Source organism: Pedobacter sp. MC2016-05, from assembly GCF_026239735.1.
Taxonomy (GTDB): Bacteria; Bacteroidota; Bacteroidia; order Sphingobacteriales; family Sphingobacteriaceae; genus Pedobacter.
On record NZ_JAPIVT010000009.1, the window covers coordinates 57,672 to 173,014 of the forward strand.

The 115,343-nt window shown below is 38.9% G+C and carries 78 protein-coding genes and 1 pseudogene (2 of these 79 cut by a window edge); 34 read left to right on the plus strand and 45 right to left on the minus strand.

The genetic code is table 11. The annotated features are described in order from the left end of the window. The 5 genes from OQZ33_RS13360 to OQZ33_RS13375 all read left to right on the plus strand — a co-directional run. Positions 1-1,577, plus strand: the 3' portion of a protein-coding gene (locus OQZ33_RS13360; RefSeq protein ID WP_265799520.1) for a glycoside hydrolase family 97 protein. Its footprint begins 367 nt before the window's first position; 1,577 of the gene's 1,944 nt are visible here — the last part of the coding sequence; the start codon falls outside the window, past its left edge; it ends in the stop codon at positions 1,575-1,577. A gap of 150 nt (positions 1,578-1,727) precedes the next feature. Beyond that, positions 1,728-3,449 (plus strand): beta-galactosidase family protein, encoded by a 1,722-nt coding sequence (locus tag OQZ33_RS13365; RefSeq protein WP_322975059.1) that lies wholly within the window; start codon positions 1,728-1,730, stop codon positions 3,447-3,449. A 320-nt stretch (positions 3,450-3,769) separates the two neighbouring features. Beyond that, entirely contained in the window at positions 3,770-3,907 is a 138-nt protein-coding gene (locus tag OQZ33_RS13370; RefSeq protein ID WP_265799522.1) for a hypothetical protein, read from the plus strand. After that, positions 3,904-4,011, plus strand: coding sequence for a hypothetical protein (locus OQZ33_RS24500; protein ID WP_416338754.1), 108 nt, complete (start codon positions 3,904-3,906; stop codon positions 4,009-4,011). The genes OQZ33_RS13370 and OQZ33_RS24500 overlap by 4 nt, the downstream gene beginning before the upstream one ends. A 70-nt stretch (positions 4,012-4,081) precedes the next feature. Next, positions 4,082-4,231 carry a hypothetical protein gene (locus OQZ33_RS13375; protein WP_265799523.1) on the plus strand — a complete coding sequence of 50 codons (150 nt, stop codon included), beginning with the start codon at positions 4,082-4,084 and terminating at the stop codon, positions 4,229-4,231. 516 nt (positions 4,232-4,747) lie between these two features. Here the strand turns inward: OQZ33_RS13375 and OQZ33_RS13380 are convergent. Next, the gene (locus tag OQZ33_RS13380; RefSeq protein WP_265799524.1) at positions 4,748-5,335 is read right to left on the minus strand and encodes an RNA polymerase sigma factor; all 588 of its coding nucleotides are present in this window, start codon (positions 5,333-5,335) and stop codon (positions 4,748-4,750) included. A 57-nt stretch (positions 5,336-5,392) separates the two neighbouring features. Between OQZ33_RS13380 and OQZ33_RS13385 the strand changes: the two genes are divergently transcribed. From OQZ33_RS13385 to OQZ33_RS13400, 4 genes are all read left to right on the plus strand, one after another. Next, the gene (locus tag OQZ33_RS13385) at positions 5,393-5,809 is read left to right on the plus strand and encodes a hypothetical protein (RefSeq protein ID WP_265799525.1); all 417 of its coding nucleotides are present in this window, start codon (positions 5,393-5,395) and stop codon (positions 5,807-5,809) included. Between the two features lie 186 nt (positions 5,810-5,995). Then, entirely contained in the window at positions 5,996-6,520 is a 525-nt protein-coding gene (locus OQZ33_RS13390) for a hypothetical protein (RefSeq protein ID WP_265799526.1), read from the plus strand. Positions 6,521-6,742: 222 nt separating this feature from the next. Next, positions 6,743-7,984 (plus strand): cation:proton antiporter, encoded by a 1,242-nt coding sequence (locus tag OQZ33_RS13395; protein ID WP_265799527.1) that lies wholly within the window; start codon positions 6,743-6,745, stop codon positions 7,982-7,984. Positions 7,985-8,592: 608 nt separating this feature from the next. After that, positions 8,593-9,276 carry a hypothetical protein gene (locus tag OQZ33_RS13400; RefSeq protein ID WP_265799528.1) on the plus strand — a complete coding sequence of 228 codons (684 nt, stop codon included), beginning with the start codon at positions 8,593-8,595 and terminating at the stop codon, positions 9,274-9,276. Here OQZ33_RS13400 and OQZ33_RS13405 read toward each other — a convergent pair. The 10 genes from OQZ33_RS13405 to spt are packed head-to-tail and all read right to left on the minus strand — an operon-like array spanning position 9,273 to position 20,184. Further along, positions 9,273-10,226: a phosphatase PAP2 family protein gene (locus tag OQZ33_RS13405; protein ID WP_265799529.1), complete on the minus strand. Its 954-nt coding sequence runs from the start codon at positions 10,224-10,226 to the stop codon at positions 9,273-9,275. The two genes, OQZ33_RS13400 and OQZ33_RS13405, sit on opposite strands and share 4 nt — an antisense overlap. A 1-nt stretch (position 10,227) precedes the next feature. Beyond that, entirely contained in the window at positions 10,228-10,848 is a 621-nt protein-coding gene (locus OQZ33_RS13410; RefSeq protein ID WP_265799530.1) for a sterol desaturase family protein, read from the minus strand. A gap of 6 nt (positions 10,849-10,854) precedes the next feature. Continuing rightward, a complete protein-coding gene (locus OQZ33_RS13415) occupies positions 10,855-12,147 on the minus strand; it encodes a DUF4833 domain-containing protein (RefSeq protein WP_265799531.1) in 1,293 nt (430 codons plus the stop codon). Between the two features lie 10 nt (positions 12,148-12,157). Then, positions 12,158-14,698, minus strand: coding sequence for a DUF5686 and carboxypeptidase-like regulatory domain-containing protein (locus tag OQZ33_RS13420; RefSeq protein WP_265799532.1), 2,541 nt, complete (start codon positions 14,696-14,698; stop codon positions 12,158-12,160). Next, entirely contained in the window at positions 14,695-15,072 is a 378-nt protein-coding gene (locus tag OQZ33_RS13425) for a GtrA family protein (protein ID WP_265799533.1), read from the minus strand. Before OQZ33_RS13425 ends, OQZ33_RS13420 begins: the two co-directional genes overlap by 4 nt. Before the next feature lie 2 nt (positions 15,073-15,074). Next, positions 15,075-15,530 carry a phosphatidylglycerophosphatase A gene (locus OQZ33_RS13430; RefSeq protein WP_265799534.1) on the minus strand — a complete coding sequence of 152 codons (456 nt, stop codon included), beginning with the start codon at positions 15,528-15,530 and terminating at the stop codon, positions 15,075-15,077. Next, positions 15,530-16,855 (minus strand): inositol-3-phosphate synthase, encoded by a 1,326-nt coding sequence (locus OQZ33_RS13435; RefSeq protein ID WP_265799535.1) that lies wholly within the window; start codon positions 16,853-16,855, stop codon positions 15,530-15,532. The genes OQZ33_RS13430 and OQZ33_RS13435 overlap by 1 nt, the downstream gene beginning before the upstream one ends. A gap of 19 nt (positions 16,856-16,874) precedes the next feature. Then, positions 16,875-17,864 carry an NAD-dependent epimerase/dehydratase family protein gene (locus tag OQZ33_RS13440; protein WP_265799536.1) on the minus strand — a complete coding sequence of 330 codons (990 nt, stop codon included), beginning with the start codon at positions 17,862-17,864 and terminating at the stop codon, positions 16,875-16,877. Next, positions 17,861-18,982 (minus strand): hypothetical protein, encoded by a 1,122-nt coding sequence (locus OQZ33_RS13445; RefSeq protein WP_265799537.1) that lies wholly within the window; start codon positions 18,980-18,982, stop codon positions 17,861-17,863. Before OQZ33_RS13445 ends, OQZ33_RS13440 begins: the two co-directional genes overlap by 4 nt. Continuing rightward, positions 18,979-20,184 (minus strand): serine palmitoyltransferase, encoded by a 1,206-nt coding sequence (gene spt / locus OQZ33_RS13450; RefSeq protein WP_265799538.1) that lies wholly within the window; start codon positions 20,182-20,184, stop codon positions 18,979-18,981. Before spt ends, OQZ33_RS13445 begins: the two co-directional genes overlap by 4 nt. Before the next feature lie 523 nt (positions 20,185-20,707). On the opposite strand from spt, the gene OQZ33_RS13455 reads away from it, so the two are divergent. Continuing rightward, positions 20,708-21,607 carry a helix-turn-helix domain-containing protein gene (locus tag OQZ33_RS13455; protein ID WP_265799539.1) on the plus strand — a complete coding sequence of 300 codons (900 nt, stop codon included), beginning with the start codon at positions 20,708-20,710 and terminating at the stop codon, positions 21,605-21,607. A gap of 728 nt (positions 21,608-22,335) precedes the next feature. On the opposite strand, the gene OQZ33_RS13460 is transcribed toward OQZ33_RS13455, so the two are convergent. The 4 genes from OQZ33_RS13460 to OQZ33_RS13475 form a co-directional block, all read right to left on the minus strand. After that, on the minus strand, positions 22,336-22,947 hold the full coding sequence (locus OQZ33_RS13460; RefSeq protein ID WP_265799540.1) for a TetR/AcrR family transcriptional regulator: 612 nt from the start codon (positions 22,945-22,947) through the stop codon (positions 22,336-22,338). A gap of 237 nt (positions 22,948-23,184) precedes the next feature. Further along, positions 23,185-23,763, minus strand: coding sequence for a TetR/AcrR family transcriptional regulator (locus tag OQZ33_RS13465; protein ID WP_265799541.1), 579 nt, complete (start codon positions 23,761-23,763; stop codon positions 23,185-23,187). 3 nt (positions 23,764-23,766) lie between these two features. Beyond that, complete coding sequence (locus tag OQZ33_RS13470; RefSeq protein ID WP_265799542.1) at positions 23,767-24,525, minus strand: LytR/AlgR family response regulator transcription factor; 759 nt, start codon at positions 24,523-24,525, stop codon at positions 23,767-23,769. A 1-nt stretch (position 24,526) separates the two neighbouring features. Then, positions 24,527-25,624: a sensor histidine kinase gene (locus OQZ33_RS13475; RefSeq protein ID WP_265799543.1), complete on the minus strand. Its 1,098-nt coding sequence runs from the start codon at positions 25,622-25,624 to the stop codon at positions 24,527-24,529. Between the two features lie 302 nt (positions 25,625-25,926). Here OQZ33_RS13475 and OQZ33_RS13480 point away from each other — a divergent pair, with 302 nt between their 5' ends. The 5 genes from OQZ33_RS13480 (at position 25,927) to OQZ33_RS13500 (ending at position 33,717) form a co-directional block, all read left to right on the plus strand. Continuing rightward, positions 25,927-27,222 (plus strand): TolC family protein, encoded by a 1,296-nt coding sequence (locus tag OQZ33_RS13480; protein WP_265799544.1) that lies wholly within the window; start codon positions 25,927-25,929, stop codon positions 27,220-27,222. A 4-nt stretch (positions 27,223-27,226) separates the two neighbouring features. Beyond that, a complete protein-coding gene (locus OQZ33_RS13485) occupies positions 27,227-28,345 on the plus strand; it encodes an efflux RND transporter periplasmic adaptor subunit (RefSeq protein WP_265799545.1) in 1,119 nt (372 codons plus the stop codon). Between the two features lie 41 nt (positions 28,346-28,386). Next, positions 28,387-31,560: an efflux RND transporter permease subunit gene (locus OQZ33_RS13490; RefSeq protein ID WP_265799546.1), complete on the plus strand. Its 3,174-nt coding sequence runs from the start codon at positions 28,387-28,389 to the stop codon at positions 31,558-31,560. Positions 31,561-31,940: 380 nt separating this feature from the next. Then, positions 31,941-32,696, plus strand: coding sequence for a glucose 1-dehydrogenase (locus OQZ33_RS13495; protein ID WP_265799547.1), 756 nt, complete (start codon positions 31,941-31,943; stop codon positions 32,694-32,696). 67 nt (positions 32,697-32,763) lie between these two features. Then, positions 32,764-33,717 (plus strand): NADP-dependent oxidoreductase, encoded by a 954-nt coding sequence (locus OQZ33_RS13500; protein ID WP_265799548.1) that lies wholly within the window; start codon positions 32,764-32,766, stop codon positions 33,715-33,717. A 797-nt stretch (positions 33,718-34,514) separates the two neighbouring features. On the opposite strand, the gene OQZ33_RS13505 is transcribed toward OQZ33_RS13500, so the two are convergent. The 20 genes from OQZ33_RS13505 to OQZ33_RS13600 form a co-directional block, all read right to left on the minus strand. Beyond that, the gene (locus OQZ33_RS13505; protein WP_265799549.1) at positions 34,515-34,742 is read right to left on the minus strand and encodes a hypothetical protein; all 228 of its coding nucleotides are present in this window, start codon (positions 34,740-34,742) and stop codon (positions 34,515-34,517) included. Between the two features lie 2,142 nt (positions 34,743-36,884). Next, positions 36,885-38,564 (minus strand): trypsin-like peptidase domain-containing protein, encoded by a 1,680-nt coding sequence (locus OQZ33_RS13510; RefSeq protein WP_265799550.1) that lies wholly within the window; start codon positions 38,562-38,564, stop codon positions 36,885-36,887. Then, positions 38,561-39,670, minus strand: a complete 1,110-nt coding sequence (locus OQZ33_RS13515; protein WP_265799551.1) for a dienelactone hydrolase family protein — start codon at positions 39,668-39,670, stop codon at positions 38,561-38,563. Before OQZ33_RS13515 ends, OQZ33_RS13510 begins: the two co-directional genes overlap by 4 nt. A gap of 97 nt (positions 39,671-39,767) precedes the next feature. Beyond that, positions 39,768-41,087, minus strand: a complete 1,320-nt coding sequence (locus OQZ33_RS13520; protein WP_265799552.1) for a MutS-related protein — start codon at positions 41,085-41,087, stop codon at positions 39,768-39,770. Then, complete coding sequence (locus OQZ33_RS13525; protein WP_265799553.1) at positions 41,084-42,436, minus strand: MutS-related protein; 1,353 nt, start codon at positions 42,434-42,436, stop codon at positions 41,084-41,086. The genes OQZ33_RS13520 and OQZ33_RS13525 overlap by 4 nt, the downstream gene beginning before the upstream one ends. Positions 42,437-42,444: 8 nt before the next feature. Beyond that, complete coding sequence (locus OQZ33_RS13530; protein ID WP_265799554.1) at positions 42,445-44,745, minus strand: Gldg family protein; 2,301 nt, start codon at positions 44,743-44,745, stop codon at positions 42,445-42,447. Positions 44,746-44,763: 18 nt separating this feature from the next. Beyond that, positions 44,764-45,684: an ABC transporter ATP-binding protein gene (locus OQZ33_RS13535; RefSeq protein ID WP_265799555.1), complete on the minus strand. Its 921-nt coding sequence runs from the start codon at positions 45,682-45,684 to the stop codon at positions 44,764-44,766. A 70-nt stretch (positions 45,685-45,754) separates the two neighbouring features. Further along, a complete protein-coding gene (locus OQZ33_RS13540; RefSeq protein WP_265799556.1) occupies positions 45,755-47,140 on the minus strand; it encodes a RagB/SusD family nutrient uptake outer membrane protein in 1,386 nt (461 codons plus the stop codon). Next, positions 47,140-50,658, minus strand: coding sequence for a SusC/RagA family TonB-linked outer membrane protein (locus OQZ33_RS13545; protein WP_265799557.1), 3,519 nt, complete (start codon positions 50,656-50,658; stop codon positions 47,140-47,142). Before OQZ33_RS13545 ends, OQZ33_RS13540 begins: the two co-directional genes overlap by 1 nt. A 201-nt stretch (positions 50,659-50,859) precedes the next feature. Then, complete coding sequence (locus OQZ33_RS13550; RefSeq protein WP_265799558.1) at positions 50,860-52,068, minus strand: FecR family protein; 1,209 nt, start codon at positions 52,066-52,068, stop codon at positions 50,860-50,862. Between the two features lie 77 nt (positions 52,069-52,145). Next, a complete protein-coding gene (locus OQZ33_RS13555) occupies positions 52,146-52,736 on the minus strand; it encodes an RNA polymerase sigma factor (protein WP_265799559.1) in 591 nt (196 codons plus the stop codon). A 319-nt stretch (positions 52,737-53,055) separates the two neighbouring features. Beyond that, positions 53,056-55,323: a multicopper oxidase family protein gene (locus tag OQZ33_RS13560; RefSeq protein WP_265799560.1), complete on the minus strand. Its 2,268-nt coding sequence runs from the start codon at positions 55,321-55,323 to the stop codon at positions 53,056-53,058. A 181-nt stretch (positions 55,324-55,504) separates the two neighbouring features. Then, positions 55,505-56,347, minus strand: coding sequence for a DUF3347 domain-containing protein (locus tag OQZ33_RS13565; RefSeq protein ID WP_265799561.1), 843 nt, complete (start codon positions 56,345-56,347; stop codon positions 55,505-55,507). A gap of 618 nt (positions 56,348-56,965) precedes the next feature. Then, the gene (locus OQZ33_RS13570; RefSeq protein WP_265799562.1) at positions 56,966-58,081 is read right to left on the minus strand and encodes a TlpA family protein disulfide reductase; all 1,116 of its coding nucleotides are present in this window, start codon (positions 58,079-58,081) and stop codon (positions 56,966-56,968) included. 39 nt (positions 58,082-58,120) lie between these two features. Continuing rightward, positions 58,121-59,392 (minus strand): amidohydrolase family protein, encoded by a 1,272-nt coding sequence (locus OQZ33_RS13575; RefSeq protein ID WP_265799563.1) that lies wholly within the window; start codon positions 59,390-59,392, stop codon positions 58,121-58,123. Positions 59,393-59,476: 84 nt separating this feature from the next. Then, positions 59,477-62,044, minus strand: a complete 2,568-nt coding sequence (locus OQZ33_RS13580; RefSeq protein ID WP_265799564.1) for a zinc-dependent metalloprotease — start codon at positions 62,042-62,044, stop codon at positions 59,477-59,479. Between the two features lie 6 nt (positions 62,045-62,050). Beyond that, a complete protein-coding gene (locus OQZ33_RS13585; protein WP_265799565.1) occupies positions 62,051-63,460 on the minus strand; it encodes a RagB/SusD family nutrient uptake outer membrane protein in 1,410 nt (469 codons plus the stop codon). Positions 63,461-63,469: 9 nt separating this feature from the next. After that, positions 63,470-66,790, minus strand: coding sequence for a SusC/RagA family TonB-linked outer membrane protein (locus OQZ33_RS13590; RefSeq protein ID WP_265799566.1), 3,321 nt, complete (start codon positions 66,788-66,790; stop codon positions 63,470-63,472). A 106-nt stretch (positions 66,791-66,896) separates the two neighbouring features. After that, a complete protein-coding gene (locus OQZ33_RS13595; protein ID WP_265799567.1) occupies positions 66,897-68,093 on the minus strand; it encodes a FecR family protein in 1,197 nt (398 codons plus the stop codon). 212 nt (positions 68,094-68,305) lie between these two features. Beyond that, on the minus strand, positions 68,306-68,896 hold the full coding sequence (locus tag OQZ33_RS13600; protein ID WP_265799568.1) for an RNA polymerase sigma factor: 591 nt from the start codon (positions 68,894-68,896) through the stop codon (positions 68,306-68,308). A gap of 567 nt (positions 68,897-69,463) precedes the next feature. On the opposite strand from OQZ33_RS13600, the gene OQZ33_RS13605 reads away from it, so the two are divergent. The 6 genes from OQZ33_RS13605 (at position 69,464) to OQZ33_RS13630 (ending at position 77,075) form a co-directional block, all read left to right on the plus strand. Then, positions 69,464-70,357, plus strand: a complete 894-nt coding sequence (locus OQZ33_RS13605) for a helix-turn-helix domain-containing protein (RefSeq protein ID WP_265799569.1) — start codon at positions 69,464-69,466, stop codon at positions 70,355-70,357. Between the two features lie 120 nt (positions 70,358-70,477). Then, positions 70,478-71,593 (plus strand): NADH-dependent flavin oxidoreductase, encoded by a 1,116-nt coding sequence (locus OQZ33_RS13610; protein WP_265799570.1) that lies wholly within the window; start codon positions 70,478-70,480, stop codon positions 71,591-71,593. A 1,372-nt stretch (positions 71,594-72,965) separates the two neighbouring features. Continuing rightward, a complete protein-coding gene (locus tag OQZ33_RS13615; protein WP_265799571.1) occupies positions 72,966-73,400 on the plus strand; it encodes a hypothetical protein in 435 nt (144 codons plus the stop codon). Positions 73,401-73,411: 11 nt separating this feature from the next. After that, positions 73,412-73,927 (plus strand): hypothetical protein, encoded by a 516-nt coding sequence (locus OQZ33_RS13620; RefSeq protein ID WP_265799572.1) that lies wholly within the window; start codon positions 73,412-73,414, stop codon positions 73,925-73,927. 350 nt (positions 73,928-74,277) lie between these two features. Continuing rightward, complete coding sequence (locus tag OQZ33_RS13625; protein ID WP_265799573.1) at positions 74,278-74,907, plus strand: TetR/AcrR family transcriptional regulator; 630 nt, start codon at positions 74,278-74,280, stop codon at positions 74,905-74,907. Continuing rightward, entirely contained in the window at positions 74,904-77,075 is a 2,172-nt protein-coding gene (locus tag OQZ33_RS13630) for a PKD domain-containing protein (protein ID WP_265799574.1), read from the plus strand. The genes OQZ33_RS13625 and OQZ33_RS13630 overlap by 4 nt, the downstream gene beginning before the upstream one ends. A 546-nt stretch (positions 77,076-77,621) precedes the next feature. Here OQZ33_RS13630 and OQZ33_RS13635 read toward each other — a convergent pair. From OQZ33_RS13635 to OQZ33_RS13660, 6 genes are all read right to left on the minus strand, one after another. Continuing rightward, complete coding sequence (locus OQZ33_RS13635) at positions 77,622-78,662, minus strand: aldo/keto reductase (protein ID WP_265799575.1); 1,041 nt, start codon at positions 78,660-78,662, stop codon at positions 77,622-77,624. Further along, the gene (locus OQZ33_RS13640) at positions 78,634-78,993 is read right to left on the minus strand and encodes an L-rhamnose mutarotase (RefSeq protein ID WP_265799576.1); all 360 of its coding nucleotides are present in this window, start codon (positions 78,991-78,993) and stop codon (positions 78,634-78,636) included. Before OQZ33_RS13640 ends, OQZ33_RS13635 begins: the two co-directional genes overlap by 29 nt. A 285-nt stretch (positions 78,994-79,278) precedes the next feature. Then, positions 79,279-81,663: a beta-galactosidase gene (locus tag OQZ33_RS13645; RefSeq protein ID WP_265799577.1), complete on the minus strand. Its 2,385-nt coding sequence runs from the start codon at positions 81,661-81,663 to the stop codon at positions 79,279-79,281. 87 nt (positions 81,664-81,750) lie between these two features. Beyond that, positions 81,751-83,409 carry an alpha-L-fucosidase gene (locus OQZ33_RS13650; RefSeq protein WP_265799578.1) on the minus strand — a complete coding sequence of 553 codons (1,659 nt, stop codon included), beginning with the start codon at positions 83,407-83,409 and terminating at the stop codon, positions 81,751-81,753. A gap of 88 nt (positions 83,410-83,497) precedes the next feature. Then, positions 83,498-85,123: a RagB/SusD family nutrient uptake outer membrane protein gene (locus tag OQZ33_RS13655; RefSeq protein WP_265799579.1), complete on the minus strand. Its 1,626-nt coding sequence runs from the start codon at positions 85,121-85,123 to the stop codon at positions 83,498-83,500. Between the two features lie 25 nt (positions 85,124-85,148). Continuing rightward, entirely contained in the window at positions 85,149-88,214 is a 3,066-nt protein-coding gene (locus OQZ33_RS13660; protein ID WP_265799580.1) for a SusC/RagA family TonB-linked outer membrane protein, read from the minus strand. 448 nt (positions 88,215-88,662) lie between these two features. Here OQZ33_RS13660 and OQZ33_RS13665 point away from each other — a divergent pair, with 448 nt between their 5' ends. Beyond that, a complete protein-coding gene (locus tag OQZ33_RS13665) occupies positions 88,663-89,538 on the plus strand; it encodes a helix-turn-helix domain-containing protein (protein ID WP_265799581.1) in 876 nt (291 codons plus the stop codon). A gap of 52 nt (positions 89,539-89,590) precedes the next feature. On the opposite strand, the gene OQZ33_RS13670 is transcribed toward OQZ33_RS13665, so the two are convergent. Further along, the gene (locus OQZ33_RS13670) at positions 89,591-90,463 is read right to left on the minus strand and encodes a helix-turn-helix domain-containing protein (protein ID WP_265799582.1); all 873 of its coding nucleotides are present in this window, start codon (positions 90,461-90,463) and stop codon (positions 89,591-89,593) included. Between the two features lie 785 nt (positions 90,464-91,248). On the opposite strand from OQZ33_RS13670, the gene OQZ33_RS13675 reads away from it, so the two are divergent. The 8 genes from OQZ33_RS13675 (at position 91,249) to OQZ33_RS13710 (ending at position 103,283) form a co-directional block, all read left to right on the plus strand. Further along, a complete protein-coding gene (locus OQZ33_RS13675) occupies positions 91,249-91,854 on the plus strand; it encodes an RNA polymerase sigma factor (RefSeq protein ID WP_265799583.1) in 606 nt (201 codons plus the stop codon). A 78-nt stretch (positions 91,855-91,932) separates the two neighbouring features. Continuing rightward, positions 91,933-92,955, plus strand: a complete 1,023-nt coding sequence (locus OQZ33_RS13680) for a FecR family protein (protein WP_265799584.1) — start codon at positions 91,933-91,935, stop codon at positions 92,953-92,955. Positions 92,956-92,993: 38 nt separating this feature from the next. After that, positions 92,994-96,578: a SusC/RagA family TonB-linked outer membrane protein gene (locus OQZ33_RS13685; RefSeq protein WP_265799585.1), complete on the plus strand. Its 3,585-nt coding sequence runs from the start codon at positions 92,994-92,996 to the stop codon at positions 96,576-96,578. Positions 96,579-96,587: 9 nt separating this feature from the next. After that, positions 96,588-97,985 carry a RagB/SusD family nutrient uptake outer membrane protein gene (locus OQZ33_RS13690; RefSeq protein WP_265799586.1) on the plus strand — a complete coding sequence of 466 codons (1,398 nt, stop codon included), beginning with the start codon at positions 96,588-96,590 and terminating at the stop codon, positions 97,983-97,985. Between the two features lie 55 nt (positions 97,986-98,040). Beyond that, positions 98,041-100,029, plus strand: a complete 1,989-nt coding sequence (locus OQZ33_RS13695; RefSeq protein WP_265799587.1) for a TlpA family protein disulfide reductase — start codon at positions 98,041-98,043, stop codon at positions 100,027-100,029. A gap of 4 nt (positions 100,030-100,033) precedes the next feature. After that, positions 100,034-101,110 carry an alpha/beta hydrolase family protein gene (locus OQZ33_RS13700; RefSeq protein ID WP_265799588.1) on the plus strand — a complete coding sequence of 359 codons (1,077 nt, stop codon included), beginning with the start codon at positions 100,034-100,036 and terminating at the stop codon, positions 101,108-101,110. Positions 101,111-101,166: 56 nt separating this feature from the next. Further along, a complete protein-coding gene (locus OQZ33_RS13705) occupies positions 101,167-101,613 on the plus strand; it encodes a protein-disulfide reductase DsbD domain-containing protein (RefSeq protein ID WP_265799589.1) in 447 nt (148 codons plus the stop codon). Positions 101,614-101,675: 62 nt separating this feature from the next. Beyond that, a complete protein-coding gene (locus OQZ33_RS13710) occupies positions 101,676-103,283 on the plus strand; it encodes a protein-disulfide reductase DsbD family protein (RefSeq protein ID WP_265799590.1) in 1,608 nt (535 codons plus the stop codon). Positions 103,284-103,886: 603 nt separating this feature from the next. On the opposite strand, the pseudogene OQZ33_RS13715 reads toward OQZ33_RS13710, so the two are convergent. Both OQZ33_RS13715 and OQZ33_RS13720 read right to left on the minus strand, forming a co-directional pair. After that, a pseudogene (locus tag OQZ33_RS13715) lies at positions 103,887-104,687 on the minus strand (pectinesterase family protein); the annotation flags it as partial. A gap of 229 nt (positions 104,688-104,916) precedes the next feature. After that, positions 104,917-105,231, minus strand: a complete 315-nt coding sequence (locus OQZ33_RS13720) for a hypothetical protein (protein WP_010599324.1) — start codon at positions 105,229-105,231, stop codon at positions 104,917-104,919. Between the two features lie 242 nt (positions 105,232-105,473). Here OQZ33_RS13720 and OQZ33_RS13725 point away from each other — a divergent pair, with 242 nt between their 5' ends. Both OQZ33_RS13725 and OQZ33_RS13730 read left to right on the plus strand, forming a co-directional pair. Beyond that, positions 105,474-106,970: a serine hydrolase gene (locus OQZ33_RS13725; RefSeq protein ID WP_265799591.1), complete on the plus strand. Its 1,497-nt coding sequence runs from the start codon at positions 105,474-105,476 to the stop codon at positions 106,968-106,970. 88 nt (positions 106,971-107,058) lie between these two features. After that, complete coding sequence (locus OQZ33_RS13730) at positions 107,059-109,344, plus strand: M60 family metallopeptidase (RefSeq protein ID WP_265799592.1); 2,286 nt, start codon at positions 107,059-107,061, stop codon at positions 109,342-109,344. 87 nt (positions 109,345-109,431) lie between these two features. On the opposite strand, the gene OQZ33_RS13735 is transcribed toward OQZ33_RS13730, so the two are convergent. Further along, positions 109,432-111,045 carry a DUF6377 domain-containing protein gene (locus OQZ33_RS13735; RefSeq protein WP_265799593.1) on the minus strand — a complete coding sequence of 538 codons (1,614 nt, stop codon included), beginning with the start codon at positions 111,043-111,045 and terminating at the stop codon, positions 109,432-109,434. Between the two features lie 632 nt (positions 111,046-111,677). On the opposite strand from OQZ33_RS13735, the gene OQZ33_RS13740 reads away from it, so the two are divergent. Further along, positions 111,678-114,665, plus strand: coding sequence for a SusC/RagA family TonB-linked outer membrane protein (locus OQZ33_RS13740; RefSeq protein ID WP_265799594.1), 2,988 nt, complete (start codon positions 111,678-111,680; stop codon positions 114,663-114,665). A gap of 11 nt (positions 114,666-114,676) precedes the next feature. Next, on the plus strand, positions 114,677-115,343 hold the 5' portion of the coding sequence (locus OQZ33_RS13745; protein WP_265799595.1) for a RagB/SusD family nutrient uptake outer membrane protein. It continues 1,058 nt past the right edge of the window; 667 of the gene's 1,725 nt are visible here — the first part of the coding sequence; its start codon is at positions 114,677-114,679; its stop codon lies beyond the right edge, outside the window.

The following is a 115,343-nucleotide window of genomic DNA, read 5'->3' on the forward strand; positions in this document are numbered from 1 at the left end:
ATAACATCCCCTTCAAAGTAACCTTAAGGGCTTATAATGATGGCATTGCTTTCAGGTATCACATTGATAATAAAAATGATGACACCTTAAAAGTTACAGAAGAGATGACCGGCTTTCTCGTCCCAGAATCTAGTGATCGTTGGCTTCAGAAGTTTGTCAGCAGCTATGAAGGTTTTTACCCATTGCAGGACAAAATCATCCAACAGGGTGAGTGGGGTTATCCAGGGTTATTCAAAATAAAAAACAGTGGCAAGGATGTATGGATATTGTGCTCGGAGGCAGGCCTCGATGAGCATTACTGCGCTACCAAACTTTCAAATGTGCTCGATAAAAATGAATACAAACTAACCTTTCCCTCGCCCACGGATGGAAATGGTACTGGAGCGGTAGAGCCAAAGATTGCTGGAAAATGGACATCTCCCTGGAGAGCACTTATTGTGGGATCCCTTAAAAACATTACCGAATCAACGCTGATAGAAGACCTTAGTCCGGCCACAACTATCAAAGATTTGTCCTGGATTAAACCAGGGGTAAGTTCATGGGTTTATTGGGCGAATAACCACGGTACGATGGATTATCAAAAAGTGGTTGAATACATTGATTTGGCAGCGAGAATGAATTGGCCTTACACATTATTTGATTGGGAATGGGATGCGATGGGTAACGGTGGAAAATTGGAAGATGCAGTGAAGTATGCAAATGGTAAGGGCATCCGTCCATTGATGTGGTACAATTCGGGAGGCCCGCACAATAGAGTGGAATCTACCCCCAGAGATAAAATGCTGACACACGAAAGCCGGGTGAATGAATTCAAGTGGCTAAAATCAATCGGAGTGTATGGAGTTAAAATTGATTTCTTTGAGAGTGATAAGCAAGATATGATTAAGTATTACCTGGATATACTCAAAGATGCGGCAGACTATAAACTCATGGTCAATTTTCATGGCTCAACCATTCCACGCGGCTGGAGCAGAACCTATCCTCACCTGATGAGTATGGAGGCTGTTTATGGCGCCGAGCAGTATAACAATGGGTCAGAACTAACCGGTAAGGGTGCTCAGCACAATGCAACTTTACCTTTTACCAGAAATGTTATCGGCCCGATGGACTATACCCCAGTCACCTTTACCAATTCCCAGCATCCGCACCAGACCAGTTATGCGCATGAACTCGCCCTTTCGGTCATTTTTGAATCCGGCATTCAGCATTTTGCAGATCGACCGGAAGGCTTCGATAAATTAGCCGATGAAGCAAAATCCCTTTTAAGGCGAGTTCCTGCTTCATGGGACGATACAAAATTTATTTCGGGATATCCAGGTCAAAGCGCAGTCATCGCCCGCCGCAGTGGATCGAGTTGGTATGTCGCAGGAATAAATGGAACGGATAAAAAAGACCAGCTCAACGTGCCTTTTGATTTCCTAAAATCAAACATAACATATAAATCTGTTTTAATTGCCGATGGAACATATGATTCTGCTTTCAAAACCACTTACCAAAAAATAAGTCATAGTACGAGACTCGCACTAAACTGTTTACCAAAAGGTGGCTTCATAATGGTTTTAGAAGAATTACCCTAATTGTCCAGTATGTTAAGCCAACATTTACCTAATCCTGAATTGAAATGAAGACATACCTAAAAATCAAACTAATCCTGCTTTTCCTTCTTCTTAGCCAGCTAGATACACTGGCTCAAAATCATTACATTCTCGTTAGATTCGTCGTCTTTTTTGCTTGATGGTAAGCCTTTCCAAATGATTTCCGGGGAGATGCATTATGCCAGGATTCCAAAGCAGGCCTGGAGGGACAGAATGAAGATGGCGAAATCAATGGGCCTCAATACAATTGGTACCTACATATTCTGGAATTTGCATGAACCAGAAAAAGGAGTTTTTGATTTTTCCGGAGATCATGACATCGTCGATTTTGTCACTACCGCAAAAGAGGAAGGCCTTTGGGTTATTCTTCGACCAAGTCCCTATGTTTGCGCCGAATGGGAATACGGTGGGTATCCCTACTGGCTGCAGAGCGAAAAGGGGTTAGTGGTCAGAAGCAGAAACTCAAAGTACCTAAAGGAATACCGCAAATACATTAACGAAATTGGAAAAAGACTAGCACCATTACAAATCAAGAATGGGGGAAACATTTTGATGATCCAACTGGAGAATGAATATGGTTCTTATGGAAATGACAAGGAATATCTAAAAATCAATCAGAAAATGTTTATAGCGGCCGGATTCGATGGTTTGCTATACACATGCGATCCGGCCGCTGATGTAGAGAAAGGATATTTACCAGGTCTGCTTCCTGCGATTAATGGCCTTGACAAACCAAACGAAGTTAAAGCACTGGTCAACAAGCTGCACAATGGAAAAGGCCCCTACTATATTGCCGAATGGTATCCGGCTTGGTTTGACTGGTGGGGTACACCACACCATATTGTACCTCCAGGAGATTATGCCAATAGATTAGATTCAGTGCTCAAAAATGGCATATCTATAAATATGTATATGTTTCACGGTGGAACCACCAGAGGCTTCATGAATGGGGCCAATTTAAAAGACGATACTAATTTTGAACCACAGATAAGTAGTTATGATTACGATGCGCCACTTGATGAAGCAGGAAACCCAACGGAAAAATATTTTGCATTCAGAAAAGTCATCCAGAAACATTTACCAGCTGGAGTATCTCTACCTGAAGTTCCAAAGCGTAAACCGGCGGTAGCAATTCCTGGCATCATGATCTCCAAAGAAATAAGCATTCTTGACAATTTACCCAAAGCCATAAAAAGTCGTAATCCAAAGCGTTTTGAGGAATTAGGCCAGGATTTTGGATACGTCCTTTACCGAAAAAAAATCCTTAAAACCGGTTCGGGCACCTTATTAATAAAAGGACTAAGAGACTATGCTGTGATAATTCTCAATGGAAAAACAATAGCAACTTTAGATAGAAGACTAAAAACCGATAGCCTGTCCATCAATTTGTCCGCCGGCATCAATACGCTTGATATTTTGGTAGAAAATATGGGTCGCATTAATTTTGGTAAATATATGCTGGATAATAACAAAGGCATTCTTGAATCTGTAAGTTTCAATAAAACACCTCTTATAAATTGGGAGATGTTTAAATTGCCTTTTAAAAAAATCGGCGATATCAAATCAAACGCACACAATGAAAAAATTTTTTCTCCAAAACTCAGCAGCGGAAAATTTACGCTCGAGAAAGCAGCAGATACTTACCTTGATATGCGTAATTGGGGAAAAGGTGTGGTTTGGGTAAATGGTCATAATCTGGGGAAATACTGGTCTATAGGACCACAGCAAACCATATACCTGCCTAAAGAGTGGTTACAAGAGGGAGAAAATAAAATTATGATTTTTGAGATGCTCGGTAACAACCAAAATTTAATCAACGGCCTGGAAAAACCTATTCTTAACTTACTACAATAAAAAAATAGTTCTTACAAATTGACCGATTAAACATATATACAATGATAAAGAGCTGTGGCTTGGCGATGATATTTTGCATTTTTTATCGGCCAAACAGAACCTTAAAATCGCTGATATGATAAACCAGCAAAAGTATCGAATGAGCCTTTACAGCTTAGAAATTGACCTCTGGGTGCCATGTTCTATGGGAAGAGTGGCTCATGACTCATCAAGCTTAAAAATCAATCTCCAAATGAACTATTGGATGGTCGAGAGCATGAACATGAGTGGTTTGGGACTTCCACTGATTGAACAGCTATAACATATGACGATTATGGAAAATGACCACCAGAAACTACTACAAAATAAATGAATGGGTTTTACACCATAAAAGTGATATGTGGACGCAGGCCAATCCTGTTGGTGAAGTTATTGTGACCCTAAGTGAGCAAACTGGAGCCTTGGAAGTCCCTGGCTGAGTCAACAATTATTTGAGCATTTATCAAATCAACAGCGACTAGAAATATCTTCGCAAATTGCCTATCCAATTATGAAGAGTATTGCAGATTATTGTTTAGATTGATTAGTTGCAAAGGATGGTGTTTTATTAAATGCACCATCTACCTCTCCTGAGAATATATACATCCGACCGAATGGCAGCAAGGGTCAATAACTATTGGTTCAGCGATGGTAATGGAAATTATCTGGGATTTATTTTCAATGTTATAGAATCTGCTCAAACCTTCGGAATTGATGAAGCGTATACTTCAGCGTTGAAAGAAGAGTATGGAGCAAAATCTTAAAGATAAATTTAAGGGCTAGTCTCTTTGATGGTGACTATCTCTATAAAATATATCATGAACTACTGCAACGGTTCAGACTAAAAACTTTTTTGACAATCATTCACATTTCGAATTAACGTGAATTTTGGCACAGTGGCTGGGGTGGTTGAAATGCTTCTTCAAAGTCATCTAATGAAATTCAATTCCACACCGCGCTTCCGTATGCCTGGATAATTAGGATTGAAGCAAGAGGTAATTTTTATTCGACATCCACTGGAAAAACCATAAACTACATTCAGCCGAAATAAGCTCAAATGCTCAACACGCTTGTACATTCCACAAGACAGATAGACTAAAGATTAGCAGATCATCAGTAAGAACTTATATTTTTAGTAATAACGGTCGAACTTTACATCTATCACTTCAATAATCAACAAGCAAAAAAATAAAATTAGCCTACTGTAGATATTATTTCAAAAGGCGTAAGTCATAAAAGTTTTTTGAGTTTTATCTGATTTGCGGTCTATTTATATAATTCTAGCGGGTGAAAATCAGCAGAAGAATTGCACTGCCACCTGATTCTTTTAAATTGTTTCGGATAAAAGAAAGCGATTTACTTATCTGTTTTTTCACCGTCTGGTCAGAAGTTCCCAACCTCTCTGCAATTTGTTTGTAAGTTAGGTTTTCCTTACGACTCATTTCGAAAACCTGACGCATTCGAGGTGGAAGAGCTTTAATTTCTCGTTCTATAGCCATCAATAAATCTTTTTCATCCAGATACATCAATGTATCTTCGCTGACATCGCTGCTAAATTTAATAAGTTCGTTCAGATATACGTCCTTGTGTTTATTATGACGAATAGCGTTTAACACCTTGTACCTCGCTGAAGTATATAAGTAACCTGCAAAATTTTGGTGTTGGGGGATTTTATCCGCCTTCAACCATATGTTGCTAAACAATTCCTGAATAATATCTTTCGCTTCCTCTTCATCTCGAAGCATTTTGAAAACATGCGCATAAATTACCCTCCAATAGCGATTATAAACCTCCGTAAAAGCCTTCTGGTCACCTGACCTGATTAGGTCAACCAGTTCGTTATCCGCTAAGATGTTTAAATTTTGCATTTTTCATTAAAAATCTAAAATACATAAAAGATGAGTATAGAGCAATAATTTATTTAATTGTATGATATAGTTGTATATTTCAGTGAAAGTGGTTACTCGTCACTTTTGGGGACTGGGCTATTGGCATGCTTTGATGACCAGCCGCTGAGCAAACAACATCACAAAAGCGGTCAGCGCCTGTTCACTTTCACAGCCCTTAATCGTGATGAGGTGACGGACTTCTTTTTCGTTGCCAAGGAGAGCCCGAGGGATAAGATAGTGGTGGATATGGTTATCGTTTTCTCGAATTCCTCTGATGACTTCGAGAATTTCTCGGGTTTCTTCTTGATCTCCACTAGTCGAGAGATAAAGGTTCAGGGCCATTTTGGCTATGCTTCTAAAGACCGCATCGCCACCGAAGGTAAATTTGATCGATACCGGTTCACTAAGGTAGTGGTCCTGGATGAGAAAACCAATTTGATCTACACAAAATAATCAAACAAGTCATAAGGTGGTAATCTTATCAAATATTTAATTACAAGATGTAGTTTGGAAAGATTTGCATTGTCCAGTTTCAGAATTTCAAGCTTCAAGATCGATTTTCGACGTTTGAGTCACTTTTTAGTTATTACTGAACAGAACCATCGGTATTTTTGATTGAAACATGCTGGACAAGAAAACATGAAAAATAAATACTTGGGTAAAGAAGTAAATTATACGGACGCGGTATGGCTTGAGGATATCATCAATAAAACCACACCCAAAAAAAATGGAATACCGTTTTCTATCTTATCGAAACCAGTTTCTGAGGTCAAAAAGAATTATGTATTGCCAGCGGAACTTCTGGACGAATTCGCTGGCTTCACGCATATGATTGCCATATACATGTGTGATAGAGCTTATAAAAAACAGCGACTATTATATTATCATACCGATCATAGCTTTCGCAATATCAAAAATGACGATCCCGCCTTTAAATTGCTCCGTAAAATGAAACTAATTGCAAACCCTGAAAAATTTGACATGGAATCAGAGCAGGCGCTTGGCCTCACAACAGGCTTGATCAACAGATTGCAGTCTAACAGATATTATGAGATCAAATCAATTAACGAACGAGTATTTTTTGACCTTAATGTAAAGTTTGGCAGATTCGAGGATCGCGAATTGGTGCACATTACCCTGCTCAAACCTTTTTACCAAAAATAATGTAATTAAGTTCAATGATTGGTAAAAAGCTTATCATTGTTAAACACTACGAGCATTAACCAACGTATAGTAAATTGACCAGAAATTATTTGTATCGAACCGATATAGTCTAAACAAAATTTGTCCATTTCGAGATAACTAAACGAATTACATTTATCAATATGGATCTAGCTATTAAACTAAAAACCTGTCTTTGATTTAACCTCATTAACTAACTAATTAGTGGATTTATTTGTCATCATTACTTCTCTTTTCGGACTTGCGTCTCTTTTTAGCTTCCTGAACGCACGCTTTATGAAATTGCCTGGCGTCATAGGCGTTATGATTTTAGCTATACTTGCCTCTCTTATAACAATATTTGCCAGCCGCACATTTCCGATAGTTACACATTTCATTTCTGAACTAACCAGCTCTATAGATTTTTCAAAAACCCTTCTTGATGTAATGCTGGGTTTTCTGCTTTTTGCGAGTGCACTTCATTTTGATATTCACAAACTGAAGGAAAATTTGAGAGGTATCATAATTATTAGCACTGTCGGCGTAATTATTTCAACCGTACTTTTTGCTTCGGGACTTTTCTACGCATTGATATTACTCGGAATTGAGCTACCATTTATTTATTGTTTACTATTTGGTGCATTAATTTCACCTACGGATGCTATAGCTGTTGCAGCGTTACTAAAAAGATCGAAAATGCCACCCAGACTCGAAACGATCATCTCCGGAGAGTCTTTATTCAATGACGGTATTGGGCTGGTATTATTCATTAGCTTTTTAGAAGTGGCGAGTACACCTGAAAAGGGCTTTTCAATTATAGAGGCTACAAAATTATTTAGCCAGGAAGTCTTCGGAGGGCTAGCGCTCGGCATATCAATGGGGTGGATCGCATATCTGATGATGCGGTCTGTAAAGGATTTTCAGACAATATTACTCATCTCAATTACTTTAGTTATGAGTATATCGGTAATAGCAGGAATTCTGCATGTATCGATACCACTTGCTGTCGTAGCTGCCGGGCTTCTGTTAAGCAGTAAACCATTTTTCAAACAAGGTACACCGGATTATAATAAATACCTGGAAAAGATCTGGGGATTGATGGATGAACTGCTAAACACCATACTTTTTGTGATGGTGGGTTTGCAAATGGTCCTCATGAAGTTCAGCATGGTTTTTCTATGGGTAGGCCTAGGTGCAATTCTAATATTGCTTTTGGCACGAGCGCTAAGTATAGTCCTTCCGGTTATATTTGTTCGAAGATCGCTTCGCCTAAATTATAATAGTATAACGATATTAACCTGGGGTGGGCTTCGCGGAGGCATATCAATCGCAATGGCATTATCCATACCAGCTTCATCATATCGGGATCTAATCCTGACTGGATGCTTTTGCATTGTGGTGTTTTCTATTATTGTTCAGGGTCTTACCCTTAACACTTTAGTAAATAGATTGATTTCAGATAATTAACTTCCTTTATATTTTATTTTGTTTCAGTAAAGCGGTGAATCATTTAATTCAGTAGATGGTAAACTGGCTATAATAACACTAGGATGTCTATTCTGCAAAGCAAATTTATTCAAGTAACAGTGTTTCAATGGAACATCATAAATTGATGGTCTAGAATTCTACTTTAAATGGTCTGAATTTGGGGAAGTGCACAGTATACCATTATTAACATGAAATAAAACATTCGTTCTGTCACCGTTTAACTCCAAGCCTCCTATGATCACAACTACGGTTGTCATTAATCAAGTCTTTTTAGCTCGACTTAACAATCCCAATAGGGTCAAACTACCTCTTAAAAAATCCTTCACATAAAAAAGCAATTCTCGATCAAGAAATCCTGTCTGTCCATTCTTTAAATCATGTCGCAAGTTAAAATTTAGTATATATAAGTTCTCCATAGCAACACCATTGAGATATCATAATAACCTATCTCAGAGATGCACAAAGGTACTGGATTTCATCCGATCCCACATTTAGATCATTTATTAGGAGTTATAGACCTTGATTCTTATCGCCAACTTGATGACTTTTGGTCCTTCTCAAAATTAATAGTCAAACACAAAATTATAATGTACAGTTCGCTACCAGATAAAGGCAATTTCAAAAAAAATATAATCAAATTTTTAGTTTATGGTTCAGTTGTATACCTTACCTCAGAATTGTTAAGGTACAGTGCAATGGATGAGATGTTGGGACGAAAGTTCAGCGAAGATAGTGCGGTTGAATACCTGCAAAGTCTGGCCTTGTTATTTTGCTCAATCATTTATATATGGACATACAGAAATATTGAGTCAGTCAAGCCGCTTTCTATTGGTCTGTTTGGGTTTCACTTCGCATCCTTCATCAGGGAACAAGACGCATTCCTGGATGAATATCTATTTGATGGCGCGTGGCAGACCTTCGCTTTCGGTGTTTTAATCTTTGCGATAGCCAAGATTGCGCTAAACTGGAAATTATTCCTTACCAATGTGTCTACTTTTACCCATTCTACTGCGTATGGCATTCTACTATCAGGTATATTAACCACTTATATTTTTGCTCGTCTATATGGCAGAAAGATATTCTGGGCAGTGGTGATGGAAGGTCAATATATGAGAGATGTAAAAAATGTATCAGAAGAATCGCTCGAGCTATATGGATATGTTCTATTGATGATTGCAAGTTTTGAATATCTTCTTTTTATAAGATCGCTGTCTGGAAACCACTTATCTGGCTTAAACCACAATAAAAACCTAGAGAATATTTCCAATTAGTCACCACCATCGTTGGAGGATATGCGATATACAATCTTCATAAGCATGTGATTGGGATGCCTCCGGGATACGATCCACTTGAAGGAGAAGATGGCAAAAAGTCCACACAGCGCCCCGGCTAAAACGTCTAAAGAATAATGATGCCCGGTATAAATTGCCGAAAACCAAATTCCTGCTACCATGGTAACAAAAAACAGATTAACCTTTCCCATCCTGTTTTTCAATCCAAAGTACAGAACAATCACTGGATAGGCCGAATGCAATGAAGGCATTGCAGCAAAAACATTTGAACCTTTGCTATAAATATCTTTAAATAAAGAGATATCAAAATAGCTGTCAAACCTAGCCAGACCTGCGCTATTCCCGGCAGTATGGGGGATAAACTCAAATCCGTGTAGTTCTACATACCATGGTGGAGCTGCAGGATATAGATAGTAAATCACAAATCCTATCAAATTCACCCAAAGAAAAAGTAGGGAAAACAATACAAAATCTCGCTTATTTTTAAAGAAGAGGTAAACTGCCAATGCCAGTGGCACCGGAACCCACATCAGATAAAATATGCCCGTCATTACATCCAGAAAACTATTGTGGTTTGCTCCCCAAAACTCATTTGGTGTGACAACCAGTCCTTGTATGTTAATCCCAAACATACGCTTTTCAGCATGATATAAATCCTCTATATGCACCGTGTTGTAAAGATAGTTTGGAAAAGCTTTCATGTAATCAAAAAGAATCCAGTATACGATGAAAATAGAAAAACCGATGATAAACCTTCTTGTCCCGTTCGAAAGATAAAACAGTGTATTAAATATAAAAACCAATACAAGTTGATCTATCTTAAATCCCACAAGGACATAAGAAAGTAATAAATAAATGGCCGAAAGAAATGACGTTGTATAAACATCCTTCAGCCGGTAAAAATTTCCGTTAAAAAGCCGATTTTCCATCCTACTTTTTCTCAAAATTTGATCTGAAAATATGATCCCAAAATGTCCAGCTTACGCCATAACCCTTGGTAGCATCCGAATAATGGTGCAACATGTGGTGCTGTTTTAGCTTTTTCCAGAATCCACTTTTGAAATTGGCATGATGAAGGGCATAGTGCACCATATCATAAAATAGATAACCAATCATAAATCCTGCAAAAAAAGGAAAGTTATAATGAGTGGGCAACAACCACTCGAAAAGAAAATAAAATGCAGCTGCCATTGGGATACTTGCTGAGGGCGGCATTACTAACCTTTTGGCATCATTTGGATAATCATGATGGACACCATGGAAAATAAAATGAATCTTTTTACCCCAGGCTGCTTTCGGTTCGAAGTGAAATACATACCGGTGTAAGACATATTCGGTAATGGTCCAGATGCCCACACCAAACAGAAACCAACCTGTAAAATTTAAAACTGACATTTGATTTTCCCATAAGGAAATATAGAAGAGGCATGCAATAACTGGAACATAAACGATTAAAGGAACGTAAAAACGCACTTTCGACAGGCTTTCCATAAAATCGCTCTTAAACATTCTGATGGATGCAGGGGAATTAGATACGAAATTCTTCTTCATATTGGTTTAAACTTTAATCCTTTCAATAATGTGCTTTGTTGGAAGAGCGGCATCACGACCTTTAATTTCAACATATTTTACGTTGGGGAACCAAAAAGAGCCGCCCTCAATTCTTAAAAAGATCCGCTCTAACTCCATTTTTTTATTATTGATGGTAGCATAGACATGGTATTTTTTATCCACGGCAGATTTACTGAGGTACATTGGCAGCTTTTTATGTGAAGTAAAGCGGAGCTCAAACTGACCATTACCCAAATCTTTACTGATGATCCCATAAGCAAATTTTCGCTGGATATAACTGAGCTCTTTTTTTTCACCGTGATCTCCATAACGCATCCAGAAAACATTTACGGGTTGATCCTTATTTACTTCTCCATGACTATCTAAATTCAATTGGCAAATAATCGTGTTGGTATTTGGATCACGCTGTAAATAAAAAAGCTGATTGGAAATTCCCTGAGGTAAAGGGAAAACAATTGGCGAGGGGTCAGCTTCCTGAGCCATTAGCTTTATCGGCGAGAAAAGCCCCCAGCCTAGAGCAAAACAAATTCCGGCGACCAGGGCTGCCCGAGTGCTACTTCTTTTTTCATTTCTGTCCTGAGCTTCCAATCCCCGTTTTGCTTCCTGCAATCTTTTAACGGCAGTGATGTTTGTTAAGACCGCCATCAAGGCAATTGGCAGTGTAAATATTGACATCGTTTCAAAAACGTGAAAGGATACCCCTGGGAGATAAATTTTATAATCTCCTCCATTAAAATGGCCTGTAATGCCGCAGGCAATGGCAAAAACTCCAATAGTGACTACCCTTTCCGGACGCTGCATTAGTCCGCCTTTGCATTCCACGCCTAAAGCTTCTGCACGGGCACGGGTATAACTCACCATCATCGACCCAATCAGGGCAATGAACGCAAAAAGCGAACTTAAGAAATAATGGTGCGCCACCAGGTAATAACAAATTCCCAGGAACATGATCATTTCACTATAGCGATCAAGAACAGAATCGTATAAAGCGCCAAACCTCGAACTCATATTTCCCAGACGGGCTACCTGTCCATCCAGCATATCAAACAACCCGGCGAAAAGCACCAAAGCACCTCCCCAACCGATGTATGATAGATCTCCACGATTGGTTTTTTCTGCACCAAGCACGAAAATCACGGCCACGCCAATATTTAAAATGAGACCAATGGTGGTTACGGCATTAGGGGTTAGGCCTATTTTAATCAGGCCCCGCACAAATGGATTGATGACCTTATAAATGGCCAACTGTAAGCGATCTCTTAATTTTACACTTTGCATGATATTTTATTTAAAAATCAAATTTGACTCTCGCCCTTATCCCCCACTTAGAAACTTCTGGATGGTCGAGATAAGTAAAACGCCGCACCAGATCTACCCGCAACAATTTGAAGATATTTCCGATGCCGACACTTCCTTCGATATAGGGATCGTTAGCTAAGGAATAAGTTCTTTGTAAACCATTATCAAACCTGGGCAGTTGATAGATCCCGTTGCCGGTAGCGGGGTTGTTTTCATCCCTTAAACCACCATAAAGCGCTTTAACAGAAAACACTTCCCTGAGCTTCAATTTTTTAATTAAGGGGAGTTTATTAAAAAAGAATCCATTGAAATTATGATCGATATTGATGCTTACGTAATGATCACTTACAAATTCCAGAAAGTTCATCAGGTTATAAGAATTGAGTTGGTAAGCATAGGTTTGATTAGCCCTATGTATAGCCAATAGCGGAAATGGCACCTTGCCGGCTATATAACTCCCCTCAAAAGTAACATCACTGTAACCCAATTGGGAAAGATAAAAACGCTTATCAACAGTTCCGGTTAGGTTGTGATAATTATATTCTCCTCCCACTAATCCTTTAATTCCTGCGGTGTAACGCAAGTTAAAAATTGGATAACGGTCAGGGATTGGTGACCTGTAAATTTTTCCCTGAATAAATTTTTCATTTGGTGCATAACGCAAGGCCAGAGAAAGTTCACTTGTGGTTAACCGGTCAATAAAGCCAGCACCATTGGCCTGATAAGTCAATCCCCCAGCCGGGGTTTGGCTCCATTTTTTAAAGCCAAGCGCATAAGAGAAATGATTTTCATATTCGTGCACATAATCCAGCCTGTAAAAATCATTGTATAGCAGCATATCGTTCACGCCGCGTTTAAAAGATAGCAAAAAGTTATCTTCCTGCACAAACTGAAGCTCCTGCCCCGGGATTTTCGTATCCCGCTGGAAGCTAGCCCTAACATAGTTTTGCGGAAACTGGTATATGGATTTATTGTTTAGCGAATATGTTCCTGAAAGAAAAAATTTCCATTTTTCATCCTTGAAACCATAAGCCGCATAGTTTTCAAAATAAAAACGCTTGCTTAGTTCGGGCGTTGTCCGCCCGCCAAAACGCAAGCGGAAACCCTCCACATTGTTAAAACTGTAGAAAGTATTTATGGGGCCGATTTCGTAAGGGCCAAGGTTACCGTATCCTGCAAAAAGTAAGGTTGCAATTTTTATTGTTCGCTGGAAAGAAGGTATTTTCTGCAGGGTATCGATGTTACGATAAATTTTTGCCTGTTCTTTTGATAAAGGGTCCAACCGGTTTGTTTCCCAGTACGTGTCATCCCTTGTTGATGCGCCTGCAAGGGCAACGATGCTCTTCCCCTGAAAAACGGTATCAGCCAGTTTAACATTGTACTGGTAATTTTGATAAGTAGAAGAACGTTCACCGGTAAAGCCCATGCCTTTAGTTTTACCCAAACCGAAATCTGCAATCAATTTACTCTTAGTTAAACTGTATTTACCTGAACTATTGTGTTCAAAATCCAGATCGATCTTTAATGCCCTCACAAAATTCAGGTTGATATTTTTATTTACACCCATAGTTACACCTGTAACCGCATAGTGCCCATCGTTGCTTACATACATCTTACCTTCAAAAAGCATATCAGTAGTGTTTCTGGGCGTAAATGAAAGTTCGATTACCTGTTGACTTCCTGTTTTAATGGTATCGGTTATAAAAAATTTGTAAAAGGTTGGCGCAGCGTTTGCAATTGGACTTAAGAACTCGTTGCTGATTACGGAGATATTGTTTTTGTAAATATCAATATCCTGGTACATCCGCTCGAAGTAAACCTTCATTCCATTATTATCAATGAGCTGCTGATCGAAATTCACCTGTTTTTCACCAATGATGATTGATTTATTCCGGGTAGGATCACTGGCAAAGTATTTATCGGTTAGTTTTTCCTGGATGTAAATGGGAAGCAGATTCTTCCCGCCGATTAATGTGGAATCCTGCTGCTGAAAAAGGAACTGATAATTCCTGAATATTTTTCTGTTTTTAAACTTCTCCGAAACATTACTCATTGAAAACAGCATTTTATCATACTGACGAAAAGATGCAGTATTGAAATTTGAAATTTTGTTTTCATCCCTATGGGCAATTACCTGGCGGATCAATTCTACCGCAGGATTGTCTTTATTGCGATACCTGGTTTTTTTACCTCCTACGATGACCACCTCATCCAGCAATTTTGAATCCGGAACCATTGCCACATTTAATTCCTGAGTTACCTGCGGAAGAAGGTTTTTTGCAATAGCGAGATAACCTACGTAGTTAAAAGTTAATCCTGTTTGTGCATCTGGTGAACTGAGCGAGAATTGTCCATTCAGATCGGTTTGCGTTCCTATGGTAGTTCCTTTAAAAAAGACAGAAACGTAAGGAAGTGTTTCTTTGGTAACAGCATCGCGGACGGTTCCACTAACCACTGTTTTTTGCGCATCAGCATTTATACTGTTTATTAACAGAAAGAATAATATAAAAAATGAATAATTGATTTTCATTTCGCGAGGAAGATAAATTGCTTTTGCATGTAGTAATTGTAGCTCAATCCCATCACTGTGGAAACTGCTATTTTAGAGCCCAAATAATTGAGATTAAAAAAATGAGTCAGTAGATAGACCAATACGGTTACCAGCAATAAATTACCTGACCAAACTAAAACATACCTGATTACCTGCGGATAAACTTTTTTTAAAGTAGCTTTAAATACCCAGTTGCGATTGATGTAAAAATTTACAAATCCACCTGAAACGGTACCGATGATACTTCCGGTTACGAACCACCACCCCAAAAAACTTACAGCTAAAGCAGTAATTAAAAAATCGGTAGCAGAAGCAATAAGTGATGAAGCCTGTGCTTTAAAAAACCTTAACATATTTAAAAAAATCCGAGCAAAATGATGAGCTGCAATACCACATTTGCATAAATTCCGGCCAGCAAATCATCAGCCATGACACCCCATCCACCAGGCAATGCTTCCAAACGCCGTATATACAGGGGCTTTACAATATCAAAAAACCTGAAAAATATCAATGCCATGAGGTAATACTCCCATTTTAAAGGAATAAGCAACAAGGCAATACCCATTCCTGCCACTTCATCAATCACCACCCTTTGATGATCTTTACCCCAAACAGATTCCACTTCATCTCCGGAAATCACTCCGATGATCAAGATCAATATGGTTGACAAAAATGGCCATAGATAAGGATTGGAATATTCGGTTTGCGAAAACCACCAAATGATGCAGGTAACCGCCGCAGCGAGCGTACCTGCACCCTTGCCTACATAGCCAATGCCAAAGAAAGTAGATATGAATTTGTGAAAAAACACTATGCCGTTTCTACAACTTCTTCCTCATAATCCTGCCCTAAATGGGTAATCAACTCTTCTCCCATAATGAAACGCAGGGTATTTTGAAGCTTAATCAACTGCTTGAAAATATCATTTTCTGCAGGTACACCTGGGATGGTTTGTGGCGATTTTAAGTAGAATGAAAGCCACTCCTGGATGCCAGACATATTCGCCCGTTTAGCCAAATCCATAAACAAAGCCAGATCCAATACAATTGGGGCTGCCAGGATTGAATCTCGGCATAGGAAGTTAATTTTAATTTGCATTTTATAACCCAACCATCCGAAAATGTCGATATTATCCCAGCTTTCTTTATTATCACCATGTGGCGGATAGTAATTAATCCTAATTTTATGGTACATATCCCCATATAAATCCGGATTTAATTCTGGTTTGAAAATATCTTCCAGTACACCTAGTTTTGAAACCTCTTTTGTTTTAAAGTTATCCGGATCATCCAGTACCAAACCATCGCGGTTACCTAAAATATTATCAGAAAACCAGCCTGTTACACCCAGTGAGCGGGCAGCCAAGCCAGGTGCTAAAATCGTTTTCATCAATGTCTGACCAGTTTTAAAATCTTTGCCGGCAATTGGTGTATTGGTTTCTTTGGCCAGTTCAATTAATGCCGGAATGTCAATGGTTAAATTTGGTGCCCCATTAGCGAAAGGAATCCCGAGTTTCAGCGCTGCATAAGCGTAAATCATACTCGGAGCAATCAGCGGATCATTATCTTTCAAACCCTGCTCAAAAGCAGCCAATGAATCGTGTACTGCTGATGGTTCAAAGTAAATTTCAGTAGAACCACACCAAACCAATACAATACGATCGCAGTTGTTATCGGCTTTAAAATTTTTGATATCATCCATTACGGCCAATGCCAGATCGTAACGGTTATCAATATCCTTTACAAATTTTCCATCAAGGTTTTTAACATAATTGCGATCGAACGCTGCCCGCATCGGATTGATTGCCTGAAGCTCCTCCTTCACATCACGCAATAGGTTAGCATCAAGAACACGGGCGTTCATAGCCGCTTCATAAACATTATCCTCATAAACGTCCCATCCACCAAACACTAAATCTTCCAGGGCGGCCAATGGCACGAAATCCTTAATTTTAGGTTCGTTCTTTTCAGTGCGTTTGCCGATACGGATCGTACCCATCTGGGTAAGTGAGCCAATTGGTTTTGATAGTCCTTTTTTAACTGCTGCTACTCCCGAAATCATTGTGGTAGCTACAGCACCCAAACCTGGCATTAAAATACCAAGCTTTCCATTTGCTGATTTTACTTGTTCTCTCATTTTTATTTTTTCTAAAATCTTATAACCAATTATTTTTTTTGTACCATTTTATTGTTTCTTCTAAACCCTGCTGTAGCTGGTACTTCGGACTAAAACCAAGATCTTTTTTAATGTTTTCAATGTCGCAGGTCCAGTTCATCCCGGTGAGTTCCCTTACCTTATCAATATTGAGCGTTGGCATCTTGCCTGTAAATTTGTATGCTTTTTCCAGCGACCAGGCCAATCCAGTTAGGATGGGTAATGGTACTTTTACTTTAAAAGTTCTTTTTTGCATGATCAATCTGGCCCTTTCTGAGAATGATGATCTTTCATAACTATTCCCATCTGAGACATTATAGGTTTTGTTATTCAGATCAGATTTCAATGAACTGATCATGATTTCGGCCAGATCTTTCACATAAATAAAGCTCAGTTTCTGATCCTTATCTCCGATAGCGACATCAAAACCCCTGTTAAGGACTTTAAGCACCATCAAGAGGTCACGTTCCCGAGGTCCGTATACCGCCGTTGGACGGAAAACTAAAAGGGGAAGATTTGGAATGCTTCTCAAATAAGTCTCAGCCAAAGCTTTACTTTTACCATAATAAGTCAATGGGTTTGATTCACCATGATCGCTCAATAATGCACCTGTTTTTTTTAATGGTCCCAGTGCTGCAAGACTGCTTACAAAAATGAATTTTTCCACTTTATGCAATGCATTCGATACTGCGATGGCCAGGTGCCTGGTGTAGGATGCGTTGTACTTATTATATTCATCCAGGCTTCCTGCCTTGGTTACCGCCGCCGCGTGGATTACATAGTCATATTTATTTTCATCGATATTTTGAGCTAAGGCGTAAATGGATTCGAAATCGAGTTCTACAAAGTGAATCTTAAAACCTTGCAGATGTTTAGTTTTACTGGATTTGCGAATGTTAGCAAACACTTGCAGATTATTTGCAAGTGCTGCCTCTACTAAATGAAAGCCAACAAATCCGGTAGCCCCGGTAATCAAAACCCGCTTTTTCATAGCTCTTTTTCTAAAATCCGGTATTTTCGGTAAAGTTTCCCACCGATATCTTCAATGGGTCTGTTGACCATATCATTATGATCAAGTGTCCAGCTCGCTTCTGCATACTTCATCTTTTTCTCCTGAAAGCGTTTGATAATTCCCCCATAAAGGCAGGCTTCGATACCCATTTTCCTATAGCCGTCCACTACCCCTAAAAGCATAATTCTGATGCCGTCAATCTTGCCCTTTCCAGTCAATAACTTAATCAGACCCGTAGGAAACAACCTTCCCCTTTTTATTTTGATCAGTATTTGATTGATATCCGGAATGGCTAAAGCGAAGCCCACTATCTTTCCATGCTGCTCTGCCATAATACAAAACTTAGGATCCAAGATCAGTTTCAAATCATTGGCGGTGTACTCAAATTCTTCATCCGTCATGGGTACGAAACCCATGTTTTTATCCCACGCTTTGTTGTACACTTCCCGCAAGGCATCACGTTCCCGGGCGAAGTTTTTCATATTGATTGTCCGGATGGTAATATCATTTCTTAACAGCCTTTCCTTAATTCGGTCAACCAACTGCAGCGACCGGTCACTATAATCTCCAGCGGTATAGCGGTAGGCACGCAAATCGACATTTTTGATAAAACCCAAGGCCTCCAGCAGGGTCAGGTAGTAAGGTGGATTGTAGGGCATCATGGCTACCGGAGGACCGTCAAAACCTTCGATCAATAGGCCACAAACTTCATTGGTAGAAAAATTTACAGGTCCGAGTACTTTTCTTATTTGCCTATCTTTTAGCCAATGATGCACGGCATCCATTAATTCCCTCGCCGCTGAAAGATCATTGATACAATCAAAGAAACCAAAGAAACCATCTTTGGCGCCATATACCTGATTGTGATGGAAATTTTCTATTGCAGCAATGCGGCCAATAAGCTCATTATCATCAAAAAGTAAAAACAAGGCAATGGTCGAATGTTTAAAAAAAGGATGCTTTCCGGGCGTTAATAAATCCCGTTGAGCGATAAAAAGTTCAGGAACGTAGTTTGGATCACCTTTATGTAAACCATGAGGAAAATCAATGAAAGCCTGAAGGTCTTTTTTACAAGCAACTTCTCTGATTATCCTCATAACCGAATATTTAAAAGATTGACATTAACTTCTTCAAATGCAGCTTTGAGCTCTTCCACAGCGCGTTCTATTTGTTCAAAACTGTGCGTGGCCATGAGCGAAAAGCGAATAAGAGATGAATCAGATGGAACAGCTGGAGATACGACAGGATTAACAAAAACCCCGTTTTCCTGAAGAATCTTAGTAATCATAAAAGTCGCGGTATTGTCCCTGATGTACACCGGTATAATTGGGCTATTGCTATGCCCGATGTCAAATCCCGCTTCGGTAAGGAGTTCTTTGGCATAAGTGGTATTTGCCCAAAGTTTATCTATGCGCTCGGGCTCTCTTTCAATGATGTCAAGCGCTGCAATCACACTGGCCACAGCAGATGGAGGCATACTGGCACTAAACATCAGCGATCTTGCCCGATGTTTGATGAATTCAATGGTATCTGTGTTTCCTGCAATAAAACCACCCAGGGAAGCCAATGATTTGCTAAAAGTCCCCATAATCAGGTCTATATCATTGGTTAGATTGAAATGTGATGCTGTGCCTGCGCCATTCAACCCAATTACGCCAAGGCTGTGAGCATCATCCATCATGATATTTGCGCCGAACTCATTAGCAATCTCAACCATCTCGGGAAGGTTGACCAAATCCCCTTCCATACTGAAGATCCCGTCTGATACAATAAGTTTTGCAGCTTCTGTTGGCAAACGGCTAAGTTTGCTGCGCAAATCATTCATGTCATTGTGCGCATATTTGATGGTTCGGGAGAACGACAACCGACTTCCGTCAATGATGGAAGCGTGGTCATATTCATCGAGTATCAGGTAATCATTTCTATCAAGCAGACAGGAAATTACACCCAGGTTAACCTGAAAACCAGTGCTAAAAAGCACTGCAGCTTCCTTTCCCACGTACCTTGCGAGCCGCTGTTCAAGTTCCAAATGAATGTCCAGCGAACCATTTAAGAATCTGGAACCCGCACAACCAGTTCCATATTTGTCAATTGCATTCTTAGAGGCTAATTTTATTTCTGGATGGTTAGTCAGTCCCAGATACGAGTTGGAGCCAAACATTAAGACTTTTTTATCATTTATTATTACCTCGGTATCCTGAGCAGAAGCTATAGACCTGAAATAAGGATATAATCCTTTCTGTTGAATAAGTTTCGCATCCTGAAAAGAAGCAATTCTGTCCTGTAATTTTTTACGCATATACATGCAATTATTCTGTCTTTTTCGAAGTTTTGATCGCCCATCGCTGTTTTCGGAAACCGCTTTTCATCTTCTTGAGGTGCTAAACGGGATTTACTTTTACGTGAGGATTTATTAATGCAATTTTAACCCAGATTTAATCTTAAAAAAAGGTTGAAATGTGGGATATGCAGGTCAGTAAGGAGGGTGGGGCAAATATGACATTTCGATGAATTGACCATTCGACTATCTGACTTTTTAAATAGAAAAGTAAATACATGAGATACTCAACAAATGAATAGAAACCTAAATACTTAAGTTTATAAGTATTTTATTTTCAGTTATTTATATTAAATATTAAGTTTAAAAAAATCAATCATATCTTTTTTTTTCAATCAACATAAAGTAAAATTTGCAAATCATAAGTAAATAATATTCCTTTAAACATAAATTTGCTGAAGGGTAAAACAAACGAATTATCGCTTTACTTATTTAAAAATTTAAACTATTTAAATAACTGAGAAAGGATACTATAGAATTATTTATGGAACAAATTTATCTTGACAAAAAACCAACGCCTCACATTGACAAGGGGAGTTCACTGAAAGCTGAACTGATGGTTTCGATTTATGATAGTAATGAGTCAAGTTATTGCCCTAAGTCAGCGTTCAGATCTACAGGTTATGGTATATTAATGATTACAAAAGGAAGTTTAGAGATTAGAATTGATTTTGTATCCTATACTTTCAGTTATCGAGATATATTATGCTTATTGCCCGATCATATTTATGAAATTCCCAACGAACCAAACGCATCAGTTATTTACACTTACTTTAATGAAGAATATTTGTCTGCGAAAGGTGTGTTTTTCAATAGAGCCGAAACTTATAGAATAGCTCATGAAGATAAAGAGTTACTTAAATTTTCATTATCTAAATCAGAATACGACCGTCTGTACGCAGACATGAAGTCACTTCAGGACAAGCTTACCATTCCAAAACATACACGCTATATTGATGACATCATCCATAATAGGTTCTTATCGATATTATACGATATTTTTCTGCTCAATGAAAAGCAGAAAAAACTAGATACATCAAATGTTAACAGTAAAATTGAACTAACAAACCGCTTTTTGTCCCTTGTATCGGAACGCTTCAAAACAGAGAAAAGAGTATTATATTATGCGAAATGTTTGAAGATAACACCGAGGCACCTTTCTCAGGTCGTTAAGCAAGTCACAGGTCGATCCGCTGGTGAATTTATCGATGATTATGTAATAAAAGAGGCAAAGTTATTATTATCATTACGCATCATGAATATTTCTGAGATTGCAGAAAAATTGAGCTTTAGTAATCCTTCATTTTTTGGAAAATATTTCAAAAAGCATACTGGTATTTCCCCGTTATTGTTTAAAAAAGATAACAAGATAATGGTTGAGTAGATGATCTCATGATTAGATTTTCGTGACAAATCATCTTATATTATCATGTGGTAGCTTATTAACACTGCATTACCAATTTATTTATGCAAGAATTGAAGTTAATTAGTAAAATTTAAACGTCGTTAATAGCCATGTTGCTGTAGATTAAGACTTTCGCGTAAAAAAATTCCATGTAGAAGGCATAATTCCTACTGAGCACTATGATATTTACAGAAACAAGACTCTTTATAGATCCTTCCTGTGGGTTAAATCAACGAATTCACCCACCTTACTCCTAAAACTTTTGACTAAATTCCCGCCTGCAAGTGCATGGTGATAGTGCATTTTATTTTAGGATTAATTTACGAAAAGAAGTTTCTTTATTTTAGGTCAAACAATGTACTATAAAAACTAATTAAGCAAATAGATGATGTTGGGACATCGCTATATTGTGGGTACTTTCTAATTCAATTAAAATTTATAATACTATTATTTTTTACTTACCCTACTTTTAGTTAGTCCAGTCTTACTTATGAGTTTTATCAACTGAATGACAAGTTGACTGCACATCTTTTAATAACTAGCACCACAAAATAAATAAAGTGTAACTATAAAATGAAGGTCATAATTTAATCTATTATGAGTTTCTAAAATTTGGTACAATATTAAACAGCCTACTGAAAGTCAAGGCTTATCTTGAAAGAGTGTAATTTTGCAATTGGTTGACTCGATGATGTCTCTAAAATTATTTACAGACATAGGTGTGCTGTTATGACATTTTCTAATGTTGATTTCAAGCGTTTTTTCATACATGCGTTATAATTTTCTGCTATCCCCCCTCCCAGTAGAAAACAGCTTAACAAGTAATCCTTATTAATTAATACATGATTTATGGTGCCTGATATTATTGCAATCAACATATTAATATCTGAATTTCGCTTAAAGTATCCTTCTAATTGTCCCTGAATTATAATTTTTTCCATAAAATTATAATTGTTAAGTTTAAGGGTATTAAAGCTTTCGATGAGTAATTTCTCTTTACCAACTGACTGGAGCTGATTTAATAGCATATAAAAATATGGCTGCTGGAAAGCTTTGTCAACAAAACGCGCTAATACCTCATAAAGACATTTGAGTGGGTTATTAATTTTCAATGATTGATGGTCAATCAATTGTTCGAGTTTTGTTGTGCGATAGTTAATTATAGCTTCGACTAAACTCTCTTTTGATCCAAAATAATACCCAATCATTGCAGAGCTTTTTGATATACGGCTTGTAATCTGTCTAATTGTCGTTTCAGCGTATCCGTGTTCAGCAAATAGCTTTTCGGCAGCTTCCATTATTTCTACTTTTTTATCCATGTTATCATAAATTAAATTTTACACAACCACATGGCTGCAGCTTTTATGTGCTCTGACTTTGTTCCAATCATTAGAAGATCTCAACACATCTTAACCTTCAAAATTCTTTCTGTAAAAAATAATCTTTCGGTGGTGCCATATTTTGAAGCGTCCAAAGTAATATGAATAAAAATCAATCTTCCCGCTGGTGAATTTTGTAAGAAATGGAATAAAAAAGATTTTTATCACACTGGATTTTTAGAAAGATTTAAACAAAAACTGCTGACTCAAATTGAGTTGTTCGTCGAGCATTTGATTTAAGCTTTCCTTTGTTCTTGGGCCTTTTCTGCCTAAAATAAACTGGCCAAAATTATCATCAATTGCATCTAGAAAACCAAAAATTGTATAACGTGCATTTAAACCAATTTTATCGCCTTCATCAATCACTAATGCGCTGTAAATTTCGAGTATCCTTCTTTTATTTGAAAGATAGTTTGCATAAACACAATCGTAATAACCCTGTCTGATAAGGTAGGGAATAGACAAATAAAGATTGAAATGTTTTTTAATATCTGTACACTTCTCATTTACTAACGCAATAATGCTCTTTTTTATATTGTCGGCGTTTAAAGTATTGACGACAATCTTTTTATAAGACTCATCAACAATTTGGCAGACAACAGCAGAAGTTAATTCTCCTTTATCCTTAAAATAATAGTATATAGAGGGTGTGCTTGAATTTATGGCTTTGGCGACATCATTTAGTGTTGTTTTCTCAATTCCATAATAATTAAATAACCTTGAAGCGGTATTAATAATATCATCTCTTTTAGCCATAGTTTATCGATCAAGCCATTTTTTAAAATATACAGATTTATCTTTACTTACGATGAGTTCCAACGATGGATGCCGGCTGAGAATGACTTTCAGTTTTCCATTAAAGTAATTGTGTATATCTCGGATACTCGTCAGGGATATAATATGTTGTCGATTGGCACGGAAGAAAAGCATCGGGTCAAGCTGTTCTTCAATCTCTTCCATAGTGAAACTTACAGGATGCACCGAATTATCTCGTAAAACAAGATATGTTATCTTGAATTCTGAATAGACATATTCAACATCTTCCACTCGAATTGACTTATATTGGTCTGCTATTTGAATAAGGAACCGCGATCTGAATACCTGTTCTTTACCCTTTAAAACATTTACGAGATCCTGGATGACAACTTCTTGTATCATCGTTGACCTTATTTCACAGAACTTTGAGAGTGAAGCCTCAAGTTCGGTTTTATGAATTGGTTTTAATAAATAATCGATACTGTTAACTTTGAAAGCACGTATGGCATATTCATCGTACGCTGTTGTAAATATCACTGGACATTTAAGACTATACTCTGAAAAAATTTCAAAAGAAAGCCCATCAGATAACCTGATGTCCATAAGTACTAAATCAGGTTGTTCACTGCTTAAAAACCAATTTATGCTTTCTCTTACCCCTTCAAGAATCGCAACGACCTGAATGTTTTTATCAATATCCTGAAGTAACTGTTTCAGCCTATTTGCATTGTGTTTTTCATCTTCTATGATTACAATTTTCATGCTAGGTTCGGGTTAATTCCATCAGTGGAAGTTTTACTATAAAAAGCTCCCTACATTCCATGATTTCAGGCACTTTGTCAGTTAATAATTTATACCTCTCTTGTATGTTTTTGTGTCCGGTATTGGTAGAGGGCATTTTAAAATTCAGCTTCTGAAGAGAGTTTAATACCATTAAATTACCAGCGTCATCTTCATTGATATCAATAAATAAAGGTTTATCAGCCGATGCAATATTGTGTTTTATCGCGTTTTCGATAAGTAGTTGTAGTGTTAGTGGTGGCATTGCTTTCTTTAGTGTTTCAGCACTAAGGTTGTTTTCCATTACAATATGATTCCCAAGTCTTATTTTCATCAGATAAAAATACGCTTTTGCAAAATCAAGCTCCTCTTTAACCGAAATGAGGTCTTTTTTTACATTTAAGATCATGTATCGATATACCCATGATAAGTTTTCAAGGAAATGTTGGGCAAGTTTCTCATCTTCTGAAATCAACGCAGAAAGTGTGCTGAAATTATTGAACATAAAATGTGGGTCGAGCTGCATCTTAAGCGAGTGAAGCTCTGCCTCCAATGCTGTTTGCCGCAATTCTGCTGATTTAAGTAATAGTTTTGAAGATTCTTCCTTTGCACTCTTCCATTGTTGCAAGAAATAATTTCCTGTATGGATGAGACTTACCATTACCGACAAAAGTACATTAATGACAAACAATTGCCTTAAAGCTAATGGCTTTATATCGCTAATCTTAAAATTAGCACTAAAAAGGTAAATGGCGATGTATACATAGAAAAAAGCAAATATTAATGTCGCTGCAATCTGTATACTGAATTGTATACTGAAGCGTCCGATTGGAAACTCGTACCATGGAATTTTTTTATCCAGAACTCTGGCTAAAAAAAGACAAATTTCAGAGATCACTATACAAAAGAAAACCACATAGAAAAGCTCCAAGATGATCTCCTCACTTGGGCGCTTAAAAAAATCAGACCAGACTCTGGTAGGATCAATCAAAAATGCCAAAAGATAAAATCCCGTGAATATGACTGGAATGATCGCAAACCGAAAATACTTATAGGATAGCTTTGGCTCTTTCTTTATCATGCAGTGGCGTTACTTTGAAGTACAAGATTGGTTTAAATTTACAAAATTTCATTTTTTTTTTACCTGGATGGAAAAATAAACCTCTGAAACGGATATTTAACGCACTGAACTTTGAATTTTATTTCTAAGTAATCAATTCACTGCATGCTGTTCGGTAAGGGTTTTGAATGGTTCAGCAACCAAATGACAGGCTTCAGTCAACTTTGAAGTTGATGGCATGATTACGGAAGTAAATTTGCGTAAAGAATTATTAGATCATGAACCTTTACAAACCCTTATTGATAACTGCATTATGCATCTCCATGATAACTGCAGGACGGGTAAATGCACAAACTGATAGTGTTCTTCGCAATGCAAAGCTAGAAGATGTTATCAATTATGCACTTAAAAACAAGCCCGGTGTTAAACAATCTTACCTCGACCAGGAAGTTGGCGAGCGGGATATTAAATCAGCGCTTTCGGCCTGGTTACCTCAAATCAATGCAGATGGATCTTTCAACCACAACATTAAACAACAGCTAAACGCGCTCACGGTTGATGGACAAACATCGTACATCGTATTTGGAACAAAAAATACATCCTCGCTTATCCTGCAGGCTGATCAGCAATTTTTAAACGCCGGATTGATCCAGGCTTCAAAGAGTGCCCGTTATTATCGTCAGCAATATAGGCAGAACACAGAAAATGTACAAATCAATACTATTGTTGATGTAAGTAAGGCATTTTATGATATCCTTACTAGTCAGGAGCAATTAAAAATTATTGAAGAGAATATTGCCCGCATTAATAAGCAATTGAAAGATGCCAAAAGCCAATATGAGGCGGGACTTGTCGACAAAACCGACTATCAGCGGGCGCAAATAAGCCTAAGCAATTCATCAGCTGATAAAAAACGTACATCAGAACTATTGAAATCCAAATATGCCTATTTAAAGGCACTAATGGGTTACAGCGCTGAAAAAGAACTTACCTTGAGTTTCGATAATCAATCGATGGAGTCTGGAATACTGATTGATACTGTTCAAACGCTAGATTACCAAAAAAGAGTGGAATATCGATTATTACAAACTCAAAGGTCCCTACAATCTGTCAATACAAGCTATAACAAACTGGCTTATTTACCAAAACTATCAGGTTTTATTAATTATAGTTTTAATTATTTAGGAAATGATGTTTCTGAAATGTTCAAGATGAATTTGCCTGGATCGATCGTAGGATTAAGGTTGAACATTCCAATTTTTCAGGGAACTAAGAGAATTCAGGAAATTAGGAAAGCCCAACTTCTGGAGAAACGCACAGATCTAGATCTTCAGGAGAGTAAAAACCAAATTAACAGCCAATATGAGCGGGCAATGGCTACTTATAAAGCTGGCTTAAATGATTGGAAAACGGCAAGAAGTAATGTCGATGTTTCCAAACAGGTTTATGGCACAATAAAGCTTCAATATGATGAGGGAATTAAAAGTTACCTCGATTTAATGACTGCAGAAACAGATTTAAAAACCTCACAAATCAACTATTTAAACGCATTATACGGTGTACTTTCAGCCAAGCTGGATGTACAACAAGCATTAGGAACAATTAGCACTACACCATAATAAAATGAAATCAAATTTTAACTCAACTGCTTCCCTACTTATTGGAATTGCTTTGTTATCAGCATGTGGAAATAATAAGGAACAAGCTCCGGCAGCACCTGCAGCTGTACCGGTTACCACTTATAAAGTAGAATCTGAAGATGTAACCATAACTGAATCTTATCCGGGCGTGGTGGTACCATTAAATGAAGTGGAACTCAGAGCTCAGGTTAATGGCTATTTAACTGCAATATTTGTTAAAGATGGACAAAAGGTGAGTAAAGGCCAGAAATTATATGAAATTGACCGCACCAATTACGTAGCAGCTTATAATGCTGCAAAAGCCGATCTTCAGGTAGCGAAAGCCAACTATAATAAATACAAAAAAGATGCAGAGCGCTATACCAACCTGGCCAAACAAGAAGCTGTGGCTAAACAACGTGTAGATTATGCGATTACGGATCTTGAGAATGCATCCTCGCAGGTTGCTGTTGCTCAAGCTTCTTTATCGACTGCGGAAGCAAATTTAAAAAGGTCTGTGATCGTTTCTCCATTAAACGGAACCATTGGCATCTCGCAAGTGAGGTTAGGCGCATTGGTATCTCAGGGATCTACCTTGTTAAATACAGTGTCAGCTAATGACCCAATTGCGGTTGACATTGCGATAAACCAGCAGGATATTCCACGTTTTTTAAGTTTGAAAAATAATACAAACAGTGTTAAGGATTCAGTTTTCAGCATCGAACTTACAGACAAATCTACATATAAGATGAATGGAAGTATCATTGCTGTAGATAGAGCTGTAGATCCAGGGTCGGGTACCATTAAAGTCCGTATCAGTTATCCTAATGCTGGTGGTAAACTATTAAGCGGCATGACATGTAATGTTAAGGTTCTGAATAAATCACCAGAGAAACAGCTAGTTATTCCATACAAAGCCATCACCGAGCAACTGGGTGAAAACTTGGTTTATGTATTGGGCGATAGCAGTAAGGTACAGCAAAGATTGGTTAAGCTAGGCAATACTTTTAGCGATAAAATTGTAATCCTTAAAGGTTTGAATTCCGGAGAAACTATCATAACAGATGGACTCCAAAACCTAAGGCCAGGAACTGTTGTAAAAGCACAACAGGCTAAACAGTAAGATTTATTATTTCATTAGCAACAGCTAACATAGAATAAAATATGATATCAGAAGTCTTTATAAAACGCCCGGTCACAGCTATTGTGATCTCAATACTAATTGTGCTTGCGGGAACAATCATTTTAACGGGGTTACCGATCACACAATATCCCAATATAGCCCCACCAACGGTAACCGTAACCGCAAACTACACAGGTGCTGACGCGCAAACGGTTGAACAAACCGTAACTACGCCTATTGAAAGCCAGATTAACGGTACTCCTGGGATGAAATATATGACATCTAATAGTACTGCTGATGGGAGGTCAACAATTACTGTAACTTTCGAAGTAGGAACCAATATAGATGTTGCAGCACTTGATGTGCAAAATCGAGTTGGTATAGCTGAGCCGTCCCTTCCTGAAGCAGTAAGACGCCTGGGCGTAACTACCAAAAAAGCAAATACTGACCTTTTGATGGTTGTAGGGCTTATATCACCCAAAGGAACCTATGATCAAAAGTATCTTGGGAATTATGCCAACCTTTATTTGAAAGATGCATTATTGAGGGTTAAAGGAGTTGGAGACGTGATGGCTTTTGGTCAGCCTTTTAGTATGCGTGTTTGGTTAGATGCCAACAAAATGGCGGCCATGAATATCACGCCTAGTGAGGTCTCAACCGCTATCGCAGAACAAAACACAATTATGCCAGGCGGAAGCGTCGGAGGTCCCCCGCAAAAAGGAAACCAAAGTTTTGAGTTTTCAGTGGTACTTGATGGAAATCTTAGCACAGAAGAACAATTTAAAAACATCATTGTAAAGACCACAACAGATGGATCTTCTGTATATCTGAAAGATGTGGCCAGAGTGGAATTAGGAGAATTCGCCTATAATATTACAGCGAAGATCAATGGTCAGTCATCAGCTATGATGGGTATTAATCAAACCCCTGGCGGTAACGCGGTACAAACTTACGATGGTGTTGTAGGTGCGTTAGAGGAATTAAAAAAATCTTTCCCAGAAGACCTTGATTATACCATTGGCTATGAAACGGTTTCTATCGTAAATGTATCTATCAATAGTGTGATACATACACTGGTTGAAGCCTTAATTCTGGTAACAGTCGTTGTATTCTTCTTTCTTCAAAGCTGGCGGGCTACACTTATTCCCGTACTTGCAATCCCAGTGTCAATTATTGGTACTTTTATCTTCTTTAACCTAATGGGGTTTTCAGTAAACGTATTGACCATGTTTGGCTTTGTATTGGCTATTGGAATTGTGGTGGATGATGCCATTGTGGTAGTTGAAGCAGTTCAGCATTACATGGACCACGACGGTCTCTCAGCTAAAGAGGCTACTATAAGAGCAATGAAAGATATTACTGCACCAGTTATTGCGATTGCGCTTATTCTAGCAGCGGTATTTATCCCTGTTGGATTCATTCCTGGTATGGTGGGTCAACTTTACCAGCAATTCGCAATCACCATTGCTATTTCAGTATTAATCTCTGCTTTTATAGCCTTGTCTTTAACCCCTGCACTTTGTTCATTGTTATTGAAGAAAACTAAAATGAATAAGGATTCCAAAGGAATGGATAAGTTTTTCTTCAAGTTTAATACATGGTTTTCTAGAATCACTGGCAAATATTCTGAAGGTGTGAGGTGGTGTTTGAAAAAAGCACCGTTGGTGATGATTATGTTGGTTTGCATTTATCTGGGTACAATGGCTATGTTTAAATACAAACCTTCCGGTTTTATTCCAAATGAAGATGCAGGTGTATTTTTAATGGGCGCTTCACTTCCTGAGGGTGCATCTTTAGCCAGGACAGAAGCCTTTGTAAAACGCGTAACTGAAACCATCAGAAAGCAAAACCCTGAAATTAAAAGTGTAACTTCCATTTCGGGCATTAACATCTTAAATCAGGCCTTTAAATCCAATTCCGCTACCTTTTTTGTTCAATTGAAACACTGGGATGACAGGCAAGCTGATGTTCCTGCAATTGTAACCAAAGTATCTCAAGCATTTTACGGTGATAAGGAAGGATCGGTGCTTGCTGTTCAGCCACCTCCCATTCCAGGATTAGGCATCAGTGGTGGATTTTCAATGCAAATTCAGGAACAACAGGCAGGCGATATCAAAAAGTTTGAAGGGGTGGTGAACAATTTTCTTGGCCAAGCCAACCAACATAAAGATATTGGCATGGCTTATACCTTATTTTCAACTAACACTCCGAACTATAAAATTACGGTAGATCGCAATCAGGTTAAGAAAATGGGTGTATCCATAGGCTCGGTTTACAGCACTATTGCCGCTTACCTTGGTAGTAGTTATGTTAATGATTTTGTGAAATACGGACGAAACTTTAAAGTAGTGGCTCAAGCTGATACAACATTCAGAGGTAAAATTCAAGATGTGGATCGTCTATATGTAAAAAATGATAAGGGAACTCCAGTTCCTTTAGGTTCCATGGTATCCTATGAACTTGTAGAGAATCCATCTATTATTAATCACTACAACCTGTTCCGTTCAGTAGAAGTAAATGGTAGTGCGAAACCCGGTAGTAGTAGTGGTGATGCACTGAAAGCATTAGAGGAAATTGCGGCGAAGAGCCTTCCCTCTGGCTATAAATATGACTTTTCCGCTTTAAGTCAGCAGGAACAGGAAGCCGGAAATAGCACCACAGTTATTTTCGCGCTGATAATAGTCGTAGTTTTCTTGCTATTGGCCTCATTATATGAGAGTTGGTCAGTTCCATTTTCTATTCTATTAAGCGTTCCTCTGGGACTGTTCGGCGCAATTTTAGCTTTAACCTTGCTGCCTAAGTTAGACAACAATATTTATGCTCAGGTTGGATTGATAACGCTGATTGGTTTATCTGCAAAGAATGCAATTCTAATAGTTGAATTTGCTAAGGAACGGGTTGATTGGGGCATGCCGATTATTTCTGCAACGATTGAAGCAGTCAAGTTGAGGTTAAGGCCTATCATTATGACATCTTTGGCATTTATTCTGGGCGTAATCCCACTTGTTTTATCTACAGGTGCGGGTGCGGTATCCCGCCAGACGATTGGCTGGACAGTTGCTGCAGGAATGTTTAGTGCTACCATTTTTGCACTTTTTATAGTACCGGTACTTTATGTACTCATTACTCGAATTGCTTATGGTAAGAAAAAACTTGCCGAAATGGAAGCTAATTATAAACCAGAGGAACATAAGGATACCCTTCATGCTGATTAAATTAAGTAAGTAGTTTTTATTGTGAAGAGCCGGTATCATTTATTCTTTGCCGGCTCTTTTATTTACAGAAGAGTTTGATTTTAATATAAAATTTGTTGACTTGATCAATTGGTTTCCATCAAAGCTTGTGATCTCGCATAATTTTTTTGATTATACTATGCATATTATAAAAGAACAATCCAATCATTGAAATCACCCTTGAGAATACAATTCCGAGATTAGAGCATGTGATTGCCGAAGAAATTGCTCAAAAAGCACATCAGGCCTGTTCATATTCAAACGCTATACTCGGTAATGTAGATATAAAGCTTGTGGTAGTTAAGGATGGTTATAAATAGTAATTTACAATAAAAGAATATTATTAACAAAAAGATATAAATATGAAAAGCTTACAAAACAAAGTAGTCATTATTACTGGAGCAGGGTCGGGAATTGGGCAGACAACAGCCATACAATTTGCAGCTGCAGGATCTAAAGTAATTGTTGCAGATTTTAGTGACAAAGGCGGCAACGAGACTGTACAAAAAATTAAGGAAGCCGGTGGCGAAGCCACATTTATAAAGACGGATGTCTCTAACAATGAAGATGTGCAGGCTATGGTAGCCAGAACTGTTGAAGTATATGGCAGGCTCGATTGTGCCTTTAATAACGCCGGGGTGGGCGGAACATCAGCTCCAATACATGATTTTCCGGAAGATATTTTTGATAATACTGTGGCTATAGACCTAAAAGGGGTATTTCTTTGCATGAAATATGAGCTGCAGCAATTTTTAAAACAGGATGGAGCTGGATCTATAATTAATATGGCATCTGTGTCAGGGCTAAATGCCACACCTAATATGGTTGCGTATTCGGCATCTAAATTTGCCGTAATAGGTATGACCAAGACCGCCGCTATAGAATACGCGGAAAGAGGCATCCGTGTAAATGCTGTGTGTCCGGGGTCTATAGAAACGCCGGGGCTTACCCAGGGAGAATTCGGTAAATTCCTTGATATGTACCGTAGCCATCAGCCAATGAAAAGATTTGGTACCCCGGAGGAGGTTGCCAATGCTGTGCTTTGGCTATCATCTGATGAGGCATCGCTTATTACAGGAGTCTCGCTCCCGACCGATGGAGGCCTTTCAGCAAAGTAATTATCTAACTTTTTGCGATCATGAGCAATAAAAAATAAAAATATTTTAAACTTAAGAATTACCAGATATGAAAGCATTACAAATAACAGGTTACGGTAATAATGAAGTAGCCGTAATATCCGACGATGCATCACAGCCCGAACTAAAAATTGATGAGGTATTAGTTAAAGTACATAAGGCCGCATTGAACCCTGTAGACTGGAAAATACGTGAAGGCCATATGAAAAACATGCTACCCCTTACTTTTCCTGCTACACTTGGGTGCGATTTTAGTGGCGTTGTTGTAGATACAGGCGCCGAGGTTAGTACTTTTAAAGTGGGCGATGAGGTATTTGGAGGTGCAATACCATCCCTTGGCGGAAGTGGCTCTTTTGCAGAATATTTAGTTGCCCCGTCAAAATATCTTTGCCTTAAGCCGGCAGATATTAGCCATACTATCGCTGCTGCCTCTGTGACTGTCGGCGTGTGTGCTTATTTATGTATAACGGAAACATTCCTGGATAATAACAGTAAAGTATTGGTTATAGGTGGTGCAGGCGGTATTGGTCGCGCTTCCATACAATTGGCTAAAAATACCGGAGCCTACGTCGCTACGACCGTGCATACAAAAGACGTTGGATTTGCTGCAAAAACAGGCGCAGATGAAGTAATAGATGCTTCAGTGCAAAATTTTCAAGAATTACTAGAGGGCTATGATCTAGTTGTAGATACAGTTGGAGGGGAAGTTTATAAGCAAGCGTATACCATACTTAAAAAGGGCGGTGTTATAGCATCTATTGCAGAACAGCCAAACGATTCTTTAATGCAGCAATATGGTGTGAGAGCAGAATTTATATTGGGTAATCCTTTAACCGAAAGATTAAACATGATAAAAAATTTTATATCAGATAATATCCTATTTCCGCACATAAGCAAGACATTTACCTTAAATGATGGTGTTGCTGCTTTGGATTTCCAGCAAAACGGTAAACCGTCAGGTAAAGTTATCCTTGATATTTATGATAACCAAAGCAGTAACTAAATCATTTACATTTTGGAAATGCGAGGTAGTAATGCATGATACATATGAAATTATACTTTCGCGATTGACGCGAGATGAAAAACCTTTGAAAATTGCCAATAAGGGTGAAAATATCAGATTTACCATTTCATAAAAATCGGATCCGGAGATAGCAGCATACCGTTGGATGCCCTATCAGCCATGTTTTTCAGTCGTAGTTATGAAGCAGGCATGTAGTAACCACCCATTTAGCTTTGTTTTCTATGGCAGAGGCAGTGCAGGGCCGTAACATGCTGATAGTACCTTCCACGCATCTGAAATTCTCGAATCTTTAATTACGTCAATCCAAAACAGGAGTATAGTTTTGCGACCTTAACCATCAATCACAGAAGATTCGTTTACATTACGAACAATTGCTAAGGTAGCCATCTGCATTGCAAAATTTCTTAGAGAGAGAGTGGGTACTGCCTAACTATTAAAGGAGCGAAAGTATAAAGCTGATTGGATTATGACAATATTCGAATTTTTGTCTATGGTTATGTTGTTCTAACGCAATAGTCAACTGTCTTTCTATACCTTTTTCAGAAATACCTTGTTTTAAAAAACAATCTTTATTAGAACGATTTTAATTTCGACTTAATCAAAAATTTCCCGGTATCGACCTTGAAGATCTTCATAAACTCATTTAAGATGGATCTAAGTTCACTAGTCACATTGTTAAATGAGGGTTCTGTCGTTCCCTGGCTATAAATAAAAGATTTCCCTAAGTAAAGATTTCGCAGCACATTAGCTACGTTATGTTTGATAGCAGCATTGAGTTAAGATTTAAGGGTGATAATGTTGAGTTCCATGCGTTTCTGCGAGATCCAGGTAAAGACACCTTGTATACCATCCATGCTTGCATCGTGATCTTCCAGAATTTTACAGGCAGCAAGATACATTTGCAGACCGATGTCTGAGGTAAATCTCCTCGAAAGCTTCCCTGTCGCGCTGTTTTCACAGCGTGAGGAACTCAATATCTGAAAACCCCTTTTAGACCTAATCATTTGTTGAATTCAAATCCAATAACCTTTGCAAAAACGGCTGTCGATATAAGAAAAATTAAATCCAATCATGCGACATAAACTGCAACATAAATGGTTTCTCAATTTTATCTGATATTATTCCTAATAAGCCTTGCACTAATCAATCCTGTATGTTTTTAAGCGTGAAATAAACCTAATGGAGATTGGTCTTACTCCCCTAATGCTTCTATATGTATTGAGTGGATTAGCTAAAGTTTTTATTATCAACTATGATACATAATGCATTTGACAAATATTATGGGCAATTGAACTAGTATTGTCATCAGGCGCGGAGTGCGACCGGAAAACTTTCTGAGTTAAAAAGGTGGCTAAAAAGCCAACTTTTTAACTCAGATGGAATGTTCCAAATGTTGCATATTTTGATCTTAGCCAGAACATCATAAACATTATTCAACAATCAACATGAAAATTTTGCGCTCTTGATCGGCAATGACATTAATAATATTAAATCTGGCAAAAGCTGGAAAGAGCTACTAGATGACATTACCATATATTGTGGCGTTAGCCACATCAATAGAGCGGAAAAACCATTTCCCATTTTATATGAGAAATATTTCTAAGTGCGATACGCACAAAAATGATGGATGAAAAGGTATTACAAACCTGTATAGCAAAAATTGTAGGAAAATAGAACAAAACGATTCATGAGGGAATAAGGGCCTTAGCTGTACCATATATTATGACCACGAATTATGAATTTTCTATTTAAGGCGATACACCTAAAAACAATAGTAGCCAGGTTGTGGAGAGACTTTAAAGCGTTTTCAGAATGCATGAGATGGATGGCACAACTTATTGGCACCTGCATTAGAGATTGCAACAATCCAATGTCAATAACTTTGGGGTACGAGCACTACTGCGAGGAGTTAAAAAATATGCGAAACTACACCATTTCTGGAACTTCTTATAAAACTGAAAGGTGTTTTAAAAGAGGCTTTGGTTAGGAGATTGGCAGATGAAGGTCAAATCAACTATCAATCTTGGATAGACTTGTTCTTTACTAAAGGTGTATACATATTTGGATTAGGACTGGATTTTGTTGAGTCTGACCTTTGGTGGCTTCTCACCTATCGAGCCAGAAGCAAATACTATAAAAACAAATTTCACGTAAAAAACAAAATATCATATTTTATCCCTGAAGAATATGAAGCCAGGTCAAAATCAAAGTTGGAAGTTATGAGGGCAAATGATGTCAATGTTGTAGTGTTTGATAAAGCCAAAGGATTGCCATTTTATAGTGAGATAATGAATAGGCTCGGCAAAATTGAAAGACTATGTTCATTTCCGATGATTGACTGAGACCTTAAAGACTATTGATGAATTCTTTTGAGTTCAATTGAAAGAACTTCATCAACTCTATCACAAATCTCTTGAATATTTGTGAATACCTATTTTTAGCGGTTTGCAGGTTAATGACGGCTGAATCTTGATTTCAAAGGATAGTTTGATTTACAATATTGGAATAGTAATATTTTTTGATTTTAGCTTAGGCTTGATACGATATGAATATTGGATATCGCGACGTTCTAACTAGGTACAATAAATTACTACTTGATAAGATAAGTCAAATCCTACAGGTGTGTGCCGACTTGATTTGACTTATTTTTAACCTATCTAATTAGACTTTTCAGCCTGCTGAAGCCTGAGCTGCTAATTGGACTACATAACCGACTAGGAAAGAATTTACCAAAGAAATCGCGTAATCACGCTCTATAGGCAAGATATTAGGACTTAGTAATTCCTCATCAATATATGTTTCTGCATTCCACAGCATACGAGTCAATCCGTTATTTTCTGGTTCAATACGTTCAAATATTCGATCAAATGATCGATTTGCCGCGGTAATAAATTCTCACGATCTAACTTATCCAAAGGTAATGAAGAGATTTTTGTGCCAGAGTTATTTACCGGACGGTAAATTTGGTCCTCCTCATCAAAGTATCTTTCACTAGGCAATACCCGATAATCGTCATAATAAACCTCTTGTTCCCTTTACTGGTAAACATTAACTTTTCTATCAGATGCGGATTGCAACCATTCATAAAATAATTCCGAAGTAACTCGCGAGCCAACTGTTAATCTATATAGGAATAGTTTATTTTATTATGTTTTTTGAAAAGAGTGAGCTAAAAACTTCCAGATGCACGCTGCAGGCAAAATCAAAACGGATGTTCTGCTGTGCCGGGCAATATTAACTCCGCAAAACCTGCCTGTGCGATCGAATACCGGGCTTCCACATTCACTACTTTCTATTGTCGCATCGCCGACAAGGACATTATCAAAACCATCGGAACGTTCACTCCTTCCCCCGGAAAATGCGTATGATGCGTGGTTTAGCATAGGTTGTCCTTCCAAATAGGTTTCAACTGTAAAAGGCATACCCTTCCGAATGATATCGAGCTTAACCAAATCCCCCGCGTAATTAGTCAAAAAGGCATTAATGAAATCCTCAGGTTTGGTAATGCGTCTTCCTTCTACATTTAAAATATGATCATCTCGCATCAGTTTTGAGGAGATGGCTTTATTTAAAGGTACATCGGTAATGACAATTTTTCCATCCTGATATCTAGCACTGACGTCCAAATACCCAATGCTATTTTGTGGAGGTAGCTTCCCAGCGAAATTACTAATAATCCCTGTTTTTTTGAATTTGTTCGGAAGAACTGAAATTATGATTTTGCCGATATAGCTTTCGTCATTAGCGTGGGAAGCTTGTTGAACCTTTAATCTTATCCCACTACCTATTTTTAGATTTGGTTTCAATAATATCAGATCGGTCGTTCTTTCCCTGCTGATGACCTTACATTCATAGATTTTTCCATTAAGCAAAATACGGGGACTGACTGCAACCATGGAACTTTTACTGATCAGATAATTCTTATTTCTGAAACGAACCCACGTACCCATGATTTTTCTTACTTGATCACCATCATTACTCAAAATTGTCGCCACGCTCTTATCCAATTTGGACCTTATTTTTAGCACAGAGTGGATAGAAGGAAATGGTTGCATCTTGGGATTTGGCTCCAACAGTCTCAAGGTGTCCGGCACAGGCAATTGCTGATAATCTATTGGCTTATTCAGCGCTGTCCAATATCTTCGAAAAGAATCCACGGGAATGTCGAAATTTTGAGATTCATGCTCTTTTATTCTGCTATGTATTCCAATAAGTTGTCCTTTTAAATCGAATAATCCCCCACCGGAATCACCGGGCTCCATTTTAGCAGAAGATTGGATAAAGCCTTCTGCTGTACGTGTATTGGAAATCCTACCATAACGTACATTGGGTGTTGACAATAGGAATGAAGAAGGATAGGAAATGCTTAGGACAGGTTGATTTAAAACCATTTCGCTACCATTGGCCATTGGTGCACAGGCAAATTTTTCTCTTTCTATAATTTTAATTACACCCATATCATATACAGCTTTGTTTTCATCCCTTCCTATACGTCCTAAAGGTAGGGCTGTATACCTTCTGCCATCTACAAATCTAACCTGATAAACCTGGTTTACATTAATTGCATGAGCAGCGGTTAAGATATGCCCTTGTTCTGACACAATAACACCACTAAAGCCATCAGATTCAAATACTCCAACTGGCTTTTCATTTTTTACCGTATCCCAGGCGATGACAAATACGCTAAAGGGCGTTGACACCCGTATACCTTGGGAAATAAAATCTTCAAGTTTTCTGATTTTAAGAGGGTGTTGAGCCGATACTGTCGAACCGATAAGCAAAAGCAATAAAGCAAAAGTGATGCTTGATTTAAAGTTAATCATCATTTACGCAATTTGGATTTAAATGATTTTTTTTCGTTTACCTTATGGTTGCTTATTACCAGTTTAGTACTGAAAATAAGCCTGGGATCCTGATACTGCTTTACGGATTGCTTTATCGTTTCAAAGTTGCGATTGAGCTTTTTGTGAAAAAGAATCTTTCCATCTTCAATGATTGTAATCGGCTGATCAAGATTTACCAGTACATCATTTAAGTTGATTTCAAGTACGTCGAAGGAGTTATGTGATATGGTAATGATGTTGCCTTTACGACTGACCTCAGCAGCATCTCCAACTTTAGCCGATTCAAGAGGAGCCGATAGCCAATAAAAGCGGCTTTGCAAGCGGTTATCCTGTACCCAAACAACCTTCTCTGGAAAAGTATGCCGTATATATCCGGACATCCAGGAAATTGCGATAGTATCCTGATGATCTAACCAGTGAGGCTTATCCGGATACAAATGAAACTGATGATCGAAGCCCTTAGTGTCCGATCGATGTAAGCTGTCAAGCTTCTTATTGTATTTAATGGCAAGCTTATTTCTATTGTAGGCAGAATCTAGGCCACCAATGAATATTGAGAATGGCAAGTTGCGTAAATTACGCATTTCAGCATCACCTGGATGTCCGGCCATCATCGATGCGGCAGCAAAGCGGTCGGCCATTCGGGGAGCCAATTGAAATACCCCGTCTCCTCCGGCTGAATAGCCCATGATGTAAACTTTATCAGGATCTACATCTTCCATGACAACACTGTAGCGAATGAGTGAATCGATGAAATTATCGATATGATCTTCGTGCCAGAGGTTCCAGGTATTTGTAGGCGCCCGGGGTACAATAACCAATCCCTCTTTGATATTATAAAGTGTACGCTGATTTTCCCATTGCTGATCATTGACTGCAACGGGGGCGTTTCCTCCCCCATGTAGGGAAATATACAAACTTCTTCCAGCGGGTGGTTTTGTTCCAAAAACCCGGTAGGCAATGGCCATCTGATATTGTTTAAATTTGATTACGCCCTCATTCCATACTTTCCTGGCAGCGGGCGTTAAAATTTGCTTTTCTTTATTCCACTGCTGAACTGCGAACTTGTCTGCTTCGATGCGACTCATGCTTTTCTGCGCTGCGCAGGTACCGCCGACTAACGCTAATAGCAATAAGCATTTTAACTTCAACGGGAGAAGGCTTTTATTTTTCAAATTCATATATTTAATTCTTTAGTAGTTCCAGGATACCTTCATTTTCAATGATTATCATACCTTGTCTGTCACTCGTAATTCCCGGCATTAATTTGTATGGGTAGGTGGGTTTATTTCCAGACATCACTGTCGGCATATAAGCAAACTTTATAGAGTTGCTTCCTTTTAATGCTTCGCCAACTTCGATTATATGTGTAGAAACTATGAAGGCCGTTTTACTATACCTCGCAAACGCTTCAGTAACTGCTAATGTAGCGTCATATGCATCTTTAACATTAGTACCTTTGAACAATTCATCAAAGAGGACCACGAAACATTTGCCGCTTGCTACCTGCAGGGCCGCATTTTTCACCCGCAATACTTCGGCGTAGAAATGGCTATAGCCAGTCTGAAGGTTGTCGGAGACATTTATTGAGGTATATAAGCCGTCACGCACAGAAAAAATGATTTCATTAGCGGCTACGGGAAACCCCATATGCGCAAGGTAAACTGCAATACCTAAAGATTTCATTATCGTTGATTTACCTGCCATGTTTGCTCCGGTGAGAAAAAGTAAATTTGCATCATGATCGAACATCAAGTCATTACCCACTGCTTTTTTCAAAGCAGGATGTCTCAGCCCGGTAACTTTCAATACATTTTTTTCTTTATCCAATGCATCTGCATAGGAACAGCCCATTATCTTTCCGAGCCTGGCTACAGTAGAATAAACATCAATCGCGTAAAGGATTTCAAATACCTTCCTAAGAGAAGTATGTAACTTCTGTTTTAGGAGCTGGTCATAAAGCGCCAACTGATAAGGCTCAAATTCTCCATTAGGATGTGGAGCAATTAATTTAATTAAAAAAGGGTTATTGAGTATTTCATTGAGTGTGTTTTTTTCCTTTTCAAATGGGGAATGTAATTGATCGGTAAGAACTGCTGACAATTCTTTGGCGTATCTAAGGACGCTCATTGTTGACTTCAACCCGGCTACAAGTTCACCATAACGCTCATCCCGGATCAATATTGACTGGCCTTTTCGAATAAAAGATGTAAGTACAGCAACAATAAGCATTTTTGGACTTTCTATTGCCAGATAATTTTCAGCAGATTGGAAATACTTCCTTTCAAGTTTAAAGTCGATGTCCTTTTGTTCAAAATAACGGAAAATATCTCTTCGCTCATTGATTTCAACTGCGGTGATCATCGGGTTTAGGAACATCGATAACAAGAGCTGTTCTCCCCCGTCAGTCTTCGTTTTATTAAATAAGCTAAAAACTGATCCAGGTGTATATTTACCGAGCAGGTTTAAGTCGTCCTGCGTTTGTTTGTCAACGATTAAACTCATATCAATTTATTATTTGATTTTACTAATCCTGCATTCAAGATATCCAGAATGCCTTCATTTCTGATGATAATCATACCATGTCTGTCCGCAGTCAAACCTGATTGAAGCTTGTAGGTATAACTAGGTTTTGTTCCTTCCATTGTTGTTGGAAGATAGGTGAAGTTAATCTTGTCACTCTGCTCCTTGAGTACCTCGCCAGCTTCGATGATATGGGTAGAAATTACGAATAAACTATCCGGTTTACTGGCAAAAGCGGCTGTGAAGGCTATAGTGGCTTCGCACGCGTCTTTGACATTTGTCCCTCTAAACATCTCATCAAAGAGCACAAACAATCTTTTACCCATCTTTAATTCCGAGGCAATCTTTTTTGCACGAAGCACTTCAACATAAAAATGACTTGCACCCATACCCAGATTGTCCGGGAGGTTAATGGTAGTATATATCCCATCCAAGGCAGTAAATTCCATTTTTGCTGCCGGCACGGGGAAGCCCATATGAGCGAGAAATATTGCGATACTTACAGCTTTCATAAAAGTTGATTTCCCTGCCATGTTTGCTCCGGTAAGAAAAACAACATTCTTTTCACCACTCATCGATATGGAATTTGGGACAGCATTTTGAAGGTGAGGATGATAAACTTCATCAATTTTGATCATAACTTTCTCTCCAGGAAAGGCTGTCGGGAAAACAAATCCCCTTTCCTTTGCCACTTTAGCGATTGAATAATAAACATCAAGTGTGTACAGCGATTCCAAAAGTGTTAATACAGCATCCCTCCTGGCAAACCTTAACGTTTCATCATATGAGATAAGCTGTTGTTTCGTGAGTTTGTGACTTTTAGGTATGCTTATCATGTCAATGAAGTGTTCAGACGCTAAAATGCCCGCAATAGTTTTTTTCTCAGAAAGATAAGGATGGCTGTCTTCCAGTACGAGGGTGTCTATAAACAGCTTAAATTCGCGTATTAACGTACCGATAGCTGAAATCCCGTTGTGTATCGCTGTCGTCTGCACATCAGGTGCGACAAAATCACCAATGCGTTTCGCAACTGACTGATCATAAGCTGATAGCTTACTCCTCGAATCAGTATTATTGATATAGGTTTCGATAGCACTAAGCTGTTCGGTAGATATAGGGAAGTTTTCCGCACGACCCGCAAAATACTGAATGCTTTGGCTACGCTGGTTTATTTTTTCATAATCACCAATAGGGTTTAAAAACATTTCTTCCAAGATAGTAGCACCGCCATGTGTCCGGGTACTATTAAAAATTTCATATATCGAATTACTTCCCTGTGTGCCAAAAAGGTTAAGGTCATTAATAGTCTGCTGGTCTGTATTTAAAGGCATATAATATCTTATTTTCTTTTGCGTCTAAGCAGTAAAATGGTTCCACAGGCCAGTAACAAACCTGGAATAATCCATACGAAAATCAGTTTAAGCAAATGGATCTGATCTTTATCTACTAGTAACACCGTATCTTTTGGTGCCGGCCTGAAGCTACTGATGGGAAATTCGCCATAACTCAACCAACTGAATACGCCGATGTTGAAAGCGAAATTTGCTGTTCGAAGATTGAACCTGTTTAACTCCTTATTCGACATCAGATCGGCATCGCCGATGATGATGATACGCTGCTCTTTCTGATTGAATTTCCGAGTCAGGCTTGTTGCGAGCGGGAAAGACCTTTGCAAATCCCCTTTCTCTGGTTCAAACTTCACGGCCGCAGAGTCATTAAGAAACCGTTCTCTTTTAAGCCAACTGCTCTTTGGATTTGTAACCAATAAAGGCTGAGCCTGGAATCCTTTTATATTTTCGATGGAAAGTGCGGTTGCCAAAGGCATCGAAACCACTACGCTATCTTTGTGCTCCCTTTCCAGTGGAATAAAAAGTTTGGTTGCTGCGCCGGTTAAATTTGGTGTCGCTAAATCTGGCTCCAATTGTTTGCTTTGCTGAACGATGGCTCCATCCATCAATTGGACACCAAATTGTCTGATTATGGGATTTAAAACATCCTGTTTACTGGGTTCTCCTGTAAAGAGCAGATTTCCACCGCCATCAATATAATCCTGCAAATTTTTAATAGCTGATATAGTGAGTGCTACTTTTGGATCTGCAACAACCAACACAGATATATCATTTGGAACAGGCGTGGTTGACAGGGATATCGTATCAACATCAAAGCCTTGGTTAAGCAAAGATTGCCTGAAAATCTTGAGATTTGTCAACGCCTGATATTCACGATCGCCAATCTTATTGATGTTTCTCTCCAATTCGCCGTTGGCGAAAAGTATTTTAGGCATTTTTGCTTTAAGGAGCCTTTTAAATGCTGCTGATATTTCGGTTTCCGATGGCCAGTGTTCATTGTCCGGATAAACCCGGAGAAATGTCTTTCTATCTTTATATTTGAGTTGCATGATATAAAAATTGGGTTCTTTGGAAAGATCAACTTGTTTTCTGATCTGCTCAGGAGTCAAAAAATTTTTGATGTTCATTTCTTTAGTTTGCGCAATCTGTTCTGCCACTTGGGCAAGGGTTTTACCTTTGTTCCCTCTCATCACTTCACCCCCTTGAGCCAGTGTATCATAGTACATTACACTCTTCAAAATAATATTATGTTTAAAGCGCACGTAAGGGGCCCAGGCGTTGATATTTTTCTGATAAGATTCCGGGTTTCCATCCTCTTGGTAATTTCCGAAAAGGTTGGTATATCCGGTTATCTCCAGTGGTTCATCACCAAGTTCCTGGATTATTTTTTGGGTGTCCGGTTTTAAGGTATTGGATTTATTTTCCGTTACATCAGCATAAATGATGAGTTGAGGAATGGCGCTGAGGTAACCAAAAAGAAGGGTTATTGCAATAATTGAAAGATAGTGGCCTGCTTTTACCATTGGCGAAACGGTCTGCATGCTGAATTTCAATTTATAAATCGTAAGGGTAAGAAAAAGAAATATGATGGCAAGAAAATAAATAATACCGTTACTGGTAATCAAGCCTACCAACATCCAATCTGTCCTCCCTGATACAGAAAGAAAATAGGTAATGTCCCGTATAAACGGTACCCCCTTCCACAAATCTGCAACATTGTACAGAATAGCGAAAATGACAAATGTACTTACCGCTGCAACTATCTGATAAGTGGTTAATGAAGACATAAACAGCCCGATAGCTGAATATGCACAAAGCAATAAAAACAGTCCCAGTAAGGCGCTTAATAGCATTCCTGTATCGGGTGAATCTGCTGTAAAATAGCTTATTGCTAGAAAAACTGTTACCACACCTAGCATGATGGCGCTCATGAATACCATCGCACTAAATTTACCCAATACAATGTCTCGTATACGGATGGGCGAAGAATACAATAATTTTATGGTTCCACTGCTCATTTCTTTACTGATCAAGCCCATGGTCAAAAGCGGAAGGTATAAGTATAAATTCCTCATTATAGCGGAGAAAAGTCCATTGGAACCAAACAAGGCCTGGCCGACAACACTAAAAGGTATCTTGTATCCATCTGCCTGCATCTGTGCGATAGATTTTAATGTTGCCATGTAGCCCAGGCCACATTGAACCATAAAAACGATAATAAGAAACCAGGCAATTGGTGAATAAAACAGCATTTTAAGTTCTGTTTTAGCAATTTGAAAGATTGTTTTCATTAAGAAAATAATGTTGATTTAATGTTGTGAAAGTTGTTTGAATATTTCTTCTACCGAGTTCTTTTCTAAAGATATTTCCTGCAGGCGCCAACCTCTTTGAACACTTTCAGCAATAATGGTCTCGGTAATTTCCGCATCTCCACTGAAAAATAAGCGGACAAGTTTTCCATTGAGAATATCTGCCTTGAGTATGCCTGGGATCGCTTCCAGCTCAACTACCTGCGGCATGTTCTGGAAAGAAACGAGCATACTATGGGGTTCGACATAATTATTAAAGGCGTCCATTGTATCAGAAAATACAATCTTGCCGTTTTCAATCATCTTGATATCCTTGCAAAGAAGCTGTACTTCTGAAAGAATGTGGGATGAAAATATAACCACTCTATCTTTTGCAATTTCTTTAATCAATGATCTGACTTCGATGATCTGATTAGGATCCAAGCCGTTGGTGGGCTCATCCAAAACCAGAACATTTGGCTTATGGACAATTGCCTGTGCAATCCCGACACGTTGCCTGTATCCTCCTGAAAGGTTTTTCAACAGGCGACTGCTGAAATGGGAAATGCCGCATCGCTCTTTTGCCTCGGAAACGGCATCTTTGCCGAGCTGGCCATACATGTTGCGCAATGCTGCGCAATAATGAAGATATTCATCAACGGTCAGGTCCAGATATAATGGTGGATTTTGAGGAAGGAAGCCGATTTCCATTTTCGCCCGCTGGGGATCCTCCCTGAAATTTATACCATTGATCAAAACATTTCCTTCCGTTTGGTTAATTGATCCGCAAAGAATATTCATCGTAGTAGATTTACCGGCGCCATTCGATCCCAGTAAGCCAACAATACCAAAATCATTGATTTCTATATTGATATCGCGTATAGCCCAGGTGTTACTATAGCGATGAGAAAGATTTTCAATCTTTACAATACTTTTTTCCATACTTTATAAATTTTTATGCATATCAATCCCATTATGAAGAGACAATCTTCTCCATAATGGGATAATTGAGTTATTTAGGATTTTGAACCAATTCCGGATTTTGAGCAACAAGTTTTTCAGCAAACTGAAAGACATAAGCATTACTATTTGGTTCAAGAGAGTAGCTCACATTGCCTATGCTTCGGGTGATGACTCTAGCAAATGTAGCATCCTTGTTTAATCGCTTTTGATCAAACCAGCGGAGACCGGTACCGAAAAACTCTCGTCTACGCTCTTCTATAATTCTTTGCAATGCATCCTGATCGGATGCTGCCACCACCGGGCGGTAGTCAGACGGACGGAATCTCATTTTGCGCAGCTCATTGACCATGGTAAGCGCTTCTTCTCTCTTTCCTGTTCTTGCTAAGCATTCTGCCCTTATCAGCCAGGTTTCATTAACAGTCAAGCCAACGGGCGTTCTATCATTATAATTTTCTCTCGACCAAAATCCCATCCCCTGAAATGCAGGGTAAAAATTCGAACCTGGTTTAACAAAAAGTTCATATCGGAGGTCTTTCGTATCTAGCAGATTCAATAAAGATGGGCTTAACTGCAAAGGATAAAAACTATTTCTTGGAACTTTACGAAGCAAAATCTGCTTATCATTATATTGAGTAGGAAGGATATTCGTTGTCAGGAAAGTATTATAGTCATAAAGAGAACCATTCAAAGAGAGTGATTGCTCGGCAGCTGTTCTAGCTGCTTCGAAATTACGCATATTGAGGTAAACCTTTGCAAGCAAAGCATAGGCAGCCCCGCGGTTTGGTTGAACGGTGCTGACCTGAACTACTGGAATTAAAGGTAAGGCTTCCTGGAGATCTCTGATGATTTGATCGTATACTTCCTTTACCGATGCCCGGTTGAGTTTCACGAAAAGTTCCGGAGACAACAGCATGGGAATAGCAGGATCATTTGCAGCAGTCGATGCATCATACTGTTTAGCATACAAATTTGTTAAGGTAAAAAATGTGAACGCCCTATTGATTAGTGCCTCTGCATATAGCACACTTCTTTGTTCGGCAGTACCACCCTTGCTATCCATCACACCCTGTAAAACAGTGTTGTATACATATATTGCACTATACATATAATTCCAGTCAATATCCTCGGTTTCACCAAAGTAAAATGGATTTTTCCATGAGTAAATAGCGGAATTTATGGTATTGTTTGCCAATGATGTCTGTAATTCAGGATCAGAAAGTTCTACATCATCACAACTCAAAATTGCGGTATTACCAGATCCAATCTCTTGAGCATTTCTGTTGTTAAGAAGCAGACGGTAATCCTGCGTGTAGACCAGTACACGCTGACCTTGGACAGGCACATTTTCTACGTATTTTCGGCACGAGGAAAATGCCAAGGTTAAAACAGTGATCACAGCTATTTTAACGGTATATGTTGATACTCTTTTATACATTATAAGCTTAAATTAAGTTGAAATGAATAACTTCTAACTGGTGCGAGTTGAAAAGTATTACCTGTGTTATAGACATAGTCCGGATCAATGCCTTCTTTATTTGCAGTCCAGATGAGCCCAAGATTACGACACACGGCGGAAAGGGTTAAGCCCTTAACCCCAATGGGTTTTAATAATCTTTGTGGCAATGCGTAGCTTAAATTAATCTGCTGAAGTTTGATGTTACTACGGCTCCTGATTAAGTAATCAGATTCTGAATAGCGGGTTATACTGTTACCATAATAATAACCTTGATTGAAATCGGTGTTAATGGTTGGAACATTGGTAAATAATTCATCCCCTGGTTTACGCCATCGCATGCCCAGGTCACCCGAACGACTTACATACACTGAATTTTCGGTCACCGAAGGTTTTCTGAACACACCGCCAAAAGCATACTGGAATTGGAAACCAAAACTAAATTGTTTGTAAGAAATATTGCTGCTGTAGGCACCATAATAAGGTGAAGCGGTTCTGCCAGAATATTCCATGATATCGAAATACTGGAATTCAGACACATTAAGTATTCTTCCAGGTTGCTTTGGATCTTCAATCAGGGTCTGTCCGGTATTGTCCAAGCCAGCAAATTTGTATGAGAATAGATAATCCTGAGGATAGCCATCATAAATTTGATTTTTCCCTAATTCCCCTATCGGCAGGTTAAAACGCTCGTCATGTATCTTGTTTGTATTGTAAGAAATGTTTATGGTATTATTCCAGGTCACCTCTTTTGAACGCACCGGAATAAAAGATAAGCCTACGTCAATCCCATTGCCATCGAGTTTTGCTGCATTAAAAATGGTTTGCGTAAATCCGTAGGTACCATTGATGGGTAATTGAAAAAAGATATCAGTTGTTTTTTTCTTATAATAATCCACTGTTCCAGAAACACGTCCGTTAAACAATCCAAATTGGATGCCGTAATTGATCATACGAGTTTTTTCCCAGGCCAGGTTCTCTCTGGCTGGTCTATCGATCATAGCATAAGGCAATGAGGATTCGAAATCGGTACCAAGAAGGGAAATAACCGTTACCGGGGCGTAACCTTGCGGAGCATTTCCGGTAAATCCATAGGTAAAGCGAGCCGATAAGTCACTAAGCCAATCCAGATCTTTCAGAATTATTTCCTTTTTCATATTCCAGCTCAGTCCAGATGACCAAAGTGGGATCGCTCGCTTTCTGCGTTCGACACCCAGAAGATTCAAATCATCAAAACGGGCGCTTCCGGAAATGGTATACCTGCTATTGAATGTATATGAACCGCTTGCATAGTAAGAAAGTCCTCTCGTGGTTGACTCAACAACAGGTGAAGATGTTGCTCCGACAACTGGTCGCTGTCCATAAATATCCAGATAACTTACAGTAGGATTAACAGACCTAAAAGCATTAATAGACTTATCATATCCATAGCGGAATTCATTACTTGCTTTACTAAAGTTCTGTCTGATCTCGTTGCCCATCAACACGTTCACTTCATGTTTTTCACCCCAAGCTTTGTTGATGCTCAACTGACCACGCAGGTTATAGCTTCGCCCCAGGGAATTGGCAAGTTCCAGCCGACCACCATTTGGAATTCCGTACACAAGTGCTCCCGCGGCATTTATGCTTGTTGCCCTATTAATCCTGATTCGACTTTCATAACTTTCAGGCTCCTGATAGTTTTCCCTTTCATTAAAGTAACGCCCAAGGTTTCCTGATACAGAAGCACTTAACCAAGGGGTAATCTTTCCTGTGATGTTAAGATTGAGCGCTATATTGTTTGTGTTACTAGTAGTATTATTGAAATTTAGTTCATCTATTGCGGAATATCGAAACGGCAGGTATCCCTTGCTTTCAAAGTTACGGGCTACCAAAGGTGTACTGAAAACATCGTAATATTTTGTGCTCCCATCAGCATTAACCAATGCATCATATGGGCGCATTCCTAAGCCAGTTTGACTCATTGCCCTAACCGCTGCAGAATTTACAATATCGGAGGTATTGTTATAGCTTAAGTTGGTGTTGATGGATACGATTCCTTTGAATAAGGAGGATACTGAACCCACATTAAAAGCATATCCCTTATTTTTGTTGCTTCTATATAGTCTATCTTCGTTATAATAGTAACCAGACATGTAATAAGAACTATTTACACCTCCTCCTGAAAGGGAGAGATTATATTGCTGTGTTTGAGGTGATTGTAACAAATATTCGGAGATTTGATCCTGGTTATCTATTTTAGCTAATTCGGCCAACTCCATATTCATTTGGTTTTCAGTTATCTCACCCCGTTTTTGTCTAAAAATGATCGCCTGGGCCTGACTATTATTTACCGGAAAGTTTCCAGTTTGTATTGGGAAAGGATCGCTTATTAAATTCATATTGATCATGTCCTTTTCCAGATCGATATACTCCGCTACAGACATGGATGATCCATAGTTGAGTTTAGGTTTTGCACTTGTACTGAAAGTGGTTGAGAAATTTACCGAGGGTGCAGTATTTGGCTTGCCTTTTTTTGTAGTCACAACGATTACACCGTTGGCGGCTTTTATCCCCCATATCGCAGACGCTGCAGCATCTTTTAAAAAGGTAATCTGCTCAATATCGTTTGGATTCATTAAATCAAGTGCTCCACCTGCTATAGAAACTTGGGACGGAAAGCCATCAATAACCAAAAGTGGCTCTGTACTCACCTGACCATAATCACTTATGATGGTGGAAATGCCCCGAATATTAATTGTCCCGTTACGACTTTTACCCGCTTCTGTTTTGGTAGATATATCAACCCCAGGAACCAGTCCCTGTAGCCGCTCAAGTAAACTGATGGTGGGATATTGAGCAATATCCTTTGCAGTGACGATACCAAATGAACCAGTAGCACGGTCTTTGTTGAGATTTTGATAGCCCGTACTTACAATTTTCACCTCCGAAAGCTCAGCGGAAAGCGGTTTCAAAGTGACCACGATACTGCTTCGGTTTTTCAACGGAATCGTATCTGACTGATAGCCTATGAAGCTAAATATCAGCGTTTCTTTACCTGTTAATCCCCGTATGCGAAAAGACCCTGATTCATCAGAAAGGTAAAGTCTTTTATTCTGTTGAACAAGAATACTTGCGCCAGGCATTGGAATTCCTTTCTCATTTACAATCACGCCTTTCAAATCGACTTCATTAAAATATGCAGTAACTTTATCAAGTAAAGAGGGTGTTTTTTTTGATACAATTACTATCTTATTCTGGATCTTATAATCTAATAATTCATCTTTGAAAAGAAGGTCCAATACATCGGAGAGTTCGGTGGTGTTGACATTAATATTGATGGGTTTAACTGATTTTAAAAGATTGTCATCTGCAACAAAGTCATAACCGCTCTGCTGCTTTATCTTGGCAAACACTTTGAAGATTGATGCATTTTTTTCTGATAGGGAAATTTTCTGAGCAAATCCAGAAGCGGAGACCTGCATCAACGTTGCAAATAGTATTACGATGGTTATTCGCATAATAAGCAAAATTTTAGTGTATACGGTGGACCGTATACCAGTTTGTTTGGTATATTTTCTATACATTTAGTCAAAGTTTGGTTTCCAGTTTTACCTCTACTTTCCAGGGAGAAGGTAAACTGCTTGGTTTAGTTGATATATTTTGGTTGACTATCGTCAGACTTTGCCAGATTTCCTTCGGGTTGTCTGGCTTTTTTGTAGTTATTTATTTACAAATACTTTCCTCCCTTCAATTCTAAAATGAACTAATTTTGTTGATTCCAGGGCCTGCAAAATTTGGCTTATATTTTTTGATCTTGAAACATTTCCGGAAAACTTTCCATCAGGGAGTTCACCTTCATAAATGACAGCGATGTTATACCATCTTGATATATCCTGCATGATATCTTTGATCGCAACCCCTTGAAAAATAAAATTGCCCTCTTTCCAAGCCAATGCATTTTCAAGGTTAACTTTTGACACAATAATATGGTCATTCTGTAGTATCGACTGTTGTCCAGGACTTAATTTTACTTCATCATTGTATCTAATCGGGCTATCCTTATTCCAGGCCTCTGCCTGATAAAGCACATTAACACTACCTTCAGCTAGGGTTGTAGTTTCCAAGAGCTCGTCGTTGTACGCTTTCACATTGAAATGTGTACCCAGTACTTTAACTTCCTGGTGTCTGGATTTTACGATAAAGGGCTTTCGATCATCCTTTGCCACCTCAAAATAGGCTTCCCCGTCAAGCTGGACCAATCGTTGTTTACTTGAATTAAAGCTTATGTTATAAGTAATCGAGGAGGCAGCATTTAGCCAGACCAAAGAACCATCAGGAAGCCTCAACCGATAGGTTTCTCCTTTTTTTGTAGCCAGCGTATTAGTTCCCTGTGAGTGACCATTTTCTTTATCGATCAGCTCATAGACAAGTTCTCCTTTACCATTTTTTGAGATTAGAATTCCAGCTTCTTTGGTAATCATCCCTGTAGATGCCGAACCTAATTTGATTTCACTTCCATCAGCAAGCGTGAGCGTTGCCCCCATATGGCCAGGAGGAATATCCTCAGCGGCAGAAATATAAGTGAACTGTTGTGACTGCTTCTCAGCAAATTTAAAATATAGCAAGGCAGAGAATGCAAGGATTAATAGTGAAGCGGCGATAGCAATCCGCGGCGTAAGAGCAAAAAATTTCCTCACTGGCTGCCGATGAGATATAATTTCTCGGAAAATCAGTTTTGAACGGAAGTTATCTATTTCACGAAGATGAATATCACTCAATTCATAATCCATTTCCAAAATATTAAATAATCGTTTTTCAGCATCATCGTCTCTCAAAAATTCCCTGAACGCTGCCAGCTCTTCCAATGATGCTGTTTGGTTGCAAAATTTTTGATATAAAGTAATGATGTGTTCGTCCTGCAAATTCATGATAACCGAAGAAGATTGCCCCCTTTATGATACCAATCCGTGAGAATAGATTATGGGGGTATAGATTAAAAAATAAATCAAAATAATTTGAAAATAATGGCAATGATTATGGCATCTGTATTTTTTTTGAGGTGAGCCCGTAGAAAACGAAGGGCTAGTTTCATATACGCTTTGACTGTCTCGACGCTTAAATTCATCATCGCTGCAGCTTGCTCGTATTTATAACCTTGGTTGCGGCAAAGATCATAAACCATTTTCTGTTGAGGGGGCAGTAAGCTCACACCTTCCTGAAGCTTTTCCTTTATATCAGATACTAAAATGTTTTCTTCTGTTTCATTGTGGTGTTCTTTCCATTGTTTACCCATCTCCGCTGCCGTTTTCGCCTCTAAAACCTTTCTTCGCAACAACTGAAAGCTCCGGTTCCGTGTTAGCGTAGTTAAAAATGCAGCCAGATTACTATTTTCTTTTAAATTAGATGCATTAAGCCATAATTTAAGCATGACATCCTGGAGGACTTCCTCTGCAAGAGTTTCAGATTTCAAAAGATACAATGCCCTGGAAAATACCATTGGCTGGTAATGATCATATAATAATTTAAAAGCATTCTGGTCACCTGCAGAAATCCTATTTAATATTCTTTTTTCATCCGGAAGGGGTCTTGGCGACATCAAATTAAATTTAAATGAGGTTTCAAATTTATTAATAAGCAAAAAACATTGCCAACTACACACAGAATTCCATCAAGAATAAGGAATTCGACAAAAAATGCATTGAAAAATGAGCTTACCCTACAATCATAACAAAATACTGATTAAATAACGATCAATTTACCTCAAATAACTTCAAAATAAACGATTCGAGTGAAAACCTACAGTACCTGAGAACAAAAAAATCACAAAAGTCATATTTTGTAATCAAGTTTGCAGATCAACCGGCAAGTACCCTGTGAAAACTTACATTATAGTTCAACTAATATTTATTTATTTGTTAATATCCCACTGATACACCCACACCAAAACCCATATCACTATCGTAATGGGTCCGAACACCGATGTTTCTATTTACAATATATCTTAGATCTGCCATATATTCGATATCACTGTTTAGCATAAAGCCTGCTCGAAATCTTTTGCTCACGGGAATGTCTTCCCTGATGAGTGATAATCTAACAATACCATCGGGGTAGACTTGCGCCTGAAAATTCACCAGCATAGGTAGCAAGTAATTAAATCCTACGCTAAGGGAATGTCTTGTATTCTTCCTGTTTTGTTGATTGAACAAGTTCTTTTCTTTTTGATCGATTCCCATTTCGCGGTATCGGTAATCAAAACCTATAAAAGGCATAAACCACTGCATTTTCCCTATGTACCTTCCAAGCTGTGTTTCAATTTCATAACCATGCATTTTATTGTAGCCAAGCCTCCATTCCGAACTTAACGACCACCGTGAATTTTGTAACATCGCCCCTCCGTCATTACCATTTGTCGCAAAATCATTCTGGATCATCAGGTGAGGCATATCGGTTTCCCTTAACATCATCTTATAACTGTTTACGGGATCTGCCAGATTTGGATTTTGATAATCGCCAACAGAGACCACTCTACCCATTCCAGCCATCATATGGTATAAAATGTGACAGTGAAAGAACCAGTCTCCTCTTTGGTCGGCAAGGAATTCGATAGTATCGGTTTCCATAGGCATAATATCCAGCACATTTTTAAGTGGTGAATGATCACCATTTCCATTGATTACCCTAAAGTCAAATCCATGCAAATGCATCGGGTGTCGCATCATTGAATTATTGTATAATGTGATGCGAAGGACTTCACCCTTTTTTACCCTTATCTTATCTGTTTCAGAGATGGTCTTGTCATCCATACTCCATACATACCTATTCATGTTGCCAGTCAGGGTAAACTTTAAATTTTTCACAAATGCTTCTGCAGGTAATGCACTTTTAGAAGTGGACTTAAGCATGGCGTAATTTAGTGTAACGATGTTAGATTGAGTAGTTTCCTTTTGCTGAATCAATACATTTTCACCTTGTTTAACACGATTCGGCTTCATCGGCTCAATAATTTCCGCCCCGGTTATTTCCGGATACATCACTGCATTCATATCCATCTGATTAAGACTCATTTTCATGCCGTTGTCTTCCAAATCGCCATTCATCTTTGTCATCCCGTTCATCATTTTCATCCCTTGAAAATACTTTAGACGTGGAAGTGGTGAGATGAGTTGTTTGATCCCGCCCCCTATGAAATAACTTGCCGAGCGTGTTCTATCTTCAGTTGTAACTGAGAATTCGTAGGAAAGTCCATTTTGTGGAACCGTGAGAATGATATCGTAAGTTTCAGAGACGGCAATTAAAAGCCGGTCAACCATTACAGGTTGGACATCATTCCCATCAGAGGCAACAACTTTAATCTTACCTCCTGCATATCGAAGCCAGAAATATGATGATGCGCCTCCATTTGAAATTCTAAGCCTAACCTGATCACCTGCCTTGATGGGTTTGCCATTGATTGTATCTAATTTACTAATTTCCTGACCATTGATCAGAATTTTATCATAATAAACGTCACTCACATCCATCGCATTCATTCTTTTCCATTCATTTGCAAGTTTTATCCCAAGCATTCCTGCATGAATAGATTCAAAGTATGATTGTGTAGCACCTTTTTTTATTGCAGACCAATCATTCGCATTATGAAGCATTCTATTGATATTATCAGGATTTAAATTGGTCCACTCACTCAGCACTATTGGGATAGCGGGCAAATCATCAACACCTTTTCTGAAGTCAGCATGGTCCTGAGGTTTTTCCAAAATAAAATTCCCATACATTCCGATCTGTTCCTGTAGCCCGGAATGTGAATGGTACCAATGCGTGCCATTCTGAATAATGGGAAACCGGTATGTATATGTCGATCTAGGTTTGATGGGTTGCTGAGTAAGAAATGGGACACCATCTTCTTTATTTGGAAGAAAAACCCCATGCCAATGCAAAGATGTACTTTCTTCCAGCAGATTGTGAACTACAATTTCTGCGGTATCTCCTTGTTTAAATTTTAATGTTGGCATAGGTATCTGACCATTAACCGCTATTGCACGTTTTTCCTTCCCTGCGAAAGAGACCAGCGTATCCTTCACATAGAGTTCATAATGGACGAGCTTTTGTGCAAGTGCGGGATAAGTACTCAATACAAATGGAATGAATAGCAGTATACTAAAAAGATATATTCTTGTTTTCATAATAACTTACTGGTAAAGTGAAGAGGAACTGGCTGAATTGCAATTCAGCCAGTTGTATTTTCAGAACTGAAACACAAACACGCTAAAGTGTTTTATTTTGAGGGATCCTTTTGTTAATGATCGGACACACATTCCCCATTACTTATATGAACACATTAGCATACCACTTCAGATAATAAAATTATTTCCCTTTGACTGTTTCCAATGTTTTCCCGCAGTCCATCATTGCAGATCCATAGTAAGGATTTTTAACCGCAAGATTCTTACTCAACCAGTTAGCACCTTTTCCGTTATTGAACATCGGGCAATGTTGATAATAGAGATCACCCTGAAATTCATTAAGCTTTGCCAAGCTGTAAACCTGTTGTGAAAGGCGCATAAACATTTTCCTTTGTTCACTGAGATCATTTGATTTTGTGATTCCCGTAACCAGTTGACTGAATTCGCTACCTTGTTCGGCCCAGCCTTTTACTGTCGTTGTGGCTAATTTTTGATGATCTGTTTTTTGTAAAATTGTTATCAGGATCTTAGCTTGAGCTGATGATTCAGATGCATCGTTATGTACAAGCCCTTCTTTGATACCCAAATAGCTTTCTAAAATTATTGAAAATGCGTTCATCGTCGCCTTCTGCCGCCAAGCACTGTCGCCATGAAGATAAACAGCAGAACTTTGGCTCGGCATAGTTTTGATGGGCCGATCATATTGACAGCAGTCATCAAGATTCAAATAAATATCATTCGGGGCGCGATATACGTCGTTATCATAGCCGGCCAATGCTACACGTTTGAGGACATCGTCTAATTTAGTTTTGTTTTCGTTATAAGATATCGTAGCTACTTTACTCACTTTATCCCACTGTAATACTGTCCCATTTTTATCTCGGGCTGCTTTTTCTATCGTTGCCTCACACAGCCCGCAATTACCCCAGACCTTAACTTTTGTAATTTTATTTGCTTTAGATTGTGCATACCCAGCACCAGTAGATAGCAACAACGCTATCAATAATTTTGAAATTGATTTCATTTCTATTTTTGAAGATTTAAAAAAGTAAGGAATTAATGGTTACATCAACCATTGTGTTGGGACGCAATTATCCCTTCTGATTACTTTGTTTAAATATTGGGTGGGGTCCAGATAGAGTAAAATCCAGAAAATAACTGAGTGCTTCTCAAAGGATTTCTTTTCTTATCAGCAGCAACATGGTTGATTTCCATATCAAGTTGGGAATGATCAGAAAGGCTAAAATGATTGGAAGTAGAAGAGCATTTGCAGGAGCTATGCTTGCATTCATTACTGCAACCCTTACATTTATCTTTAGTACAAGAATGGCTATGTTTAACGTCTGAAATCCTATTTTTGATACAGTGTTCTACTTTTGAGATTGGTGAATGAGAAACATTCACTTTTTTGGCGCATGCACTGCTTTTAGCTGGGATCAATAGTGCCCCAACTAAAATTAAAATAGACAGAAAGAAGTATTTCAAACTTTTCACCACTTCAAATATAGTTATTAATTATCTTTTGTAGTTGAGCCAGTTCAATAAAGAATATTTTAACGGACCTGAAATAGCCGGTACCGCTTCTGCAATCAAATCGCTTCTGAGAATAAAAAAATCAAATAGATAATTAAGCCCCTTCCGCTCAATGAGGTGGAAAAATCTTTGAAAGAAATTCTTCGAGCGCTGCGCCTCTTAGCTTTGTTGCAATAATTTTCCCCTTAGGATCAATTATGCAATTAAAAGGCAGGGCAAGTATAGAATAGGATTTTGCTACTGATCCCTTTAAAGCATCAGGATCGTTCAACTGCGTCCAGCTCAAGCCATCATCTGCTACCGCTTGCTTCCAGTTTTTGTCATTGGTATCCATGGAAACACTCACAATTTTAAAGTTTTCCTTTTGAAAGCGATCTTTGAGTTTCTTGAGCATCGGGTGCTCCTCCCGACATGGCTTGCACCAGCTTGCCCAGAAGTCGAGCAGTAGGTAGCCCCCTTCAAAATCGCTCAGCTTAACTTTTTCTCCCTTGAGATTGTTCAGTGAAAAATCTTTTGCAGCATTACCTATTTGCACTGATTTTGAACGGTCAATAAAATCTTTCAAACGTCTTGCATAATACCCGCTCTTGCCTTGAGCAGACAACGAATTGTAACACTTTTCGGCCTTAGCCACATCTGTACTATTCAGATGACTATTGATTATCGCCAGCGAGGATGCCGTAGCACTGGGATATTGTTTTACAAAAGATAGCGTGAGGCTATCAATTCGGCGGTGAAAGTCGAGGTAAACAGTGCTTCTTTTATCATGGAAGTCAGTATTAGTTTGCTTGAGCTGTTTCCTGTAATCTGAGGTAATCGTTACCTTTTGATCTAAGAAGGTACTAAACAAAACATTTTCTGGCGCATCAGATACTTCCAGATAGTGAAATCTAGCCAACGTGCCTTTCAGATAAATGTTCTCATTACCCATGACGACAATCTTAACTTGATCATTAACAGAGTTGCTCAGCGTGCAAATCATGATTTGCGGTAAAGTGCCATGAATGACAACTTTATTATCATGCACAGAATCGAAGTTTACAATCTCTTTGCCATTGTATTCATATCTGACGAATATTTTTGAACCGTCTGGTGCAGATACATCACCCCGAATAACATAGCTGTCAGCTCTTGAAGCGAAGCTAAACAGATGGAGAAGAACCAACAGAAAAAATCCGTAAAAGATTATTGTTTTACTGCCTGAAAATAGTTGATTGAGATTCATATAAAATTGAAAAAAGTGGTGTATTATTTATAAATATTATTAATGTCCATTTCGAATGGATCGATCAACTTGTATGATTCCGGATTGAATGACCATATGGATATCACCAAGACTTTTGACATCAGCTAAAGGATCACTGTTTAAAACAAGAAGATCTGCTATTTTACCTGGTTCTACAGATCCCAGATCATTTTCCTGCCCAATGACTTTTGCGGGTAAGATTGTTGCCGAGCGTATCGCATCAATCATGCTGAATCCGCACTTGTCGACGAAGGAGCTGAGTTCATCCAATAACCGAGGTTGTTCGCTGTTCAGATCGACAATTTCATCGGTACCGGCACTGATTTGAACCCCTTGTGCATAAATCTTTCTGAGGAGACTAAAAATCCAGGGATCCCTGACTTCAGAAACGCATAAGGTTGCATCCAGTATAGCGTGCCTGGACTTCATGATCTTACAGAAAGGTGTGATGTCGAATTGGCGGGCCACACTGTCTTTCATGTTAAAGGGCGCTTTTCTTTTATGGAAATCCTTATCTGGTATTAAGTTTTCGAGCATGAACACATGACTAATTACCTCTACTCCAGAGCTAGCCACTTCAATCGGAGTTGCCGGATACATCATTGCATGCCCCCAGACTTTAAGTCCATTTTTTTTTGCAGCTTCGACAACCTTTGGCAGCAATACCTTATCAAATGAATGGTACAGTTTCACACCTGTTGCACCAGATTGCCTGGCAGCTTTCATTGCACTATCCAAATTGGTAGCTGGAGTAATCAGCTGTTCCCAAGGTTGATAGGGTTCCTTTCTTAGCCCGATACCCCGGTTATAATACCAATCCCCAGCCATAAAAGCTGAGAAATATACTTTTGCCCCCTGACGGGTATGTTCGAGGATTTCCTGCTGCGCTTTCTTTAGCGCCGCTCCGTCACCCGCCGCGTCACGGACGGAAGTGATACCATGCTGAAGATAATAGTTGAGGTTAGCAAATGTTTTTTCCATATTATTATGCATCATAGCGGTAACATGGACATGCCCATCAATCAATCCTGGGATAATATATTTTCCTTCAAGATCTAGCGTTCTTGAATTTTTAATTTTACGAACAGGAAATTTGATACTTACAATCTTTCCATTTGAAATGGCGACATTGCTCTCTTTCGAAAATCTTCCCTTTTTTAAATCCAGCACCTTTACATTTTTTAGCACCAATAGCGAGGTATCGATGGCAATCATCTTCAAGGCCATAGCAGGAAACATACTGAACAATAAACAGGAAAGAATTAAGCAAATTTTTAATTTATTACTCATGTTTTTAAAGTTTTGAAAACGCAGCGGCATCCACCAACTGCGTTTCAGTCATCACTAACTATCTACTTAATCAGAAAACGCTTATTAATAATTCAGACCAGGTATAGGGGATTCATCAATTATTTTATCCAACATATGCTTCAGATACTGTAAATGAATTTTTGTATCACGATCTTTTGTCATCGGGATGCCCTGGCTAATATCATTTCTCAAATCCCGAAGATGTGCATAGGCAAGCGCCTTAACATTTGAATAAAGCAATACATCAGTTGGGGTTAGTGCAGCAATAATGTTGTCCACAGATCCCTGTAGTGCGAACCGTTTGTTGAACATAGTGATAATGCTACCTACATACATCTTTTGCAAGGCCCTGCGGTATTCATCAGCGCTTGCACCGGAATAGACTTCAGAAAATATACCCTTCTTAAGATCATTAAGCCACTGCGATGGAGAATAGGCACCTTTGCCATTATCCCTTTGATTCACGATCATACGGTACAACCTGCTTTGGGCCGTGACAGCAGCGACAATATCCTGCTGGATTCTTTGCACACTGTTTCCACTATATCCCGGATCAATCCGGCTCATGATTTTCTTATCCAATAGCCATTTTGGCGTCATGAATATCTGCTCATTGAAAAACTTGATAGCCTCCTTTTGTTTTTTCAGGCTGACTGGTGTGTATACCGCTCCACTCTGATCGGACAACTTTGTGTTCACCATCACGCCACCCATACTTTTAAGTACATGGACTGCATAGGTATTTAACTGGCCAACTGCAGCACGATACATGGTATTTAGCTGGGAATAGTCCGTGCCTTCTTCACTTGTCCAGGCAATCAGGTTCGGCACGATACGCTTTAGATTTTTAATGCCATACAAACTTGCTTTCACAGCGTCATCTCCCAAATCCTCCGATTGGGAACGCGGATCATAATCTCTCCCCTCTCCTGAAAACCATAACCTATTATTTTTAGACAGGCTATCTCTTGTTGCTGTATTTAATATTTTCTTTTCTTCAAGTGCATCCCTTGTATCTGGAAAAACCTGATATCCCCATTTAATTGCCCACTTATCGTAATCATTAATTCTTGGAAACAATCCGGATTCTGAAATACCATCTTCAGGCTGAGCCACATAATTAAACCGGGCATAGTCCATGATGGAAGGCGTATGTCCATGCTTTTCCACCCATGCCTTATCCCTCAATTTTTCTACAGGAACTGTACTGCTTGCACCCATATTGTGACGTAATCCAAGCGTATGGCCAATTTCATGAGAAGAAACGAATCGGATAAGTTGACCCATCAGCTTATCGTCAAACACATTTTTTCTTGCCCTGGGATCCACCGCTCCACACTGGATCATGTACCAATTATGTACCAGCGTCATCACATTGTGATACCAGCCGATGTGGCTTTCTAAAATCTCCCCACTGCGTGGATCGGATACATTGGGTCCATAGGCATTTGCATTTGCAGAGGCAAAATACCTGAGTACAGAATACCGTGAATCCTCCAGGCTCATTGTCGAATCACTTTCCGGCCATTCTTTTCCAATAATAGCATTTTTAAAACCCGCATCTTCAAATGCTTTTTGCCAGTCGTTAATGCCGGCTATCAAATAAGGTCGCCACTTTTTAGGCGTAGCAGGATCGATATAGTAAACGATTTGTTTTTTGGGCTCAACAAGCTCCCCTTTCTTATATTTTTCGAGGTCTCCATCTTTAACTTCCAGGCGCCAACGGTTAACGAAGGATTCGCTTTTCACAGCCTGCTGCTCATCACCATACTTGGTATAGCTATTCACAAAGTAACCCACTCTGGGATCATTATATCGTTTTCTCATCGGCACTTCAGGAAGCAATAAAAATGAATTGTTCAATTCTATCGTTACGGCACCTGCAAGCGCAGTACCAGGAAGCGTTCCTGCCAGCGAGTTGTAAGTTCGCACAGTTCTGATCTCGGTATTTGTTGGAAAGGTCTTTACAGCTTTAATGAACGATCGGTCTATTGCCAGCGTATTCAATCCAAAACTTTTTTTGCTGTCGCCATTAAAGGCCAGCAACGGATTTTCACTCATCAAAAACTCAGTCACATCAATGATGAAAGCGCTGGAATCTTTTGCCAGTGCTTTTATAGGAAACGAGGCAGTAATTGGATTAATATTTGAATTGGTTACCGCTTTGGCAATCATATCAGTTGAATCAGCAACGTTTACTAGCGCCGAAACTTTAAGGAATAGCTTGTTTTCTGGCCCTTGTTCCCAATAGACCATCCTTCTTCCGATTTCTTCACCAGCAAAACTCCCTGCCCCCGGTGTAGAGCCGCTAAGCCTTGACACGACCAGGATATCTCGTTTGATAATCTTTTTTGGAACTTCAAAATAATACCTTTCCGCCACCTTATGGACATTCATCAATCCATATTGACTGACAGCCTTACTGGTAATTACTTCCTTGTATGGCTTTAATCCATTTTTCAGGCTATCTGCTTTAGCTTTTGGCGGCAAAGAGGTTGCGGGGGCTGTTATAGTGGGTTTTACCTTTTTACTTTTCAAAAGGGAACAGGAACTTACCCCAAAAATGAGGCATAGGATGATAAGTCTCAAGCCAATTGGCTTGAGCTTAACATTAAAACTTTTTATTTTCATAGTGATTTAATATCCAGGCGACTGAACTAAGTTTGGATTACTGTTAATGATTGATTGTGCAATGGGATAAAGTTTCGCTTCCGGTCTCCAGGTGGGTTTTATGGCTGCCAAAACAGCGTCAGCCTGACCAGTGCGTTTGAGGTTAAACCACCTGAAACCCTGCTCGCAAAAAAACTCTTTACGGTTTTCAAGCGCAATTTCGGTCAGCAGTGTGGCTGGTGTTATTGACCCAATTGCCGGCAAGCCTGCCCTGAGCCTGGTGACATTTAGATCACTGATGGCTCCACTAATGTCAGTCCCGAGTTTAGCCCTTGCTTCTGCCCTGATCAGATACTGCTCGGCCAGGCGTAAAATGACCTGCGCTTCTGTTACATTTGCGGTTACCGCTTCAGGATTGGTGCGGTATTTGAATTTCAGCGGAATCACATATTGAGCGCCTGAAATGGTCAGATCCCTCATCCATTGCGTCCTTCTCCTATCCGTAGTACCATTGAACAAATCCAAAAAGGATGATCGAAATGCATGACTCAGCGAAGCAACGCTATTGGTAGCAGGAATAAATGATGCTGTCTCAGTAACATACTGGTTTGTCCCGGAAACCGCAGGCGGTAATTGCCAGATGCTTTCTGAACTGTTTTTCACGAAAAGCGCAGTACCCATGGTAGCAGACGGAATCATGGCATACAGGTTTGTGGCCTGAATGACTTCAGTAGCGTTGCTCTGAGCAAGTTCATTATTTCCCAGATAAAGGTATACTCTTGCCAGAAGCGCTGCTGCCGCAAACCTGTTTACGCCGATCCTGTTACCGGAGGTAAAGGAATAATCTGACAAAAGGTTCGCTTTAGCGTCATTAAGATCAGCAACAATCTGATTATAAATGTTTACCGTTGATTCACGCGGAAGATAAGCCGTCACATTCACATTGGTTTGCAGAACCAATGGCACATCACCATAAAAGTTCACCAATATAAAATAACAATAGGCCCTCATGAATTTAGCTTCAGCTGTCAGTTGTTTGTTTACACTGGCGGAGGTGCCTGAATACTGCGCAAGGCCTTCAATAATCGCATTTGCCCTGTAGATCACCTGGTAAAAACTGGTAAATGGCTCAACTGATGCAGTTAATGCGCTGTAAGAATTCGCATTATATTCCTGAGATGCAGAAACAGTAGAAAGATACCTTAAATCATCAGCCATCAGAGAAGTATATACCGGCAGGCCTATCGTTTGCATGGGAATCTGTGAAAAGTGGCCATACATACCGGATAAGGCGGCTATTGCCGTCCGATCGGATGTAAAAACAGCTGCCGATGGTGTTTCATTTAATGGTGTTTCGATTTCGATCATTTTCTCGCAGCTGAACAGAGAAACAACAATCAAAAGCAATAAATATGGAATGGTTTTCAAAATTTTCATGTCTAAGAGTTAAAAGGTACATTGTAAACCTGCGGTGATTGTCCGAAGCGGAGGCGCTGATACTCCTTGAGATTCCGGATCATATCCATCATAGTTGGTGATGGTGAATAAGTTTTGTCCCTGAACATAAATCCTCAGGTTCTGAGCTTTAATTTTGGAGATTAGTTTTGTCGGAAATGAATATGACAAACTTACATTCTTCATTCTGATGAAAGAGGCATCCACAAAATTTGCATCTGATCCTGAATAGTCTAGAAAAGCAAGATAAGCAGCTCTGCCATTGACACTTCGGAGATCCTGCGTGACCAACTGATCTGGAGAACCCAAAGCCAGATAGCCCTGAAACACCGATGCTGCGCCATTGTAGGGATAACCCGGGGGATAAAAGGTGGAGGCAAACATATTTTTAGCTTTCTGTTTCACAAACTGGAAAGTGAAGTCTAAATTAAGCCCCTTGTAAGTAAAGGAATTTGTCAGGCCTCCAAAAAAGTCTGGATAAGATGTTCCCAGATAATACTGATCCCCACGGCCTGTATCAAGAAAACCTGTAGATACCGCTCCGCTGTTATTCAAATCAGCAAAGGCAGGTAATCCGTTTGCTGGATTAATGCCAGTAAACTGAAGTGCAAAGACTGGAACCAATGGTCTTCCAACGACATATCTAGTAAAATAACTCGTTCGCTCAATACCAGGATAAGCCGCCAGTTTATTGTTGTTTTTGGAAATATTAAATGATGATGTCCACTTAAAATCCTTTTGCTGAATATTTGTGCTATTGAAAGAAAATTCGACACCACTATTTTCAACCAGGGCAGGAAGGTTAGCCTGGTAACTCGGGAATCCAGACTGTGGGCTCACTGAAAAATTCAATAGTTGATTTGAAGTGCGGTTTCGGTAGGTTGCTGCAGTAAGTGATAACCGGTCATTAAAAAATCCGAGTTCTAGCCCAAACTCAAGTTTTTTAGTTTCCTCCCATCGGAATTCATTATTGGCCAGCCTTGTAGGCTGTAAACCGTTTATACCATTATAAGCATAAGAAGAAGTTGCATAGCTATCGTAAAATTGATAGTTGCCTATTTCGTCATTTCCAACTATACCATAACTTCCCCTCACTTTACCAAAGCTGAACCAACTGAGCTTATCTTTAATAAACTTCTCTTCAGAAAATATCCAGGCCCCGCCGGCAGAGCCAAAATTTCCGAATCTTCTTTCTGGTCCAAACCTCGAGGAGCCGTCTCGTCTGAATGAGAGATTAGCAATGTATCTGCTCAAAACATTATAATTCAAACGCCCGAAAACCGAGGCATATTTAAATTCTGAAGATGAGCTGGTGATGTTTCTTGTTGCAGCAGACCCAATGTTAGAGAGAAATTCATCAGAAAGAAAATCTGTTGCGTTTACATTATAGGGTTGTTTTGACTGTTTAAACTGCCAAGATCCGCCCAGTAGTGCTTCAAGATTTCCTTTCCAAATTTGTGTTTTATAGGTGAGTTGGGGCTCGAAAATGTAATTGTTGGTATAGACGTATGATTCATTCACGGAGCCTGTCGTCCTTGGGGTAGATCCCGAAGTATTTAACGAGCTTAAAGGACGTACTGCTGTAGTTCTCATGTCTGTTTTACTGTAACCGACCGATGTTTTAAAGTCTAAACCTTTTAAAATATTGTATCTGAGATTCAAATTGGTTAAAAAGTTGCTTCCCCGGGCATCATTCGTTTGGTTGAGAAAACCCAGCGGATTATTAAATCCTTGTGACCAATAAAGTGAGCCATCGGGATTGTACAATGGGTAGTGCGGTGGCAAGTTATAAGCGTATGTTCCGAGATCAGTTATCGATATATCATTCTTATCCGCGGAATAGATTGAAGAGATCGATAGGTTAAATCGTTGATCCTGGGAAGAATGGTTGACACTTAAGTGCGCTCCACCACGGTTATAGGATTGTTCACCAGGAAAAATATTGGTTTCCTTATGAAAAGTTCCGCTTAGATAGAAATTCGTCCGTGCATCTCCACCTGATATGCTTGAAGTTATATCATAAGTTTTAGCGGTATTTCCCAGCAAAAATTCAGGAAAATTAGTATAAGCTTTTGGATCCCAGGTGAGATCGGCATCAAAAGCCGATGGTACGGCAGCTGGATTATTGGCAAATGCCTTACGTCTTAGCGCCAGATATTCATCAGTATTCAATAGGTCGACAAAGTGTGAAACATTCGACACGCCCGTATTTGCATTTATAGAAAAAGCTGTTTTTCCGGCTTTTCCCTTTTTTGTGGTAATGAGCACAACACCGTTAGCACCCCTGGAGCCATAAATGGCAGTAGCATCTGCGTCTTTGAGCACCTCAATGCTTTCGATATCCGAAGGATTAATAATATTCATAGGACTGGTTTGTCCTTCAGCTGACTGTGCTGCCGTTCCACTCACCGCACCGCTAATGGGTTCAGATAAGAAAGGTACTCCATCAATTACATAGAAAGGTCGGTTTGCCTTTTCGAGGGAGTTGACGCCTCTAATCTGCACGTTGATCCCTGCACCAGGTAATCCATTCGTTTGTGTAATGGTAACTCCTGGCAATCGTGCTTGCAGGGTTTGAAGTGCATTGGTTACCGGTTGGCGTTCGATATCTTTGGCACTGATTCCAGCTTGGGAGCCCGTGCTAAACCTGCGTGTAGTAGTACCATAACCTATAATCATTACCTCATCCAGTCTTGCAGGATCAAGTTCCATTTTCACCTCTAACTTGCTTTGAGCAACTACTTCTTTGGTTCGATAGCCTACATAAGAAAAAACCAAAACGGGGTTTTTATCGTCTACATGTGTATAGAACTTACCATTATTTCCTGAGACAACAGCACGATCAGTTCCTTTTATTTTAATTACCACTCCTGGTAAGGGTTTACCCTGCTCATCAAGTACGGTACCAACAACCTCTCTATCTTCGAAATAGTCCAGTACTTTGCTAAGGAATGAGCGTTCCTGAATAACAATGGTTCTATCCTCAATTGAATACATGAGGTTCTGGCCTGCAAGCATTGCTTTCAAGGCATCATCTAAACTTACATTTTTGATATCCAGATTGACTGGTTTTGCTTTTTCTAACAATTTCGTATCGAATACGAAATCGTAGCCACTTTGCTGGTGGATGGATTTGAAGACCGATTCCAGATCTGCATTTCGCTTTTTTAAGGTAATTTTCTGTGCCAAAGAAGATGCGGACACTTGCATCATGATGCCAAATACGAATACAGTGACTAGGCGCATAATACGGCGAATTAGTGGGATACGGCCATAAAGCCCCCCCCTTTTGGTAGTAAAAATTTTGTACATTTGTTTGGTTTAAGTTGAAAGGTCTCAATAATTCTGACAGCTTAAAATCATTCTACCAGGGTGTGTTCCACCACCCCTGGTTTTTTAATTTAAGCTCAATTTTTTTCTATCTGCTAACGATCACCCTCCTTCCCTCTAGCTTAAAGTGAACATTGCCGGTTTTTTGTATCAAACTTAAAACCGAAGAAATATTTTTGTTACGTGAAATCCACCCGCCAACAGTGACGTCATTAGGGATGCCTGGTTCATAGATTACTTCAACGTCATACCAGCGGGCTATTTTACGCATAGTGGACCTGAAATCTCCACCGTTTAGGTTAAATTCGTCGTTTTTCCAATCCACAAAGTCATCTGCATCGACTGTTTTGATCTTAAGTTGATCGATGGTACTTTCTCCCTGCTGTCCTGGCCGAAGCAAAACATGATCATTCAGTCTGACACTTCCTTCCAGTAAAGTTGTTTTTTCTGTTTGCTCATCCGCATAAGAATTAACGTTAAAATGCGTGCCCAAGACCTCGATTTTCTGGCGATTGGTGTTGACTATGAAAGGCTGCAACCCTTTAGATGCATTTATTATTTTATTGACTTCAAAATAGGCTTCTCCAGTTAGCTTGACATTCCTTTTATCTGTACCCGCAAATGAGGTTGGATAAGTAATGGATGATGAGGCATTCAGCCAAACACGTGTTCCATCAGGTAGGATAATTTTGTATTTTCCTCCCCGTGGAGTACTTACTGTGTTGTATTCAACCTCCGAACGGGAAGGTGTATTTTCTGTTTGTTCATAGATTAGTTCCCCATGGATATCCCTTGAGATTTTTACGCCATGTTGCTCCAGGCGCTGTTCACCTACCCTTAATGAATCAAGGTTAATAATGCTACCATCTGCCAGTTTCAAAATAGCCTGCTCACGGCCCGGTGCAATATCCTCAGAATTTTTCGTGATCAGCTGGAGCGATGACAGTCTCTCATTTTCAAGATATATATAAATGGAAATCAATGATACTAAAAGGATGACTGCCGCAGCAAGCAATTTATGCACTAACTTGATCTGGAAAAAACGCTTTTTAAAATCTGCTTTAGTATGTTTTCTCAAATTTATTAAGATCTGTTTGAGACGTTCATCCTCATTCTCGACAGGCGCTTCCTCATATTCTTCTAGGACGTGATCCGAGACAAGAGACCTCGCTTCATCATCGGAAAGATTAGAAATGATCACAAATAATTGGCGGATCTCTTGTTCAGAAAGCATATTCGCCAAATATTTACCATATAGTTCTTTAAAATTTTGATCTTTCGACATCAATGTTGTTTGGTTTTATAAGGTATACGTTTCAAAAATGCCCTTACTCTACTTAAACAAGAAAAATAATTCAAAAAAAAACTTATTTATAGAAAAATAAATTTAAACCATAAAAAAAAGCAGCCACTATAACCCACAAATAACCGTGAACACCCTTATTACTAGTAAATTTTTGAATATGCGTATAAGATTAAGCTGAAAAAAATTGAATTTTATAATCTACCTGACATGAGGCTGAGCGCCAATATTAAAAACCCGGTTTCAGATTTAAAAAACGCCTTTTTCACTGCTTTGGTTGCTTTAACAATGTGGTTACTCACTGTTGAGGTTGAAATGCCAAGCTTTGTGGCTACTTCCTCATAAGAATTGCCTTCCAGTTTACACAAAATAAAAACTTGCTTTTGCTGAGGAGGTAGGCGCTGGATGGCCTGATTCAACAAAGCCTCGCTTTCCCGGTAAAAGAGGGTATCTTCTACTGGATTGTATAGCTCTGCACTGGAAGAAACAATGGCGTTTAATAGTCGCTGATCTCTGGCGGCTTTCCTATAAAAGTCACTGACAAGGTTGTTTGCGATGGTCAAAATATAAAACGAAAATGGCTTTTCAGTATCTATAATAGCCCGTTTGTCCCAAACTTTTACAAAAACATCCTGCGTTAATTCTTCAGCGAGAGGAATGTTTTTGACCATTTTAACTAGTTTTCTTAAAATAATCTTGCTGTAGTTCTGATATAAAACTTCGAAAGCACCGGTATCCCCTGCACGTAAAGCACTTAAAATGACTCTTTCAGTTTGTGGATACATTGACACAGCTTAGTTATTCTGAATTAATAAACCTTGAACAAATATAGTTTGATTGGCTATAGCAGCGAAAGTTTGGTTCAGGATTGAAATAACAAGATTCAAATATATTCAATGGGATTTACTAACCAAATTTTTACAAACAAAATTCAGTTAAGACATATTCAACTATAATTTGATCATTGATGAATTATTGATACGTAAAATCATCATTTATTATCTTGAATTTAAAAGTCACCACAATGAATTGGTATAAAAGATATTAAATTGATTATCCAAACAATTTCAACAATCCTACCGAATCAAACATACTTGTGACTGTGTGAATTAACAGGCGATGCAATGTTTTTCAAAATTTTGCCCCATAGAAAATTTATTCCTGGAGCCCTTCAAAACCTTAAGATATTCGAAATAAATACCCAGAGGGGACAATGATTTGAGTTGTTCTATTGTCAAGGCCAATTAGCTGTGCATTAGTAAAAATGTGCTATAATATAATACATTTGTATCCTTGGCGATGGACACATGCTTCTAATTTTGTGCTTTCAATGAATATCATTTAAACGAGTTATGCAAAATTATCAGGATATCAGCATTTTTAGCAGGGACATTGGCGTGACCAGACCGGAGCATCCACTCTTCAGCATCACGTTTGGGCACAAAAATAGCAATAGCATTGCAGACATTGTCTTCACCGCTGGCTTTTACATTATTTCTTTTCAGAAAGTTGTATCCGGAAACATCACCTATGGCAAAAAGGATTTTGATCATGGCCGCGGAAAAATGCTATTTTTTAAGCCAAATCAGATCATCACGTTTAAAAATGTAAAGTCTGAAGATGACTGTTTCTTGATCATGATCAAAGCGGATTATTTCTCTGGCACTGCGTTGCACAAAGAACTAAAAAACTACGGCTTCTTTGACTACGAAACCCATGAAGCGCTATATCTTTCCCCCAGCGAAGAAGACACCATCTGGAACCTAGTTAGAACCATGCATCAGGAAATGTACAACAATACCGATCCTTACAGCAAAGCGATTATGACGGCGCATCTAGGCACCTTGTTCTCGTATTCACAGCGATTTTACAGCAGGCAGATTATCAATCGCCTTGAAGTGAATGGACCCGTTTCTAATAAGTTTCAACACATTCTGAATGCATATTATAATGAGGACAAAAAACAACGATCTGGTTTACCTACTGTTGCATACATGGCCGATCAATTTAATTTTTCCTCACGATACCTCAGTGACCTATTGAAGCAGGAAACTGGAAAAACAGCAATCGAACTTATCCATCTCCATTTAATTAACGAGGCGAAGAATTATCTTCTAAAAGGTAGCTTAAACATTTCGGAGATTTCTTTCATACTGGGATTTGAGAATCCAAATTATTTTGCCAGATTATTTAAAAAAGAAGTCGGTATCCCACCTAAAGAATTTAGATTCAATCACCTGAATTAATTCTACTTATTTCTTTTCCAGTCAATAAGCAATCAGGTTACAAGTGGGCCTTGACCGTGCTGCGCCAAAAAAAAGTAAAACGCAACCATTTCTTCAACACATTTAAAATAAAGTATAACAATGAAACAACTCTTTGAAAAGTTCGAAATAAAACAAGGAATAGTCTTAAAAAACAGGATTGCAATGGCTCCTATGACAACTTGGGCGAGTAATAATGATTACACGGTTTCGGATGATGAAATCAGACACTATGAAGCCCGCGTGAAAGATGTTGGGTTGGTGATTACAGGGTGCACCAGAGTCTTAGCCAATGGCATAGGTTTTCAGAATGAATACGCAGCGTATAATGATTCCTTTCTACCCGGCCTAAAAAAATTGGCAGCCGCTGCCAAGAGTGGTGGAGCGCCGGCAATACTACAGATTTATCATGCGGGAAATAAAGCGGTAAAAGATCTTATTGCCCAGGGAGATGTAGTAAGCGTGAGTGATGTACCTCTGGTACCTTCGCCATTATATCCAGGCGGAGCGGTACCCCGCGAACTCTCTCATTCCGAAATCACGGAAGTGATTAGGGCCTTCGGTGAAACTACCCAGAGAGCAATACAAGCAGGTTTCGATGGTGTGGAATTACATGGCGCGCATGGATTCCTTATGCAGAACTTCTTCTCCCCATACTATAATCAAAGAAATGATTATTGGGGAGGATCGGACGAAAAGCGGATGAATTTTGCTATTGAGGTGATCAAAGAGGTTCAAAAAGCAATCCATGAGCATGCTGACAGGCCTTTCGTACTCGGATTTAGGATATCGCCAGAAGAGCGAGAAAGTTACGAAGTAAGTGACATTATGCCGTTCATAGATAAACTTATAAGTTCTGGTATAGAATACCTGCATATATCATTATCAGATTTACTACAACAACGTCCTATCAATGATGTGATTGGAGATAACACTATCCTGGAATTGATTTTAGCACATGTAAAGAACAGAATTCCTGTAATTTCTGCAGGAGGCATTCAGCAAAAGGAAGACGCCTTAAAAGCAGTAGAAAAAGGACTGTCAATGGTTGCAGTGGGCCATGCCTTAATTATTAATCCGGATTGGGTTGAGAAGACTTTGAATGGAGAAAAAGCGAATGAGGTGCTTCAAATGTCCAAGGCAGATGAGCTTTTAATTCCAAAAAAACTTCAGGCATTTATCCGAGTTGCTACCGGGTTTATTCAAATTGAAGATTGATACATCTATCATCAATATAACGGATTCAACCCCTGTAACAAGTACCGATACAAGCATAATAACCATAATATTTCTAGATCGATTTTAAGAAGTTAGATTATGAAAGGTTAAAAAGCATGTAGGAATAAACGGATGTGATTGAAGTCAAGCGCGAACAATATTCGTTCATTAGACTTCAATCACCTCTATAACAGATCCGATTCAGCGAGGATGAGGAAAGGATTCACGCACTTTAAAAGCAAAAAAACTAGAAAGACAAATTATCATCCAACCAGATTCTATTGCAAAATTAAAAACCAGCTGTTAATCAACCCTATAATGGTATTAAATGAGATCCATTGCCAAATTCCTTTCTTAGATTTAATCGTTCTAAGAACACTCGTTTTCCTTTCTCCGATCCCGTCAATTAGCATTATCCTGAAAAGCGCTGCTTTGCTCAATGAAAAAACTTATTGATAAAAGAAACGATGTCCACGAGCATTGGATCAAACCAGGGTTCGTACAGGCAGAATGAATGTGGACTATCTTTGAATATTTTTACCGCAGTATATATGCCTGATCTCTGACAGCATTGACAGCCGACTGTATGGTTCTGAAATCCGCAGTTCCATTTTTAGATACTGTAATCACTTTTTCCGGCACGTTATTTTCGGCAACTGCCTTTTCATATGCTAGGAACATAAAAAAGAAAAGCAGCATGGTTGTATGCTTTATCTGTAAATTACTATTTGGTTAGCGCTATTTAATTATAATAGCATGTTACTGTTAAATGTATTGATCAAACCTACCACCATTTGCATTTATGATGGTACAAGTTCTGGTTAAAAAAGTATATAATTTATCCACTTCGGGCATCAAACAGAAAGAAAAGCCCACTTGTGAAACCTTTTTCATAAGCGAGAAAAGAAAGTTTAGGTAGTTGTATTTACCTAGCCTTGCTTTTATGGGACTTACGTTTGTGTCATCTTATTCTATAATGCAAATAGGCAAACGCTTATTCAAAACTATTTCCCGGATATAGATTGATAATATTTATTGAGGTATTCCGTGTAAATTCCCCTGTACACAGTTGGCGCTTAAGAACATTTAACATTGGTATTTTTTGCTACCTGCCTACATTTTTCTAAAAGCCTGATTCGCTGAAAAATTCTTAATCGATTTTGGTGTTGAAAGTTGCATCTGCGAATTAGCGTGTGAAGTTGAACCAACTTAAACCTGCATTCTCGAGCGACCAAACTAAATCTGTATTGATAAATGAATTTTACACATGATTAAGCAAATTTATTTTTTATTATCTATACCCCCATAATTATTTCTTATGGATTATCCTCATAAAGGATGGCAATTGAGGCATTCGTAAGTATAATTTAAAATGCATGAAAAAAAAACCTTTAGCGAAGGCCGTTTAATTAAAATCGCAGAGAAATCATCAGCACCACCGTGTATGCTTCCTGATGAACCTCACTGGAGGGTGTATGCACCAGTTGGATCAGCATATCTCCAATCCATTTTGCTACAAGGCAATACTGGTGTCGTCGACATAGCTGCTATGGGCAATGAGACAAGAACAGTTGTTTACCATACTTCTGGTGAAACTAAAATCACAGCAGAAGTTGATGCAACTATTTATAAGGCTGGAGCAGAGTTAGAGGGCTGGATCATTTCAACATCTTCTAATACTTATAATAAGTACACGCTTTCTGGGACATTACTGATCACCTATAACGGAGCAAGTTTTAAACACAATTATAAACTGCCTGGCTTCAATTATTTTAGCAATCTTAAGGTACACAAACTGGTCTTTTAAGGAATTAAAATATGAAAATTTCATCACATCACTTCAGGATCTTCATGTTCCTTTTACCATTTTTTTCCTGGGCTTGTATCACAAAAAGAAATGTAGAGGCTCTTGAATACCGTTACGTTTCTCTTCAGACCGTCCCAAGGAATAAAATGGGAGCATTAACGGGAAAGCCCTCCTGGGCTTTTCATCACCACATTGATGGCCCGATGCCCGATTCATTTTATGTTTATGGCAATTTTGACAGTATCCTGTTTAAAGGTCCAACTTCATCTAGAATGTTCAGAAAAACAGATATTAGGGCAGAATCCTGGAAAGCAAAATCCCACTATGGCAACCTAAAATTTGTTGGCAATTATTTGGCTGAGCATCTTCCGGGACTTTATGCCAGTTATTATTTCTCTGATGATAGACGGAATATACTGCAGGCACTCTACACTAATCCCGGCACACTGGTTAACGCGGGAATGTTCCATAAAGACAGTGTGAATGTTCTGGAAAAAGACGGAATTGTTATTGAATCTTCACAGTAATCTGAAAAGAGTCAAATCGAAGACTAGTCAATTTAAGTTACTTCATTACCAAACTCCCGATTTCTTTTGAGTTGATTTTTTTGGCTAAGCTGAAACACGTAGATAATCGAACAATGAGCCCGGTTTTAATGCGTTATCACGATTCAAGCTTTTAAGGCTGGCTTTCGGTAAGGGATGGGTAGTATAAAAGGCCATTAATTTCCTTAAATTACAAGATGCATATCACCAAGCGTGTTGAATATGTCATTTTTTTTGAGGCTTTTAAACAAAATGATCCGGAAACTTTTCTTAATAAAATAATTTCCGCTCCTTTGTACATCAGTTAACAGATTAATTCTTTGGGTGATGTTATGAAGGAAAAAATACTCCAGAAAGCGCTTGAACTATTTTTGCAATTTGGAACCCGGGAAATCTCTAATGTAAAGCTAGTGGAGGTGCTTGGTATTTCGACAAAGACCCTCTATAAATATTTTGAAAACAAAGAGGGTTTGCTTGAACAAGTGCTCTATCTATATCATGATCAACAGTATCGGTGTCTGAATAGCTTATCCCTTGATAAAAATGGTGCATGTAGATTTTTTGATGCATGGCATTATGCCCTAGAAATCGCATATAACATCAATCAAAAATTTTTTGAAGATCTGCATCATTATTATCCTGAATTAACTCGTAAAGTGGAGACTGCAATTGATCAAAAGTTTACGGAGAAATTTTTAAATATCATTCAAAATGCAATAACTGATGGCTCTTTTGAAAAGGATATCAAACCGATGGTCGTTTTAGATACTGTTTTTTTGCTCCATGCCACTATAGTGAGAACAGAAAAGTTTAAGAAATACCAGTTGTCCTCCTTTGATATTTTTTTAAATACCATGTTCATATACATCAGGGGATTATGCTCAGAAGAAGGTATAAGCATGCTTCAAGAACATATTCACTCTAGTGGTTATTCACTTACAGTCAAACAAAAGCATTTATGATCTTACCTACCAGAAATATAAAACATTACATGCAAATCAAAAATCTATGCCCAAATATCAGCTTGTCAGCCAAACTTGCGACTGGTTTATTGATTATACTTTCCTTTAAATATTCAGTGGCCCCTGCGCAAAGTAATTTAGTGAGCCAAAGCAACGAGCTGGTAAAAAAAATTAAGACGACCGACACGCTATTTAAGCATCCATACGTAGATGTGAAAGAGTGGCGGACTAAACCAATAAGGCATTTATATATTCATGGAGGTTTTAAAAATACAGATACTAAATTCTCCTTTTATTTTCCCGAAAAGAAAAAATATGAGAATCGTTTTTACCAGTACATTACGCCCATCCCAGACAGTGAGACCATCTCCCAAAATCAGACAGGCGAAGAGGATAAGATCAGTTTTTCAATAGCCAGTGGTGCCTATTTCGTTGAAACCAATGGTGGTGGAAAACTTAAAGAAGGTGAAAGTACCCTTATCAGTGCTTATCTTGCAAATGCTGCATCAGCAAAATATAGTAAGGTGGTGGCTTCTGAGATCTATGGTCAGCACCGTACCTATGGGTATGCTTTTGGTGGAAGCGGCGGAGCCTACAGAACTATTGGTGGTATAGAAAATACGGATGCCTGGGACGGAGCGGTACCATATGTTGTAGGCTCTCCCGTGGCAATACCCAATATGTTTACGGTTAGGATGCATGCCATGCGAATTTTAAAAAATAAATTTCCACAGATCATCGATGCACTGGAGCCCGGGGGAAGCGGTGATATGTATAAAGGTTTAAACGAGAAAGAACGTGAAGCGCTTACTGAAGTAACAAAAATGGGGTTTCCCCCACAGTCCTGGTTTGGATATGAAACGATGGGGGTTCATGGTTTTTCTGCTGTTTATCCAGGAATGGTATCTGCAGACCCGAGCTATTTTAATAAAGATTTTTGGAACAAAAAGGGTTATCTTGGATTTGACGATCCACAATCTTTACATAAATTTAGGTTGCAAGCTGACAGCAGGATCAAAGCAGTGATCTACGAAGATGAAGCTGTAAAGATGGGATTGATCCCAGCGCCAACGATTACTGAAAGAGGTTCTGCCGATCTAGCGTGGAAGGGTAATGGGCAAAATCAAAAGTTGCCGGTTGCCTTTCAATTGGAGAAGACCTTACCTGAAGTTGACTTTCTAGGTGGCGATCTAAAAATATTAGATGGACCACATAAAGATAAAAAGATACAGATCTCAAAAACCGTTGGTGATAAGATAATCATCGGCGCTGGTACATATCCTTTCGCGGCGGATCTGAAAGTAGGGAATAAGGTACAGATCGACAATTCAGATTTTCTTGCAGCCCAAACATATCACCGTCACCAAGTTCCAAATATAGTTGAATATCCTGTATGGAAACAATTTGTTGGCAATGATGGACAACCGATCTATCCGCAGAGAGATCTTCTTATTGGTCCCTTATTTACCAAGTCTGCTTCAGGCGTGTTACCATCTGGAAAATTGAAGGGAAAAGTGATTGTGCTGTCCTCGTTATGGGATAGAGAGGCACTTCCCTGGAATGCAGACTGGTATGCCAGAGAGGTTCGTAAACAGCTAAAGGACCAAACTGACCACAATTTTAGACTATGGTACACTGACAGAGCTGTACACGGGGATGTCACTAAACAGGAAGATCCTGACAGACTTGTGAGTTATCTGGGAACTTTGCAGCAGGCTTTAAGGGACCTGAGCCAATGGGTTGAAAATGGAATTGAGCCGTCACCGACAACAAATTACAGGATCCTGGACGGACAGGTCGTTATCCCTCTTACAGCGGCAGAAAGAAAGGGTTTACAGCCCGTACCACAACTTTTGGTTGAAGACCAAAAAGCTGTTGTAAAAAATGTAGGTGACAACGCCAAATTCAATGTTACCATAAATCTCCCTGAAAATACCGGAAAAATTGTGAGGGTCGAATGGGATTTTGAAAATAAAGGCACATTTAAAAAGGGTAAATTTAAAGCGTCCCAAGAAAAGAACGTCTATAATGCGGAATCAAAACATAAATTTGTGCATAAGGGTACTTATTTCGTTACAGTAAGGGTCGTGTCGCAACGAGATGGTGATAACAAAACGCCTTTTGCCTTGATTCAAAATTTAGACAGAGTTAGAGTTGTGGTTAAATAAATATTTCACTTATGGAAAGAAACACTGATTTTAAAAGATCGGGTTTCCTTTGATCTAGTTTTTATAAGGTATCTCCTGTGATCGCGTCGAATGATTTTTCAAAAAAATCTGAGTTTTTTCATAGATCGAATCTGCTTTTTAAGTACATACAACTTCTTTAATTTTTAATGAATTCTGAGGCTCCATATAAATCCAGTGAAACAACGAAGGAATAAGTTTCTACCCATTATCTTAATTTGTCTTTTAGGCTCCGCATTTTCAGTGATAATTTTTTTAATCAATCCCAAAAGTACTCATCGCATGCAATTGGTAATGATTACAATACAACCAAAAAAAAGTGATGTAGACCATTGATAACATTATAATCATCTAATTATTTACTGGAATGTTATCAATAGTTGCAGTAGACAGAGAAAGATCCATTTTCAATAGCCAAGTTTAGTACTCTGATAGTGATCATTACACTGACTAGCAATGAAATATATGGATAACAAACTCAACTAAGAAGTAAAAAGCTCAGTAAACGCTAATAGAATTACCACACTTTTATTTTTCATTAATTAATCCTTTTTGCTCCATTTCTTTCCAAAATTCTTCTGGCACTTTGACTGTTGCCATTGCGATATTAACAGGAACCTTTTCAACCTTTGAAGTACTCATTGCAATGCTACGAATTCCAGGGTAACGGGTTGAAAAATTATAACAGGCCTCTGCAGGCAGTATACTAAACTTATCACATAGCTCAAAGAAATCTTCACGCCACTTTAAGAGTTCCAGATCGAAAGGATCACTACCATCTACTAGTCGGTAATTGTAAAAGTCACTGCCTGTCAAAAATCCTCCATTAAAAATTGCAGAGTTGATAACTGTTATATTCCTGTCGTTTAATAACAATAGAAAATCAAGTAGCTCTTTTGGATGCGAGTGAACAGTTAAACTATTTGCAATCATGACCCAATCCAAATCAACATCTAAGGAGATTCTTTCAATTGTTTTCCAATCCTTGGCCCCTATCCCTACTGCTTTAACTTTTCCCGCAGCTTTTAGTTCATTCAACGCTAGGTAAGCTTGAAGAATATCCTGGTAACGTAAGTTATAATCCTCAGTATTCTTTGCAGCTAAAAGGTATTCGTCTGGATCGTGTACAGATACAAATTGTGAATGATATTTACCAAGAAGTCTATTGCCTTGTTCAAAACATTCCAGAATTCCTTGATAGCTAATTTTTTGGATTGCATCATTTTTGAGATCTTTCCAGATTCCCGGCTCAAAAGTGGGTTCCTGAGATGATAGCTCTGTCCTAAACCATCCTAATTTGTTGGATATGATAACTTTTTCGGGATCTATATCTAGTTCAGACAAGCTTTGCCCAAGTACTTCCAATGCAAGTCCAGCTCCGTATTTACCTGCTGTATCAAAAAAAGCAAAGTCTTTGGAATGCTGCAATACAGCTTTAATGATTTCTTTCTTAGACTCGAAAGATTTGGACTGATAAAGATTACCTAATCCACTTGTTCCAAATACAATCTTGGGGATCTGTATTTCAGTTGAATCGGGGTTAATTGTTTTCAATGGTTTGCTGCTCATTTTTAAGTTCAAAAATTTTATTCATTAGAACCCACTTTTCTCCCGGATTAGACCATGGCAGAGCTTGCTGGAAATTCCACATAAGCTTCTCCCATTCTTGAACGTGTTTATTAGACTGATCCATTATTTTTTTATTTTCAAAAGTAAATTCATCTGTAGTTTCCATTACCATAAATAAACGATTGGAGGTTCGATATATTTCCATAGAAAGAACGCCCGATTCGATAATGCTCGTGGAAACTTCTGGCCAACCATTTTTATGATGTTCTTCATATTCCCTGATCAGTTTATCATCATCTATCAGATCCAAGGCAAGTGCATATTTTTTCATTTTTATTAAGTTGTGTGGGGTTGTGATTTAATCATTGATTGAAAAATTCCCCTTTGAGGCATAACATGCGATGCAGCAAAATAAAGCCTAGGAACGACGCAGCCATCTTAGGAATTTCTACTTCCATCACTGATCATTCGAAAAGTCCTTTGTACAAGGGTATCACCTACAATAAGCATCATAATCAAAATACTTCCATAAGCGGCATCGTTATTCAGCTTTTTTGTTCCAAGATCAAACAGTTTTAGTATTGACTGTAGGAATCACTGCATTAAAATAGGGGTGCTACATTTTAAAAGGGCTAACGCTGATATAGATGTTATAATCCTTAATCATTCCGGTTTTATTTTTATCACTTCTCGGAAGATACCTGAAACCCTTTATTTGATATTCCGCTCCCAGATCAATCACGACCTGATGTGGATGTTGGGTAGTACCGCCAATATACTGAGACTGCCAGAATGTTGATTCCTGATTATCGAAAATCCTGTCTGCAGCATGATTGGCAGCTGTCATTTCCTCACTATCGGCGTAGATTACCTTCCATTTTTGAGTGGATATTAGATGGTTTTCATTATCTATGATCTGTAATTCTGCAATAGCACTGGTCACATCTTTATCAAGAATTGAGGTTGTGGCCTCCAAACAAAAATATCTTCCACTGATAGCGTTTTTGAACATTACATCTTTCCAGTTTTTCCGATCATCAAATTTGCCCTTCAGAACAGGTATCATAGAAGTCAAATCAAGTTTCTGTCCTTTTTTGCGAACCAAAAGTGAGGCATCTGGAACAATTCTATCTACGATAGGTCTATTCAAACCCATCACTGTTCTTTGAGCTGGTACTTCAAGATCCAATACCATAATCTCATTGTTACCTTTTTTTAACCAGACGCCTGGTACGAACATGGTTTGCTGGGGACCAATTTTCCAAAACCTTCCTATATTATGGCCATTTACCCAAACCATTCCTTTGCCCCATGTGCTTAGATCCAGGTAGGTATCAGCGGTTTTGTTAAGGATGAAATTAGCCTTGTGCCAAGCCGGGCCTAGTGCAGGCTCATTCTTAAATAACACATTAGATTGAAAGGTATAATCTACAGGAAAACTATAAGAAGACCAGTCGGTTAATTCTTCATAGTGATCCCCCTCCTGAATTTCTACCTTCTCGGTAATACCCTTTCTATCAATAATGGCTTCACCAAAATTTACGCGTCCTGTTGTTTCAACTAATATATCCAAAACAGCATTATTAGGGACTGGAGGAATCTCAATAGTGTTTTCTGCCCTTCTCCGGTCAATGTTACCTACCAATTTTCCATTGATAAAAATTGATGCCCAATCATGTATTTCAGTCACAACAAGCTTTCTTGGAACTGTTGAAGCTGTTAGATTTGTTCGATAGTTGATCCTACCCCATCCCTGGTCAAACATCTCCATAGACATAATGCTTTTGCTTTTTTTGGCAGGCGGTAAATTATTAAATATATTCGCGGATTTAGTAAATGTGATTTTAGGTATTTCGATAACGTCCAACGGGGTCGGCATCACACCGATTTTTTCGCCTGGATTGAGATAATTCTTTAACAGATCCCTCACAGCAAAAAACTTTTCCGTTGGCCTTCCTTGTTCATCGATCGGCGCATCATAATCATAACTGGTGACCATAGGCGAATATGGCGGGGAGTTTGCTCCACCCCATTGTCCGAAAGTCGTACCACCATGAGCCATATATAAACTGAAGGAAATTCTTCTTTCCATCATATCTTTCAAACTTCCGATAAAACTGTTGATCGATCGTGTTTCGTGTGGCCTGCCCCAATTGTCAAACCAGCCCGTCCAGTATTCGCTGCACATCAATGGCGCTGATGGGTGTAGTTTCTTGAAAAGCTCAAACTGTTTATCAATATCTGATCCCGCACCAAAGTTTAATGTTACCGCTACACTTGGCGCAGTTTGGTAGTTGTTAAAATTCGAAGACCAATCACAACGCATGAGCTGAACCCGATCAAAGCCTGCAGCCAGCACATTTTTTCTTGTCACTTCCATATAATCTCCGTCTTTACCAAAAGCACCATATTCATTTTCTACCTGTACCATAATGATAGGTCCGCCTTTTTGTATTTGAAGAGAAGAAAGCTGTTTACCAACCTCTTTTAAATATTTACCAGATCTATCCATGAAGAAAGAGTCGTCCTTGCTACGAACCTTAATGTCCTTTTTCTTTAACAACCACCAAGGCAAACCTCCCATATCCCATTCTGCACAGGCATATGGACCAGGCCTTACTATACAGTACATTCCATTGGATTGAATCAGCCTGACAAATGCAGCTACATCTTTTTGCCCTGAAAAATCAAAACTATCCATTCTTTCCTCATGGAGATTCCAAAACAGATAAATACATACTGTATTCATGCCCATCGCCTTTAACATTTTGATGCGATGGTCCCAATAAGCACGAGGGATGCGGGGAAAGTGAAGCTCACCTGCCCGAATTAGGAAAGGTTTGCCATTTAATAGAAATTCATTTTGCCCAAGTGTAAAATCTGATGTTTTGATTGAGGCACTCTTATCTTTCTCTTTACTTGTTCTTTGTATGCTGTTTTGGGAATGGGTTGTACAATAAACCGCTATGCAAAGAACACACACCAAAATCAATTTCTTCATATATTTATTTTTTAATTTCAGTCAACTCCAACAGACATTTCAGATGGTTAGCGTTTGATGCTGATCAATCAAAGTTTAATAAGCTAGCTAGGATATTTTTAGCGCAAAAGCATAAGTATGTTTTGGTTTAAAATCACTTAAATTCACTTCAAGAAAATTTTCACCTTGGGTAAACGCTAATTTTTGGCTGGTGCCAGTAACCACCACATTCGAGACTGGCTTTTCCAAATTTGGACTCCCACGTTTCATAGCTTTGATTCGGATACTTCCACCTTCTGGCCAGCCCATTACAATAGCATATATAGAATTAACCTTTTTAGTAAAACGAATATCTGCCGAGGTAAAGGGCTTATTTTTACCTTCATTGAATCCCTGGTCTTTTAAAAGCTGCCGTGTTTCAGTAGAAGGCCCCTCACCAAAAACTTTCCAGGGGCGGGTATCGTAGATGGCTTCACTATTTACGCTCATCCAATCTCCAATTTCCTCCACTACACTTCGCTCTATCTCATCAATCGTTCCATTGCCTCGAACAGGAACACTTAATAGAAGATTTCCATTTTTACTTACAACATCTGCAAGGGTATGAACTACTGTTTTTGCGTTTTTATAACTATTGTTATCATATACTGTTCTGTCGTAATGCCACGAGCCTAAACAAGTATCAGCCTGCCATGGAAGCGGTTCGATTTCATTACTATGTCCACGTTCTATATCCCATACCATACACTTCCTTTGTTGCTTATCGAGTATTTTTCCGAATATCACAGCTTCAAGCTTATTGTTTTTTTGTATACTTTTATTATAAGCATAAGATGCAATGCGCAATCCAACATCGCTAACCGGCCAGAGCGGCAATGCGGTATCATCGAAGTAAATCAGATCCGGAGCATAATTATCGATAAGCTCGATCGTTCTATTATAAAATTTCTCGCAGTATTGTTTTGAAGGCACGGAAGCGCCGTTTCCCCAATCCCACTGTTTGCCTGAAGAATTGTTATCCCAGCTATTCTCACTTAAAGCATGATTCTGTGCATATAAATCCTGAGGATTAAGGCCATTCCACCATTTCCCCTTTCCATCTGCAGCCGTTAATTTCCCATCATACGGTATGCCTGCCATATCGCCTTTTAAATCGGATCTCTGAGCAGTTTCCATCCAAGTCCATGCGTGGGCTGCATGAACACTTACACCAAAATGCATCCCGTTACTACGTGCAGCTTTTTCCCACCCTTTAATGATATCTTGTTTGGGTCCAATTTTTGTGGAATTCCATTTACTTTGATAGGAACTTTTAAAAAGATCGAAGTTATCATGATGGTTAGCAAGAGCCATAAAATATTTTGCCCCAGCATTTTTGTATAAACTCAAAAGTTCCTGTGGATCCCATTTCTCAGCTTTCCACTCATTAATCACATCTTTAAAGCCAAACTTTGAAGGATGTCCATATTTTTCAAGATGATATTTATTTTGCCTGCTCCCCTCCATGTACATTTCCCTTGCATACCAGTCACCATGTTCCGGCTGACACTGTGGACCCCAATGTGCCCAAATTCCAAATTTGGCATTCCGGAACCATTCCGGAGTCTGATATGATGATAGGGACTCCCAAGTTGGTTTAAACCGCCCGGGAATATATCCGATTCCCGGGGCTTCCAATATTTTCTGTGCAGCATTAAGGTTCTTTCCTAATGCTAAAGCAGGTACACCTAAAGCAAGTTGTTTAAGCAGGTCTCTTCTATTAATCATTTTTAGAGATATTTATCTAATGTTGTTATAAGCTTTCCGTTTGATATGAATTGGATATTGATAAAACTGCTCAATATCTACCTTATCGCTAATAGCCAGCATTTTGCTTAAGATTTTTATTGATTTGAATTTCCTTTTGTGGAATAGGCCAAAGCTCATTTATCCCTTTTTTAAAGGCTCTTTTTTGATAAATAAAATAACCCTGATCATCTACAGGAAAATCTCTATATGTTGCAGGGGTATTGGTTAATTTCATCCCTGTAAATTGTTTGTTAAGCTCTTCAGCAGCGATGCCCCAGCGCAGGATATCATAATATCGAATCCCTTCGAAAGCAAGCTCTACGCGACGTTCCCGTCTAACAATTGTTCTTAAAGCTGCAGGATCAAGTTGGGTAACGGCTGGCATATTAACTGATGCTCTTTTACGAACCACATTAATGGTCTGGTCCAGCAGGCTTTGCGTTAGTCCACCACCCGACTCAATCATTGATTCCAGGTAACCTAGCAAAACTTCTGGATACCTGATTAAAATTGCATTTTGCCCTGAATTCTGAAGATTACCGGTATAACTCGGGTCCATTGTTTTCATGATACAGTATCCACTCCAACCATACCTGTTGAAACGATCTGGTGAGGATGTGCCAGGTCTTGAAACATATGTTTGTCCTCTAAACGTAGAGCGATCAGATATCATGATTGTAAAATCCAGCCTTGGATCTCTATTGGCATAAGGAGTATTAATGTTATAAAGAGGCGATTCTGTAATTGGTTTCCCATCAATACATTCAAACTCTTTTACCAATTCATTGTATGGAGAGAATTGGTGCCACCCACCAAATGCCTCGGGATATAAATATTGAGGAACCGGATGGGAATATGTGTCAGGGATATACTGGGTACTTAAGATAATTTCCTTGCTAAACTCATTGGAAATATAAAAAAGCTGGCTGAAATCGTCCTGTACGACATAAGCTTTACTGTCAATGATTTTCTTATAAGTTACTGCTGCATCACTCCATTTCTTCTCAAACATCTGTAATCTTCCTAAAACTGCAAGCGCTGACCCGGCTGTAAAGCGGCCGCTTTCTGCGTTAGGTCTTGTAACAGGAAGTAGCGCAGCACTTTCTTTAAGTTCTGTTTCTAAAAAGGACCAGATTTCGCTTTTGGATGTACGGGAAACGGAGTTCGCTTCATTGATAGTTAAGACATTGGTTACCAAGGGCACATCACCAAAATACACCGTTAGATTGAAATATTCATAAGCTCGTAATGCTCTTACTTCAGCAATCATGACCTTTTTGGCATTCTCATCCATAGTTACCGTACCAATATGCGCCAGAAAATTATTACAGGTTGTGATCCGCTGGTAAGAATTATCCCAATATCCGGAGGTTACCCAATATGCTGAATTGAGTGATCCATCAGTTACCCTATCCGGAGACATTTCCTTCTCAGATCCGTTACCGGCCATTAAATCCAGCCACATCATGGAAAGCGGATGCCACCAATCCTGACCTCCCCAGCCGCTTTGTGCTCTGTAAACTCCTGTCAGCGCTAATTTTGCATCACCCTCCGTTTTCCAGAAAGTAGCGTCCGACACCCTGTCCAAAGGTTGTTTATCAAAAAAGTCCTTTTTACATCCACTTATCGTCAATGATACAACCAACATAATAATGGTTGAGGAAACTATATTTTTAGATATTTGATTTTTCATCGTTATAATTTTTATTTCAGCTAAACTAAAACCTAATATTTGCACCGAAAGTGTAAACGCTAGTGATCGGGTAATAAGGGCTGTAATCACCATTATCCATTTCCGGATCCCATCCTTCGTAGAACTTTTTGAAAGTGAATAGATTTTGACCACTCACAAAAAGTTTCAATCTGTCGATTTTTATTTTTTTCATTAGCTCACTAGAGAAGGTATAGCCTAGCTGAATGTTTTTCACCCTTAAAAAGCTCGCATCTCTCATCCAGTAAGTTGAAGGCAGAATGGTACCGGCACCGCCGCTAAGATTGCTCAACTTTGGATATTTTGCATTCCGATCAGGATTAGCAGTAGTCCATCTGTTATCGACCTGCCATTGTTGAATTTGACCACCATTATAAAAAGCGTATGCCTGATATGGTCCCATTAATCGCTGGTATCCTCCTAAGCCCTGAAGCAATAGCGAAAAGTCAAACCCAGCGTAATCAGCAGTAAGGGATGCTCCGTAAGAAAACTTAGGAAAACTAGAGCCAATAATTTTTCTGTCATAGGTAGCATTAACCATTCCATCCGGTACTCCATTCGGTCCGCTGATATCTTTATAACGTACGAATCCCGGGGCTGCCGAATAAGGCTGGGTTGGATAGGTATTTACATCATTTTGATCTACAAACAGTCCATCCGCCTCAAATCCGTATATCGCATTAATAGGCTGCCCAACGAAAAGGCCTCTATTAATGTCTTCATTGATACCACCAGCAAGTTCACTTACACTATTTTTCACATATGAAAAGTTCGGACTGAATCCAAGTTTCACTTTTCCAATTTGTTGTTGATAGTTTAATAAAACTTCAAAACCTTTATTGTCAACTGTCCCGGCATTTACTTCTGATGGAGTTAATCCCAGAACACTTGAAACTGTTAGTTGCGATAAAATATCAGTAGTTTTTTTGTTAAAGTAATCTACAACCATGCTCAATCTGCCATTAAAAATAGAGAAATCCAGACCTATATCAGATACAGTTGTCGTTTCCCATTTTATAGCTGCGTTTGATAACGTAGTTAATCTTGCTCCTGAAGATATACTTCCTCCAAAAGGATAATCTTGTCCCAGGGAAAGTACGTTTTGATAAGGATAATTTCCTATATTCTGATTACCTAACCTTCCCCAAGATGCTCTCAATTTTAAATTATCGATCCATTTGAAATTATCCTTTACAAATGACTCTTCGGAAATCCTCCAGCCTGCAGACATTGATGGGAAGAATCCCCATCTGCCGTCTGTTGGAAATCTAGATGTTCCATCATACCTCGCATTGGCTTCAAATAGGTATTTCCCATCAAAAGAATAATTAATTCTACCAAAATAAGATCTCAGCGCCCACTCAGAACCTGAACCTGAGTTTTGCATATTGCTGGAAGAGGCTGCATTCAATTCATAAAGTGAATTGTTTGGAAAACCACTTCTAAAAGCACTCATGCCGTCTTCTCTATATTCTTCCTGAGAATATCCAGCCAAAATTGTATAATTATGTTTACCCGTATTTTTGGCATACTGTGCTAGTGATTGCAATGTAACCAGTGAATTGTCTCCTGAACTAACAGTTAAGTTATTAGGCCCAATAAACTTTGAGCTGTTAAAACGGAGATCAGAAGCAAAACTGTTATCTACATAAGTCAAGTATTTGTATCCCGCTTTTCCACTTAAAGTAAAATTTTTCAAAGGTGACCAGGCCAGTTCCGCCCCACCCAAAAAGTTCTTGTTTTTTCTGTTGATAAACGATTCTGTTGCCAACCATGCCTCAGGGCTGTAATTGTCCTGATAACCATAACTTCCATCAGATTTTAGACCCGCAAACACAGGACCCTCACGAACCGCAAATCTAATCATATTAGACATATCGCCTTCATAATGTCTAGGTTCATCGACATTATAGGTAAAGCCATTTGTACTTACTTTTAGATTAAGGTTATCCGTAATCTGACTATTAAAATTCAATAAAAAGTTATATCTGTCAAAACTGTTTTTCGCTACAATACCATTTTGATTGAGATAGGTAGTGGAGAAAATATAGGAGTTTTTATCATTCCCTCCGCTAAAGCTGACCGTATGGCTCTGTTGGAAACCGTTGTTTGAGGTTAGTAGATTTTTCAAATGTGGAACATTTGGATAATTATCAGGATCTGATCCGTCACGAAATTTCTGAATTTCTGCAGCGGTATAGGTATTTGGGCTGACTTCGTTCTTCATTTCTGCATAAACTGCAGATTCAACGAAATCAGGCATTTCGGTAACCTGCTGCCATCCAAAATAATTGTTATAGTTGACCTGCATTTTTCCACTTTTCCCTCTCTTGGTCTCAATAAGGACAACACCATTGGCAGCTCTTGTTCCATATATTGAAGCTGACGCGGCATCTTTTAAGACTGAAATTGTTTCAATGTTATTGGGATCGATATCATTCAGAGAAGCTGCAAGCCCATCTATAAGCACTAGCGGGCTATTTCCTGCGCCAGAGAATGTGCCTATTCCCCTGATCCTTATCCCTGCACCATCACTTCCGGGTCTACCCGTTCCTTGTGTGACAGTAACGCCACTTGCCAGACCGGCTAAAGCTTGAGATGCCTGGGTGATAGGTCTGTTGGCAATTTCTTTAGCAGAAATAGAAGATACAGAACCTGTCAGGTTTACTTTCTTCTGCGTGCCATATCCAACAACTACCACTTCGTCCAAATCATTATCTTTTGCCTGCAAAACAATGTCTATCAATTTGTTAGCGCCAACTTTTCGATCAACATTTTCGAATCCTGTGTAACTGAACGTTAAAATCGTTTCCTCATTGGGAACATTAATCATAAAATTACCATTAGCGTCAGTGATCGTACCAGTTTTTGTTCCTTTAATAAGTACACTAACCCCAGGTATAGGACCACCTTTGGTATCCACTACTTTCCCTGAGACAGCAATATCCCGCTGTTTGATCAACGGGGATAAAAGATTGCCACCAGTTTCAATGGCAGATGTTAAGGATTGTATTCCAAGAAACTGTAGTAACAACAGCATCAATATCTTGGATATATTTGGTTTAATTTTCATTTTTGAAATAAGTTAATTCAATATTTTTGACAAAAACATACACCCCCGCCAAATCTGGCAATTTAATTTCTGTGCATGTTATTAGAATTGAAAACCACCTGAAGGGCTGTTCAGATGCATAATATTTGTGTTAAGAAGAATTTTCTTTGATCTGTTTCATAATAGAATATTTGGTTAGTTGTTTTATTTATTATTTAGCTTGCTAACAAGTAGAAATCCACATCATAGCTACTGAATTAATACAAATCTAATCCACCAAATGCGAAGCTTTATTGTCATTATTAGACTTTTTAGTCAACAAATCCGATATCATTGTGATAAATAAGAGCAAAAATTTATCATAAACGAAACCGATATGGTTATATTCTTACATTTGTTATTTTAAAGCATTGGACTTTTAATCCTGACAACCTTAACCTTTAGAGGAGATGTTAAAGCTGTAATTGTAATGAGGACATTTAATCATTCACTATCGATGCTCCATGTTGACCACGTAACACTGGACAATCGATGGAATTTTAAAGAGATCATCAGTCCATATTATCGGATATATTATATTGACGAAGGAGAAGGATGGCTATGGAATAATAAGTCAAAAGTTTATTTAGAGCCTGGCTTTTTATACATCATACCCTCATTTACACCTTGCAATTTGAAATGCGATAATCATCTTAGCCAGTATTTTGTACAATTTTTTGAAGATTCCGCAAACGGATTATCCCTATTTGCGAGCAACAGGTCGATAATTAAGGAAAAAGCTATTGAGTCGGACATTGAAAATTTCAAAAGACTCCTTGAAATCAACCCTAATAGGGGGATCAAAAGCTCTTACAATCCTAAAACATATGAAAAAGGTATTTATTACCGAGAATACCAACAACCAAACAATGCTCAAAGTCAATCTGATTATTTCGAAACGCAGGGCATACTTTTTCAATTGCTATCTAAGTTTATTCCCTTGGGAAACGTGAAAGACAATAAAAGCAGGGTTCCTAGTAAGATTATGGAAACTGTAAGTTACATCCACCTGAACCTTAATAAACATATAACGGTTGGTTTTTTAGCAAATGAGGTTGGTTATCATCCAGATTATTTTTCCAGGATTTTTGAACAATACACCGGCGATCGACCTATTGCGTACATTAATGAGAAACGCATTGAGAGGGCGCAATATCTAATGGTCACATCACCTAAATCTTTAGAAGAAATCGCCCATGAGACCGGCTTTGAGAGCTTAGGTTATTTTTACCGAACGTTTAGAAAATTTACTGGTACCACGCCTAACAGATACAGATTTCAGACAAAAGCGGATATTAATATTTAAGATTGATTACAAATAGCAGTGTGTATAAGCGCATGAATGGCAAACAATCTTTTTATCTAGGATGGGATTTCAACATTCTGGGTGATTTTCCAATGACGTTCTTGAAGGTGTGGGAAAGCTGGGACGAACTGTGAAAGCCTACTTCTAAAGCGATTTCACTCAAAGTCATTTTAGTGTTTGTTATCAGATATTGTACTCTCTCTAAACGTTTTTCAATCACATATCTTAAAGGCCGTTTGCCAATGTGCTTTTTAAATAGTCTGGAAAAATAGTCGGAATTTGTATTGGCCCTACTTGCCAAAAAGCTTACAGAGAGATCAAGATGAAGATTTGCAGATATAAAATTTATTGTATCAAGAATTTTAACCGGTACATTCACAGAAGCCATCAATTGTTGCATCTGGGAATCATTGAACCATCTGGAGACAAGTTGTAAGATGATACCCTGGGTTTCTATAAAGTATGATAAGCTTTGCCGTTCGTTAAGTTCCTGGTATTCCCTGTAATAATCTTTTTTTTCATAAACTTTCGGATTGTCTGAACGATTTATTCCCCTTAAAGGGTTTATTTGCAACAAACGTTTAAAGTTGATGACATCGATATGTTTGGCTTTGATTTTAAAGATAGAACGACTATTTTCAAACATGGAGAGCCCATCTACAGACTCTTCAAAAAACTGTATGAAGTACTGACTAAGATATTCCCTGCAATTAAGATTACATAAGGTATAGCTAGGTATGATATATAGATATCCAGGTTCAAGTGTGAATATGTTTTCCATATCGGATATTTCCCCACTTCCCTCATCTATGTAATAAATACGATGATAGGGACTAATGACATTTCTGTAATTCCATTTTTTGCCGAGCTTTACGTGATCTGCATGAAGAAGTGAGAAGGAGTGCCTTAGAATTCTTTTAAACATAACAAGAGAAGTGTTGCAAATGCAATTATATGAAAATGCTTTCCAAATATTGATCACTGAAGTGTGTTAGTCTCATCAATTTCAGTTTTTCGCCAAAATAGGCAAAACCATTTGACTGAAATATCCAATGGTCGACTTCAGATCGGCAAACTTAACTTAACAATAGCCCCCAACCTTCGGCAAGATTTTCTGCCCATATTTTCTTATCATCGAGTCTGATAAGTGAATAATCAATCAATATGACGTCGTACCTTAAAAAAATCGTTCGATAGTTAATGAATTAAGAAAATTTTATTTTCGGCAATATGGGATTAACTCTTTATGATTATTCCACCCAAATAAAGATATTATTCAAAAATCACTCCACGCTTCCGATGAAAGACAGTCTCCGGACTGTTGATATCATTTTGATTGTTATACTGGTTTCGTGCTCCGAAAAAGTGTTTTACGGTAAGAAAAAACGCTACCAAACTCAGTTTAAAGATGGCAGTTGCAGTAGTCAATGTTGCAACTTTCTATACGGACAAAACACCGTATATAAGTCGAAAAAAATATTTCAGGATCGGATGAGCGAGATACTCGCCTATACCCGATGAATCCCTTTTCTAATTCCATGATCCTATAGTAATTTCAATATTCCAAAGCTTATAAACGAGATTTTCATCTTGAAATTTGTCAAACATTCAGAAGGTGTTAACAAAGTTCAAAATGTTTAGCAGCAATGGCGTTATTAATTCTTTTTATTGGTGAAAATTGTTTTCTATATTTAATCGCGATATATAAAATTGAATTTTCAACTTAGCGATACGGACATTTGGGCCAGAATGTTAAAGGGAGATGAAAATGCCTTGGACGAAATCTACCAGGTTTATTTTGATTCCCTTTATCGTTATGGAATGCGCATTCTCAATAACGAGGATGAAGTAAAAGATTGCCTGCACAATCTGTTCACCAAAATCTGGGAGACTAGGACAAAATTAGGTCCTACTGACAATATCCGGTACTATCTTTTTAGTGCGTTAAAGAACGTGATCAATTCGCACTACACGAAGGAAAAAAAATATCAAAAAGTTGAGATCAACGATCAAACCGTATTTGACTTGCAGTTTAATTTGGAGTCCGCATATATCAAAAAAGAAGAACTTACAGAAAAAGTATTACAGCTTTCCCAAGCGATGAAGCAATTGACCCCACGTCAGAAAGAAATCATTTACTTAAGATATTTTGAGGAAATGAGCTACGACCAAATTTCTGAAATTATGGGACTTACAACGAAAGGAACCTATAAATTGAGTGCTCGGGCACTGGAATCGTTGAGGCAGATTATGCAAATCGACAAAGGATTGCTTCTTTTATTATTTATGGAATTAAAAAAAATAAATGTTTTTTAAAAAAAGTATAATTTCCGTGGGGTAATTTCTCCGGTTTTTTTGTTTGTATAGTATGAGTGATCAAAATCACTTATAGGTATGAATAAAAAAGACTATCTTAATTCCAAAACAATCGATTTTCTCGAAGATTCGAATTTTATTCGACTCATTAAATATCAATATGCAGAAGATGTCGCATTTTGGGAGCAGTTATTGGATGAATATCCAGAAGCCAGACCTTTTTTCAATTCCGCTAGCATCCAACTGAAATTAATTCTCAGTGCTAACGACATTATTGCACCTACTGGGCTGAAGGATAGGTTATGGAGCGAGATTAAGGCTTCAAACTTAGCAAATAATAACGCTACAAGACTTAGAAAAAGAATTTACTATTGGTCGTCAGGCATAGCTGCACTTTTTGCAATAACAGCCTATATCTCCTGGTTCATGCTTTCTAGCATTACAGTACGGACGGCTTATGGTGAAAGCAAAAAGCTTTCTCTTCCTGACGGATCTCAAATTGTCCTAAATGCTAACTCCACCTTGCGCTATCCAAGGGCTTATGCGTGGAAAAAACTAAGACAAATATCTCTGGAGGGAGAAGCCTACTTTAAAGTAGTCCATCTAAACCACAACCATGATGAAATACGTCAAGGTGAACTTTTCAGAGCGTCAACAGGCACTGCTCAAGTAGAGGTATTAGGTACAGAATTTAATCTAAAGGAAAGACGGGGACTTACCACTGTAGCGCTCGTCAAGGGCAGTGTGCAAGTCAGATCACTCAAAACAGGTATCTCATACCTGATGAAAGAGGGAAATGTAGTCGAAGTTGATTCAACTAAGGGTGAAATTTCAACAGCCCAAATTAGCGCATCTCAGTTTGCCTCCTGGAAAGAGGGCAAACTTATTGTCAACCATACCAGTGTAAATGAAATCATCCAGGCTTTCGAAGACTTATACGGCTATAAGGTCATTCTAGATAACCCGACCCTGGGCCAGAAAAAAATCGGAGGAAGCATTTCAATAAAAAGCGAGCAAAGTCTATTGTTCACCCTTAGCAATATTTTGAATGTAAATGTAAAAAAAGAAGGAAAAACGATCCGTCTGGAGTCCAGGCGTTAATGAAACCAAACTAATCAACAACCAAACAAACTAATACAATGACCAAAAAACTAAGTAAGCCAGTTTATTTGCTGGTGTTTATGTTATTGCTGTGCGCCCCAATTTTCAAAATTCATGCACAGGAAAGAAATATAAGTGTGGAGGCTGCACTAAATGCAATCTCTAAAAAATATAAAACTATTTTTTCTTATGAAAATGAAATTATTGAAGGTAAAACTACCAATATCAATAGCCTGAAGGCTAAATCACTCGATGAGGCTTTAAAAAATGTACTGTATAATAACAATCTTCTATTTTTATATGTTAGCGAGGGGAATTATACAATTGTTAGTCGAGATGACAAGATACTTCAAAACAAAAGTAATAATTTGAAAATGCCGGATTTAGCCGCCAGTAGCGAGGAATTGTATATATATGGTGAGGTGCTGGATGAGACTGGAACAGGGCTTCCCGGGGTAACAATAAAATCTGATGGAGCAAACCGTGTTACCATTACCGACAGATATGGAAAGTTTGCCATGTTTGTCACTAAAGAGGCAAAGAATATCTCTTTCTCGTATTTGGGCTATCAAACTTTGAATCAATCTATCAGTGCTGAGAGAAGAAATCTGAAGATCAGGATGAGTCCGTCGCAGGCTAACCAGCTTCAGGACGTTGATATTGTTGTAAACGGGTACCAGGCGCTGCCACAGGAACGATCTACAGCAGCAGCGTCAGTAATCAAGGCTGCCGATATTGAAAAAATAAAATCTCCAAATCTTGTCCAACGTTTGGAGAATCAGGTTGCAGGATTAAAAGTAGATTTAAACTCTGATAACCTATTCACTTATGGCAATACGCAGGTTGCCATAAACAGCGGAACGAGATCATTGGGAAGAACAGATTATTCAATGTCCATTCGTGGAGCAAGCACAATTAGGGGAGAAACATTTCCTTTGGTAGTAGTCGACGGAGCAATTTCCGAATTGGATCTTTCAACCCTTAATCCAAACGATATCGCAAATATCACCTTTCTTAAAGATGCCGCTGCCGCTTCTATCTGGGGCACAAGGGCTGCTAATGGCGTAATTGTAGTCACAACAAAAAAAGGAATACCAAATCAGGCACCTAAAGTATCCTTATCTGTGTCGGCAACGGTTGCTAACAAACCTAATCTAGCTTACCTGAAGCTGATGAATTCGTCGCAAACCATTGCCTATGAACAAGATTTGATTGCTAAGAACTTAATTACCGTGCCTAATGCCTCCACCCCACTTGGACAGCCAGTTTCAGATGTGACAGATCTCACTTTCAAGCTTCGTGCAGGTTCGATTACTCAGGCTGACTATAACGCCGCTATCAACAGATTCAGTGCAATAGACAGTAGAGACCAAATTTCAGAATACTTGCTTAGACCGTCGAGTAATCAGCAATATGACCTATCTGTTAGCGGAGGTGGTAAAAGTAGCGATTATTTTTATTCAGCATCTTATAGTAGAGAAAATCCATATAGCGTAGGGGTGAATGGACAGCGTTTGACAGTCACACTAAATAATAATTTTAAGCTCCTTAAAATAGCTACCCTATCCACAAACATTAAAGGTTCATTTTTTAAATTTAACAACAACGGACAGGGCATCAGTAACCTTTTTGCCCCAAGCGCTACCACATTTATGCCTTATAATCAGCTAATCGATGAATCAGGCAACCGTGTAGGTTATTCAAAGCAATACTATTCTGGTTGGGTTAATCAGTTACAAAGCAGAGGTTACGTAAACTGGAGATACAATGCATTAGACGAGTTAGACAATGCAAATAACCGTCAGAATGACAATAACTATACGGTTAATATGAATTTGAATGTCCCGGTATTTAAAGGGCTTTCCGCCAATGCTTTTTTTGGAACCGAACGAAGTTTCAGTTTGACAAGAAATTATTTCAATGAACAAACCTACGAATACAGAAGTCTGATTAATAATTACACGCCGCAACCTACGTCCGGTCAGGCGGTTAACTCTATTGGTCTTGCCAATAGTGGTGGGATATTAAGAAGTACAAATACGAATGCAAACAACTATACACTCAGAGGGCAATTGAATTATGACAATACCTTTAGTGGGAAGCATCAGCTCACAATGATTGCGGGTTCTGAAATCCGTCAGACCAGGATAGCCCAGGAAAACAATACCCTTTATGGATACAACACTGGTACAGGCCTTTCCAGACCAGTTAACTTTTTCACGCCCTACGCAACCCTTCAGGGATTTAGCACCAGCCTTACCGGAAGCCCGTCGCAGCAGGACCGTACAAGACGTTATCTATCTTATTACAGCAATGCAGCTTACTCGTTTCTTGGACGCTATACCTTATCAGGAAGCGTACGATATGATGACTATAACAACTTCGGGGTTGACCGTAAATTCCGGGCAACTCCATTATGGTCTTCGGGATTAAAGTGGGATATTAGAAAAGAATCTTTTCTTGATATGACTGACTGGTTAAGTAGCCTTAGTGTAAGAGCGACTTACGGTGTAAACGGGAACATATCTACACAAGTATTTCCCTTTACTTATATCGCATTATTCCCTTCCGACATCGCTACCGGACTCCCATCAGCGGGCATTATTTCACCTGCTAACCCAGAGCTGAGATGGGAAAAGACATATGTTGCCAATTTCGGTCTGGACTTTGGATTATTTAACAGCCGCTTAACTGGATCTTTAGATATCTATACAAAAAGGGGTAAGGACCTCTTTTATGAATTCCCAATTAATGGCACATATGGCATTACCACGTTATTTCGTAATTCTACAGCACTCTCTGGAAACGGGGTAGAGCTTAGTTTAAGGGGAACAATGATCAAAAACGGGAATTTTGAGTGGAGCAGCGGATTAAATTTCGCCTATAATAACAATGAAGTTACCGACACAAGATTTGCGCTGAATTCAACTTTCTTTTCCAACCCTGCCTATGCAAGCAATCTGAATGGCTATCCGACAGACAAAATGTTTGTATACAAAAATGCTGGTCTAGATGCTGCGGGTTTGACCCAGATATTTAATGAAAAAGGAGATAAAGTTTCATCCAGCCAAAATATCACCTCAGTCGATGCGCTATCGTATGCAGGGAGGAGAAATGCACCTTACTTTGGGAATTTCAATACGAACTTCCGTTACAAAAATCTCACCTTAATGGCGATAGCATCCTATCAATTCGGAAACGTTTTTCTGAGACCTACGATAAGTGCATACCCTACAGCAAGAACCGGGGTAAGGTATGATCTTCATGAAGACGTTGCCAAAAGATGGACAAAACCAGGCGATGAGGCCACGACAAATGTCCCTGGCGCCGCAGGTATCTTTGCAGCACAGAGCTTACTTCGTTACCAACAGTCTGACATCAACGTGATCAAAGGAGACTATGTTCGTCTGCGTGAATTATCTCTTAGTTATCAGTTGCCTGTAGAAAAGATAACCAACTTCATCAGGTCCGCAAATTTTGCTTTTTCAGTGCGTAACCTGGGGATATTATGGCGGGCAAACAAGGAGGGGCTTGATCCTGATTTTGTGGCAAGTTTAAATACAACTTCAGTATCACTTCCCTCCCCGGTATCCTACAACTTTTCATTAAATGTTAATTTTTAATCAAACCTCATGAAATCAAAATATAAACTATCGATTCTATCATTTGCTGTGGTGGCATTAATGGGTTGTAAAAAATATGTTGACATTAAGACCCAAGGCAACCTGGTTCCTAACCAAACGATCAATTATCGGTATCTCTTAAATAACACCTCAGGATTCGAACAGGTGGCCAGCATCGCTGATTTTGCTTCATCAGACATTGTTATCAACGATGCTTCGCAGCAAAGCGCATTATCGGGAACGCAATTCTATAATTATTTGACTTCAAGTTACAATTGGCAGTCAGTGATCTATCCACTTGGAAGTCCGTATGAACAGGATGCCAACTGGAACACGCTTTATGCAACAATCTTAACCTGTAACACGATCATCAACGAACTTCCTTCCAGCGATGGTACCCAGGCTCAAAAAGATGCAATTGCAGCTGAAGCGCTCGTTCACCGTGCAGATGCCTACTTAAATCTCGTCAATACCTACGCCAAGCCTTACAGTGCTTCAACCGCCGCCACAGACTTAGGAGTTCCGCTGCTATTAACGCAAACGGTTAGCCAGTCGCTAAATCGGGCAAGTATTCAGGCTATTTATAATCAGATTATCAGTGATCTTCTTACTGCTATTCCATCGTTGCCGGCTACCCAGGCATACAACACCCTTCCATCTAAACCTTCAGCTTATGGAGAGTTAGCAAGATGTTATCTGATGATGAAGGATTTTGGAAATGCCGGCCGATATGCCGAGGAAGCACTAAAGCTCCGGAATACTCTGATAGATTACGCTAATATTACAGCGATCACCACAACAAATTACCCCCGCAGAATTATCAATCCGGAGATCTTGCTCTCAAAAATACCTACCGGGGGCTCGCTCACCTTTGCCCCAACGGTATTAAAGTTAAGTGATGATTTTTTAACTATTTTGGGCACTAGCGACCAAAGATATAGGCTATTTACCGTTCCTGCGACGACAGTATCAGCAACCTATACAGGAAGGTTTCAGTATAAAGAATCTTTAACAGGGGAGACAAGAAATCAAGGGGTGTCAGTACCTGAAATGATGCTGATCCGTGCGGAGGCATTTGCCAGATCAGGAGATATTCCAGGTGCTATGAACTTAGTAAATGCGCTAAGGATAAAACGTTTCAGAACTGCTGATTTCGTTCCTTTGTCAGCAAGCTCTGCAACCGAAGCGTTGAATGAGGTAATTAATGAACGAAGACGCGAGTTTTTTGGAAACATGCTTCGTTGGTGGGATATGAGAAGGTTGAATTCCGAAACGGCATTTCAAAGAACTTACACCAGGACTTTTAATGGCGTAACTTATACGCTATCGCCAGGGAGCAACAGATACACTTTCCCTATTGCAGAATATTTACGAAACTTAAATCCAGAATTAGAAGCCAACCCATAAATCAATTACACAAAACCGGCATGGTCCCACGGGCCATGTTTTAAAAATTAAAAAAATGCTTAAAAAAACAGTTTTACTGATTGTCTTTTCCTCGCTCTCCCTTGGTCTGCTCGCTCAGTCTACAAGCAACTTTACGGTCACGCCAGAAAAGCCTCAAAATGGTTCTCCTATCCAGATCTCCTACAATCCTGTGGGGACTCCACTTGCCAGCGCGAAAGAGATCAGTGCTGTGGTTTATCAATATATCAACTATCATTGGAATGCCGTTGATTTGAAATTATTTCTTTCGGAGAAAAAATGGAAGGCGAGCTTCAAGACACCTATAGACTGTGGATTGCTTGCTTTTAAATTTAAATCCCCGGACACCGTCGATAACAATCATGACTTAGGTTACTTTGTTATGATAAATGACAAAGATCGTAAAGGTGCTTTGGCTCCTGGGGCATATGCAGGATGGGGATTGGCAAGATCTCCAAAGTATGGAAAGGACATACCCGGCTACATTAAATTTAAAGGAATAAGTGATACGGCAACCTTCCATTGGCTAAACCAAGAAATATACTATAACCAGAAAGCGAAACCAATTTTGGCTTTGGATTATGCTATTGCTTTGAAGGGATATCTTGGCGAAAAAGCTGCTGACAGACTGCAACTTGCAGGTAAATACATGACCCGACCGGAGGCAACTGAAAGGGATTTGCTTAATGGCAAATATCTTTATCAGAATTTATTGGTTAAAAAAGAAACGGTAGATTCCATACAGCAGGTATTAATAACCAAGTTTCCCTCTGGAAGCCTCGCTCGCTTACAAGCGTATCGCAGCATTTCGGCTAATTCAAATATTGACTCCATGATTTCAGCATCACTAAGATTTCTGGGCAAATTTCCCGAATACAAAACGGATGAAAAATTTGATAACGAGAATAGAATTAATTATGGTATAGTCTACCAGAATCTTATGGTTTTCAGTACAATGAAAGGTTACAAGACTGACTATGTCAGCAAATATGCTGATTCCCTTTCCTATTCAATGTTGCCTTCCGTATATTATAAGTTAATTTGGATACCTTTTCACCGAAAAGAGGGAAATATGGATCAATTTGCACAATTCTCAGATATTTTGGTAAGAAGATTTGAAAATTTTAAAGCAAACAGACCTCAGAATTTAGAATATTTCTCACCAAAAGAGTGGGAAGAGCAGTATAGAAAGGCTTTTGTCTCTACCCTTAGCGCTACCCACATTGGGCTACTCAATTTAAAAGAAAAATATGCTCAAGCATTGCCTTATGCAATTGATGCACAACGAGAGTTGAAATACAATAATGCAGAGATCAACAATGAGCATGCGATTATTTTGAAAAAGCTAAAAATGAGCAAGGAATTGGAAAATGTCTTATTGAAGAGTATGTACAACAACCAGGCCTCTCCAGAGATGATTGCAATGCTCGAAGAAATGTATGTGGCGAGGAAAAAATCTAAGGCCGGATTTGATACTTATTTAGAGTCTCTAAAAAATCCTGCGATCAAGGCTGCTGAAGAAAGTGATCAAAAGGCAAATATGATAAAAAAAGAGATGCCAGCCTGGAGTATGAAAGATCTGTCTGGTAAAACGGTAAATTCTTCTGACCTTAAAGGTAAAACGGTCATCTTGGATTTCTGGGCTACCTGGTGTGTTCCTTGTAAGGCCTCTTTTCCAGGAATGAAAATAGCGGTTGAAAAATATAGTAAAGATCCAAACGTGGTATTTTATTTTGTAGATACTGAAGAACGAGGAGAAACTTACAAAGAGGAAATCGCAAAATACATTAAGGAAAACAACCTGCCTTTCAACGTACTTTTTGACAATAAGGTACCTGGAGAGAAAACAAACTCAGAGGTTTTTTCAAAAATATGCAAAGCTTTTAAGATTTCAGGAATTCCACAAAAACTTGTCATTGACAAAAATGGCTTTTTAAGATTTCTTTCACTTGGCTTCTCTGGAAGTGCAACAGGACTAGCCGACGAGATGTCAGGACTAATTGAACTCACTAAAAACGCAGAATAAGAATATGAATAAGATAATCTATACCGGTCTGTTATTAATTACGCAGGCTGTTCAACTTTTCGCTCAGGACAATTCGAAAGAGATCACCTTTAAATCCCCGGATGGCAAAATTACCTATGGAGGAACATTAACCTATCCAGCAGGCAGTGATAAGAAATTCCCTGCGATGGTCATTGTTTCCGGTACGGGCAGGCAAGACAGAGACGGTCTGATGGCGGGCCGCAAAATATTTCTAGAAATCTCAAACGAGCTTGTTAAGAAGGGTTATGCGGTATTAAGGGTCGATGACAGGGGGGTTGGGAAAACAACAGGAGTTTATGAGAACGCCACTACTGAGGATTTTGCCAATGATGCTTTGTTGGCATTAAAAAAACTGCAAACAGAAAATAGGATTGACAAAAAACGCCTTGGCCTGATCGGACATAGTGAAGGCGGTGCTGCAATAGCAATTGCAGCATCAAAGAGCAAAGACGTTAAATTTTTGATTAGTCTTTCGGGTCTGGCACAGAATGGATTTGATGCGCTGATTTCTCAAAATGAAAGCCTGGTAAATAACTCGCAGCTTCCTGATCATGATAAGGCAAGGTCTAATGATATCAATGCGCTCATGTTTCAAACTGCACTTAAATATGCCGATTCTGCAAATATGGAAGCTAAGTTGAATGAAACTTATTCAGTCTGGAAGGTGAAGGACGATGCTTATTTTAAAACACTCAATATTGAGTTTGATCATTTCCGTTTTCCAGTATATAGTTACGTCATGTATGCAATAGGTCCGTGGTATAGGTACTTCATTAAGTACGATGCAAAGCAAACCATGGCAAAAATTAAAATACCTGTTTTAGCGATTAATGGAGATAAGGACAGTTATGTTGTTGCAGAAAAAAATTTAAGCAACTGGAAAGAATATATTGCAGCAGGTGGGAATATAAACGTTGAAACATATTTGTTAAAAAATGTAAATCACCTATTACTGCCATGCACTACCTGTACACAAGCTGAAATCCCAAACATCAAAAGCGGTGTTGCTCCTGAAGCGCTAACGATCATTACTGATTGGTTGAACCGTAAAGTAAAATAAATCTAACAGGCCAAAATCTCTAGATGATTTGGGTTATACAACTAACATAATTACATATGAAAAAATCAGCAATTTTTCTCTCATTGTTCGCACTGGCCCTAGCGGCACATAGTCAGATTCTTAAACCCGTAAAGTGGTCCTACGCTGCAAAAAAAACTAGTCCGACCACAGCAACTATTTATATAAAAGCTAACATTGAGGCAGGATGGCATTTATACTCACAATTCGTTAAGGAAGGCGGTCCGGTTAAAACCAGCTTCAATTTTTCAAACGGTAAAGACTACACCGTAGTTGGATCAACAATAGAGCCGAAGCCTATTGTCAAATATGAACCTGTTTTCAAAAGCGACGTTAGTTTTTTTGAAAAGTCAGTCATTTTCCAGCAAAAAGTAAAATTTACTTCGAAGAATCCAACTATAAAAGGAACTGTGGAATTTATGACTTGTAATGATAAGCAATGTTTGCCTCCAGAGGAACTTGAATTTAGTGTTGTTGTGAAATAATTTTATTGGTAATGTTTATTTTTAACAAAAAAGTACTGGGAATACTAGTGTTATTATTCTCAATGTCTTTAGCTACTTGTGCCCAGGATAGTATATCGGTCGATGGTCTTGAATTCACAGAAATTCAAACTGATCAACCCTTGCAACAACATCAGGCAGATTCTGTAAATCGAAAACCAAAAGGAAAGGCATTCCAGAAACCTGATGCCATGTCAGCTGACAAAGATTCGGAAACATTGGGCGGTATTTTCCTAGCTGGTTTTTTGGGTGGAATTGCAGCATTATTGATGCCCTGCATATTCCCGATGCTGCCTCTTACGGTAAGCTTTTTTACCAAAGGAGCAGAAAAGGGCAAGGCTTTTGGCAGGGCCATGCTTTATGGCCTATTTATTATTCTAATTTATGTAGGATTAGGGCTTCTGGTTACCATTATTTTTGGGGCCGATGCTTTAAATAGCTTATCCACTAACGGAATATTCAACTTCCTTTTCTTTTTGTTGCTGATTGTTTTTGCAGTCTCCTTCTTCGGTGCTTTTGAGCTCGCACTTCCCTCATCGTGGGCAAATAAACTAGATGCTAAAGCTGACAAAGGCGGTATTGCGGGACTGTTTTTCATGGCGGGTACGCTGGCATTAGTTTCTTTTTCTTGCACTGGCCCTATTATTGGAACATTACTGGTTCAAACTGCTACTACGGGCGCGTTACTTGGACCAGCGGTTGGCATGTTTGGCTTTTCGCTTGCATTAGCTATTCCATTTGCCATATTTGCCCTATTTCCGTCATTTATGACAAAACTTCCTAAATCAGGTGGCTGGCTGAATAGTGTCAAGGTAACACTTGGATTTCTCGAATTGGCATTTGCTCTCAAATTTCTAAGCAATGTCGATTTAGCCTATCATTGGGAATGGTTTGACAGAGAGGTCTTTCTATCATTATGGATTGTGATATTTTTATTGATGGGCCTTTATCTTTTGGGCAAATTAAGGCTCACCTACGATAGCCCGGTTTTATTTATCTCCGTACCCAAACTTTTCTTAGGAATAATAGTACTTTCTTTCACCGTTTATTTAATTCCGGGTTTATGGGGTGCTCCATTGAAATCGGTTTCTGCATTTTTGCCACCGCAGGAAACTCAAGATTTCGACCTATACACCGCTAGCTTAACCTCAGACCCGACAGCTATGAGCAGAAACGAAAAATATAAGCCTAATAAATACATCGATAAGTTCAAAGCACCTTTAAAATTGAATGCTTATTTTGATTACCAAGAAGGTATCAATGCGGCGAAAATCCAAAATAAGCCCGTGCTCATCGACTTTACCGGGCATGCATGTGTTAACTGTAGAAAGATGGAGGCTAATGTTTGGCCTGACAAAGATGTGTACAAAATGATCAATGAAGATTATGTACTTATTCAGCTCTATGTGGATGACAAATCAGAGCTAGATAGCCAGGATGAAGTCCTCACTCCTGAAGGAAAAAAGCTAAACACAATTGGAAAGAAATGGAGTGATTTGCAAGCCAGAAATTTTCAGTCAAATTCGCAGCCGCTTTACGTGTTACTTGATCCATCTACCGAACTGCCACTCGTTACGCCGAGGGGGGCAGATTATGATGTAGCACATTATAAAGAATTTCTTAAGGAAGGACTTATAAGCTTCCAGAGGTAGCTTTAAACCAACCTTATTTTAATAGTTAGTGATGATTAATTTAGGCAGTGCTGGATAGCCTGCCTAAACTATTATATTCATCTACTTTTCATTGAAATAGAGATAACTGTCTTCGTCAAAATATTTAACTGAAGACGTTACATTGGTAAACTAAACTCAAAGAGCTACCATCATCATCTAGTCCATTGGAAAGTATGTACCTAGTCAGAATCATGAAGGCTGCATAGATTCTTGTTCCAATCCGGTTGTATTGATACAAGGGTATTAAACTTCATTTAGTGCCCAACCTTTAATAGTTGCTGGCTGAGTTTTGACAGACTATCCAACGACTATGCAAGTCCCTCTAGGGACGAGCTAATTCACAAAGTCTTTTTCGGCTGTCTGCGGTACTAATTAGGGTGTTATTTAAAACTTTAAGCGAAGATTAAACTCTATTCCTTTGTTTCCAATAAAGGTTATGTTTGTCTTTAAATTAAAATACGCAAAATATGCGCTAAAGTTATTATGATATAATACTAAAGGCTACCCATGCAGGTAGCCTTAATCAAATTATGATAACAGTATACGAGCGTTAAAAGATCTTATTTACACATTAATTATTCCCTAAAATGGTTTCCAGTTGCCAAGGACTTTCTTCTTTGTGTAGTCGCTTGCTTGCAAATCCGTTAACTCTTTTGCCCATCGTACTCGTTCTGCCCGTTGATCAACGTTGCCCATGCTGTGATACTCTGCATAAAAAGCTGTTTTTTCATTTTCTACCTTACCCCAGTTATGCCATCCCTCTGGCCGGATGTGTTCACCCATATCACAATTTAGAAAAACCACTTTTGCATAAGGTCGCCAAGGTCTGCCTAAGTAAACTTTGTCTTTTGAGAGTGATGGCTCTCCAGTTAGCTTGCATTTAGAAAACACGTAACCGTATTTCTGGCCTTCTGGTGTAGATGCAGCAGTAAGGTACCCTGAAGAAATACTATGTAAAGTGCAACCTTCGAAATAAGCTGTAGATGCCCCGAATATAAAATCTACTGTTCCGGCTATGAAACAGTTCTTAAAATATTGAATGGTATTTCCACCAGCGTAAAATGTATCTTGATGACCAAGGAACCTACAATTTTTAAATGCCGCCCGGTCTCCGCTCACACTAACTGCTAAAGCCCGCCCTCCCGTAGTACCCGAACTATTTTGAAAGGTTAGATCTTCTGCATTAAAATTATCTCCCAACACATAAACAGATGCCGAACCAAATGTACCATACTCTTTTCCATTGACATCTAATTTTCTAGCCGAATTATCAAAAGTCAAAACAGTAACACTGGCACCTTCTCCTTTTAAAGAAATAAAGTTTTTTTCTCTAGGGATGTTGACCAACTCTTTATAAATCCCCTTTTTTATAAAAATTGTATAGGGATGATTTCTTGAAACAGGCTAATTACGCCAAATTCCTAGCTTGTAATAGGATCCCTAAAAAGACTTAAACACAGCATATGAATCGCAAGGGTACTACGTATGCGCTTTGCAGGGAGAACTTCGGTATTTTTTGGTACAAAAGATATAGAAATAGCCGGCCTGGAAGCATGAGTTATAATAAACAGAAAACCAGGTATTTAGATTCCGTTTACTCAGTAGAGGCTTGTTAAAGGTCCGCTCTGCTCACCCCGATCGCATTCGCCTTCCATAGAATATAACCCAACCTTCCGCAACACTCGGCCACAAAATATTCGATATCAGCGGGGACATCATTCACAATCCGGAAACGGATTTTATATTTGGGATTATAACTGATATACACTACCAGATCATCCGAAGAAAAACCCCTGCCCGATAACGGTTTAAAATGAACCTCCTGAAGATCTCTTGCCGTCCGCATCAAACGATCGTTCATTACCTTTGCTAAATTCTTTTCCGGCTTAAAATCAGTCTCCAGTATGGCCAGTACAGTTACAGTCATAGCGCAAAAATAAAAGCAGTTTCCATCTGCGCAAGCCTCAAAAAGTAAAACCCTGAAAATGAGCTATAATAATTTTAACCTGTATTTTCTTAATTACCAGAAGTACTTATAATAAAAGGAATGCCATTCCTCAAAAATCGCCACCAGCAGCACCGCTATTCATTCCATTGATACTATACTAAAAAATTAAGTGCAACTTGAAGCCAATAATTGCTTAGCTTAGCCTTAGGCAATAAATACTTATGAAACATACGCTCAACTTCAAAATGATCAGGACCCCTAATGCAAATCCCATCCTTTTTACCGGCCTTTTCACCATCTTATTAGGCTTATGCGTTTTGCTTGCCTCTGCCCAGCAGGTCCCGAACGAAAGGATTATTCAAGTGGAAAACAACCTCACCGGCAAAACCCTTATCAGCGGAGAAAAACCAATGAATCTTCAGGAGCAAATGAGACATTACAATATCAAAGCCCTAAGCATCGCAGTCATCAAAGATTATAAAGTTGATTTTGCCAAAGCTTATGGCATGGCCGATTCCGCTACCCAGACCAAAGCAACGATAAATACCCTTTTTCAGGCTGCTTCCATTAGCAAATCTTTCAATGCCCTGGCCATCATTAAGCTCTTTCATGATAAAAAGCTAGACCTTTATACCGACGTCAATACCTACCTCAAAAACTGGAAATTCCCGTACGATTCCCTTTCCAAAGGTAAAAAAATCAATACCGCTCACCTACTCAGCCATACCGCAGGCCTGAGCGTCCACGGATTTGGTGGCTATCAGATTGACGCACCTTTACCCAATACAATCCAAATACTCAACGGCACAAAGCCAGCGAACTCTGATCCGGTACGGTCTCAATTTGCGCCCGGAGAAAAAATGCAGTATTCCGGAGGGGGAACGACCATCACCCAGCAACTCTTAATCGACCTTACCGGTAAACCTTATCAGGATTATTTGAACCAAACTATACTTAAATCCCTGGACATGAACGAAAGCACTTTTGCCCAGCCGCCACTAGACAACAAAAGACGACATCTCGCCACCGGGTATCTGGCAGATGGTTCAGCTATTAAAGGGAAACACCACGTTTACCCCGAGCAGGCCGCTGCCGGACTATGGACCAATCCATCTGATCTGGCTAAATACATCATCGAAACCCAGCTGGCTTACCAGGGTAAATCCAGCAAAGTCCTAAATCAATCCGACACCAGAATTCGCCTTACGCCCTACGCCAACAGCAATGGATCCGCCCTCGGCGTTTTCATTGAATCTCCTGACAGCACCGCGTATTTTGGACATGGCGGCTCCAATTACGGATTCCAGTCCGCTTACTACGGTAGCCTGGAAGGCGGAAACGGCCTTGCAATTATGGTTAATTCGGATAACGGTGCCATCATCCCCGAAATCATCAACAGCATCGCTAAAGTTTACAGCTTCAAAGGCCTTTACCAAACCAAAGTAATGAATATAAGCGATGTTCCCGAATCACTGCTGGAAAGTTATACCGGACGATACGAACTCATGCCCAATTTTATCCTCACCATCACAAAGCAGGGCAAACGTCTTTTTGCACAGGCCACCGGTCAGCCAAAAATAGAAGCCCTGCCTGAAAGCCAGACCAAGTTCTTCTCCAAAGAAATCAACGGAACCATAGAATTCGTTAAAGATGAAAACGGAAAAATAAAAGAGCTAATCTTGATACAAGGCCGGACTATACATGCCAGAAAACTCTGAAATGGATTGAAATGTTAAAAATCGTTAACCTGGCAATACACGCTTACTAAAAGGATTTATTATCATTATTTTAGACAAAAATATTGTGATGAAACGCTCGTATCTGCTCTTTAGCATACTTTTTATTGTAAACCTGACCGCAGGAATTTGCCAGACTGCACCTACTTTAAAATCAGTTATTACAAAAGACATTTCAAATCTGCCGCTTCCGGATTCAACAAGATTTACCTCCACGTTTTTAGCTATTGATGAAAAACCGGAAATAATAGGGACAATCAATCTGGGTATGTTCAACCTAAAGGCAAATGCTATCGTTGCTTCCAGCCTGAGCAGCGGTAAAATACTGGCATTTGGTTCACCGGCCTATTTTGAGAAACACCTTCTGAAGAACCCTTCCGTTGGTAAAATAATTCAAAACACCTTAAAAATTGCAACAGGGAACATTGCCGTTTTTAATCAACAGAACCACGATCTTGCAGATTACCTGACGACGAAGAAGTTTCAGGTGAGAAATCTAGGGAGCCTCCAACTGACAAAGGATATCAAAACACTTTTTCTCTCAGCAGATATCAATAACTCGCGACAGTTGCAGACCTTGGAAAAACTCGTCAGAGCAGGGGGAACACTTGTCGTTGCCTCACCAATCGAAAGTATCAAAACCCGCGAAAAGGATGCCGAGGTTTTTCCAAAACTAAATACCTTGTTAGCCAAAGCGGGAATAATTAATCTTGATATGACCCTCCGTTCCAGCTGGAACAATAACCTTATTTCTATAGATCAAGCTCCACCCTATCTCCATATCAATACCATACCTGAGTGCTCCTTAACGCTTCAATACACCGAAAATCCACGAGACTACTACTCGTTTATCTGGTTCGTCAAACCTACCTTATATTTTAGTACCGAATACAATGACGAACACACCCTGATTGTAAAACGGCTGAAAGAATTTTACGGGATCCCCGATACATTCTACCGCCCGACACCAAAAAGCCCACTGGATTTATCTTCGCCAAAGAAAAAAATGGCCTACCTGATCTCGGGTAATATTCAGGAGTCACAATTAAAAATGAAATATGGAACAAAAGCTAAAATAGCCGGACATGAAGACTTTCCGGGAGTGGTACCAGATACTGCTCCAAGAGTCACTAAAAATTTAAACATCAATGTGCAAGTAGGCAAACAGGGACTTTTCGAACCGCATTCGGCCTATTACCGCCCACATAGCACTGGTCTGTATATTCCAGCCGGAGAAGTAGTTAAAATAATTGTAGATAAAAAATATCGCTCACAGAAACTTAAAGCCCAGATAGGTCTTCATGACGATGACCTCGCCAGTGGTGCGGATCACCTGGTGAGGATTGGATTCAACCTGACCAGAAATTTCGAACTGAATCAAGATACCACACGGATTTATTCCCCGTACGGCGGGTTACTGATGGTCAACATATCAGACACCACAAAATTGAAATCTATTTCGCTAAAAGTCATCGGAGCCGTAAACGCCCCTTATTACAAACTCGGTGCGACCGATGACAGTACATGGAACCAGACAATCAAAGACTACCCGGCACCCTGGGCAGAACTGGCCACAGACAAGATTGTGTTTGCTGTTCCAGCTGACCGGATCAGGCAACTCAAAAATCCAACTGCGCTGATGAAGTTCTATGATCGGGTAATGGATGCTGATGCCGATCTTCGGATGATCAACCGGAAGAGATTATACCCGGAAAGAATCATTGTTGATGAGCAAGTAGCTTTCGGGGCATTATTTACCACACCAGCGAAAATTGTAGCCCCCAATGATGACGAAAGTACCGGAATTATGCTTGATAAAGATCAGATTGAAACAAAAGGATCCTGGGGTCTTTTCCATGAGCTCGGCCATAGACACCAGTTTCATGACCTCGATTTCAATGGTCTCGGTGAAGTCACCGTCAATCTCTACAGCATGTATATTTATGATCAGGTTTTAAACCTGGGTAAGTACCATAACCAGGACAACATACCCAGCAAAGCGGGCGTGATCGAGAAGATTAAACAATATATGAGAAGTCAGCCCAGCTATGATAAGTTCCAACAAAACCCCTGGATAGCGCTGAGCATGTACATTGAGCTCATTGAGCACTTTAGCTGGGATCCAATCAAAAGCGCTAACAAAGTTTACGCAGATTTGCCAAAAAATCAATATCCTAAAACTAATGAAGAAAAAATAGATTTATGGTTTAAAACAATCAGCCATGTTTCGAAGACAGATCTATCAGATTTCTTTAAAATATGGCAGATCCCGGTTTCAGCATCCGCAATAGCTATCGTAAAAAAGGAAAATTATCCTATTTGGCTTCCTGATGAATTAAAGGAATTCAATCAATGAAAGTTTTTCGTTTTTCAGGTTAATACAGAAAGCTATCCATTGCCAATAAACCGTTATTTAAGTACCTGGATGTGAGTCCGGTCAGGTTTAGATTGCTTTCACATTCATCACTGTTCTATCAAACACTTCGGCAGAAACAAGCGCTTTCGCTTTGATTCTCATTTTGTAGATATAAATGGTGTTTACCGAGTATTCCAGAATTGTGGCAATGGCTTGAGTATCGGTGATCCCAAGTCGGATTAAGGCAAAAATCCGAAGTTCGGTGTTAAGTAGTTCGGGTTGTTTAGGCCAAATCTGATCCTGGGGAGACAACATTGAATTTAACACGTTTATAAAGTTTGGAAAGATGCTGATAAAAACTTCATCAAAAGTATTAAACAACAACTGCCTTTCTTTTTTGATGTTAATCTCATTTAATGATGAGAGTGCTTCGTTGTATCTCCCCGTCATAATTTTGCGTTCCACACTTTTCTTTTGCTTATCAAGCTTAACAATATATCCAGAAATCGAATCAAAAAAGTAACCAATGTACCTTTCTTTTACGGTAGCATATTCCTGCAATTTTTCATTAATGGCAAGAAGCTGATGATTTACTAAATTCAATTCTTCATTCTTGTCTTCAATGATTTTTTCTTTAGTTTTCAGCTTTCTCATCTGAATAAATATCATAAATAACACAAGAGAAATAATGATCGAAATTAACGAGATATAAAAGAAATAGTTAAAAAAACGATCTTTTTGTCGCGCAGTAGCGAGATTAACCTGAGTTGCAATTTCTGGCAAAATAGATTCGATTTTGAGTTTACGGAGACGGTTTCCGTAAAAACCAGCATCGTCGCGGGAACATTGTATAAACAAATAAGCGTTCGGTAAATCACCACTATAAAACAAATCTTCAGCTAACAATAATGTTGCAAGCGTTTCTTTAGTTGAAGAACGTATATCGCAAATTGCTGACTTAGCGAGTACCTGTATTCTTTTATCATGGTCTTCTTTTTTAAGATAAAAAGCTGCCATTGCGGTGAGCACCCTGGCACTGTCGTGCGCAGATATTTTTTCGTGGTTTAAAATATCAAGAAAATAGGTTGGAGGCACATCAGTTTGCCCTGATACCACCTGCTTGTTTCCCTTGGTAAACTTCCATTCGAATGATTTCGGCTTGCAGAGAGAAAGCGCTGAATCGAGATAATTTATGGCCTTTTCATTGTAGTTTTTACTAAAGTATCCGTCGCTGTTGTAAATGGCAAGATTGGAGTAAGCACCCGATTTAAGGCAGAAGAAATCATATTTTGTTTTCGCATCCAATAAAGAGATATCAATATCCTTTAAATAATCAAATGTCTCTTTGAACAATCCTGCATGCAATAGCAAAGAGGCGAGTTTGACTTTACTTTGATTGATTTTAACCGGATCATTTTGTCTTAAGCTTAAGCTGAGCAGTTTATTCCCATAGACAAAAGCAGAATCAAACTTATAATATTCATACTCATCAAAAAGCGATGCATAAATTTTTAGCTGATCTAAAGGGCGTTGATTCAGGCTATGTTTTAACCGCTTTATCCTAACATGTTTTATTTCATCGTATCGGTCTTTCTTTGATAATTCATTTTTCAGCATTTTTAAAACAGAATCCTGTTCAGCAGAAGAATAGACAGACAAACTGGCAAGGATGAATGAAAAGCAAACGAAAAGAAATTTCATGATGAATGATAGGGTAACCAAAATTATGATAAAATGTGCAGCTTTAATTTCTAAACAGGAATTTTTTAATTAAGCAATTTCGGCAAAGAATAATTTTTAGTTCCTTTTAACCGCAAAGTGTGGCATATAATTCCGAACCAATCTTTAAATCGATATTTTCCGCATAGAGATCAGGTTGCCTGCAGCGCAGTTTGATTGAATTTTTTCGAAAATACTATTAAAACGATTTATATAATTAGGAAAGCATACATTTTTAGAAAGCTGTTTTTCAATGTATTACATTTATAAAAACAAGTTTTTCATTATAAAATTTTTGAGCTAATTAATATCCAGCTAATAGCGGAAAAGCTTTATTTATTTTTAGGTAGTGGAAAACAGCAGGATATTAAACTGTGCTGTTGCCCATTCCCTAATTAACCAAATATAAATCATTCCGAAGGCTGTGGATCAATCAAGTTGCGTTTAGGTGCATCGATTTTCCGCATTCAAAGGGATTAAAATCGCTTGAAATGTGCCCTTACATCCCACCCTGATTTTAGGTATAGCGCAAAATCCTGATTGATTAATCAGATTGACTGATGCTCATGATTAACCTAAACTCCAACTAACCAAAACCTTCTAACATCGCTTTTATGCATAAAAATTTTATTTACATTATGATGCTATGCTGTTTTCTTTGTCTCTACACGGGTACAGCAAATGCACAAACCAGAACCATTTCGGGCGTAGTAACCGACAATACTGATGGGGCACCTTTATTAGGCGTAAACGTTACTGACAATCTCAAATCAGCTGTCACCACCACGAATAACAAAGGCTATTTTACCATTTCAGTTTCAGCCAACGCTAAATCTCTTTCCTTTTCATACATCGGTTACGATACCAGAAATATTGCCATTACATCGGCAAACACGATAAATATTACTTTAGGATCGTCCGCTAATCAATTAAATGAAGTTGTAGTAGTCAGTGTGGGTTACGGAACGCTTGATAAGCGAGAAGTATCAAGTTCGATTACACATGTATCAGGCAAAGATTTACTAACAGTTTCGGCAAATAATCCACTCATGTCCCTTCAGGGAAAGGTTCCCGGCTTGAACATTACGAACACCGCTTCGGCTGATCCAAACTCGAGTCCAAGGATACAACTTCGCGGTGTTTCTTCAAGAAGCGCAGGCTTAGGTCCTTTATATATTATCAACGGTGTACCCGGAGGAAATATTGACAACATCAACCAAAACGATATAGAAAGTATCGATGTATTAAAAGGTGGTGCCGCATCAGCAATTTATGGTACCAGAGGAAGTAACGGTGTAATTATCATTACTACCAAGAAAGGAACAGCTCAGTCGCAAATGTTTTATGATGGTTTTACCAGCTTCGATTACCTGAATAATAAACTGGAGAATTTGAGTGCTGAAGAATTTATCGCAAACAGGGTTCAAAACAAACAAGGGCAAAATTATGGCGCACAAACCAACTGGCTCAACGAGGTTACCCGATCACCCGCATTTGCCCAAAAACATACGGTCCAGTTTTCAGGCGGATCTGCAAAAACCAATTATTTTGCATCAGCAGATTACCGTAATGCAGAAGGAATAGATCTTCGGGCCAGTAAACGAGAGTATGGTGCAAGGCTAAATATAAACCATACCACAGATAATGGCATGTTTGTGGCTACCTTGACCGCAGCGCCAAGATACATGAATACAAGCAACGCCGACCAGGGAAATTTCAACAACGCGCTGACGCTAAATCCAACCTACCCGATTTTCAATAACGCTGGAAAATATAATTTCATCAACACTGGTTTCTTCTCCAATAATCCGGTGGAGAATGCAAACCTGATTAAATCACAGTCAGAAATTAAAGAGCTTGATATCAATGGATCCCTAAAAATGAATATTCTTTCAAATCTGAGTACATTAGTCACCATTTCTCAGATTAGCCGATCAGGCAAGAATCTTAACTTTTCTCCCTCAACACTCTCTTCGATTGTAAATGCCAACAGGGTAACCCAAACTAATTTTGCTTCTCAGGAACAACGGGAAGATGATCAGAAAAATATTGAATGGACCGGAAATTATGGACTGGATTTAGGTAAGAATCACTTTAAGCTCTTAGGTGGTTACTCCTACTCCCTTTATAACTACAAACAGGTGTATGCACAAAATTATGATTTTCCTTTCGACACTTACTTATGGAACAATTTAGGTTCTGGTTTGTATAACGGCGGAGCCGCAGGACAAGGTCAGAATGCTGTTTCATCCACTCAAAATGGTTCTACATTGATTGCTTTTTTTGGTAGGCTTAACTATGATTTTGATAACCGATATATTTTAACCGCCAGTTTACGAAGAGAAGGTTCTTCAAAATTCGGAGCAAATAATAAGTGGGGAAATTTCCCAGCCATATCTGGTGCGTGGAGGGTTTCTGAAGAAACATTTTTTAAAGAAAAACTTCCATGGATTAATGAACTAAAGGTTCGAGCAGATTACGGCGTAACCGGAAACCAGGATTTTGGAAATTACCTTTCACTTCTACTTTACGGAGGAGCTGGCTACTTTCCATTTAACGGACAGTATTATCAGGTTTACGGACCATCATCGAACGTAAATCCCAACCTAAGCTGGGAAAAGTCTGAAAATCTCAACATGGGTATTGACTTCTCCATACTCAAAGGGCGCCTAAGCGGTTCAGTTGATTATTATACCCGTAAGAATAAAGATTTGCTGGGAAACTATAACGTATCTGTTCCCCCAAATACACAAGCTACCACATTTACCAACGTAGGCACCATGAAAAATTATGGTATTGAACTGGCTTTAACCGGTCAAATCATTAAAAAAGAGAATTTTGAATATACAGCAAACCTGGCGCTTTCTTATAATAAAAACAAATTCATCTCTTTTTCAAATGACCTTTACCAGGGAGGAACTTTTCAGGATGTTGCCGGATTACCTGCACCAGGTTCGCCTGGAAATATTCAAAGAATCCAGGAAGGCCACAGCATCGGTGAATTTTATACCCTTCGTTCTGCTGGTGTAAATGATGCCGGCGCACTTTTAGTGTATAAAAAGGATGGATCTGTAGTTCCTGCCAATCAGGCAAATAATGATGATAAACAATTTGTAGGAAATGGCTTACCAAAATTTATCGCGTCTATGGGAAATACATTCAGGTATAAGCAATTTGACCTGGGTATATTTTTGAGAGGAACTTTCGGCTATAAAATTTTTAATACCTCAGCATTTTATCTAGGAACACCATCCAGCCAAACCGATGCTAACGTACTTCAATCCGCTTATGACAGTGGAAGCAAATATTCTTTATTAAAAAGTACTTCAACCACTTCAATTGCCTCTGATTACTTTCTGGAAAATGGTTCCTTTTTAAAGATAGATAATGTCTCACTTGGCTATCGCCAGAATTTAAATATCAAATATCTAAAATCTTTCAGGATTTATGCTGCCGGCAGGAACCTGCATACTTTTACTAAATACACCGGTGGAGATCCGGACCTGGTAGAGGTAAATGGTTTAACCCCAGGTGTAAATACATCCCTGAACTACTACCCGTCCACGCTCCAGTTAATTTTTGGCTTACAGGTAAATTTTTAATACGAACAGAAATGAAAAATTATAAAATATTGATGTTTATCGTCCTGTTGCTGGCGGTAGCAGGATGTACAAAACTTGATGAAGAAGTTTATGATAGAGTTGACGCAGCGAATTTTCTTACCCGAAGAGATGATGTCATCAGGGATTTCTTGCGTCCGTTTGAACATGCCTACTGGAGTATTCAGGGGAATGATGTTTACGCGGTAGGTGAAAACTCCACAGATGAAATTGGTACCTTTAACCGCCAGGGCGATTGGCAGGATGGCGGATACTATCAAAGAATGCATTATCATACCTGGACGCCCCAAGACGGATTTACCAATGGTGCATGGAGAAATTTCTACCAGGGAATTGTGCTTTCTACAAACTCCCTTCAGGATATGGAAGCCATTGCCGATCCTGCGAAATTAAACGTCACCCAGGCAGAATTAAGTGACTTTAAAGCAGAACTCAGGACATTAAGAGCCTGGTTCTACCTACGCGCTTTCGATTTTTACCGCAACATTGAAATTGTAACAGATGTAAAAAGCAGCACGCAAGGCGGGGTTCAGTCTAGCCCGCAGGAAACTTTCAATTATATCGAATCCGAACTGAAAGCCGCAATTCCAGATTTACCAATGCGGGAACAGCTTGGAGCTACAGGTATAGGGAGATGGACAAAAGCTGCTGCAGCCACGC

Excerpts from the sequence above, each read along its gene's own strand:
- OQZ33_RS13420 (WP_265799532.1), bottom strand. The coding sequence starts at position 14,698 with ATGAAAATCAATTATTCATTTTTTATATTATTCTTTCTGTTAATAAAC.
- OQZ33_RS13685 (WP_265799585.1), top strand. The coding sequence starts at position 92,994 with ATGACCAAAAAACTAAGTAAGCCAGTTTATTTGCTGGTGTTTATGTTA.
- OQZ33_RS13575 (WP_265799563.1), bottom strand. The coding sequence starts at position 59,392 with ATGAGTAATAAATTAAAAATTTGCTTAATTCTTTCCTGTTTATTGTTC.
- OQZ33_RS13520 (WP_265799552.1), bottom strand. The coding sequence starts at position 41,087 with ATGAGTTTAATCGTTGACAAACAAACGCAGGACGACTTAAACCTGCTC.
- OQZ33_RS13440 (WP_265799536.1), bottom strand. The coding sequence starts at position 17,864 with ATGAAAAAGCGGGTTTTGATTACCGGGGCTACCGGATTTGTTGGCTTT.
- OQZ33_RS13590 (WP_265799566.1), bottom strand. The coding sequence starts at position 66,790 with ATGTACAAAATTTTTACTACCAAAAGGGGGGGGCTTTATGGCCGTATC.
- OQZ33_RS13460 (WP_265799540.1), bottom strand. The coding sequence starts at position 22,947 with ATGGATAAAAAAGTAGAAATAATGGAAGCTGCCGAAAAGCTATTTGCT.
- OQZ33_RS13415 (WP_265799531.1), bottom strand. The coding sequence starts at position 12,147 with ATGCAAAGTGTAAAATTAAGAGATCGCTTACAGTTGGCCATTTATAAG.
- OQZ33_RS13585 (WP_265799565.1), bottom strand. The coding sequence starts at position 63,460 with ATGAAAATTTTGAAAACCATTCCATATTTATTGCTTTTGATTGTTGTT.
- OQZ33_RS13710 (WP_265799590.1), top strand. The coding sequence starts at position 101,676 with ATGTCTTTAGCTACTTGTGCCCAGGATAGTATATCGGTCGATGGTCTT.
- OQZ33_RS13405 (WP_265799529.1), bottom strand. The coding sequence starts at position 10,226 with ATGGAAAATCGGCTTTTTAACGGAAATTTTTACCGGCTGAAGGATGTT.
- OQZ33_RS13600 (WP_265799568.1), bottom strand. The coding sequence starts at position 68,896 with ATGTATCCACAAACTGAAAGAGTCATTTTAAGTGCTTTACGTGCAGGG.
- OQZ33_RS13495 (WP_265799547.1), top strand. The coding sequence starts at position 31,941 with ATGAAAAGCTTACAAAACAAAGTAGTCATTATTACTGGAGCAGGGTCG.
- OQZ33_RS13670 (WP_265799582.1), bottom strand. The coding sequence starts at position 90,463 with ATGTTTAAAAGAATTCTAAGGCACTCCTTCTCACTTCTTCATGCAGAT.
- OQZ33_RS13650 (WP_265799578.1), bottom strand. The coding sequence starts at position 83,409 with ATGATTAATAGAAGAGACCTGCTTAAACAACTTGCTTTAGGTGTACCT.
- OQZ33_RS13515 (WP_265799551.1), bottom strand. The coding sequence starts at position 39,670 with ATGAGTCGCATCGAAGCAGACAAGTTCGCAGTTCAGCAGTGGAATAAA.
- OQZ33_RS13525 (WP_265799553.1), bottom strand. The coding sequence starts at position 42,436 with ATGCCTTTAAATACAGACCAGCAGACTATTAATGACCTTAACCTTTTT.
- OQZ33_RS13490 (WP_265799546.1), top strand. The coding sequence starts at position 28,387 with ATGATATCAGAAGTCTTTATAAAACGCCCGGTCACAGCTATTGTGATC.
- OQZ33_RS13565 (WP_265799561.1), bottom strand. The coding sequence starts at position 56,347 with ATGAAATCAATTTCAAAATTATTGATAGCGTTGTTGCTATCTACTGGT.
- OQZ33_RS13645 (WP_265799577.1), bottom strand. The coding sequence starts at position 81,663 with ATGAAGAAATTGATTTTGGTGTGTGTTCTTTGCATAGCGGTTTATTGT.
- OQZ33_RS13570 (WP_265799562.1), bottom strand. The coding sequence starts at position 58,081 with ATGAATCTCAATCAACTATTTTCAGGCAGTAAAACAATAATCTTTTAC.
- OQZ33_RS13690 (WP_265799586.1), top strand. The coding sequence starts at position 96,588 with ATGAAATCAAAATATAAACTATCGATTCTATCATTTGCTGTGGTGGCA.
- OQZ33_RS13725 (WP_265799591.1), top strand. The coding sequence starts at position 105,474 with ATGAAACATACGCTCAACTTCAAAATGATCAGGACCCCTAATGCAAAT.
- OQZ33_RS13445 (WP_265799537.1), bottom strand. The coding sequence starts at position 18,982 with ATGAGGATAATCAGAGAAGTTGCTTGTAAAAAAGACCTTCAGGCTTTC.
- OQZ33_RS13540 (WP_265799556.1), bottom strand. The coding sequence starts at position 47,140 with ATGTATAAAAGAGTATCAACATATACCGTTAAAATAGCTGTGATCACT.
- OQZ33_RS13720 (WP_010599324.1), bottom strand. The coding sequence starts at position 105,231 with ATGACTGTAACTGTACTGGCCATACTGGAGACTGATTTTAAGCCGGAA.
- OQZ33_RS13455 (WP_265799539.1), top strand. The coding sequence starts at position 20,708 with ATGGAACAAATTTATCTTGACAAAAAACCAACGCCTCACATTGACAAG.
- OQZ33_RS13380 (WP_265799524.1), bottom strand. The coding sequence starts at position 5,335 with ATGCAAAATTTAAACATCTTAGCGGATAACGAACTGGTTGACCTAATC.
- OQZ33_RS13610 (WP_265799570.1), top strand. The coding sequence starts at position 70,478 with ATGAAACAACTCTTTGAAAAGTTCGAAATAAAACAAGGAATAGTCTTA.
- OQZ33_RS13630 (WP_265799574.1), top strand. The coding sequence starts at position 74,904 with ATGATCTTACCTACCAGAAATATAAAACATTACATGCAAATCAAAAAT.
- OQZ33_RS13425 (WP_265799533.1), bottom strand. The coding sequence starts at position 15,072 with ATGTTAAGGTTTTTTAAAGCACAGGCTTCATCACTTATTGCTTCTGCT.
- OQZ33_RS13530 (WP_265799554.1), bottom strand. The coding sequence starts at position 44,745 with ATGAAAACAATCTTTCAAATTGCTAAAACAGAACTTAAAATGCTGTTT.
- OQZ33_RS13370 (WP_265799522.1), top strand. The coding sequence starts at position 3,770 with ATGACCACCAGAAACTACTACAAAATAAATGAATGGGTTTTACACCAT.
- OQZ33_RS13410 (WP_265799530.1), bottom strand. The coding sequence starts at position 10,848 with ATGAAGAAGAATTTCGTATCTAATTCCCCTGCATCCATCAGAATGTTT.
- OQZ33_RS13580 (WP_265799564.1), bottom strand. The coding sequence starts at position 62,044 with ATGAAAATAAAAAGTTTTAATGTTAAGCTCAAGCCAATTGGCTTGAGA.
- OQZ33_RS13730 (WP_265799592.1), top strand. The coding sequence starts at position 107,059 with ATGAAACGCTCGTATCTGCTCTTTAGCATACTTTTTATTGTAAACCTG.
- OQZ33_RS13500 (WP_265799548.1), top strand. The coding sequence starts at position 32,764 with ATGAAAGCATTACAAATAACAGGTTACGGTAATAATGAAGTAGCCGTA.
- OQZ33_RS13620 (WP_265799572.1), top strand. The coding sequence starts at position 73,412 with ATGAAAATTTCATCACATCACTTCAGGATCTTCATGTTCCTTTTACCA.
- OQZ33_RS13640 (WP_265799576.1), bottom strand. The coding sequence starts at position 78,993 with ATGAAAAAATATGCACTTGCCTTGGATCTGATAGATGATGATAAACTG.
- OQZ33_RS13435 (WP_265799535.1), bottom strand. The coding sequence starts at position 16,855 with ATGAGAGAACAAGTAAAATCAGCAAATGGAAAGCTTGGTATTTTAATG.
- OQZ33_RS13545 (WP_265799557.1), bottom strand. The coding sequence starts at position 50,658 with ATGCGAATAACCATCGTAATACTATTTGCAACGTTGATGCAGGTCTCC.
- OQZ33_RS13735 (WP_265799593.1), bottom strand. The coding sequence starts at position 111,045 with ATGAAATTTCTTTTCGTTTGCTTTTCATTCATCCTTGCCAGTTTGTCT.
- OQZ33_RS13680 (WP_265799584.1), top strand. The coding sequence starts at position 91,933 with ATGAATAAAAAAGACTATCTTAATTCCAAAACAATCGATTTTCTCGAA.
- OQZ33_RS13470 (WP_265799542.1), bottom strand. The coding sequence starts at position 24,525 with ATGAAAATTGTAATCATAGAAGATGAAAAACACAATGCAAATAGGCTG.
- OQZ33_RS13615 (WP_265799571.1), top strand. The coding sequence starts at position 72,966 with ATGCATGAAAAAAAAACCTTTAGCGAAGGCCGTTTAATTAAAATCGCA.
- OQZ33_RS13625 (WP_265799573.1), top strand. The coding sequence starts at position 74,278 with ATGAAGGAAAAAATACTCCAGAAAGCGCTTGAACTATTTTTGCAATTT.
- OQZ33_RS13655 (WP_265799579.1), bottom strand. The coding sequence starts at position 85,123 with ATGAAAAATCAAATATCTAAAAATATAGTTTCCTCAACCATTATTATG.
- OQZ33_RS13475 (WP_265799543.1), bottom strand. The coding sequence starts at position 25,624 with ATGATAAAGAAAGAGCCAAAGCTATCCTATAAGTATTTTCGGTTTGCG.
- OQZ33_RS13535 (WP_265799555.1), bottom strand. The coding sequence starts at position 45,684 with ATGGAAAAAAGTATTGTAAAGATTGAAAATCTTTCTCATCGCTATAGT.
- OQZ33_RS13390 (WP_265799526.1), top strand. The coding sequence starts at position 5,996 with ATGAAAAATAAATACTTGGGTAAAGAAGTAAATTATACGGACGCGGTA.
- OQZ33_RS13560 (WP_265799560.1), bottom strand. The coding sequence starts at position 55,323 with ATGAAAACAAGAATATATCTTTTTAGTATACTGCTATTCATTCCATTT.
- OQZ33_RS13660 (WP_265799580.1), bottom strand. The coding sequence starts at position 88,214 with ATGAAAATTAAACCAAATATATCCAAGATATTGATGCTGTTGTTACTA.
- OQZ33_RS13605 (WP_265799569.1), top strand. The coding sequence starts at position 69,464 with ATGCAAAATTATCAGGATATCAGCATTTTTAGCAGGGACATTGGCGTG.
- spt (WP_265799538.1), bottom strand. The coding sequence starts at position 20,184 with ATGCGTAAAAAATTACAGGACAGAATTGCTTCTTTTCAGGATGCGAAA.
- OQZ33_RS13700 (WP_265799588.1), top strand. The coding sequence starts at position 100,034 with ATGAATAAGATAATCTATACCGGTCTGTTATTAATTACGCAGGCTGTT.
- OQZ33_RS13555 (WP_265799559.1), bottom strand. The coding sequence starts at position 52,736 with ATGTCGCCAAGACCCCTTCCGGATGAAAAAAGAATATTAAATAGGATT.
- OQZ33_RS13635 (WP_265799575.1), bottom strand. The coding sequence starts at position 78,662 with ATGAGCAGCAAACCATTGAAAACAATTAACCCCGATTCAACTGAAATA.
- OQZ33_RS13665 (WP_265799581.1), top strand. The coding sequence starts at position 88,663 with ATGAGGACATTTAATCATTCACTATCGATGCTCCATGTTGACCACGTA.
- OQZ33_RS13740 (WP_265799594.1), top strand. The coding sequence starts at position 111,678 with ATGCATAAAAATTTTATTTACATTATGATGCTATGCTGTTTTCTTTGT.
- OQZ33_RS13510 (WP_265799550.1), bottom strand. The coding sequence starts at position 38,564 with ATGATGATTAACTTTAAATCAAGCATCACTTTTGCTTTATTGCTTTTG.
- OQZ33_RS13550 (WP_265799558.1), bottom strand. The coding sequence starts at position 52,068 with ATGAATTTGCAGGACGAACACATCATTACTTTATATCAAAAATTTTGC.
- OQZ33_RS13480 (WP_265799544.1), top strand. The coding sequence starts at position 25,927 with ATGATAACTGCAGGACGGGTAAATGCACAAACTGATAGTGTTCTTCGC.
- OQZ33_RS13595 (WP_265799567.1), bottom strand. The coding sequence starts at position 68,093 with ATGTCGAAAGATCAAAATTTTAAAGAACTATATGGTAAATATTTGGCG.
- OQZ33_RS13485 (WP_265799545.1), top strand. The coding sequence starts at position 27,227 with ATGAAATCAAATTTTAACTCAACTGCTTCCCTACTTATTGGAATTGCT.
- OQZ33_RS13505 (WP_265799549.1), bottom strand. The coding sequence starts at position 34,742 with ATGATTAGGTCTAAAAGGGGTTTTCAGATATTGAGTTCCTCACGCTGT.
- OQZ33_RS13695 (WP_265799587.1), top strand. The coding sequence starts at position 98,041 with ATGCTTAAAAAAACAGTTTTACTGATTGTCTTTTCCTCGCTCTCCCTT.
- OQZ33_RS13375 (WP_265799523.1), top strand. The coding sequence starts at position 4,082 with ATGGCAGCAAGGGTCAATAACTATTGGTTCAGCGATGGTAATGGAAAT.
- OQZ33_RS13705 (WP_265799589.1), top strand. The coding sequence starts at position 101,167 with ATGAAAAAATCAGCAATTTTTCTCTCATTGTTCGCACTGGCCCTAGCG.
- OQZ33_RS13465 (WP_265799541.1), bottom strand. The coding sequence starts at position 23,763 with ATGGCTAAAAGAGATGATATTATTAATACCGCTTCAAGGTTATTTAAT.
- OQZ33_RS13400 (WP_265799528.1), top strand. The coding sequence starts at position 8,593 with ATGTACAGTTCGCTACCAGATAAAGGCAATTTCAAAAAAAATATAATC.